The organism is Corynebacterium sp. HMSC063G05, assembly GCF_001810555.1.
Taxonomy (GTDB): Bacteria; Actinomycetota; Actinomycetes; order Mycobacteriales; family Mycobacteriaceae; genus Corynebacterium; species Corynebacterium jeikeium_D.
In genome coordinates this window covers 57,672-146,631 of record NZ_KV801845.1, presented here as the reverse complement: position 1 = coordinate 146,631, position 88,960 = coordinate 57,672, and the positions used below count along the sequence as shown (strand labels likewise).

At 58.6% G+C, this 88,960-nt stretch carries 76 protein-coding genes, 1 tRNA gene and 1 pseudogene (1 of these 78 running past the window's edge); 56 read left to right on the top strand and 22 right to left on the bottom strand.

The features are described from left to right. Positions 1-251: 251 nt before the first annotated feature. The 4 genes from HMPREF2751_RS03830 to HMPREF2751_RS03815 form a co-directional block, all read right to left on the bottom strand. On the bottom strand, positions 252-4,295 hold the full coding sequence (locus HMPREF2751_RS03830; protein WP_070595496.1) for a Pls/PosA family non-ribosomal peptide synthetase: 4,044 nt from the start codon (positions 4,293-4,295) through the stop codon (positions 252-254). Continuing rightward, a complete protein-coding gene (locus HMPREF2751_RS03825) occupies positions 4,292-5,122 on the bottom strand; it encodes a MarR family winged helix-turn-helix transcriptional regulator (RefSeq protein ID WP_070595493.1) in 831 nt (276 codons plus the stop codon). Before HMPREF2751_RS03825 ends, HMPREF2751_RS03830 begins: the two co-directional genes overlap by 4 nt. 157 nt (positions 5,123-5,279) lie before the next feature. Beyond that, positions 5,280-5,576, bottom strand: coding sequence for a rhodanese-like domain-containing protein (locus HMPREF2751_RS03820; protein ID WP_016421494.1), 297 nt, complete (start codon positions 5,574-5,576; stop codon positions 5,280-5,282). Positions 5,577-5,729: 153 nt separating this feature from the next. Then, a complete protein-coding gene (locus HMPREF2751_RS03815; RefSeq protein WP_172954623.1) occupies positions 5,730-6,203 on the bottom strand; it encodes an inorganic diphosphatase in 474 nt (157 codons plus the stop codon). A gap of 124 nt (positions 6,204-6,327) precedes the next feature. Here HMPREF2751_RS03815 and dacB point away from each other — a divergent pair, with 124 nt between their 5' ends. The 21 genes and pseudogenes from dacB to HMPREF2751_RS03710 all read left to right on the top strand — a co-directional run bounded on the left by dacB (position 6,328) and on the right by HMPREF2751_RS03710 (position 31,941). Continuing rightward, complete coding sequence (gene dacB / locus HMPREF2751_RS03810) at positions 6,328-7,812, top strand: D-alanyl-D-alanine carboxypeptidase/D-alanyl-D-alanine endopeptidase (protein ID WP_246823138.1); 1,485 nt, start codon at positions 6,328-6,330, stop codon at positions 7,810-7,812. Positions 7,813-7,860: 48 nt separating this feature from the next. After that, positions 7,861-9,141, top strand: coding sequence for an amidase family protein (locus HMPREF2751_RS03805; RefSeq protein ID WP_070595488.1), 1,281 nt, complete (start codon positions 7,861-7,863; stop codon positions 9,139-9,141). Further along, entirely contained in the window at positions 9,134-10,207 is a 1,074-nt protein-coding gene (gene tilS, locus HMPREF2751_RS03800; protein ID WP_224783774.1) for a tRNA lysidine(34) synthetase TilS, read from the top strand. The genes HMPREF2751_RS03805 and tilS overlap by 8 nt, the downstream gene beginning before the upstream one ends. Positions 10,208-10,328: 121 nt before the next feature. After that, a complete protein-coding gene (hpt, locus tag HMPREF2751_RS03795; protein WP_049190659.1) occupies positions 10,329-10,913 on the top strand; it encodes a hypoxanthine phosphoribosyltransferase in 585 nt (194 codons plus the stop codon). A gap of 269 nt (positions 10,914-11,182) precedes the next feature. Continuing rightward, positions 11,183-13,861 (top strand): ATP-dependent zinc metalloprotease FtsH, encoded by a 2,679-nt coding sequence (ftsH, locus tag HMPREF2751_RS03790; RefSeq protein ID WP_049190662.1) that lies wholly within the window; start codon positions 11,183-11,185, stop codon positions 13,859-13,861. 9 nt (positions 13,862-13,870) lie between these two features. Further along, complete coding sequence (gene folE, locus HMPREF2751_RS03785) at positions 13,871-14,446, top strand: GTP cyclohydrolase I FolE (protein WP_016421488.1); 576 nt, start codon at positions 13,871-13,873, stop codon at positions 14,444-14,446. Between the two features lie 86 nt (positions 14,447-14,532). Continuing rightward, on the top strand, positions 14,533-15,474 hold the full coding sequence (gene folP / locus HMPREF2751_RS03780) for a dihydropteroate synthase (protein ID WP_016421487.1): 942 nt from the start codon (positions 14,533-14,535) through the stop codon (positions 15,472-15,474). A 5-nt stretch (positions 15,475-15,479) separates the two neighbouring features. Next, entirely contained in the window at positions 15,480-15,884 is a 405-nt protein-coding gene (gene folB / locus HMPREF2751_RS03775; protein ID WP_016421486.1) for a dihydroneopterin aldolase, read from the top strand. Continuing rightward, positions 15,881-16,393 carry a 2-amino-4-hydroxy-6-hydroxymethyldihydropteridine diphosphokinase gene (gene folK / locus HMPREF2751_RS03770; RefSeq protein WP_016421485.1) on the top strand — a complete coding sequence of 171 codons (513 nt, stop codon included), beginning with the start codon at positions 15,881-15,883 and terminating at the stop codon, positions 16,391-16,393. The genes folB and folK overlap by 4 nt, the downstream gene beginning before the upstream one ends. Before the next feature lie 2 nt (positions 16,394-16,395). Continuing rightward, the gene (locus HMPREF2751_RS03765) at positions 16,396-16,902 is read left to right on the top strand and encodes a DUF3180 domain-containing protein (protein ID WP_049190665.1); all 507 of its coding nucleotides are present in this window, start codon (positions 16,396-16,398) and stop codon (positions 16,900-16,902) included. After that, on the top strand, positions 16,899-18,170 hold the full coding sequence (locus tag HMPREF2751_RS03760; RefSeq protein ID WP_070595485.1) for a DUF6779 domain-containing protein: 1,272 nt from the start codon (positions 16,899-16,901) through the stop codon (positions 18,168-18,170). Before HMPREF2751_RS03765 ends, HMPREF2751_RS03760 begins: the two co-directional genes overlap by 4 nt. A 64-nt stretch (positions 18,171-18,234) precedes the next feature. Beyond that, complete coding sequence (locus tag HMPREF2751_RS03755; protein WP_070429763.1) at positions 18,235-19,155, top strand: Rossmann-like and DUF2520 domain-containing protein; 921 nt, start codon at positions 18,235-18,237, stop codon at positions 19,153-19,155. A 97-nt stretch (positions 19,156-19,252) separates the two neighbouring features. Then, positions 19,253-20,194, top strand: a pseudogene (gene panC / locus HMPREF2751_RS03750) (pantoate--beta-alanine ligase); the annotation flags it as partial. Positions 20,195-20,508: 314 nt separating this feature from the next. Further along, complete coding sequence (gene panD, locus HMPREF2751_RS03745) at positions 20,509-20,931, top strand: aspartate 1-decarboxylase (RefSeq protein WP_016421480.1); 423 nt, start codon at positions 20,509-20,511, stop codon at positions 20,929-20,931. A 247-nt stretch (positions 20,932-21,178) separates the two neighbouring features. Then, positions 21,179-23,356: a PhoX family protein gene (locus HMPREF2751_RS03740; RefSeq protein WP_049171890.1), complete on the top strand. Its 2,178-nt coding sequence runs from the start codon at positions 21,179-21,181 to the stop codon at positions 23,354-23,356. 50 nt (positions 23,357-23,406) lie between these two features. Further along, positions 23,407-24,939, top strand: coding sequence for a lysine--tRNA ligase (gene lysS, locus HMPREF2751_RS03735; RefSeq protein ID WP_016421478.1), 1,533 nt, complete (start codon positions 23,407-23,409; stop codon positions 24,937-24,939). Between the two features lie 71 nt (positions 24,940-25,010). Continuing rightward, positions 25,011-26,504 (top strand): metallophosphoesterase family protein, encoded by a 1,494-nt coding sequence (locus HMPREF2751_RS03730; RefSeq protein ID WP_016421477.1) that lies wholly within the window; start codon positions 25,011-25,013, stop codon positions 26,502-26,504. Between the two features lie 122 nt (positions 26,505-26,626). Next, on the top strand, positions 26,627-28,033 hold the full coding sequence (locus HMPREF2751_RS03725; RefSeq protein WP_048731769.1) for an acyl-CoA dehydrogenase family protein: 1,407 nt from the start codon (positions 26,627-26,629) through the stop codon (positions 28,031-28,033). Between the two features lie 42 nt (positions 28,034-28,075). Next, on the top strand, positions 28,076-29,287 hold the full coding sequence (locus HMPREF2751_RS03720) for an acyl-CoA dehydrogenase family protein (protein ID WP_016421475.1): 1,212 nt from the start codon (positions 28,076-28,078) through the stop codon (positions 29,285-29,287). Between the two features lie 219 nt (positions 29,288-29,506). Further along, positions 29,507-30,964 (top strand): purple acid phosphatase family protein, encoded by a 1,458-nt coding sequence (locus HMPREF2751_RS03715; protein WP_048731772.1) that lies wholly within the window; start codon positions 29,507-29,509, stop codon positions 30,962-30,964. Between the two features lie 149 nt (positions 30,965-31,113). After that, complete coding sequence (locus HMPREF2751_RS03710) at positions 31,114-31,941, top strand: hypothetical protein (RefSeq protein ID WP_038626626.1); 828 nt, start codon at positions 31,114-31,116, stop codon at positions 31,939-31,941. Between the two features lie 112 nt (positions 31,942-32,053). On the opposite strand, the gene HMPREF2751_RS03705 is transcribed toward HMPREF2751_RS03710, so the two are convergent. Then, the gene (locus HMPREF2751_RS03705) at positions 32,054-33,772 is read right to left on the bottom strand and encodes an AMP-binding protein (protein WP_038626623.1); all 1,719 of its coding nucleotides are present in this window, start codon (positions 33,770-33,772) and stop codon (positions 32,054-32,056) included. 373 nt (positions 33,773-34,145) lie between these two features. On the opposite strand from HMPREF2751_RS03705, the gene HMPREF2751_RS10795 reads away from it, so the two are divergent. Then, positions 34,146-34,283, top strand: coding sequence for a hypothetical protein (locus tag HMPREF2751_RS10795; protein ID WP_160310025.1), 138 nt, complete (start codon positions 34,146-34,148; stop codon positions 34,281-34,283). Between the two features lie 110 nt (positions 34,284-34,393). On the opposite strand, the gene HMPREF2751_RS03700 is transcribed toward HMPREF2751_RS10795, so the two are convergent. Continuing rightward, positions 34,394-35,107, bottom strand: coding sequence for a hypothetical protein (locus HMPREF2751_RS03700; RefSeq protein ID WP_049171884.1), 714 nt, complete (start codon positions 35,105-35,107; stop codon positions 34,394-34,396). A gap of 2 nt (positions 35,108-35,109) precedes the next feature. Next, positions 35,110-35,859 carry a hypothetical protein gene (locus HMPREF2751_RS03695; RefSeq protein WP_222865188.1) on the bottom strand — a complete coding sequence of 250 codons (750 nt, stop codon included), beginning with the start codon at positions 35,857-35,859 and terminating at the stop codon, positions 35,110-35,112. 192 nt (positions 35,860-36,051) lie between these two features. Between HMPREF2751_RS03695 and HMPREF2751_RS03690 the strand changes: the two genes are divergently transcribed. From HMPREF2751_RS03690 to HMPREF2751_RS03660, 7 genes are all read left to right on the top strand, one after another. Continuing rightward, positions 36,052-36,810: a hypothetical protein gene (locus HMPREF2751_RS03690; RefSeq protein WP_016421468.1), complete on the top strand. Its 759-nt coding sequence runs from the start codon at positions 36,052-36,054 to the stop codon at positions 36,808-36,810. Continuing rightward, positions 36,807-38,108 carry a hypothetical protein gene (locus tag HMPREF2751_RS03685; protein WP_049171882.1) on the top strand — a complete coding sequence of 434 codons (1,302 nt, stop codon included), beginning with the start codon at positions 36,807-36,809 and terminating at the stop codon, positions 38,106-38,108. The genes HMPREF2751_RS03690 and HMPREF2751_RS03685 overlap by 4 nt, the downstream gene beginning before the upstream one ends. Further along, the gene (locus HMPREF2751_RS03680; RefSeq protein WP_049190678.1) at positions 38,095-38,994 is read left to right on the top strand and encodes a hypothetical protein; all 900 of its coding nucleotides are present in this window, start codon (positions 38,095-38,097) and stop codon (positions 38,992-38,994) included. The genes HMPREF2751_RS03685 and HMPREF2751_RS03680 overlap by 14 nt, the downstream gene beginning before the upstream one ends. Before the next feature lie 115 nt (positions 38,995-39,109). Next, positions 39,110-40,729 carry an Hsp70 family protein gene (locus HMPREF2751_RS03675; RefSeq protein ID WP_070595478.1) on the top strand — a complete coding sequence of 540 codons (1,620 nt, stop codon included), beginning with the start codon at positions 39,110-39,112 and terminating at the stop codon, positions 40,727-40,729. After that, positions 40,729-41,322 (top strand): hypothetical protein, encoded by a 594-nt coding sequence (locus HMPREF2751_RS03670; RefSeq protein WP_016421464.1) that lies wholly within the window; start codon positions 40,729-40,731, stop codon positions 41,320-41,322. Before HMPREF2751_RS03675 ends, HMPREF2751_RS03670 begins: the two co-directional genes overlap by 1 nt. Then, positions 41,319-42,914 (top strand): serine/threonine-protein kinase, encoded by a 1,596-nt coding sequence (locus HMPREF2751_RS03665; protein WP_016421463.1) that lies wholly within the window; start codon positions 41,319-41,321, stop codon positions 42,912-42,914. Before HMPREF2751_RS03670 ends, HMPREF2751_RS03665 begins: the two co-directional genes overlap by 4 nt. A gap of 46 nt (positions 42,915-42,960) precedes the next feature. Then, on the top strand, positions 42,961-43,761 hold the full coding sequence (locus tag HMPREF2751_RS03660; protein ID WP_224433510.1) for a hypothetical protein: 801 nt from the start codon (positions 42,961-42,963) through the stop codon (positions 43,759-43,761). Here HMPREF2751_RS03660 and HMPREF2751_RS10595 read toward each other — a convergent pair. Continuing rightward, a complete protein-coding gene (locus tag HMPREF2751_RS10595; RefSeq protein WP_016421461.1) occupies positions 43,758-43,952 on the bottom strand; it encodes a DUF4236 domain-containing protein in 195 nt (64 codons plus the stop codon). The genes HMPREF2751_RS03660 and HMPREF2751_RS10595 overlap by 4 nt on opposite strands. A gap of 231 nt (positions 43,953-44,183) precedes the next feature. On the opposite strand from HMPREF2751_RS10595, the gene HMPREF2751_RS03655 reads away from it, so the two are divergent. From HMPREF2751_RS03655 to HMPREF2751_RS10790, 3 genes are all read left to right on the top strand, one after another. Next, a complete protein-coding gene (locus HMPREF2751_RS03655; RefSeq protein ID WP_038626607.1) occupies positions 44,184-44,642 on the top strand; it encodes a hypothetical protein in 459 nt (152 codons plus the stop codon). Positions 44,643-44,896: 254 nt separating this feature from the next. Next, positions 44,897-47,575 carry an ATP-dependent Clp protease ATP-binding subunit gene (locus tag HMPREF2751_RS03650; RefSeq protein ID WP_049194048.1) on the top strand — a complete coding sequence of 893 codons (2,679 nt, stop codon included), beginning with the start codon at positions 44,897-44,899 and terminating at the stop codon, positions 47,573-47,575. Next, positions 47,576-47,752, top strand: coding sequence for a hypothetical protein (locus HMPREF2751_RS10790; protein ID WP_162837151.1), 177 nt, complete (start codon positions 47,576-47,578; stop codon positions 47,750-47,752). Positions 47,753-47,812: 60 nt separating this feature from the next. On the opposite strand, the gene HMPREF2751_RS03645 is transcribed toward HMPREF2751_RS10790, so the two are convergent. Beyond that, the gene (locus HMPREF2751_RS03645; protein WP_049171879.1) at positions 47,813-49,000 is read right to left on the bottom strand and encodes a lipase family protein; all 1,188 of its coding nucleotides are present in this window, start codon (positions 48,998-49,000) and stop codon (positions 47,813-47,815) included. Between the two features lie 137 nt (positions 49,001-49,137). Next, positions 49,138-50,070, bottom strand: coding sequence for an HhH-GPD family protein (locus HMPREF2751_RS03640; protein ID WP_049171876.1), 933 nt, complete (start codon positions 50,068-50,070; stop codon positions 49,138-49,140). 29 nt (positions 50,071-50,099) lie between these two features. Here HMPREF2751_RS03640 and HMPREF2751_RS03635 point away from each other — a divergent pair, with 29 nt between their 5' ends. Both HMPREF2751_RS03635 and HMPREF2751_RS03630 read left to right on the top strand, forming a co-directional pair. Further along, positions 50,100-50,732 (top strand): carbonic anhydrase, encoded by a 633-nt coding sequence (locus HMPREF2751_RS03635; RefSeq protein ID WP_038626595.1) that lies wholly within the window; start codon positions 50,100-50,102, stop codon positions 50,730-50,732. 4 nt (positions 50,733-50,736) lie between these two features. Next, complete coding sequence (locus HMPREF2751_RS03630; protein WP_038626593.1) at positions 50,737-51,447, top strand: hypothetical protein; 711 nt, start codon at positions 50,737-50,739, stop codon at positions 51,445-51,447. On the opposite strand, the gene radA is transcribed toward HMPREF2751_RS03630, so the two are convergent. Beyond that, a complete protein-coding gene (gene radA, locus HMPREF2751_RS03625; protein WP_049180934.1) occupies positions 51,444-53,003 on the bottom strand; it encodes a DNA repair protein RadA in 1,560 nt (519 codons plus the stop codon). The genes HMPREF2751_RS03630 and radA overlap by 4 nt on opposite strands. Positions 53,004-53,292: 289 nt before the next feature. Beyond that, complete coding sequence (locus HMPREF2751_RS03620) at positions 53,293-53,979, bottom strand: hypothetical protein (RefSeq protein WP_049171870.1); 687 nt, start codon at positions 53,977-53,979, stop codon at positions 53,293-53,295. A 154-nt stretch (positions 53,980-54,133) separates the two neighbouring features. Between HMPREF2751_RS03620 and HMPREF2751_RS03615 the strand changes: the two genes are divergently transcribed. The 3 genes from HMPREF2751_RS03615 to rlmB all read left to right on the top strand — a co-directional run bounded on the left by HMPREF2751_RS03615 (position 54,134) and on the right by rlmB (position 57,237). Then, positions 54,134-54,709, top strand: coding sequence for a CarD family transcriptional regulator (locus tag HMPREF2751_RS03615; RefSeq protein WP_005510159.1), 576 nt, complete (start codon positions 54,134-54,136; stop codon positions 54,707-54,709). A gap of 141 nt (positions 54,710-54,850) precedes the next feature. Continuing rightward, a complete protein-coding gene (gene cysS, locus HMPREF2751_RS03610; RefSeq protein ID WP_042388940.1) occupies positions 54,851-56,254 on the top strand; it encodes a cysteine--tRNA ligase in 1,404 nt (467 codons plus the stop codon). 38 nt (positions 56,255-56,292) lie between these two features. Next, positions 56,293-57,237, top strand: a complete 945-nt coding sequence (gene rlmB, locus HMPREF2751_RS03605) for a 23S rRNA (guanosine(2251)-2'-O)-methyltransferase RlmB (protein WP_070439689.1) — start codon at positions 56,293-56,295, stop codon at positions 57,235-57,237. Positions 57,238-57,791: 554 nt separating this feature from the next. Here rlmB and HMPREF2751_RS03600 read toward each other — a convergent pair. The 3 genes from HMPREF2751_RS03600 to HMPREF2751_RS03590 are packed head-to-tail and all read right to left on the bottom strand — an operon-like array spanning position 57,792 to position 60,360. Continuing rightward, positions 57,792-58,664, bottom strand: coding sequence for a metal ABC transporter permease (locus HMPREF2751_RS03600; RefSeq protein WP_016421446.1), 873 nt, complete (start codon positions 58,662-58,664; stop codon positions 57,792-57,794). Then, positions 58,664-59,344: a metal ABC transporter ATP-binding protein gene (locus HMPREF2751_RS03595; RefSeq protein ID WP_016421445.1), complete on the bottom strand. Its 681-nt coding sequence runs from the start codon at positions 59,342-59,344 to the stop codon at positions 58,664-58,666. The genes HMPREF2751_RS03600 and HMPREF2751_RS03595 overlap by 1 nt, the downstream gene beginning before the upstream one ends. Positions 59,345-59,346: 2 nt before the next feature. Further along, the gene (locus HMPREF2751_RS03590) at positions 59,347-60,360 is read right to left on the bottom strand and encodes a metal ABC transporter solute-binding protein, Zn/Mn family (RefSeq protein ID WP_070595477.1); all 1,014 of its coding nucleotides are present in this window, start codon (positions 60,358-60,360) and stop codon (positions 59,347-59,349) included. Between the two features lie 317 nt (positions 60,361-60,677). Between HMPREF2751_RS03590 and HMPREF2751_RS03585 the strand changes: the two genes are divergently transcribed. Both HMPREF2751_RS03585 and HMPREF2751_RS03580 read left to right on the top strand, forming a co-directional pair. Further along, positions 60,678-61,784: a LacI family DNA-binding transcriptional regulator gene (locus HMPREF2751_RS03585; RefSeq protein WP_069358972.1), complete on the top strand. Its 1,107-nt coding sequence runs from the start codon at positions 60,678-60,680 to the stop codon at positions 61,782-61,784. Positions 61,785-61,887: 103 nt separating this feature from the next. Next, entirely contained in the window at positions 61,888-62,511 is a 624-nt protein-coding gene (locus HMPREF2751_RS03580) for a flavin reductase family protein (protein ID WP_049189568.1), read from the top strand. Here the strand turns inward: HMPREF2751_RS03580 and HMPREF2751_RS03575 are convergent. The 3 genes from HMPREF2751_RS03575 to HMPREF2751_RS03565 all read right to left on the bottom strand — a co-directional run bounded on the left by HMPREF2751_RS03575 (position 62,493) and on the right by HMPREF2751_RS03565 (position 65,235). After that, positions 62,493-62,969, bottom strand: a complete 477-nt coding sequence (locus HMPREF2751_RS03575) for an META domain-containing protein (RefSeq protein ID WP_070595475.1) — start codon at positions 62,967-62,969, stop codon at positions 62,493-62,495. The two genes, HMPREF2751_RS03580 and HMPREF2751_RS03575, sit on opposite strands and share 19 nt — an antisense overlap. A 14-nt stretch (positions 62,970-62,983) precedes the next feature. Then, complete coding sequence (locus HMPREF2751_RS03570; protein ID WP_070595473.1) at positions 62,984-63,361, bottom strand: hypothetical protein; 378 nt, start codon at positions 63,359-63,361, stop codon at positions 62,984-62,986. A 221-nt stretch (positions 63,362-63,582) separates the two neighbouring features. Beyond that, the gene (locus tag HMPREF2751_RS03565) at positions 63,583-65,235 is read right to left on the bottom strand and encodes a threonine/serine exporter ThrE (protein ID WP_070595472.1); all 1,653 of its coding nucleotides are present in this window, start codon (positions 65,233-65,235) and stop codon (positions 63,583-63,585) included. Between the two features lie 360 nt (positions 65,236-65,595). Between HMPREF2751_RS03565 and HMPREF2751_RS03560 the strand changes: the two genes are divergently transcribed. Then, positions 65,596-65,671: transfer RNA gene (locus tag HMPREF2751_RS03560), tRNA-Thr, on the top strand. A 106-nt stretch (positions 65,672-65,777) separates the two neighbouring features. Here HMPREF2751_RS03560 and HMPREF2751_RS03555 read toward each other — a convergent pair. Then, positions 65,778-66,962: an IS256-like element IS3503 family transposase gene (locus tag HMPREF2751_RS03555; protein ID WP_011018353.1), complete on the bottom strand. Its 1,185-nt coding sequence runs from the start codon at positions 66,960-66,962 to the stop codon at positions 65,778-65,780. Positions 66,963-67,162: 200 nt separating this feature from the next. Here HMPREF2751_RS03555 and HMPREF2751_RS03550 point away from each other — a divergent pair, with 200 nt between their 5' ends. Next, positions 67,163-67,606 (top strand): DedA family protein, encoded by a 444-nt coding sequence (locus HMPREF2751_RS03550; RefSeq protein WP_246823136.1) that lies wholly within the window; start codon positions 67,163-67,165, stop codon positions 67,604-67,606. Positions 67,607-67,737: 131 nt separating this feature from the next. Here the strand turns inward: HMPREF2751_RS03550 and HMPREF2751_RS03545 are convergent, their stop codons facing one another. Continuing rightward, positions 67,738-68,625, bottom strand: coding sequence for a fructose bisphosphate aldolase (locus HMPREF2751_RS03545; RefSeq protein WP_038626781.1), 888 nt, complete (start codon positions 68,623-68,625; stop codon positions 67,738-67,740). A 360-nt stretch (positions 68,626-68,985) separates the two neighbouring features. On the opposite strand from HMPREF2751_RS03545, the gene clpB reads away from it, so the two are divergent. The 11 genes from clpB to HMPREF2751_RS03490 all read left to right on the top strand — a co-directional run bounded on the left by clpB (position 68,986) and on the right by HMPREF2751_RS03490 (position 83,040). After that, positions 68,986-71,565 carry an ATP-dependent chaperone ClpB gene (clpB, locus tag HMPREF2751_RS03540; RefSeq protein WP_070549988.1) on the top strand — a complete coding sequence of 860 codons (2,580 nt, stop codon included), beginning with the start codon at positions 68,986-68,988 and terminating at the stop codon, positions 71,563-71,565. 186 nt (positions 71,566-71,751) lie between these two features. Continuing rightward, positions 71,752-72,399 carry a GNAT family N-acetyltransferase gene (locus HMPREF2751_RS03535; protein ID WP_048734476.1) on the top strand — a complete coding sequence of 216 codons (648 nt, stop codon included), beginning with the start codon at positions 71,752-71,754 and terminating at the stop codon, positions 72,397-72,399. A gap of 245 nt (positions 72,400-72,644) precedes the next feature. Then, positions 72,645-74,183 (top strand): HNH endonuclease signature motif containing protein, encoded by a 1,539-nt coding sequence (locus HMPREF2751_RS03530; RefSeq protein ID WP_070595469.1) that lies wholly within the window; start codon positions 72,645-72,647, stop codon positions 74,181-74,183. Positions 74,184-74,448: 265 nt separating this feature from the next. Beyond that, positions 74,449-75,279, top strand: a complete 831-nt coding sequence (locus HMPREF2751_RS03525) for a sulfurtransferase (protein ID WP_016421551.1) — start codon at positions 74,449-74,451, stop codon at positions 75,277-75,279. 188 nt (positions 75,280-75,467) lie between these two features. Continuing rightward, positions 75,468-77,495, top strand: coding sequence for a type III secretion system chaperone family protein (locus HMPREF2751_RS03520; protein ID WP_070595467.1), 2,028 nt, complete (start codon positions 75,468-75,470; stop codon positions 77,493-77,495). Between the two features lie 51 nt (positions 77,496-77,546). Next, positions 77,547-78,107, top strand: coding sequence for an orotate phosphoribosyltransferase (pyrE, locus tag HMPREF2751_RS03515; protein WP_049169851.1), 561 nt, complete (start codon positions 77,547-77,549; stop codon positions 78,105-78,107). Between the two features lie 98 nt (positions 78,108-78,205). Further along, complete coding sequence (locus HMPREF2751_RS03510; RefSeq protein ID WP_070595465.1) at positions 78,206-79,051, top strand: lysoplasmalogenase family protein; 846 nt, start codon at positions 78,206-78,208, stop codon at positions 79,049-79,051. Then, a complete protein-coding gene (locus HMPREF2751_RS03505) occupies positions 79,038-79,709 on the top strand; it encodes a TrmH family RNA methyltransferase (protein WP_038626765.1) in 672 nt (223 codons plus the stop codon). The genes HMPREF2751_RS03510 and HMPREF2751_RS03505 overlap by 14 nt, the downstream gene beginning before the upstream one ends. A 69-nt stretch (positions 79,710-79,778) precedes the next feature. Next, positions 79,779-80,996: a glycoside hydrolase family 76 protein gene (locus HMPREF2751_RS03500; RefSeq protein WP_049169856.1), complete on the top strand. Its 1,218-nt coding sequence runs from the start codon at positions 79,779-79,781 to the stop codon at positions 80,994-80,996. Between the two features lie 132 nt (positions 80,997-81,128). After that, positions 81,129-81,539 carry a DUF3151 domain-containing protein gene (locus HMPREF2751_RS03495; protein WP_016421545.1) on the top strand — a complete coding sequence of 137 codons (411 nt, stop codon included), beginning with the start codon at positions 81,129-81,131 and terminating at the stop codon, positions 81,537-81,539. Positions 81,540-81,636: 97 nt separating this feature from the next. Next, positions 81,637-83,040: an FUSC family protein gene (locus HMPREF2751_RS03490; protein ID WP_005510217.1), complete on the top strand. Its 1,404-nt coding sequence runs from the start codon at positions 81,637-81,639 to the stop codon at positions 83,038-83,040. A 101-nt stretch (positions 83,041-83,141) separates the two neighbouring features. Here the strand turns inward: HMPREF2751_RS03490 and HMPREF2751_RS03485 are convergent, their stop codons facing one another. Further along, positions 83,142-83,834, bottom strand: coding sequence for a DUF1707 SHOCT-like domain-containing protein (locus HMPREF2751_RS03485; protein WP_070595463.1), 693 nt, complete (start codon positions 83,832-83,834; stop codon positions 83,142-83,144). Positions 83,835-83,968: 134 nt separating this feature from the next. Continuing rightward, entirely contained in the window at positions 83,969-84,913 is a 945-nt protein-coding gene (locus tag HMPREF2751_RS03480) for a hypothetical protein (RefSeq protein ID WP_246823133.1), read from the bottom strand. Between the two features lie 51 nt (positions 84,914-84,964). Between HMPREF2751_RS03480 and HMPREF2751_RS03475 the strand changes: the two genes are divergently transcribed. The 4 genes from HMPREF2751_RS03475 to HMPREF2751_RS03460 all read left to right on the top strand — a co-directional run. Then, complete coding sequence (locus HMPREF2751_RS03475) at positions 84,965-86,254, top strand: adenylosuccinate synthase (RefSeq protein ID WP_016421542.1); 1,290 nt, start codon at positions 84,965-84,967, stop codon at positions 86,252-86,254. A 273-nt stretch (positions 86,255-86,527) separates the two neighbouring features. After that, positions 86,528-87,112: an LppP/LprE family lipoprotein gene (locus HMPREF2751_RS03470; RefSeq protein ID WP_016421541.1), complete on the top strand. Its 585-nt coding sequence runs from the start codon at positions 86,528-86,530 to the stop codon at positions 87,110-87,112. A gap of 162 nt (positions 87,113-87,274) precedes the next feature. Next, positions 87,275-87,913: an LppP/LprE family lipoprotein gene (locus HMPREF2751_RS03465; protein WP_070595459.1), complete on the top strand. Its 639-nt coding sequence runs from the start codon at positions 87,275-87,277 to the stop codon at positions 87,911-87,913. A 192-nt stretch (positions 87,914-88,105) separates the two neighbouring features. Beyond that, positions 88,106-88,960, top strand: the 5' portion of a protein-coding gene (locus HMPREF2751_RS03460; RefSeq protein WP_070595457.1) for a glycerophosphodiester phosphodiesterase family protein. It continues 402 nt past the right edge of the window; 855 of the gene's 1,257 nt are visible here — the first part of the coding sequence; the start codon lies at positions 88,106-88,108; the stop codon falls past the right edge of the window.

The following is an 88,960-nucleotide window of genomic DNA, read 5'->3' as shown; positions in this document are numbered from 1 at the left end:
GTTAAGTAGCAAAAAGTGTGTCCGCTCGGCGTGTCGCCGGGTGGGCACCTTTTGCTACTTAGCCCTACTTAGCCCCAATGCGAGTTAGTGACCTCGGTTATGGCTGGCAGCGGGCCAATGGAGTTACTGACCGCGTTTATAGCAAAAATTGTCCGAAAAATGGCTTGAAAGTGTCATAAACTCTCACAGTTTCACATTTGCAGCCCGTTGTGCCTACCAGGCTCCTACCTAAGCCCCCCACTCAATCCGGGCTACTTCTTGGCCACCACTGGCTCAATTGGGTTACCTCGCCAGGAGGTGTGCGCAGGAACATGGTCACCGCGCATGACGAGAGAACCGGGTTCGACGCGGCAGCCGTCGTCAAGCACAGATGCCGGCAGTGCGACTGAGTGCGGTCCTAGGACGGAGCCGTGTCCGATGTGGACGGTGTCGAGCGTCATCACGCGGTCGGTGAACAGGTGCGTCTGAACGACACAACCACGGCCGACAGAAGCGCCCCGCTCGATTTTGACAAGGTCGGTCTCGGGCAGCCAGTACGTCTCCAGCCACACCCCGTGGCCAACGTTCGCGCCGAGCAGACGCATCGCGCGTGCGATACCGCCGGTGGCCATCGCCGGGTTCAGGTACCACGGTGCGGCAACCATTTCGACGAATGCATCCTGCAGCTCATTGAGCCAGACGAACTTGCTCCACAGTGGGTGATCACCGGGCTTGTGCTTGCCGACGCACACCCACTTGGCCACGACCGTGATGAGCAGCCCCAGCACACCAACAATCAGTAGCACGGCAGGGGAGAGCAGCCACGCGACCAGCAGGCCGAGCAGGGCAGCGCCAACGCCACCTGCAGTGACCAACTCCGCGGTGAACATGCCAAGGGCCTGCAAGATAAACAGCGTGACCGTAGCCAACATGAGAGAGACCATCGGTGCCAGGACGCGCAGTGTCTCGACGATGCCGCGGGCGACCTTCAATCCCGTAGTCGGACGGTAGGTCTGCGCCGACTCATCGCTGGAGACGGTGCCCACGCGGCGCATGCGCTCTGGCGGCGAACCCCACCAGTTGGAGCCGGACTTGGTCTTCTTCGGGGTAGAGGACAGCACGGCCACCAGCGAGTTCTTCGCCAGCTTGCGTTCTGGAAGCGTGATGCCGGAGTTGCCCAGGAAGGCGCGCTTGCCGATGCGGGAGTCACCCACCAGCAGCCAACCGCCGCCGAGCTCGTAGCTGCCGACCATGGTGTCGTCAGCCAAGAAGGACTCGTCCTTGACGTGCAAGAACTTCGGAATACCGATCGCGGTGGAGACTTCGCTGTCGTGACCAATTTGGGCGCCCAGTGCACGCAGCCACAGCGGCGTCAACATGGAGGCGTAGATGAAAAATAGGTCGTGACGGGCAGCGTCCATCAGGCGAATTGTCGCCCACGACTGCCAACCCACGCGCGAACGCACCGGGAACACTCCCGGCTTCAGGCCGATGCTGAACAGGCGCACGAGAATCAGCGTCAGCAGGGCATACACCGCAACACCGACGAAGGTGGCGGGAATAGCCCACAGCACGGCGCTACCCAGCGTTGGCCAGAGATTCGAGGTGGTTAGCTCGGTGGTGCCGTCGATAAGCCCCGTGCCCCAACCGATGACAGCAGCCATCGCGACCGCAGCGGACAGCGGTACGAGTGTCAGCAAAACAGCGGTGAGACCGTAGATAGCCACCCAGTGGCGGCGAGCCGGCGGAACTTCCTCCGGGAAGCGGTGCTTGGACCGGCCGACCTTGCGAGCCGGGGAACCCGACCAGCGCGCGCCAGCCTTGACCTTCTTCTCACCGGTGACGGTGGAACCCGCCTCGATGTGAGCGTCATTGCCAATACGCGCGCCGGGCAGCAGCGTTGAACGGGCACCGATGCGGGCGTGCTTGCCAATAGTGACCTCGCCGACGTGGACGACATCGCCATCGACCCAGTATCCGGACAGGTCTACCTCCGGCTCGATCGAGCAGTAATCATCCAGTTTGACCAGACCCGTCACCGGCGGCAGCGCGTGCAGATTCACACCCTTACCAATGCGGGCACCCAGCATACGGGCGTACCACAGCACGAACGGAGCACCCGCTACTGAGTGGGCACCGGAGCTCTCTGCCAGACGTTCGGCCGCCCATAGTCGCAGATGTACCGAACCGCCACGCGGGTAATCACCCGGGGTGATGTTGCGCGTGAGCAGGCGTGTCGTCGCCGCGTTGATGGGCATGACCCCCAGCGGGGTCAGGAACAACACGGCCAGTACGGTCACCAACCAGCCTGGTAGTGTCAGCGGCCCGCCGATAACCCAGTTGATAATCGCAAGCCACGTTACCCAGCGCATGCCACGTGCCCACTGCAGCGGCACCATGAGGCAGACCTGCGCCCAACGGGTCTTACGGGAGACAGGCGTCGGCTCGGGCACCTTTTCCAGGTGAGCGGTGGGGTCGCTGGTGTCGGCAAGCATGTCGTCGCTGATGAAACCGCGCGCTACCAGCTCTTCAGCGAGATTGCCCAGGCGCGGGTGGTCGTAGAGATCGCGCACGGCGACCTGTGGGGCGCGCTGGCGAATGCGCGCAATGACGCTCGCCGCCGCCAAGGACGTGCCGCCCAGGGCGAAGAAGTCCGAGGCCGCGCCGGGCGCAGGTACGGACAGCACGTCCGCCCAGATATCGGACAGCCACTTCTCTACAGGGCTCAGCTTGTCGACGTCGCCCTTACCCGCACGCGCAGGCAGTGGCCACGGCAACGCCGCCTTGTCGACCTTGCCGGAGGTACGAACCGGCAGCTCATCCATGATGTGCAGGCGTGGCACCATCGCGGCTGGCATGGCATCGCGGAGAGTATCCATGCACTTGTCGTAGTCCATGGCTGCGGCGTCGCCACCGGCGCCGACGTAGCCGACCAGGATGGAATCGCCAGCACCGGTCTTCTGCACCACGACAGTCGCTTGAGTAGCGCCGGGGAGGGCAGCCAGGTGCGCCTCGACCTCGCCGAGCTCAATTCGCCGACCGCCGATTTTCACCTGATCGTCGACGCGGCCGGTGAAGTACAGTCCGTCCTCGTCCATGATGACGTGGTCGCCGGTGCGGTACGCGCGCTCCCAACCGAGAGCTGGCAGCGGTGCGTACTTCTCGGCGTCCTTCTCCGGGTCCAGGTAGCGTGCGAGTCCCACGCCGCCGATGACCAGCTCGCCCTTGGTGCCCGGTGGGACGGGGTTGCCCTCTTCGTCGATGACGGTGAGGTCCCAGCCGTCCAGAGGAAAACCGATGGTCACGGGCTTGCCGGGCCTCAGCTCGATGCCGGAGGCCACGACGGTGGCCTCGGTGGGGCCGTAGGTGTTCCACATTTCGCGCTCTGGGGTGGACAGGCGCTCGACCAGCTCTTGCGGGCAGGCCTCGCCGCCAACGATGAGCAGGCGCACGCTGTCGAGCGCCTCGGCGGGCCACAGGCCGGCCAGCGTCGGAACTGTGGAAACAGCGGTGATGTGGCGGGAAATCAGCCATGGGCCCAGGTCCACGCCGGAGCGCACCAGCGAACGCGGAGCCGGCACCAGGCAGGCACCATTTCGCCAGGCCAGCCACATTTCCTCACAGGAGGCGTCGAAGGCGACGGATAAGCCGGCGAGAACGCGGTCATCCGGGCCGAGCGGTCCTTCCGGGTGGTTGGCCAAGAACCAGCGGGCCTCCGCATCGACAAAAGCGGCGGCGCTGCGGTGGGTGACCGCCACGCCCTTGGGCTTGCCGGTGGAGCCAGAGGTGAAAATAATCCAGCAGTCATCGTCAGGAGTGGGCTCCTGCGAGATGATCTCGCGTGCGTTCGGCGGCGTCGGTTCCGTCTCTTCCTCGTCGGAGTCGGCGTCGGAGTCCAGCGGGCGGGGGCGATTACGTGCCGTGGAGCCAGCCAAATGCAGGCCTTCAGCATCGAAGTAACCGGCGATACCGGCCTCGCCGAAGACCATTTCTGCACGCTCGTCGGGGTCATCCGCGTCCACCGGAACGTAGGCGGCACCGGCGGCCATGATGGACAAAATTGCCAGGTAGAGCTCGCGGCTTCCCGACGGCATCCGCACACCAATGCGGTCGCCGCGACGGATGCCCTGTTCGTACAGCCACGTAGCTGTGGAATCAATCTCGTTGATCAACTCCGCATACGTGACGACAACCTCGCCGTCATCGATGGCCTCAGCCTCGGGGAACCTTCGCGCGGTCGCCCGGACAATGTCAATGAGTGTGCGCTCAAGCGGCTGTTCCGTAGCGCGTAGGAACTTCGCTTCAGTGGTTGTCACTTGAGAGCCCCCTTCTTATTCTTCTTCTTGCGCTTTTTCTTCTTCGACTTCTTACGTTTAGGACGCGGGGCATCGCTTGACGACGTCGCCTGCGTCTTATTCTCCGCCATGTCCTTGGTGTCTGTCTCAGTGGCCGTGACCTCTGGGATAGCGGCCTCGGGGTTCTTCGCGCCGGCATCGGTTTCGGGGCTTGCAGCGGAGTCGTCGGCAAGCGATGCAAGCAGCGCGCGTACCTCGGGTGCGCATTCGGCGACGGCGGCGCGTTCGGCTCTGCGGAGTGAGCGTCGCAGAGATGCGCGGGTGGTGTTGCCCGTTTCTGTCAGCGCGATGAGCTGGCGGCGTCGATCCTTGGAGTCTCGGGTGCGTTCGACTAGATTTGCCGACTCCAGAGAGTCAATCAGGCGAACCATGTCAGAGCGGTCCATGCCGAGCAGCGCGCTCAGCTCGGTTTGAGCCATGTCGCCGCCATCGGCGATGGCCTCCAGAACCCAATAACCGCGGATGGAAATCGACTCAATCTGAGTGCGGCCAAGAGCCGCGTTGACACTGGCGCGGACAGCCGCATCGAGCTGCGCCAGGCACCAGGACGCGGATTTGCGCAGGGCGGCCGGTGCGACGGCGAGTTCGCTTGCGGAGCCGGGCTTGCACTTGGACTTAGTTCTGGCCTTAGCACTGGCCTTGTTTTTGGCTTTCGCCCCCTTGCGAGCCTTCTTCGTCTTGGTGCCGCTCTGTGCGTCGACAGCAGGCACCTTCGCGCCTACGGCGGCTGCCACACCACCGCTGGCGTCGGCGGAGTCCGCCGAGGAAAGTACGGATGAATCAGACATACTTCCCATACTAGACAATCTGGGGAACCATCAATAATGGGACATGGCCAACTAATAATGCCCCTGTTTGCCTGCGGATTGTTAGAAGGTCGGTGCTTTGGGGTGGGTAAATAAATGAAAAACTGCCCTGCAGGTAGGCAGGGCAGTTGTAGTTGATTTAGTTGGCTTTCTCCATTGGGCGGCCGAAGTGCTCCCAGTCGATCATGCCGCCGGTGATGACGATGGTGTCGATACCGTTCTTCTCCAACCAGGAAGAAACCTGAGCGGCGCGTCCACCGGAGCGGCACATCAGGTAAATGTCGGAATCCAAATCTAGCTCGCCGTAGCGGGACGGAATCTCTTCCATGGGGATGTGAACGGCGCCGGTGGCGTGGCCGTCATCCCACTCCATCTGTGAGCGGACATCAATGATCTGTGCGTCTTCGGGTACTTCAGATACGTTTACGGTTTCCATAGTGCGCACTATACGCAATCTGACCTTATCGCCGGAAGCACAAAGGCCGCCGGAGGAAAACTCCGACGGCCGTAGCGCTGAATCACAGGAACTGCGTCAAAGGTGCGAGCCCCAGGAAGGGAGATTGGCTAGCGCAATTCTTACTTGTGGCTCTTACTTGTGGCGCTCGATAGCCTCAGCCAGGATGCGCTCAGCCTCAGCCTTGTTGCCCCAGCCCGAACCGGAAACTTCCTTGCCCGGCTCCAGGTCCTTGTAGTGGACGAAGAAGTGCTCAATCTCGTCCTTGGTGAACTGGGAAACATCGTCGATGTCCTGGTAGTGGTCGAAGCGGACATCATCCAGGACGCACAGCAGCTTGTCATCGCCGCCGGCCTCGTCGGTCATCTTGAAAACGCCGAGCGGACGAGCCTTGACAATAACGCCCGGGAAAACCGGCTCCGGCAGGATCACGAGAGCGTCCAACGGGTCGCCATCCTCGCCGAGGGTTTCATCGATGAAGCCGTAGTCGGCCGGGTAGGCCATTGGGGTGAACAGGTAGCGGTCGAGGTAGACCTTGCCGGTCTCGTGGTCGACTTCGTACTTGTTGCGCTGACCCTTCGGGATCTCAATAGTGACCTCAACGCTCACGGCGATGACTCCTTATAATCGGTGTACACTTCTCTGACGGCTATCTTATGCGAAACCCGCTCAAAACCGTTTATTTGTGCACCTTAAGTGAGGTTTTGTTTTCAGGAAGAAGGTGTTTGTGACCGTGGGTAGTACCGACTCTGACAGCTCCAAAACCGCCGCTAAGGGCACGCAAAAATCGCCCAGTTCCGTAAAATCCGGCAAATCCAAGAAGTCGCGCGGACTGAAAATCGGCGGTGCCATCGCCGGTGTTCTCGTTATCGCAGCGGGCAGCGGCGTAGCGGTTGTCGTCAATAACAATCGTCAGATTGTTGTCGATGCACCGCCCGCGGTCAGTCATGTCTCTGCTCCTGTGACGGCGGCGCAGTCTTCGCTTGACGACGGCGCTCTGGCCCAAAAAGTCAGCGCCATCATGGACGCTGCTGCGGCCGATCCAGCCTTCGGTGAGCTGCATGGAATTGTTAGCGATGCTACTACCGGCCAGAAACTGTGGGGGATCAATGACACCGCGGTGGCCATGCCGGCGTCCAGCATGAAGATTCTCACTGCGGCTGCCGCACTGTTGGACTTAGGTGAAGATCATCGGGTTTCCACCCGCGTCTCCCGGGTTACGGGGACTAACGACATCGTTTTGCACGGCGGGGGTGACCCCACCTTAAGCAAGGACGGGGAAGGGTTCTTCCAGGACTCGGCTTCAATCGCTGAGTTGGCGAAAAAGATTTCCGTGGTCATTCCGGAGGGGGTCGGCAAGGTTTATCTCGACAACTCTCTATTCACCGAGAGTTTCCACGAGACCTGGGAGCGTGCAGGGCTGGAGGACGGCTACATCGCACCGGTGGAGTCGGTGATGATGGACGCCGGTCGTATCGATCCGACGAATGAAGAATCGCAGCGCAGCGCCACGCCCGCCGCGGATGCCGCTGATGCACTGGCCAAGGCGCTTGGTGCGGAAAACGGAGGCAGCTTGAGGGATGCGGCCAAGGATGGTCAGTCACTGCCTCTGGATCCAGACCTCGTCGCGCTCGTGCAGTCAGCCCCGCTGGTTACCCGTGTGCACGAGATGATGAACTATAGCGACAACGTGCTTGCCGAGTCCATTGCCCGTGAGGTGGCTATCTCTCGCGGTCTGCCGCCGACCTTTGAGGGGGCCGCACGTGCCGTGCGTGACACTCTCGCGGAGCACGGTTTTCCTCTCGATGGCGCGGTGCTGTCAGACTCCAGCGGCCTGAGCACGGATAACCGTATTTCTCCGCAGCATCTCTCCGAGGTGCTCAATTCGGCCGCGGGTCCGGTGGAATCGGCCGAGCAGGGGGGATTGGCGGAGTCGCAGGAGTCGTCGGAAAGCACTGCGTTGCGGTTGCGTCCACTGTTGGACAGCCTGCCGGTGGCGGCAGTGTCCGGCACTCTGGCGACGCGCTTTGCTGGTCAGTCCGGGGCGGGCATCGTCCGTGCGAAGACAGGCACGCTGAATAAAGCCTCGGCGTTGGCGGGATATGTGGTGACGAAGTCGGGACAGGTACTGACGTTCGCACTGATTTCCAACGAGGCGAGCCTGTTGCCGGCAAGAGCTGCGTCCGATAAGGCAGCGAGCGCCCTTGCGGATATCTAAACTGAGATTCATTTGCCACTGAAAATAATTTGAGGAGATGAATCCGCAATGGCCTCTCACACTTCCGCGATTAGGAACTTGCCAACCGTTCACGAGATTGCCGCACAGGTTCGCGAGGGAAAGCTAAGCCCGGTGGACAGCGTGCAGCGCAGTCTCGACGCTATCGCCAGACTGGATGGAGGGATTCATGCCTTCCGTGAAGTGTGGACGGATAGGGCTCTGCAGGCTGCGCGGGAACTCGAGCAAAGCGAGAAACTCTCGGAGTTGCCGCTCGCAGGTGTGCCATTTGCGCTGAAGGAAAACACCGCTCTAGAGAACCCGTTTGTCCAGCAGTTGACTAGCGCCGGTGCAATCGCGGTGGGAACTACGGTGAATCCGCAGTTCTGTACGTGGGGGACGACGACGCTGCCGGGACTGGCCGTCGACAATCCGATTCTGCCGGGGCACACTCCCGGTGGGTCCTCCGGTGGATCCGCAGCGGCTGTCGCCGCTGGGATGGTTCCGTTTGCGCAGGGCAACGACGGCATGGGGTCACTTCGTATCCCTGCAGCGTGCTGCGGGCTATCGACTCTGAAGGCGACCCCGGGAACAATGCCGGGGCGCGTGGGCGGCAATGACTGGTACGGAATGTCTGTCCAAGGGGTGCTCACAGTCAATAACGAGGACTTGCGCCTGATCACCAAGATCCTCACAAATGGCATGGTGGATGCGGAGGATCCGGCGAAGACCCTGCCTGAAAACTTCGCCGTCAGCGTGGACACCACTGCGCCCGTATTCGGTTTGAAGGCTGCACCGGAGTACGTCGATGCGGCACAACAGGCGGCGAGAGTATTCGCGGACAAGGGATTTGCCGTCACGGAAAAGAACATGCCGTACCCGCTGAACCCACTGCCGATGCTCGCGCGCTGGACTGCGGGGGTGGCGGATCAGCTTCGCGACGAGCCGCGCCCCGATCACCTGGAGTGGCGCAATCGAGTCCACGCCGGCATTGGACGCTTGCTGCGTTTCACAATCAATGGCCGCCAAGTGGCACGCGATGGCGCTCGCATCGAGCGTGAGCTACCGGGTGACACCATCTTGATTACCCCGGCTCTGGCCAAGAACCCACCGCGAATTCGCGCATGGCATCGCATGCCCTGGATTGTGAACCTGCTGTCCAATCTGCGCTTCACTCCCTACGTCTCGACGTGGAATTACCTGGGATTCCCGGCTGGCATCGTTGTGGAACCGACCTCTGGGTTGCCGGTGCAACTGATTGCGCGCCCGACCCAGGAGCGAATTCTGCTTACCGCGATGGAAACCATCGCAAGTGGTGGGCGCGTTGGCTAGACCTTTTTGGCCGGACCGCAGCCCTCATTTCCTCATCATTCGGCAAGCTGTCCGCGCGATAGTGCAGCAGGTGGGGCAGGAATTGGGCAGCGGTGTCGTCATTGGGCTTTCCGGTGGTGCGGATTCGCTGGCCCTGACCGCCGGGGCCTGTGCGGAAGCTCTCGGGCCCAAGGGTGCGCTGGCCGGCCGCAAAGTCCACGCCGTCGTAGTTAATCATCAGCTTCAGCAGGGCTCTGCAAAAGTTGCCGAGCGCGCCGCCCACATTGCTCGGGGGATGGGGGCTACGGCCGAGGTTATCGCGGTCGATATCAACAACAATTCCGACCGTGGTCCCGAATATGAGGCGCGTTTGGCACGACACGCAGTGCTACGGGAGGTCGCCCAATCTCGAGGTGCGGCGCTGATGCTCGCCCACACCTTGGACGACCAGGCGGAAACAGTTTTGCTGCGGCTGGCCAGGGGAGGCGGTCCGCAAGCGCTGTCCGCCATCCGCGACAACCTCACGTGGTCTGACGGGACTCGGATTCTGCGCCCGCTGCTCGGTGTGCGACGCTCAGATACTCAGCTCTGCTGCGAAGAGCTGGGCTTGAAGGTGTGGCACGACCCGCACAACCATGACGACCATTACGCCCGCGTCCGGGTTCGAAAGACGATTTTGCCGCTGCTGGAGCAGGAGCTGGGTCCGGGAGTTGCGGAAAATCTCGCTAAGACTGCGGCGATTGCAGCAGTCGACAATGACTTTTTGGACGCTCACGCCGATTCGGCTCTGCATGCGCTGCTGGGGGAGGAAGAGGCGTCGGCAAGCGGGAGCCTGTCTGTGCGAGGGGTGGCTGAGCTTGACGACGCCATCGCGGTGCGTGTCCTCGCACGTTGGTTGCGGCAGGCGGGTGCGGAGCCCAGCAGTAAACAGATCGACATGGTGATGGCGCTCGTGCACCGCTATCACGGCCAGGGCGAAGTGCCGGTGACCCGCGGTCGCGATGGTGCTGACAGAAATGCCAGGTTGGTCGTTGAGCGAAAAGATGGCACTCTACAATTGGTAATGAATCGTCCCGCGGTGCCTTAAGAAGGGTGCCGCAATCCAACTTCCGGCGGCTGAGAACAATCGGTTGCCATAACCCTGAACTTGCACTGGGGCAGTTACGCTCCATCGACACGCCGCCATAGAAGTGCGGAAAGGAAATGCGATGCATGATGTGAAGGATTTCAACGTCCCCGCAAACCCCTACGGCGATGAGGTAGAGGCAGTTCTCATTGGCGAAGAGGAGCTGCATGCTCGCATTGCCGAGATGGCGCATCGTGTGAATGAGAAGTACAAGGATGCCGACAACGATCTGATTCTGGTCGCAGTGCTCAAGGGTGCGGTGTTCTTCCTGACTGACTTCGCTCGTCAGCTCAGCATTCCCAGCCAGATGGAGTTCATGGCGGTTTCCAGTTACGGAAACTCCACCTCGTCGTCAGGCGTGGTGCGTATTTTGAAGGACCTGGATCGCGATATTGAGGGACGCGATGTTGTGATCGTCGAGGACATCATTGACTCCGGCCTGACCCTGTCCTGGTTGATGAAGAACCTGCGCAACCGTAATCCGCGCTCCCTGGAGGTCATTACGCTTTTGCGTAAGCCAGAGGCTGTGCGCACCAGCCTGGATGTTGCGGATGTTGGCTTCGACATTCCGAACGAGTTCGTCATCGGTTACGGCCTGGATTACGCCGAGCGCTACCGCGACCTGCCGTACGTCGGCACGCTTCACCCGCGCGTTTACCAGGGCTAGGTCTGTCTTCGGCGCTTATTGCACAGTGCCGATGCTTTACGACGGGCATTGCGCGCGTACCCTCCCGCAGTTCTAGCTGTCTTCTAGCTATGAAAAGTGGGAGTTGGAAACTTTTTTCGGTTGCGATGCGTTATGCCTACTGTGGGGTCAGGTGCCATGAGCCCTGGCCCCACGTTGTGACATTGATGTGTCTTCGAGAAGAACTCGTTGATGCGTACAATTAATAAAAGCAACTAATAGATGTAGAGAGCGAAAAGCGAACCCACTGTATGGACAAGAAAAAGGTGTTCCGGTTTGCCACCGTTGCCGGCATCATCCTGATTATCCTCTTTGCTATTACTCAGCTGGCGGATGATTCCCGGGAATACCGCGAGGTGGATACGTCCGTTGCCCTGACCCAGTTGGATAAGGGCAATGTCACGGAAGCTCAGATTGACGATCGTGAACAGCGAATTCGCCTCACCCTGAAGAAGGGCGTGGAGGTCGAGGGTACTGAGGACGTCACGAAGGTGATGACCAAGTACCCAGCGCGTGCGACCGACCAAGTCTTTGACAAGGTCACCGCCGCCAAGGGTATGGAGAAGTTCGATACCAAGGTCACGCAGGATTCCTTCCTGATGTCCACCTTGGGCTTCCTGCTGCCGATGGTGATCTTCTTCTTCGTCATCATGTACTTCTTCAGCCGCATGCAAGGCGGCAAGAACGGCATGTTCGGCTTTGGTGGCAACCGCGCCAAGCTGCTGAACAAGGAGACCCCGACCAATACGTTCGAGGATGTTGCTGGTGCCGATGAGGCCGTCCAGGAGCTCGACGAGATTAGGGATTTCCTGCAGCACCCAGCTCGCTACGAGGAGCTCGGCGCGAAGATTCCGCGTGGTGTTCTGCTCTACGGTCCTCCCGGTACCGGTAAGACCTTGCTGGCCCGCGCCGTCGCCGGTGAGGCAGGAGTGCCTTTCTACACCATCTCGGGTTCGGACTTCGTTGAAATGTTCGTCGGTGTCGGTGCCTCTCGTGTCCGTGACCTGTTTAATCAGGCCAAGGAAAACAGCCCGTGCATTATCTTCATCGACGAGATTGACGCCGTCGGTCGCCAGCGTGGTGCCGGTATGGGCGGCGGCCATGATGAGCGTGAGCAAACCCTGAACCAGCTGCTGGTGGAGATGGATGGTTTTGGTGATCGTCAGGGCGTAATCATCATGGCTGCGACCAACCGTCCGGATATTCTCGACCCGGCGCTGCTGCGTCCGGGCCGTTTTGACCGACAGATTCCGGTGGGTGCGCCAGACCTGAAGGGCCGTGAGGCAATTCTGAAGGTCCACGCCCGGAACAAGCCGCTGGGTCCGGATGCGGATCTGACGTCGCTGGCGAAGCGCACCGCCGGTATGAGCGGTGCTGATCTGCAGAACGTGCTGAATGAAGCGGCGTTGCTGACCGCTCGCGTCAACGGCAACATCATTACTGCGGATGCGTTGGAAGAGGCAGTCGACCGAGTTATCGGTGGTCCGCGTCGTACCTCCAAGGTGATTTCCGAGCAGGAGAAGAAGGTCACCGCCTACCACGAGGGTGGTCACACCTTGGCCGCATGGGCGCTGAAGGACATTGAGCGTGTTTACAAGGTCACCATCTTGGCTCGCGGTCGCACTGGTGGACATGCGCTGACCGTCCCCGAGGACGACAAGGGCATGTATAACCTGCCAGAGCTCTTTGCCCGTCTGGTCTTCGCCATGGGTGGTCGCGCTGCCGAGGAGCTGGTTTTCGGACTGCCGACTACCGGTGCTTCTGCCGATATTGAGCAGGCCACCAAGATTGCTCGCGCCATGGTGACCGAGTACGGCATGTCGCCGGAGCTCGGCCCGGTGAAGTACGGGGAGGAGCAGGGCGACCCGTTCGTCGGCCGCGGTGGCAGCGGCTCTTTGGACTACTCGCCAGAGGTGGCAGCAACCATTGATCAGCAGGTTCGTTTGCTGATCAATAAGGCTCACGACGAGGCCTACGCCATCCTGAAGGAAAACCGCGACACTCTCGATGTTCTGGCTGAGAAACTGCTGGAGAAGGAGACCCTGCGTCGTCCGGATCTGGAAGTTATCTTCACCGATGTCGTTCCGCGTGAGCGCCTGAACTTCTTCGATAGCGACACCAAGCACCCGGCCGATGGCCGCGAGCCGGTGAAGACACCGGTGGAGTTGGCAATCGAGCGCGGCGAGGAACCGCCGAAGCGTGTCAACATCTTCGCGCCGGTGCGCCGCCGCGAACCAGAGAACCAGGACGCGGGCAACAACGGCAATGGTCAGGGGCCGGCAGGCTCCGCTGGTGCCGGTAATGCTAGTGTCCCGGGTCTGCCGGGCGCCCAGCAGGACCGACCGAATGTTCCGGTTTACGGTGGCACCCCACCGCCGGCTGGTTGGACCGCTCCAGGTTGGCCGCCGAAGGATACCGGCAGCACGCACGGTTCGGCTCCCGCACCGGCACCGGCGCCTGCGCCGACTCCTCGCCCTGAGGGGCAGAATCAGCCGGGTTCACAGGAAGGCCAGGGCAACGCGCGTGGCCAGCACCCGGGCACTGCTAACTACCCGGCAGGTGCGCCGGACTTCGGCTCGAAGGCAACCGGTATTGGTAGCAACGGTGGCAACGGCCCCGCGAATATCCCTGCCCCTCCGAAGATGCCGTGGGACAGGCAGGGGGGACGTCACCGCCAGAACAACTCTGGCAGCGATGCCACCCCGACTACGGTGATGCCGTCGGCAGGACAACAGCAGGAGCTGCGCGGATTCCGCCTGCCGGATAACGAGCAGCCGGAACACACAGAACGTCCGGAAAACGCGAAGAACGCCGACAACTCCGATGACAAGGGTGCACAGATGCACGATTCGGATAAGGACGGCGTCGTCAAGCGAAACGAAGACAACAGCGCCTGGCAGGACAAGCCGGACACCAACGAGGAGCGATAAGTACACATCATGGAGCGCGAATTCGATCAGGGGCGGGCCGAGGCTGCGGTGCGTGAACTGTTGATTGCCGTCGGTGAGGATCCCGACAGGGAAGGCCTGAAAGAGACACCGGCGCGAGTGGCGCGAGCCTACCGTGAGGTTTTCGCGGGCCTGTTTGAAGATCCGTCTGAGGTGCTGGCAAAGACCTTCAACGAGGATCACCAGGAACTCGTTTTGGTGAAGGACATCCCGATTTACTCCACCTGTGAGCACCATTTGGTGCCGTTCTTCGGCGTTGCCCACATTGGTTACATCCCGGGCAAGGACGGTCGTGTGACGGGCTTGTCCAAGCTCGCTCGTCTGGTCGATGGCTATGCGAAGCGCCCGCAGGTGCAGGAACGTCTGACCAGTCAGGTTGCGGATGCCTTGGTGGAGCGGCTGGATCCGGCCTCGGCGATCGTCGTCATTGAAGCGGAGCATCTCTGCATGGCCATGCGCGGTATCCGCAAACCGGGTGCGCGCACGGTGACCTCAGCCGTCCGCGGTGGCTTCAAGACGGATGCCCGTTCGCGCGCAGAGGCAATGGCGCTCATCCGCAAGAGCTAACGCAACAGTTAAATGGTCGATTGGAAAGGCTGGACAACAAGGTGACTGAATCCCCCTTGCAAGCGCAGGCAGGACAGCCGGCGGAGATGGGTATCGAGAATCAGCTCTGCAAAGTGATGGGCATTGTCAACGTCACCGAGGACAGCTTTTCCGATGGCGGCCTGTACAAGACCTTCGACGCGGCGATTGCCCATGCGCACGAGCTGCTCGCTGAAGGCGCACATATTCTCGACATCGGTGGCGAGTCCACTCGCCCCGGCGCACACCGCGTTTCCGAGGATGAGGAAATTGCCCGAGTCGTGCCGGTGGTCCGTGAGCTCGCGGCAGACGGGCACCTGATCAGCGTCGATACTATGCGCGCAAGTGTCGCAGAGGCAGCAATCGCCGAGGGCGCGGTGTTCATCAACGATGTCTCCGGCGGTCTCGCAGACCCCAACATGTACGCAGTCTGCGCCGATGCCGATGTGCCCATCTGCCTGATGCACTGGAAGACCGATCGCTTCGGCTCCGCTTCTGGACGCGCCGAAACTCACCCGGACGGCATTGTCGCCGATGTCCGTGAGCACCTGCTTCAGCTTGTCGACGGTGCCATGGGCGCCGGCATCGTCGAGGAAAATATTGTCCTGGATCCAGGCCTGGGCTTTGCCAAAAACGCCGATGACAATTGGGCGCTCCTCCACGGCCTGCCGGAGCTTATTGACCTCGGTTTCCCCGTATTGGTCGGTGCCTCCCGCAAGCGTTTCGCCGCCGCCGTCGGCAGTGAGGCTCGCGCGCCAAAGCAGGCTGATGCTGCGACTACCGCAATTTCCGCGCTGTCCGCAGCGGCGGGCGCATGGGCGGTTCGAGTTCACAATGTGGCCGACAACCTCGACGCAGTGCGGGTGGCGCAGGCATGGAACCTTGGCCGCTCACTGACCGGTTACACCGCGGCCGGCGACTATCCGGAAGGTGGCTCTAACCGCGCTGCACAGCACGATGAGTCTCCTGCTGAATCGCCAGCCGAGGCGGCTCTGGAAGGAGACGAGTAGAAACAGTGGCTGATCGCATTGAACTCAAAGGTCTGAAAGCCCGCGGCTACCACGGCTGTCTCGACTTCGAGCGCCGCGATGGCCAGGACTTCATCTGTGATGTCACCCTGTGGTTGGATTTCTCCGGTGCCGCTGCCAGCGACGAGCTGGACGACACCGTCAACTACGCCGACATCGCAGCCACAGCGCACGGAATTTTGACCGGCACTCCGCGCAACCTCATCGAAACCGTCGCGACCGAGATTGCCGAAGCAGTGCTTGCCGACGACGATGGCCGCGCCGAACGCGGATTGTCCCCACTGTTACATGCGGTGGAAGTAACCATTCACAAACCGCATGCGCCCATTCCGCTCGACTTTGATGACGCTGCGGTAACAGCCCGCCGTTCGCGGAAGAAGCGGTTGGCATGATTCGCGCCGTTCTTTCTATCGGCGCGAACATGGACCGCGCGCGAGAAAACCTAACTGGTGTGCAGGCCTTCTTCGCCGATGAATTGGTCGCAGCCTCAAAAATTTATGCCACCCCACCTTGGGGTGGGGTAGAGCAGGGTGACTTCCTCAATGCCGTGCTCATTGTCGATACGTCCCGGACACCAATGGAGCTGCTGGAAGCTGGTTGGAAACTGGAAAATGACGCTGGTCGAGTGCGCGAAATTCACTGGGGACCACGGGCGCTCGACGTGGACATTGTGCAGGTCACTGACAAGGACACCGGCGAGGAGATCATCTCTGACGATTCGACTCTGACCCTGCCGCATCCGTGGGCAACCGAGCGTGCCTTTGTACTGGTGCCGTGGCTCGATGCCGACCCGGATGCCGAATTGGGGGGAGTTCGGGTCGCGGCACTCGTCGATAAGCTGGCACCTGAAGACGTAAACGCAGTGCGTCTAGCAGACAGCGCGGATGGAGAAGAGGCCTAGAGATGAAACCGACCTCACCGATTACGTTGGCTGCATCTGCGCTGGTTCTCGCACTGGCGTCATGGATGATCGTGGCACAGTTTTTCGGTGCGCTCGGGCCACGAAGTTGGTGGGACCTGGGGTTTCCCTGGTTGCTCACAGCTGTCTGTGTGGCGGCAGCGCGGTGGATTAAGTCGGTGCTGAAAGAGGGGAAGGTCGGGCAGGATCGCAGCCAGGTGCAGCCGTTAACGTTGTCGCGATGGCTGGTGGTCGGTACGGCATCCGCATGGTTGGGGGCGATTCTCGGAGGTTTGTACGCCGGTGGCGTGCTGTGGGCTTTGCCGAAGTGGACGGAGCTTGCGGCTGCACAGGCCGACGGGCCGATCATGATTGTCGGCACAGTATCCGGCATTTTGCTCGCTGCGGCGGGGCTGTGGCTGGAAAAAGTTTGCCAATTGCCAACTGATGGCGAAAATTCTTCGCCTCCTAGCGGGGAAATGGGAACTAACTCGGTAGGGTGGGAGTTATGACTGACCTCTCCAACGCCGGTAATGACCCGAAGCGCTCGGGTGATGCCGCATATTTTCAGGGCGACGCGGCAGCTACTTCGTCGGATATGGCCGAGTCTCCGTCTCCGTCGCCTTCTTCGGCTTTCGAAAGCTACTCCGCTGGGGCTAACTCCGGGGCTGATGCGGCATATGCAGATGAGCAGAGCAATGATGTGACGAAATTCAGTTCTACCGATGGTATGACGGAGAAAACCGCCGTCATTCTCATGGTTGTGCTGCTGATGCTCGCGGTGATTGCCAGTATCGTCATGCTCTTTGCCTCCTCTGCCGGGTGGATGAAGGTTGCCGTGCTGCTGGCGTTGTGGTCGGCAGTTATCGGGGCTGTGCTGGTGACTCGATACCGCAAGACCATTGCGCTGGAGCGCAAGCGGTTGGAGACAATCGAGGAACTGCACAAGGTGGAGCTTGACCGCGAGCTGGCTACTCACCGTGAGCAGGAGCTGATTCTCGAGCAGAACTACCTGGACTCGCTTGAGGGCAACAACGATGACAACATTGCGGCGCTGCGCGCTGAGGTCTTTGCACTGCGTGCCCAGCTTGCTGAGTTCATGGGGGAGGATTTCGACGACGAGCAGGTTGCTCTTCGCGCCCAGGCCGAGCGTCTGCGTGAGCTCGACTCGCCACAGCAAGCCTCGCCGATGAAGGATCCGACCGGTCACGACCGGCCGACACCACGCGCGACTTCCCACCGCGCTGAGATGACCGCTAACGGCACTGTCGGCGCTCATACCCAGCACGGCGGCACGGGCTCCGCATCCTCCGCTTCGCCGGTTGAAGACGCCGAGGCTACCGACATGCGCCGTACATTCTCGCCGTCTGGCCAGCCGGTTGACGTCCACGAAGTCGCCGATTCCAAGGATGACGAAACCGTTTCCAAGGAGAAGTTCTCCACTAACTCTTTCCGCGCCATCAACTGGCAGGAAACCCCGGCCGAGGACGCCGCAGAGGATGATTCTCAGGGCGGTGCTCACGAGGCACACGGTGCACGGCACCCATTCGCTGCGCCGGAATCGGACGATGCCTCGGACTCTCCGACTCGCCAGCTGCAGGCCATTCGCGATGAGGACCTCGCAGAAGAGCCAGCTCAGAAACCGGCTCAGGCTCCTGAGCAGGAGCCTGCAAGCCACGGTCGGCGCCGTGCTGAGGACAACAAGGGCAGCCTGACGGTTGCCGAGCTGATGGCGCAGATGCGCAAGAAGAGGGAGCAGCGCGAGGACGAAGAGGCCTAGTCGCTTACCGAGTATGCGCGGCCTACTCACTGCACATAGCTGGTTTGGTCTAACCTAGTCAGTCATGACGCAAAGCCAGCATGATTCCCATCCCCATCGGACAACCGCTCCGCGGTTGGCGGTGGGGATTATTTCTGCCGGAAAAGTCGGGGTCGCGCTCGGCCAGGCGTTAGAGCACTGTGGGCATCGTGTCACTCACGTGGTCGCGCGCTCACCAGAATCTGTCACACGAGCGCATCTACGTCTCCCGAACGCACAGGTTAGTAGCATTGCCGACACAGCTTCCACCTGCGAGCTCATCGTCATCGCCGTGCCGGATCGCGCCATCGCAGAGGTCGCCGAGGAAGTCGCCCGCCATGTCGGCCCCGGACGCATCGTCATGCATACTTCTGGTTCCCTCGGGCGTGCCGTGCTCGATCCGGTCGCACTCACCGGCGCGCTGACCATCGCCGCCCATCCCGCAATGACATTCGCAGGGCTTGACGACGACTCCGAGCTCCTGACCGGTTGCCCATGGGGTATCACTGTTGGGGATGAGCTCGCGAAAACAGTCAGTGAACTGCTCATTGGTGAACTCGGCGGTCGTCCGGTGTTCATCAACGAACGTCACCGCGGCCTTTATCACGCGGCTATGGCCCACGGCTCAAACGGTCTGGGCGCAGTTGTGGTCGATGCAGTAGAAATGCTGGCAACCACTATCGGCGGAGACGCAGCAGCCGAAGACACCGACCTAGCTGAGCTGCGTCGAGGCCAGGCCGCCGAGCTGCTCCGCCCACTGCTGGAAGCTTCATTGGACAATGCCTTGAGGTGGGGTTCCCGGGGGCTGACTGGCCCGGTGACGCGGGACGACCTTGGGACCGTCGTCAAGCACGAACGTGAAATTGAAGCGGTGGCACCGGAAATGGGAACCGCCTACCTGGCCCTTGCCGAGCGCATCGCCGAGCTGCGCGGCGCCAACGAGGTTTTGCGGTACCTACGCCGATGAGCTGAGCGGACTGGCTGTTCTGGTCATCCGGGATGTGGCGTAAGGTATTGCCGTCGGGCGAAAAGTTTGGTCCGGTAGATCTGAACGCGGAGGAAACATGACGGGTTATACCGCCGGAGAGACAACTGTTCACAAGACTATTGCGGGAATCGCGCAGGTCACCCGTGCGTTGCGGAAGACCGGGCGGCCGGTGGTGCTCGTACCTACGATGGGTGCGCTACACCAGGGGCACCTTGAACTAGTACAGGCCGCGAAGACGCTGCCGCGCGCTGTTGTGGTGGTGTCGATTTTCGTCAATCCTCTGCAGTTCGGTGAGGGGGAGGACTTTGACGCCTACCCGCGGACTCTGGAGGAAGACGTTGAGAAGCTCCGCGCTGTCGGTGCTGAGCTGGTCTTTGCGCCGAAAGCGAAGGAGATGTACCCCAACGGTTTCCGCACGACGGTGCAGCCGGGGCCGCTGGCTTCGGAGCTCGAAGGTGCTACTCGCCCGGGGCACTTTGCCGGTGCGTTGACGGTGGTCAACAAGCTTTTCAACATCACCAACTGCACTGATGCCGTTTTTGGTGAGAAGGACTACCAGCAGCTGTGCCTGATGCAGCAGATGGTCACTGACCTGAATATGCCGGTGCAGTTGCACGGTGTACCGGTGATTCGCGAGGCCGACGGGTTGGCTATGAGCTCCCGCAACCGCTATCTGTCCGAGGAGCAGCGCAATCTCGCAGTAACCCTGTCCGCCGCGCTGACTGCTGGTGCTTTTGTCGCGGACCGTGGTGCGGATGCTGTGCTGGAAACCGCGCGTGGTGTGCTCGCCAGCCAGCCTGAAGTCGAGTTGGATTACTTGGAGCTGCGTGACGCTGCGCTCGCCCCGCTTTCCGACGAGGCGTTGCGCGGCGACGGCCAGGAGACTGAAGCTCGCCTGCTGGTTGCTGCGAAGGTCGGCACTACTCGTCTCATTGATAATGTTGGCTTGATTCTGGGTGCGCCGCGCCCGGATTCGGCAAACGGTTTCGGGCAGCTCGGGCAGAAGGACGCCGAAATTGCGTCGGCGGCTCTGTCGGCGGCGGGGCTGGACGGCGAATTGACTGAGGAAGAGGCCGCTGAGTTGGCTGAGCTGCAGGAAAAGGTTCGTGCTGCGCGAGATGCTCGTCTGAAAGATGAGTCCAGCAGAGAAACTCTGAAGAACGCTGGCTTTGGCGTTGAGCAGGACAGCGAGTAGGACGGCTTTTAGAAGTAGTTTCTCGTGGCTGGGAAGTTGTCGTATTATAGTGTGCCGACTAATAACCTGCCACGCTAAGGGGTGCCGCGGTAGGCAAGCATCCAGGGGACAAATCCAGGAAGGGACCTACCTTTTTCATGTTTCGCACTATGTTGAAGTCCAAGATTCACCGCGCCACGGTGACTCAGGCTGATCTTCACTACGTTGGATCGTGCACGATTGACGCTGATTTGATGGAAGCGGCCGACCTGCTTGAAGGTGAAGCCGTCGACATCGTCGATATCAATAATGGCAACCGGCTTACTACTTACTGCATTACCGGAGAGCGCGGCTCGGGCATCATTTCTATCAATGGTGCCGCCGCTCGTCTGATATCGCCGGGTGATCTGGTTATTATCATCGGCTACGGAATGATGGATGACGCTGAGGCGCGTACGTACAAGCCGAATGTCATCTTCGTCGATGAGGACAACAAGATTCTGGAAAGTGGCAATGACCCGGCGGATGTGCCGGAGGGTTCTGATTTGAAGAATCCGCGTAGCCCGGAGAACCAGGGCTAGTCCACGTAGCCCGCAGAGCTGGGGCTCGACTGCGTAGTTGGAGAGAAGAGTCGAGCCGGAGAACCGCAACACCAGGGTGTTTACTTTGCGTTAAAGCGCAAGTCATTAGACCGTCAGCTAAAGCTCATTGGCGAGTTGATTTTTAGAAACCGAAAGGTAACGCAACGTCCTTAGCTTCTTAGAGGATCTAAAAGTTTTAGTTTTCCATTTCCTCACCTAGTCGAAGCTATACAAAGGCGGTCTCCCCGTGGTTCGTATTGGCAAGAATCTGCTGACAAATCCTTTTGCTACCTCTCGCAGCTCTCTGACCTGCACTTACAAGTGTGGTAATGCCTGTGCTGACGATGCTCCGAACGAGTTCTCGGACAACCAGTACTTCGGTGATGTTGCGAAGGAGGCGTTCTCCCAGCGCGCATTCTCCCGTCGCGCGGCACTGAAGGTCACTGGTGCTAGTGCTCTTGCGGTCGGCGGTGGCGCCGTGCTGGCCGCTTGCTCCTCTGATGATTCGGGCAGCGCCGCAGGTGGCTCCGACGCCTCCGGTACCGCTGCTGCCGGTGACGGTAGCAAGGACGAATCGCCGGAGGGTATGCGTTTCGAAGCCGTCAAGCCGAACACGGAAGACGCAGTCGTTATCCCGGACGGCTACGAGCAGAATGTTCTGATTCGCTGGGGCGACCCAATCCACGAGGGTGGCCCGGAGTTCGACTTTGACAAGCAGACTCCGGAAAACCAGCTGAAGCAGTTCGGCTTCAACAATGACTTCGCTGGCCTGATTAAGGCTGAAGACGGCACACTGCTGTACGTTTGCTCGCACGAGTACACCACCGAGCCGATGATGTTCCGTGCCTACAAGAAAGAAGATGCCACTAAGGAGCAGGTCGACATCGGACTGGCTGCCCACGGCCAGACCATCCTTGCTGTGGAAGAGGATGACAAGGGATTCCTGAAGCCAATTCTCAGCGACAAGCGTAACCGTCGCATCACTGGCTTCACCGAATTCACAGTTGACGGCCCGGCTGCTGGTCACGATCTGCTGAAGACCAAGGCTGACCCGACCGGTATGAAGGTCGAGGGAACTTTGAACAACTGCTCCGGTGGTGTTACTCCGTGGGGTACCTACCTGTCCGGTGAGGAGAACGTTGACCAGTACTTCGGCAACGTTGGCAAGCTCAAGGACGAGGACGCAGTTAAGAAGCTCAAGCGCTACTCGGTCAAGAATGAAGAGCTGTCCGACCGCGCGTGGGAGAAGTACTACGACCGCTTCGATGTCTCCAAGGAGCCGAACGAGCCGAACCGCTTCTTCTGGCTGGTAGAGATTGACCCATCTGACCCGAACTCCACCCCGGTCAAGCACACCGCAGTGGGCCGTTTCAAGCATGAAGCCGGTCAGATTTACGTCACCGACGACGGCACGGTCGTGTGCTACTCCGGCGACGACGAGCGTTTCGAATACATCTACAAGTTCGTCTCCTCCCGCAAGATTAAGGAGGGGGACCTCAAGCACAACATGGGCATTCTGTCCGAGGGCACTCTCTACGTCGGTAAGTTCAACGGTAATTCCGAGTCCGAGATTGACGGCTCCGGTGAGCTGCCGAAGGACGGCCGTTTCGACGGTGACATTGAGTGGCTTCCGCTGATGACCGCCAAGGCAGACGGCAAGCACGAGTCCCACGTTGATGGCATGACCGCCGAAGAGGTCTGCATCTACACCCGCATCGCCGGTGACAAGGTCGGTGCGACCCGTATGGACCGCCCGGAGGATATCGAGCCGTCTCCGAAGACCGGTAAGGTCTACGCGGCGCTGACCAACAACAAGTACCGCGGTAAGGCGGGCGCGAAGGACGACAAGGGCAAGGAACGCAAGGATGGTGCAGGGCGCCCGCTTGCCGACGCCGTCGAGGTCGCACCAATCACCGAGAACAAGAATGGCCTTGTTCTGGAGATGGAAGATGACCACGCCGGTACCAAGGGCAAGTGGAACCTCCTGCTGGTCTGTGGTGACCCGAACGAGGCTTACACCTACTTCGGTGGCTTCGACAAGGAATCGGTCTCGCCAATTTCCTGCCCGGACAACGTCGCCTTTGACGAGTACGGCAACCTGTGGGTTTCCACCGACGGCAACGCGCTGGACTCCAACGACGGCCTTTTCGCCGTTGCCGTCGAAGGCGAGCGTCGTGGTGAGACCAAGTGCTTCCTGACTGTTCCGGTTGCTGCAGAGACCTGTGGTCCGCAGATCTTCTCCAACCGCGTGATGGTCAACGTCCAGCACCCGGGCGAAATCGAGACGGATCAGGGTCATCCAGTCGGCGACAACCCGGACCCGACCACCAACCCGACCTCGCACTGGCCGGACGGTGGCAAGGAGCAGCCACGCCCGGCCGTCGTTCAGGTTGTACGCACTGATGGCAAGAAGATTGGTGTCTAAAGGGCACTCAACTAGCAGGTCGGCGGTGTAGTCGGCTAACCTTTATAGCCGTGACTGACGCGAAGAAGACCCCTGAAAACACCGCCACCGTTCCTGAGCAGCTGCGCATTCGCCGCGAGAAGCGTGACCGCCTGCTCGAGGCTGGAATTCAGCCGTACCCGGTTGAGGTTCCCCGTACTCACTCTCTCAAGGATGTCCGTGAAGAGTGGGGCCACCTCGAGGCTGGCGAGGAGACTCAGGATGTCGTGACCGTCATTGGTCGTGTCATGTTTATTCGTAACACCGGCAAGCTCTGCTTTGCCGCTCTGCAGGAGGGTGACGGCACGACCCTGCAGGCCATGCTTTCCAAGGCTGAGGTCGGCGAGGACGCCCTGGCTGCTTGGAAGTCGGACGTAGATATGGGCGACTTCGTCCTCATTACTGGCCGCGTAATTTCTTCGCGCCGCGGCGAGTTGTCTGTGATGGCTACCGAGTGGCAGATGGCCTCGAAGGCTCTGCGTCCGCTGCCGGTGTCGTTCGCTGATCTGTCCGAGGACAGCCGCGTGCGTCACCGCTACACGGACCTGATTATGCGTGAGCAGGCTCGTACTAACGCACTGACTCGCATCAAGGTCATCCGCGAGCTGCGCCACGCACTTGAGCGTCGCGGTTTCCTCGAGGTCGAAACCCCGATGCTGCAGACTCTGCACGGCGGTGCAGCTGCACGTCCATTCGTGACTCATTCCAACGCTTTGGACATCGATCTCTACCTGCGTATCGCGCCGGAGCTTTTCCTCAAGCGCTGCGTCGTCGGCGGTATGGAGCGAGTCTTTGAGATCAACCGTAACTTCCGCAACGAGGGTATCGACTCCTCGCACAGCCCGGAGTTCGCGATGCTGGAGTACTACGAGGCATTCGGCACCTACGATGACTCCGCCCGCACCGTCCGCGAGGTCATTCAGGAAATCTGCGTCGCGGTCTTCGGTTCGACGACCGTCACGCTTGCCGACGGTACGGAGTTCGACTTCGGCGGCGAGTGGAAGCAGATTGAGATGTACCCGTCGCTGAACGAGGCACTTGCTCGCAAGTTCCCTGGTCAGCCGGAAGTCACTATTGACTCGACCGTCGAGGAGCTCAAGGCAATCGCCGATGTGATTGGCCTTGAGGTTCCGGAGAAGGGCGGCTGGGGCCACGGCAAGCTGGTTGAGGAAATCTGGGAGCTGCTCTGTGAAGACCAGCTCGACGGTCCTATCTTTGTCCGCGACTTCCCGGTCGAGACCTCTCCGCTGACTCGTCAGCACCGCTCCAAGCCTGGCGTGACCGAGAAGTGGGATCTTTACGTCCGTGGCTTCGAGCTGGCTACCGGCTACTCCGAGCTGGTTGACCCGGTTGTCCAGCGTGAGCGCTTTGAGGATCAGGCGCGACTGGCCGCTGGCGGCGACGACGAGGCCATGGTTCTGGATGAGGACTTCCTGCACGCAATGGAGCAGGGCATGCCGCCGACGACCGGTGTGGGCATGGGCATTGACCGCCTGCTGATGGCCCTGACCGGCCTTGGCATTCGCGAAACCGTGCTGTTCCCGATCGTGAAGCCGGAAGCGTAAGCGACTGAATTCATGTGTAGTTATCCCGGTGTTATCACCGGGATTATTTTTATCCCGTAATTTCTTCACCCGTGAATTCGGTAAATGGGAATAAGAAAATTGATCGGCGATCCGTATTGCGCTTGGGAGCAGTAGCGGGTGCGGGGGCTGTAGCGGTTGCCGTCAATAGCGTCGGGACGCGAGCAGTTGCATCGGCGGCCCCGAACCAGTCGCCGTTTCCATTCACCGGGTTGACCAGCGGCCTTGTTGTGACGGACCTGGAAGTCGTGACCGTGACCGATACGTCGGTGACATTTTCGTGGGCGACGTATGCAGGCCCACATCCAGCGTGGGGGAAGCTGGCTCCACTGGCGCCGGCCGACACTGAAGTTGCGCTAGTGCCAGTCGATGCCGATGAGGGCGGCGAGCTACCCGTGGTACATAAGGACGAGACGCAGGTTGGCTACCACTTTGTGACCGTCGATAAGCTGCGCCCTGGAACCACGTACCGTTTCGAATGTCGATCGAATGGACTGGTCGCCGAGCCGGGATTAATTACCCGAAACCTCCCCAATGCACCCGAGCAAACTGGACAGTTCACGACGTTGGTCGCTCCGGAAGGGGAGTACCTGACCACGATTGCCATCCTTAATGACGCGCATATTGGCGAAAATGGGCACGGTATTATCACCGGCGATTTCCCCGCTCCTATCTTTTCTGAACCGGGTGCCGCGCCGTATCCCGAGGTCATGCTGACGGCTGCGCTCGCCGAGCTGCGGGGGATGGGGATTGAAAAGGTTTTCGTCAACGGTGATGCCACGTCGGAAGCACGTCCGGCGGAGGTGCGTCGATTTGCCGAGATTATGAATACTTTTGGTGCTCAGGAGCGGCAGTGGTTTGTCACCCGCGGCAATCATGATCGTCCGCATAAGCCGGATGCCGATCCATCTGCTGGCTACGACGAATTCCCGGTTTTGGAGGGTACCGAGAATCATCGCGATCCCTTCGGTGTTCTCCTGGGGCGTCCGCGGCAGGAACTGTGGGTCACTCAGCAGGGGCCGGTCCGTGTCATAGGGCTGGATTCATCGAAGTTGGATGAGTCCGGCGGCGAAATTAGCCCGGAACAGTTCGATGCACTGGAGCGGGAATTGCAGCGTGACCCCAGTAAGCCGACAGTTGTGCTGGCTCATCACCCAATTACCTCCGAGGCTGGTTGGACACATGCTGCCGGGCCCACCTTCATTCTCAACAGCGCTGATGCACGACGCTTGCAGCAGATGCTTAACGACGCTCCGGGTGTATTCTTTGCGGGGGCAGGTCACACCCACCGTGCAAAGCGTACTCGCGGTGATGTTGGGGCCGGCGTTGATTATTTGGAGACCGGCGCGTGCAAAGCATACCCCGGTGGCTACACACTGCTGCATGTCTACTCCGGTGGCTACCAGGTTAACTTTCACCGTTTGAGCAGCGAAGATGCGCTTGCGTGGACTGCGCGTGCCCGTTGGGCGATGTACGGTTTCGAGCCCGAGGCTCTGCTTGGTGAGCTCTCTGATCGCAACTACGTTGTTAACCGCGTTATCGCCTGACAAGTTAGAAGCCTGAAAGTTTTCTGTTACTTGGCAATGTTTTTTCAATTCTTGTGACAACGGTCACGTGATTGTTTTATTGTTATGCCAGTAATAGTTCTGACTCGAAAGGCCATGATCACATGAGCGAGAAGAAGAACCGCGAAGATTCGACTGTCGGCCGCAATAACCCTGGTCGCGACGCTATCGGAGCGGCAATGCGGTTCATCACGTCGATTACTGGTTCGGACTTCGCCCAGAAGTACGACCTTCAGCCAAAGATCGACCGCGTGGTGTACCAGTCCACCAAGTCCGGTTTTAAGACCCTTGGTGCCGCGAACCGTCAGTTTAAGAAGATTTCCGGTTCCGGTAAGCCGGAGCGTCCGGCTGAGGAAGCCCAGGCTGCACAGGAGGCCGCAGCCGAGGAGAAGGCAAAGAAGCTCTTCGACCTCACCCCGACCGAGGATCAGCAGATGATCGTCGAGACGGTTAAGGAGTTTGCTGAGTCGCGCTTGCGCGAGGCTGCTTACAAGTCCGACCACGAGGCAACTCCCCCGGAGAATCTCGTCTCTGAGGCTTCTGAGCTGGGCGTCACTATGATCAACGTCCCGGAGGCTTTCGAGGGCATCGCTACCGGCGAGGACGTCACCACCAACGCGCTGGTCGCGGAGGCTCTGTCCTACGGTGACATGGGTCTGGCTCTGGCAGTGCTGGCTCCGGCCGGTGTCGCTGCCACCCTGACCGCTCACGGCTCCGACTCGCAGCAGAAGACCTACCTGCCGGCATTCGCTGGCGAGAACGTCCCGGCCGCCGCTGTTGTTCTCGCAGAGCCGCGCCCGCTTTTCGACGCACGCAAGCCTGAAACCACCGCAAAGCGCGAGGGCGATTCGCTGGTCCTCAACGGTGTTAAGTCCTTCGTTCCGAACGCCGGCGCAGCTGAGCTGTTCATCATCGGTGTTGAGCTCGAGGGTAAGCCGGCTCTGGTTATCGTTGAGTCCGACACTGAAGGTCTCCACGTTGAGGCTGACCCGTCCATGGGTCTGCGCGGTGCCGCAATGGGTCGCGTCATCCTGAAGGATGTCAAGGTTCCGGCCGAGAACATTCTCGGCGGCGCTAGCACCTCGGCTGCAGACCGTGAAGAGGCATACCTCGACATTCTGCGTCGTTCCCGCCTCGGCTGGGCAGCTCTTGCAATGGGTACTTCTCAGGCAGTTCTCGACTACGTCATTCCTTACGTCAATGAGCGTCAGGCATTCGGCGAGCCGATTTCCCACCGCCAGGCAGTGGCCTTCATGGTCGCCGACATCAAGATTGAGCTCGATGGTCTCCGCATGATTACTCTCCGCGGTGCTTCCCGCGCTGACCAGGGTCGCGGCTTCGCTCGCGAGGCAGCTCTGGCTAAGACCTTCGCCACTGAAAAGGGTATGAAGATTGGTTCCGACGGTGTGCAGCTGCTCGGTGGCCACGGCTTCACCAAGGAGCACCCGGTTGAGCGTTGGTACCGTGACCTCCGCGCAATTGGTGTCGCCGAAGGCATCGTCGTTCTGTAAACCGCTAGATACTTCAGCCGAAAAGAATTAAGAGGAAAGAAAATGATTAACCTCGAACTGCCGAAGTTCCTCAAGGCGGGCGCGTCCCAGTCGCATCAGGCCGCCGCTGAGATCTTCCGACCGATTTCCCGTAAGTACGATCTCGCTGAGCACGAGTACCCGAAGGAACTCGACACCCTTGCCTCCATGATGGACGGCATGGCAGATGGTGGCCGTGGCTTCTCCGGTGCTTCCGGTGGACGTGGTGACGATAAGAAGCCGAAGCGCACCGGTGTAAAAAACGGTGGCAACATGGCTTCGCTGCTCAACGTTATTGAGACCTGCTGGGGTGACGTGGGTCTGACCCTGTCCCTGCCGTACCAGGGTCTAGGTAACGCAGCTATCGCAGCTGTTGCTACCGATGAGCAGCTGGAGGCTTTCGGTAAGACCTGGGCTTCCATGGCAATTACCGAGCCGTCCTTCGGTTCTGACTCCTCCGCAGTTTCCACCACCGCCAAGCTCGATGGTGATGAGTACGTCATCAACGGTGAGAAGATCTTCGTCACTGCTGGTGAGCGTTCCGACTCCGTCGTTGTGTGGGCGACCCTGGACAAGTCCAAGGGCCGTGCTGCCATCAAGTCCTTCCTGGTGAAGAAGGGCACTCCGGGCTTCACCGTTGAGCGCCTGGAGGAGAAGCTGGGTATTCGTTCCTCGGATACCGCAGTGCTCCGCCTGGACAATGTCCGCGTTCCGAAGGAGAACCTGCTGGGTTCCCCGGACATTGATGTTAAGAAGTCCTTCGCCGGCGCAATGGCGACCTTCGACAACACTCGTCCGCTGGTTGCGGGTATGGCCATCGGCGTCTCCCGTGCTTCGCTGGAAGAGCTGCGTCGCATCCTGGAAGAGGCTGGCATCGAGATTGACTACGATGCACCGGCACACACCCAGAGCGCTGCTGCAGCTGAGTACCTGAAGCTGGAGTCCGATTGGGAGGCTGCATACCTCCTGGCTCTGCGCGCTGCGTGGATGGCTGACAACAAGCAGCCGAACACTCTGGAAGCTTCCGAGTGTAAGGCCAAGGCCGGCCGTGCAGGCACCGAGATTTGCCTCCGTGCCGTTCAGCTGGCAGGTACCTTCGGTTACTCTGAGCGTAACCTGCTGGAGAAGTGGTCCCGCGACGTCAAGATCCTGGACATCTTCGAAGGTACCCAGCAGATTCAGCAGCTGGTCGTTGCTCGCCGCACCCTGGGCCTGTCCTCCAAGGAACTGAAGTAGTTACAGTTTCAGAGCAATCTACATACTGGTGAGCCGGTAAAAGCTCACAAAGATGCTCAAGCCACATTTTCCTAAAACACCGTCCTGCCATGACTTGGTAGGCGGTGTTTTATTTTGCGCTGTTTTGGCCGTGTGTCTCTTGTCGTTGCGTTCCTATTTTTCTGAGATTAGAGGGAGAGTTCATCTAATTTTCATCTTTAGGTTCTAGGCTTATTTGCCATGAGCATTTCCCGCCGGGCCTACCTCTCTGTTGCAACTCTTGCTGCAAGTTCAATGGCCGTCGCGAAAACCTCGGGAGCGTACGGCCTTGAGTACGTCACGTCGGGTCTGGGGCTTACCCAGTCGGATTCCAAGTCGTGGCAGGTACTGGCTAGCGACTTGGAGGTCATCACTGTCACAGACACGTCAGTGGCATTTACATGGGCAACATATGCTCCGGGAGTGCAGACAGCGTATGGCTTCATTAAGCCGACCGTTCCTTCGGATGAGCGGGTGCTGCTTGGTCCTGCGGATTCAACGCAGTTAGAGCTCGTGCACGAGGGGTACTCAGAGTCGGGCTACCACCATGTGGTCATTGACGGGTTGGAGCCGGGACGGGAGTACCGCTTTGAGTGCTGGTCACACAACTGTCGCGCGGTTCCGTCGCTGAATATCACCATGAGCAAAACGGCACCGGAGAAGACAGGCGTCGTAAGCACTCTGCCAGCGCTGGAGGGTGCACATTTGGCGACGTTCGCGCTGACGAATGACACACACATTGGTAAGCCCAATCATGACGGCATTCGCATTGGCAACCTCGGTCTTTCCTCCGGTCCGGGAGAGCAGCCTTTTGCCTCTATGCAATTGCAGGGTCTGGTGGACACGGTAAAGGCTGCCGGGTTAGACACTCTCGTCATCAATGGCGATTGCACGGATAGCAACCGCCCTGAGGAGTATGACGAACTCATCAGGGTTTTGGATACTTTCGGTGAGTTTGGGAAAAACTGGTTTGTCACCCGTGGTAATCACGATGTGCACCCGCCCGGGCTACCCAATATCAATGGTTTCCGGGGACGCGGAATCCGCAAAGGCAAGACCGCGGTTCCGGATTACTTCAGCCAGCGTCTTGTGCCGACGCAGCAGCACTGGTCGACTCGCGTCGGCGAAGTGCGCCTCATCGGTGTTGATACCGCCGAGTTTGGTTATGCAGGTGGACGTATTAATGAGCGGCAGATGCGTGCATTGCGTGCCGAACTCGCAGACGATCCAGAGCGTCCGACAATTTTGTTTGCGCATCACCCGTTTACTCAGGATGCGGTGCGTTCGCATTTCGGTGGTGAGGCATTCATGGTCGAGGCGCAGCAGGCCAAGATTTTTCAGGAGATTCTGGCCGCCACGCCGGGTGCCAAAGGCGTGTTCGCTGGTCATACGCACCGCAGCCGCCGTGGTATCGCTGACTACGGGGATACGGACTTCTGTGAGCGGGGTGCGGCACTCGGCTATCCGGGTGGATACACACAGATTCGAGTTCACACTGACGGTTACCAAATTAGCTACCACCGCACTACGACACCTCAGTCTCTGTCCTGGTCAACGAAGACTCGTTGGTCGATGTTCGGGTTGGAGCCAGAGTTTATGCTGGGAAAGATCTCCGATCGGAACTACGTCAATTTCTTCAAGAACAAAGTGCCACTCTGAGCTAGTGCTAGCTTCTAGCAGGGTACGCTGGGCAACGCATAGTGTTAATGGAAAATACGTAGTGGCAAGTTCCGCTGTGGGCGAAGTCGCAAGCCACCACGTTATTGGCCGAGCACAAGTGTGGCTCTGAAGTAATAAGGAATTTAGCGATGACCGACCAGTACAACCCGCGTTCGTCCTCCCCGCAGGATTGGGAGCAGGACGGTTATGCAACATCTGCCTGGGAGCAGCCGCAGGGTGGGGCTCAAGACGAGTACCAGCCTCAGTACCAGTACCAGTCGCAGGGGCCGAACCAGGGAGGTTCACCCCAGCAGTATCCGGCTTATCAGCAGGCTCCGGTACCTGAGCAGAAGAGCAACAACGGTCTGTACGTGGTTTTGGGCATCGTCGGTGTCGCACTTGCAGCGGTCGCCGGTATCGGTGGCGCGTACTACCTGAATAATTCCTCCGATAATTCCCCGCAGTCTCCCGATACGGTTGCGGCAGGGGACTCGTCGTCAAGCACTGCGTCCCCGGCGCCGGTGGAGACGTACACGGAAACCTATACCCAGACCGTCGAGCCGGAAACGACGAAGCAGCCGGAGAGCAGCGCTCCTACCACTACGCAGCGGGGAAATTTTGGTCTTCGCGCGTTCGGTATGAATCGCGATGATATCGATGCCAAAGGTTGGGTTGGCAGTACCGCTCGCTGCTCGGGTGGGTATTACGCGCGTGTGTTGGCGGAGACTTCTTCGGGTAAGGCCGTGATTTGTGAGAACTCCAATAACCGCCAGCAGCGCCATTACATTGGTGACTTCGGTGAGATTTCGGATACCCCGGATGCGTACACAGTAGATAGTTTCTCCGGGAACCGTGCTGTCGCGAAAAATGGTGGCTACACGTATACCGTCACTCCGAATGCGGTAACCGTGACCCAGGACGGCGAAGAGATTTTCCGTGAGCCCGTCACGGACTACGGTGTTTTGAACGCTGGCTAATCAGCTCTAGTTCTTCCTAGGACACGCAAAAAGGACGCGGTAACTTCCATAACGGAAGTTTTTACCGCGTCCTTTTCGTGTCTGCCGTTCGCTTTACGACGGTCCCTGCGCCCTAAGCCACCTTCTCCTCGGTGACATTCTCCCACGGCTTCGGCAGGTGGCGAGGAACCACCTTGCCGACTGCGTTGCGTGGCAGTTCATCGAGGAACACGGTCTCGCGCGGAACGGCGAATCGGCTGAGGCGCTGCTTGACGTATGTGCGAATCTGCTCATTGGTCAGGGCGCGGCCCTCAGGGGAGTCGTCGCGGACAACCCAGGCGACCAGGGCCTGACCGAAGCGCTCATCCGGGACACCTGCGACTGCGCACTCGCGGATACCCTCGAGCTGGCTGAGTGCATCTTCGGTCTGGCGTGGGAAGACGTTCTCGCCACCGGAGACAATCATGTCGTCCTCGCGACCGGAGATGTAGAGCAAGCCGTTTTCCATGCGACCCAGGTCACCGGTACAGACCATGCCGTCAATGACCTGCTTGTCCGCGCCCGGGCGGGTGTAGCCCTCGTACAACATGTTGTTGCCGACGAAGATTCGACCGGTCTCGCCGTCGGCGACGCGGTTGCCGTCTTCGTCGAGAATCTGGACACGAGTGCCCAGCGGTGCGCGACCAGCTGTGGTTGGGTTTGCCTTGAGCTCATCCGGGTTAGCAATGGTTGCCCAGCTGACCTCCGTGGAACCGTACTGGTTGTAGAGAACCGGCCCGAAGCGCTCGAGGGTCTTGGTGACAATTCCCTCTGGAATAGCCGAACCGCAGGATGCGATGACCTTTAGCGATGTCGCGCCGATGTCGTAGTTGTCCGGGAGAATCTCAATCATGCGCTGCAGCATGGTCGGCACCAGGAAGATGGTGTGCGGAGAGTGCTGCTCGATAATGCGCAGGCTGTCGGCTGGATCGAACTTGCGGCGCATAATCATGGTGGAACGCAGTGCGATGCACAGCTGCGCAGTCGCGAATCCCCAGGTGTGGAACAGCGGAGCCGCAAGGTAAGCCGGGCGACGCTGACGCAGAGGAATTCGGCTCATGATGGAAGATGCCGGCATCCAGCTGCGCGGCTCCGGACGCTTGGCACCCTTTGGAGTGCCGGTGGTTCCGGAAGTCAGAATAATAACGCGGCCACGGCGCGGGCGGGTTGGCAGCTCGGCGGTCGGCCACTTTGCCGGCGGTGCTGTCTTCAGCATCTCCTGCATGGAGGTCCAGCCCTCGCGAACGCAGGAGGTGTCACCGTAGTTTTCAAACCACGACACGGCGACCGGGCACTCATCGAAGTCCTCCGGCAGCATGTGAGTGAATTCCTCATCAATGAACAGGAAGTCAATCTTCTGTTCACGAATTACGGCCAGAGTCTGCTCGGCGGAGGCGCCGGTATTGAGCAGCACCAGGTCGGTGCCGAGACGACCGTGGGCACACAGAGCCATAATGAAACCGCGGTGGTTGCGAGCCAGCACACCGATGCGGTCGCGCTGCTGAATATCGCCGTGACGGAGTGCTCGCGCCAGGGCAGTGGAGCGCTCGTGCAGCTCCTCGTAGGTCAGCGAGCCGCCATCATCAATAATCGCAGTGTGGTGCGGATCGCGGCCGGCTGCAATGCCGAGGAGACCAGCTGGCAGGAAGTCCCAGCGGTAGATGGAACTTAATGCCTTACCAGCCGCGCCGGGCCCCATCGAGCCGAGGACGCCAGCCTGAGTCACCGGTGCGAGTCCGAGAACGAGGTCCGAGGTAGCTCGCGAAGCTTTGCGCACCTTATTGAGAATCGAGGTCTGTGGATTAGATGTCATAGTCACTCATCTTCCGTGGTTCATGTCCTGTGGTCTTCGGAGAGGCCTAATCAGGCGAAACCTCATCGGTAGGACTGCCGATTTAGTTTCTTTTACAGTAAGAATAAGTGTCCTAGGTCACTTTTGCGTAGCTTTTTGCAAAATTTTTTTATCAGAAACGAATAGTTGTGAAGATATGTGGCGTGACCAGTGAAGATAGTCAAGTATCAGTTCTCTTTCGCAGCTCAATGGGTGCTGACCTTAGCCGGGGAGGGGTTCTGGTTTGGATCTGATTCTTTTGGGGAAAGCTCCTGAAACCTGTTCTTATCCAGTTGCGCTCTCGACTCGGTGGCGAAGGGCGAACCTATCCGATACGACTCCAGTCCAGACCACTATGGTGACGTCGACTGAGGAGCTGGACGATGATCGCGATGACATTGATGACACGGATGATGACCGTGACGATGGCATGGACGACGATGATCACGATGACTTTGATGACGACGATGACGATGACCGCGTGAACAATTAGTTTTCTAATCGGCACCGTAGATTTTGTGAATCATCGGCCCCCCACGTAACCCATGAACCCCCGCTCACTAGTGAGCGGGGGTTCATGGGCGTTTATGGCAGGGACGCTATTTATTGTCCTGCGGTGTCCTGTGCCATATTCTGCTTAGCGGCATGGCTGACATTGTCGGCGATATCTGTTGACAGTTGTTCGGCATCATCCCACGGGCCAGAATTGGATACCCACACATTGAGCTGTATATGCCCGGTTCGGATGGTTTCTAGGTATCCGTCCTGGTCGTTAATGGTAGATGCACGAGACTGGGCGTCTTCGTCTGCTCCACCAACAAGAATGAGAATTGTTCCATTGGAATCTTCAAAGTTGTAGCCACAGCCAATACCTAAGTCCTTCACGCTAGTCGGCACAGCGTGAGTCTCTTCCGGCATGTAGTCGCCAGCATCACAGACGTTAAGCCAGCTGAGCGCCATTTTGTAGTAATAGGAGGCTATGGAGGCCTGGTCGGAATTGGTGTTCTTGTCTTCCAATTCCGAGTTTGCTTCTTCCAGCTCATCAATCTTTGCTTGCAGCTCGCTTTCCCGCTCCTCTGCCTGCTGTTGAAACGAGTAAATCTCTTCACTCGCGCTTGCAAGTTCGGACTCAGCATTCTTACCGCCCATGGCAAACCCCGCCGCGCCGGCAACAATCACTCCGACTGCGCCGAGGATGAGCGGCAGCGTCAAAGGTTTACTCTTTCCGGACTTAGTGCCGGAAGCTCTCTCCGACACTTTCTCGGAAGTGCCCGACTGGTTGCTATTCCACGGATCGATGGGTTCGTGAGCGTTCATTTTTAACCGACTACCTTCACCTTCTGTGCGATTGTGATTGGTTCGAATCCTGGCTGCTGAGCTGTCACAGCAACGATGTATTCACCGGGTTCTGTAAATGTTGCGTAGGCCTTCTCCCCAAACCGGCGAACGATCTGGCAAGGAGTATGTTGTCCAGTCACACCTGCGCTGGCACTTGCAGTCGGTTTGCCCTCAGAATCGTAGACATCCACCTTGTTTTCACAGGTTTCCGTACCACCAGACTGGCTGAAATTCCACAGCAACCTCGCGTTTGCTTCGCCATCAACCAGGGGATAGGTCAACAGGCTATTGGCCCCCTCGAAGGGAAGCGTGATCCGAGCAGTGTCGAAGCCGCCCAATTCTTTCTGGTGAGCAGTTGCGTCAATCTTGACGTTTTGGCGCTTGGCACTGCCGGGCTCCATGCCGCCAATTTTGGTCAGCTCCATCGAGCTATTCAGCGTTACTGCACCGGAGTCGGCATCCGAGTCTGAAAGTTCGCTGTTGGGAGAATTCTTATCCTGCGAACTGTTGGCATATTCCTGCTCTGGCTCTTCCGACCCGGTCGAGCTCTCAATCGAGCTAGGAGTTTCGGATTGTGCATCAGAAGCAGGGGACGTTTCTGTAACTGTCACCACCGCGGGGGACTCCGGGACAGCGTTGTTAGTGGGCATACCTGAGCAGCCAACCAGAGTCAGGGTAGCAGCGGCGGCTGCCACAGCTAAAACGTGCTTTGAATGAAACTGGGATGTCATGGGCGTTAAAAACCTCCGAGTTAAGCGCCGAATAAGCGTTTTCTTCATCTGCTTGACGACGCTATAGCGGAGGCCTCAGAAGCGGTACGGGAGTTCTCCCGGTGACTTTCACTACCCGTGCAGGTTTAACTAAATCCTGTCGGGTTCAGCGAATTAATCGTTGGACAAAAGATTGAGGGAAAGAACCGTTTAATGAACCTCCAACAGCTGAAAGATGTGGCCAAAAGCTACTTCTCAAAAACCACAGATATTGTGAAGGGTGTTCCAGATCGTACTAAAGGTTGGCGCGGTGATTTGGAGGATCAAGGAATTATTCCAAACCGTGTTGGTGTAGATCAAGAAGGTCGTATCATTCCGCCATTTTTTGTTTGGTGGGCACCCTGGATGTTTCGAGTCGTACTCATTATCGCCGGATTCATAATTGGCGGAATTTTGGAATCCATCAATAGTGGGCCATATCCAGATACGGCGATGTTGATTCCATTCGCCATGGGGTTTGCGATGTGGTTCTTGCGAAATCAGACTAGTTGGATTCCCGGCCTCATTATCACGGTGCTGGCAGTCACCGCAGCATCGCTTATGTCTAAAAGCGTCCTTATTTCGCTCGAAGCATTAATCCTTTTCGCTCTCGTAGTCCTAGTGGAATACATCTACGCTCGCGCCGCATTCGACTACAACACTGCCGCGGCGTTTGAAGAGATGAAGCAGGCGCTTTCCACGTACGGCACTGCCTATGAGCTTGAAGAACGAGAGGACACCAACGTCAACGGAGAGACTCTGACAACTGTCTCCGCGCTTGATTCGGGACGCCCTGCTAGGGCAATGATTCGACTGTTGCCGGAGCATGTAGACCCCGGATGGCTTATCGCAGTAGATCCCGCCAGGCGGTTTATGACAGGCCTATCTCCAGAACAGCGTGTTCGCATCAGTGAGATTCAGGAGCAGATGTGAGTCTGAATCCCGCAGTTCGAGACAACCTAGCTGGAAATCTATTTTCACCAGGCGCAGTGCCAACGGGCGCCAAGTTAGCTCAGCTGATTGCTGACATTCCCATGGGCGGAGATGCCTCTTCCTCGGATTTTTGGGAAGCGCGTGTCCGTTTAATTCGAGACCTGTTGTTCTTCGGTAAGCAGTCCCAGCGCGCACTGGACATTATCGATGAGCTGCACACCGAAGATTTTGTCGACGCAGTGCGAAAGAAGTTCGGTGTTTCTTTTCGACTTGTTCTCAAACGAGTACAGCGTCCTCAGTACTTCTTCACTGATGTGCAGATGAAGGCAGTTAAAGAGGGGTTCTTGAAGCCGTATGCAAAGGGCAGCGGAAAAGCGATTACCGAGCACGGGCTTGAAGAGTTCTTTGATCGGATATTGGTTCCAACGTCTAACCGCATGGAGCTCCGTGAATACGTCGACGTTGAAGATAGCCAGGAAATTGAGACTGGTCCGACGAACAACGCGGAGAAACGAGTCTGGGCGGCCTTTGATGAGGCCAGTAGTGCAAATACCGACATTCGGTCGATTGCAGATGTCATTGCGAACGGTTTTCGTGAACAGTCCGAAGGCTTTATTGACGGCAAACCGATCGATAGCGACATGCTGAAGAGTGCAACTAAATCCATCGGTGCGAGTTTTCGTACCGGCTCGCCAGAGGCTGAAACCCGCACCGGTCTTATTCGAAGGTTGCAAGCAGTCGATGATCCAGCGGATTTAGTGACTCGACATACTTTCGGTCTGCTTAACGACGAATCGTCGCTGGACCCAACGAGACTTCGTAAAGAATTGCAAATTGCTGAGGGAGCCTACTGTTCTAGTTCCGATTCGACAATTGAGAATCGCGTCCTTCAAAACGTCAATCGAGACGATGTCTTGAAGGCTGATACCGGAAGGGGAAAATCGGATTTTAAGACGCCCCATGCCGGTGAAGGGGATGCGATTGCCAAGGAGTTATTACGATTTCTTTCTCCATTTGTTGTGCTCGGTTTAATAGTGCAGTTCATGCAGGAGGGTAATGGATTTATTGCTGTACCGGTTCTGGCTATTTTTGTCGGTATCTTGTGGGCGTTGGTAAAGAAGCGAGTGGCAAAACGATGGATTGCTGTTTTTGGAATCGTATATTTCATTGCCATGGGGGTTATAAATGATAATTTCTATGAATTAGGATGGGTTCTATTTTCTATATTTATCATTACATTTGTGTCGATTGCCTATCTATTCGCTAAGGGGAAGGAATATAAAAATGGGGTTCTTTAATAACAAAAAGGATGAAAATAAAAGGTCGGTTAAACATTCAGACGGTCGTGTTGATGAGTATCAGGAACGAGATCCTAAGTATCCGGAGGTTGACTTCGGTGGAGCGCATAATTTCGCCCCGCTGCCGAATTTTGATGAGTCCTTCGGCCCCCGGGGCACGGTCGACAATGGTGATACCACAGGTCAGGAGCCGGTCGAGTATTCCGGAGATCCAAAACTAGACACCGACGAAGCTGCATGGTCCAAGGTTGAGAACGTCGAATTTGACGGTGTTGAATTTGGTGGTGCCGAGTTTGGCCATGATGAAGACACCGCGGAAGGAGTTCCAGCCCAGCAGGATTTTCCTCCCGCGACAGTGGAAGAGCTCCCAGAAACGGATGCTGAAAGTACCGCAGGTGTTGCGGCCGGGAACGTCGTAAAGCAGTTGGATTTGATTCAAACACGGCTGGACACAATGAACGCAGTATTGCGCTCTCAAAGTGAAGAGTTGGAAGCGCTGACTGATCGTCGTTGGTACGCCCAGTTGATGCCGCTGGCGGAAAAGTTGGCGGCCATCCATGACGGGATTTGCGCTGACCTTTCGCGGCTCGAAGAAACTACCGAAACTGATGGCAGTGACCTGTATTCGACCCTGGATTTCCTGCAGGACTCGATCGCAGATGCGCTTCAGTCCATGGGAGTGGCAATTACAGAGGCGAAGGTGGGCGATGCCTTTGATTCTTCAATTCACCGTCGTACCAAATTCGCGGATTCGGATAACCCCGCGCTGCACCGCACGCTGGCGCCATCACGACGAATCTCGCACTACTACACCTTCACCAGTTCTACCAGTCCAATTGTGGTGGCCAAGGCGCCGGTCACGGTGTACCGGCACAGCGGCAACTAGGCCAAAACTCGAGTCTGAACAGAGCACAGCTCGAGTCCGGCCAGCACACAACTAGAGCGCTGACACGGCAAAAGAAGTCAAGAATCCAACAGATTTCAGAATAAGGAGAAAAATCATGGCTGAACGTATTTACGGCATCGATCTGGGCACATCCAATAGCGCAATTTCCTACGTGGACTCACTGGGTGCTCCTGTCATTCAAGAAAACCTCGACGGAGATCTGTCGACACCAAGTGTGGTGTGGTTTGAATCGAAGGCCAATACCGTTGTCGGAAAGCTGGCACGTGAAGAGAAGCTCTTCAGCCCCAATGACGTCATCGAGCTGGTGAAGCGGAGCATCGGCACCGATAAGAAATGGAATTTCAGCGGGAAGGCGTATACCCCGGAGGAGATTTCTTCATTGATTTTGCGCTCGTTGGTTCCAGACGAAGCAGCTGACGACGAGATTTCGGCAGTTATTACTGTGCCGGCATATTTTGGTGCGAAGGAGCGCGAGGCAACTCGCAACGCAGGGCAGATTGCTAATTTCAATGTGTTGGAGCTGGTAGCAGAACCGGTTGCTGCGGCCCTCTACTACGACTCCAAGCAGCCTCTAAAGGACAAGACCTTGCTGGTGTATGACCTCGGAGGCGGTACATTCGATGCCACGATTGTGCAGGGGATTGACAACACCTTCCGGGTTATTGCCACCGACGGTGATGCTCGACTGGGCGGTGCTGACTGGGATAAGGCGCTTGGTGAATTTATCCTGGATAAATTCATTGAGCAGACTGGTGACGAGGAGGCGGAAAACGATGAGACCTTCGTCGCTAAGTTGCATGAGCAGACGGTGAACTGTAAAGAGGCGCTGAGTAATGCGGAAAGCGCCACTGTGCGACTTGCCAGTGACTCTGGTTCCCGCGCCAAGATTGCCGTTACCCGCGAAGACTTGGAGCGTGTCACGGCGCCATTGCTCGAGCAGACGGAGATTCCTTTGACCCGTGTATTGGAGACGGCAAAGGAAAAGGAGCCGGGACTGACAATTGATGAGGTCATCCTGGTGGGTGGATCTTCGCGAATGACCGCCGTAACCAAACTGGTGGAGCGTCTGACGGGTAAGAAGCCACTGTTGGTTGAGCCTGATCTAGCCGTTGCTAAGGGTGCTGCCCTTGCTGCGATGATCAGCAAGCTCGGGGGAGTGGTTAATGCTGAGTCCAGCCCTGCTGTCCAACAGCAGTCAATTGCGCAGATCGCGGCTGAGACAGGGATTGACGCCGGGCAGCTAGCCGCGCTGTCGGAGAAGAAGGTGGCAAATGTATTGCCAAAGTCGATTGGCATTCGAGTTGTCGATCATCTGAACAACCCGTACATCGACTATCTGGTCAACCAGAATGACATGATTCCCCTGTCTGAGCCGGTGGTCCGGGAGTATTCGACCGTAGCTGATGGCCAAGAGGAAGTAGATTTGACGCTGTATCAGCAGGCCAGTGACGTTCCATCCGAAGATGTCGCTCTCAATGACATCATTAGTGGATCGGAATCTATGCTGACAGGTATCCCGCCGTTGCCCAAGGGTCAGCCAATTCAGGTTAAGTTCTTTGTAGCAGCAGACGGCATGATTACCGTGGAAGGCACTCACGTTCCATCGGGTCGCTCAATCGAATCCCACGTGCGCATTGGTGTGATGAATGAGGAAGAGATTTCGGCTGCTCGCACGACGATGATGAAGGTTTCTGTCAGCCAAGGAGATAACTGATGACCGACGATCGCACTCTAATCCCGGGCGTCGATGACATTGACAGCGGTGCAAATTCCGATACTGATGGTCGAAATCGGAAGATTCTGCTGTTCGTGCTCGCCATTCTGGTTGTCGTCATCCTGGCAATGGTGGTCTGGATCCTAAATTTCCGCTCTAACCAGCAGGATAACGCCGACGGGTTGTTTGAAACCACTGAAAGCACCGAAGTGGAAGTCTCGCCGTCCTACTATGTGGGCGATGATCAGGAACCAACCTCGACTACAATCGCACCGCCTGCCGACGATCGGTTCGTAGACCCAGAGGTCTTAGCGTCGACCGTTGATCCGACGTGCCCGATGCTGCAGAGTGCCTGGTCAAACCAGGGCTCCGATATGGACTGTGAAGCATATTACGAGGTAGTGCGGGCGCTCAGTAAACAGCGGCAAGAGCAAGGAACACTGCCAAAGCAGACGACAATCGAGATTGAGTATGACGGTCAGCCACTGACGATGGAATGCCAAGAAGTTTCGCCTAATTATGATTGCCGCTCTGAGTCTGGGATTCAGATTATGGTGGGTAATCTCGATGGGTCTGGGCAACGGAACCGATGACTAATCTTCCCCAGGTAGGCGATATTTTTGAGGGCTACGAGGTTGAAGCTCTCATCGGTGCCGGCAATATGGGGACTGTTTTTCGAGTACGAAATCCCAAGCTGGGCCGAAACGAAGCACTGAAAATCGTCCCACTGCCGGAAGAGGCCAGTGCTTCTAAGCGAATGGAGGCACTGTTCCAGAACGAGGTTTCTATCGCAGCCACTGTTCACGTTCCCAACGTTGTGACCGTGTTCGATGGCGGGCGAGCCGGGAACCTGCTTTGGTTCACCATGACTCTTATTAGCGGTAATTCGTTGGGCGCTGAACTGGCCGAATATCCGCCGCGCACTTTCGATAAGAGCGAGGTCATGTCGATTGGTGTGGAGATTGCTACCGCGCTAGATCGGCTAGCAAAGCACGAACCAGCGGTGATTCATGGTGATGTAAAACCATCAAATATCGTCGTAGAGCGAGATTCGTCGGGGCTTGTGTTAAGCGCGACGCTTGTGGATTTCGGTGTATCAACCGCCACTGAAATCGACAGTGTTGGCGTGACCAATCGTGTTGCCGGCTCATTGCCCTACATGGCGCCAGAGATCTTCACTAAGGGTTGCATTAGTGCAGCTAGTGACGAGTATGCGTTTGCGTGCACGATATTCGAGCTGTTGCAGGGATATAAGGCATTTCCAGCTACTGACGCGGCCAGTGCGCGGCAATTGCACTGCGGTAAGCGACCGGTTACCAACCTCGGTGCGGTAGTTGATTCGGTCTTCGCCAAGGCGTTGGCGGTTGACGCCGATGAACGCTACGAATCCTGCAATGCGTTTATTAGCGATCTCATTGCTGCGCTAAATGGTGGTGCCGTCGAGGTTCGCAATCCGAAGAACCGGAAGAAAGCCCTTGCAGCGTTCTCCGTAGTGGCATGTCTAGGCCTTATTGGTGGTGGCATTGTTGTTGCCGAACGTAGCGGCATTGGAGATGGCGGTCTCTTTAGTGCCAAGCACTTGGCACAGCCAGTAGCTATCGGAGGTTCTGCGGAACCGATGCGACTTCGCGCTCCCGATTTGGCGAAGGGGCCTCGGATTCCGGTGGGTGACCGATGGACCCTTACGTCGTTAAGCGACGTCCCCATCGGTGAGAAGAGCTGGCAGGGGATTCAGCGGATGGGAACATTCAACGGTGCTGCATATCACGCGACGCAGTTTGCTTCGGCAGATGAATTCTTGCTGCCATTTCGCCACGGTATTGATGAGAAGAAGCCGATTGCAGAGGCTGAAAATGACAAATGGCGGGGTGAAATTCTGGATGCCGTGAGCAAGAACCGGTCAGTGGCTGAACCAGCTGGCTCTGAAGTGGTGAAACTGCGAATGGAGCCCGATGGTCGCCGGCTGGATGTCCTACAAACGTCAGGCTCATTTCAAGCTGTGAACAGCGAAGGTTCCGAGGCAACACGGCCGATTAATTACTGCTTGGTTCAGCCGGCGGAAAGTTCTGCGCCATCCAGTCCCGAAGTGCTTCGTCCGGTATTTGTCGTTTTGAGTGAAGGCGATCCTTGTCCTGCTGCCTATGACACGGTGGCGGCGTGGGCAATGCAAACCACGACGAATTAAGCGATAACGCCGAGAATATTTGTTATATTTCGGATAACTATCATGAATGCCAGTCACTTCAGCCGTCGTTGGGCGATTCCCCCAGGAGCGTTGGGTAGGGTTCCTGATTCGCGGTTGGTGGCTGGTGGTGCGAGAGAAAGGCCTGGTCAACGTGACATCGCTCCCAACACTTGTGGTTGATAATTTGTGTGGGGATGCGATTGTTGCCAATCCGAGTGAGGGATTGACCATCGGGCGTGACGCCGACCTCAAAGTGGGCGAAGATAACCGCTACATGCACCGCATAGCAATGTATGTGTATGCGGAATCCGGAATGTGGTTTCTGCTCAATAACTGCGAGCACGTGACTGCAATGGTGCACATTCCGGAGGTGTCGCGGTCATTCCGGCTGGCTCCGCAACAGCGTTTTGATTTGAGCTACCCGGAGTATTTCATCCGCTTTTCCGTCAAGGATGACCAGTACGAAATTCAGATTAAACAGGATATTGAGCACGCCGATGCGAAGGTCGTGCTGCCAACTGACGGGACTGAAACCATCTCGGTTGGGGAGCTGCCGGAGCGCCAGCGTGCTCTGATCGCTGCATATGCGGAGGATTATCTGCGCGGCCGAATCGACACCATTATGGTTTCATGCACCGATGCCGAGGCCGGCCGAAAGCTGGGAGGCAAGACCGCAAAGGCAGTCGAGCATTACCGCACCGCACTTTTTGAATCCGCTTTGAGCAAGGGGCTGGTCTCAAGCAAGGAGTGGCAACGGGTTAATCAAAAGAGCCGTCTGCAGCTGGTAGTTGTCGCTGCAATCGAAGCACGATTGGTCACTGCAGACGACTTGAAACTGCTCGCTTAACGACGGTACTTGCGATAAGTCAATCCTTTAATTGGCGTGTTCACAGTAGTGGTTCGGCCGCCACGGGCATTCTTCGTCCACCGAACGGGCCCCATGCGATAGGAATATCCGAGGCCAGAACGCGATAGCGTAACCCGGGAGTTGCGGGTGGGGCGGAAGGTCTTTCGGAAGCTGAATAGTTTGAAAGCCATTGATATAAATCCATTCTCGGTGCGTCACAGACTGCCATGCGCTCTGACCGTGCTGCTTTGGACAGCATCGCTCTCTGACTGCATTGTGCCGGTGACATAAGCGGATAAATCGTGGTGCGTTTGATGGCACCACTGTCCAGATTTGGGCAGTCCAGCATGGTTTAGCTAGGGGAGAACTCCCCGGGGAGAACTCCCGTTTCTTTTGTGTCCGAGAGTTTTTAATCTGAGATCATGTTCACCAAGAAGATTTCCGCTGTAGCCGCCGCAATCACTGCCGCCACTGCGCTTGCTGTTGTCAATCCGTCCGTCGCCGATGCAGCTACGAACTACCCCAAGATCAACCGTGACTATGTCAGCTATTCCACAGACGGAGAAACCGTAGTCTGTGGTGGGTCGGTAAATCAGGACATGTTCCGCTGCCAGACCACAGCTAAGTGGGGTAACAAGAAGAACGCCCACAATCTGGTCACCTTTGATCTCGAGGATGCATCTGGAAGTTGGGAAGCCGGAATGAGCGGTGGAAATTGGGATGCCTCGCGCCCGCCATTCCGACTGAAGGAAGGGAAGAAGTACAGCTTCCACGGGATCGTGGTCCTGAATAAGAATGGCACCCTGTACTTCAGTTCTCCGTACCACGAGGTGCGCGGTGAAGTGACTCCGTATGAGTGGGAGATTATGGAGACTGACTGATATCCCGTGCAAATACTCCTTCTTGTCTGGCGTTTGGCTTAACGCGCAGGAGTAATTCATTCCAACATTCGTTTCCTCCCGGTGGCATTGCCGCCGGGAGCTTTTGCTGCCGTACGAGCAGTGATACCTCTCTCGACCAGGCTGTTCGCTACTGGCGTACGGCTATAGGGATTAATCTGTGTCGCGTCGCGTTTAAGCTAGGTGAAACAACCTTTATTGAATTACGGCAAAAATAGACACTTGAAAGGGCAGTGATGTTCGAGAGGTTTACGGACCGAGCACGTCGCGTTGTCGTCCTGGCACAGGATGAGGCACGCGAGCTCAATCACAATTACATCGGCACGGAGCACATCCTGCTCGGCCTGATTAGTGAAGGCGACGGTGTAGCTGCCAAGGCGCTGGAGTCCATGGGTATTTCCCTGGATGCTGTGCGCTCTGAGGTAGTCGACATTATTGGTCGTGGCTCCCAGCCGCCGAGCGGTCACGTGCCGTTTACCCCGCGTGCAAAGAAGGTGCTGGAGTACTCTCTGCGCGAGGCTCTGCAGCTGGGTCACAAGTACATCGGTACTGAGCACCTGCTGCTCGGCCTGATTCGTGAGGGCGAAGGTGTTGCTGCTCAGGTCCTGGTTAAGCTCGGCGCTGACCTGCCGCGCGTACGTCAGCAGGTTATTCAGCTGCTCAGCGGTTTCCAGGGCGATGAGTCCGATGGTTCTCCGGAGCAGCGTCCGGTCGGTGCTACTTCCGGCGCTCGTGTGCAGGAGGGTAACCACCAGTCGGGTTCGCTGGTGCTTGATCAGTTCGGTCGTAACCTGACCGTTGCTGCACGTGAGGGCAAGCTGGATCCGGTTATTGGCCGCGAGAAAGAAATCGAGCGCATTATGCAGGTTCTTTCTCGTCGCACCAAGAACAACCCTGTGCTGATTGGTGAGCCTGGTGTTGGTAAGACCGCCGTCGTGGAGGGGCTTGCACTGGACATTGTCAACGGTCGTGTGCCGGAGACGCTGAAGGATAAGCAGCTTTACTCTCTCGACCTGGGCTCGCTGGTTGCGGGTTCCCGTTACCGCGGTGACTTCGAGGAGCGTCTGAAGAAGGTGCTCAAGGAGATTAACCAGCGCGGTGACATCATCCTGTTTATTGACGAGATTCACACGCTGGTTGGTGCCGGTGCCGCCGAGGGCGCAATTGATGCAGCCTCGATTCTGAAGCCGAAGCTGGCTCGCGGTGAGCTGCAGACCATCGGTGCTACCACTTTGGATGAGTACCGTAAGCACATTGAGAAGGACGCCGCTCTTGAGCGTCGTTTCCAGCCGGTGAACGTGCCGGAGCCGAGTGTGGATCTCACTATCGAGATTCTGCGCGGTGTCCGCGATAAGTACGAGGCTCACCACCGCGTATCCATCTCGGACAAGGCTCTGGTTGCCGCAGCTACGCTCTCCGACCGCTACATCAACGACCGCTTCCTGCCGGATAAGGCCGTTGACCTGATCGATGAGGCCGGTGCTCGCATGCGCATCAAGCGCATGACTGCCCCGGCTGACCTGCAGGAGATTGACTCCAAGATCGCCGATGTGCGCCGCCAGAAGGAAGCCGCCATCGACGAGCAGGACTTTGAGAAGGCAGCTGGTCTGCGCGACAAGGAGCGCAAGCTGGGCGAAGAGCGCCGCGAGCGCGAGAAGAAGTGGCGTGCGGGCGAGTCCGACACCATCGCTGAGATTGGTGAGGAGCAGATTGCGGAGGTCCTGGCTTCCTGGACTGGCATTCCGGTGTTCAAGCTCACCGAGGAAGAGTCCTCGCGTCTGCTGCGCATGGAGGATGAGCTGCACAAGCGCATTATCGGTCAGGAAGAGGCCGTCAGTGCTGTCTCCCGCGCTATTCGTCGTACCCGCGCTGGTCTGAAGGACCCGAAGCGTCCGTCCGGTTCGTTTATCTTCGCCGGCCCGTCTGGTGTTGGTAAGACCGAGCTGTCGAAGGCCCTGGCCGAGTTCCTCTTTGGTGAGGAAGACGCACTCATTCAGATTGATATGGGTGAGTTCCACGACCGCTTCACCGCTTCGCGCCTCTTCGGTGCTCCTCCCGGATATGTCGGCTACGAAGAGGGCGGCCAGCTCACCGAGAAGGTGCGCCGCAAGCCGTTCTCCGTCGTGCTTTTCGACGAGATTGAGAAGGCCCACAAGGAGATTTACAACACCTTGCTGCAGGTCCTGGAAGACGGTCGTCTGACTGACTCGCAGGGTCGAGTGGTGGACTTCAAGAACACGGTTCTGATCTTCACCTCGAACCTGGGTACCAGCGACATTTCCAAGGCTGTTGGTATGGGCTTCTCGGGGGTCGGCGAGGCCGATGAAGATGGCAAGTACGAGCGGATGAAGGACAAGGTCCACGACGAGCTGAAGAAGCACTTCCGTCCGGAGTTCCTGAACCGTATCGACGAGATTGTGGTCTTCAAGCAGCTGAGCCAGGCTGAGATTGTCCAGATGGTCGACCTTATGCTGGCCCGCGTCAGCGACCAGCTCGACGAGAAGCGCATCACCATGGAGATTTCCGACCGCGCCAAGAACCTGCTGGCCAAGCGTGGCTTTGATCCAGTGCTCGGTGCCCGTCCGCTGCGTCGCACGATCCAGCGCGAGATTGAGGATCAGCTCTCCGAGAAGATTCTCTACGGTGAGGTCGGTCTCGGCGAGACCGTCTTCATCGATGTCGAAGGCTGGGATGGCGAGTCCAAGGACGTCGACAAGGCGAAGTTCACCTTCACCAACAAGGGCAAGGCCGGGAACGTTGATGCCGACGGCGGTGCTCTGGGGGAGTCTGAGGAAGACAAGGACGTTCTCGGCAGCGCTGATGGCACCCTGAGTGTTGAAGCCGACGACATCGAAGGTGCTGCCGACCAGGCCGCTGCCGAGGTCGAATCCGATAACTCCGAGGGAGAGAACTAAATGGGGCTCCAATTTCGCAAGAAGCAGAACCTGGACAAGGACACGTGGCTGAACTACTCGGGTTCGGGAGTCTCTGGTTCTAAGCGTATCGGTCCGGTGACCATTAACAGCCGCGGCGGTTACACCGTCCGACTGGGCAAGGGCCTGACCTTCCGCGGTCGTTGGAAGAAGAAGTAGTTAGTGGCTGATGGCTGTCGGTGAGCATTTCACCGTCAGTACAGCTAGTGCGCTAGCACACTAGTACCCCATTTTCTGATTCACCCACGCAAGCATCTCGTCGTGGGTGAGCACGTAGGCAAGGCCGTGCGTCCCATCACCGAGGTCAGTGTCGACCTCCACGTAGGTGATGTCGGCGCCGGCCTTTTGCCATTTCTGCACAAGTTTGCGTGCCGACGTCACGGGTAACACATCATCCAACGCGTTATGGGTAACGAATACGGGCATACTGGGAGTCTTTGTCCCCAGAGCTTGTTCTTCCACGTGGCGCCGAACGACGGGGGAGAGCTCCGGCGAGCGCAGATTCTCCGCTATCCCCAAGTCGTTGGCCGTAAATGCCTTGGTGTCATTGCGAGGCCAACGTTCGACAGTGGCGCCAATGCATTCATCGGCCGTGAGCTTCAGGAAATCCTGCCCCAGCGGGCTCAGCATGCGCTCGATTGGTTCTTTTGCCTCTGGGTACTCTGCAATCAAGCCGTTCATGAAGTAACCGACGAGCCCCGCCAGCGCCGAGCCGCGAATATGCAGTGCAGTGTCGGTGAGATCGGCCGGAATAGCCCCGGCGTAAACAGCGCGGATGTTCAGCTCCGAGGCATACTCATCGGCGAGCTCGGCCGCTGCAGCGGTGGCGCCTCCGCCCTGTGAGTAGCCGAACAGCGCAATGGGAGTGTCTGTAGGCAGTTGTAAAGTTTCAATAGCCGCTCGCGCCATATCGAGCGTGTTATTCCCGGCAACCTCACGGTTGAGATACGGATGTACCCCAGGCGTGCCGAGCCCCTGGTAATCCACGATGGCAACATTCCATCCCTGTGCCAGCAACTGAGGTGCCGGAGGCGTCGGAGGCGCTTCGTAGCGCAGGGCAACCGAACTGGCACAGTTATCAGCCATACCGAGAGTTCCAGGTGCAATTACTGCCAGTGGGCGCGGGGATTTCTCCGACCAGCGGGTATAGGGCTGCAAAATCGTGCCGGACACGGCTGTCTGGCGGTGGTCGCGTGCGCCTGTGGAGGAAAACACGACCCGCTGTGCGCGTGCGGGCGCATTGACCGGAAATGGCGTCTTCGTAATTACCTGACCTGGAGGCAATCGCTTCACCGTAGAAGAGTCAGAATCCGAGGAACCGAAGCCAGTTGCTCCTAGACCATCCACCGCCGAGCAACCACCGAGCGTTCCCACGCTAGAGCTCAGAAGAGCAACTCCAAGTACCATGCTCAGCGCGATTCTGCGTTTACTAGCCCCAAAGAGACAGCGCTGGCGCTGAGGTCGATGGGGCGTGGCATTCATGTTCCCAATTCTAGGCAACGCACTTGTTCGAATCTGGTCTTTACCGGAGCATTGTCTGGGTTCTAACGGGGCAACTGGAAGCGGCCATCGGAGGTTTGCTCCGCAAGTCCGTCGTCAAGCAGGGAAAACAATGCGCGGGAACGCTGATGCGTATCATCCCAGACCGCATCCAGAGCGGTCTGTTCGACGGGGGAGTCGGCGGCGCGGAGCACGTCGAGAAGCAAGCCCCGGACTTGACGGTCGGTGCCTTCGAACTTCTGCACGCGCCGTTTCGCAGCGGCGATTTCGTGGTCTTCGGGTTCGGGGCGACCGGCGGCAATCCAGGCGCAACTGGTGGCGATGGGGCAGGCCTCGCACTCGGGTGTCGTTCGACAGACAGTAGCGCCGAGTTCCATGAGTGCGACAGAGGTCTCGGCCGCAGTCGTGGGGTCGAGTGGTAGGAACTCTTTGACGAGCGTCATGTCTGTGCGTTTGGCGATGCCGGGTAGGTACGTGCCCTGGCGGTGTCGCCGGAGTACGCGGCGCACGTTGATGTCCACCACCGGCGTGCGCGCGCCAAAAGCAAACGCCGCTACTGCCCGAGCTGTGTAGTCTCCTACCCCCGGAAGGGCTAACAGTGTGTTCACGTCGCTTGGTACTTCGCCGTCGTGCTTTTCGACGATCTTTTCTGCGCATTCACGCAGCCGGAGTGCACGTCGGGGGTAGCCGAGTTTTCCCCACATACGTAGGACTTCATCCTTGGGCGCGACTGCCAAATCGGCTGGGGTGGGCCATTTTTCCAGCCAGGCGCGCCAGGAGGGGATGACGCGGGCGACGGGAGTCTGTTGACTCATCACTTCGCTGACGAGCACAGCCCATGGTGAAGTGCCTTCTTCGCGCCAGGGAAGTGGCCGCATGTTGGTGCGATACCAATCACGTAAGGCGGCATCGACGTGTTCGTCGAAGTCGTCGGATTGGTTAATTGCAGAGGTCAATCTACCTTCTCGCTTTCCCATAAACAGCAGAGTCGTTGCACAATATAGCTATGAGCAATTCTGAGAGGACTCCTGAGAGTGTATGGCAATCGATGGTGCGCGGAAACCTCCGCTTCTGCGAGAGCAAGACTGCGCATCCTCGCCAGGACTTGGTTCGTCGTAAGCAGCTGACGCAGGGGCAGAAGCCGAAGGCCGTTGTGCTGGCTTGCTCGGATTCCCGCGCTCCGGTGGAGATTATTTTCGATCAGGGCTTGGGCGATGTATTTGTGATCCGTACTGCCGGTGAGATTACTGACCTGTCGGTGCTGGCTTCGCTGGAATTCGCAGTTGATGGTCTTGGAGTTCCGCTGGTGATTGTTCTCGGTCACGAGTCCTGCGGCGCTGTGGCTGCGGCGAAGAATGCACTGGATGGTGGCGAACTGCCGGGTGGTTTCCAGCGTGTGCTGATTGAAAAGGTCACCCCGTCGCTGCTGGCGGCTCGCAAGGATGGCGAGACTGAAATCGACGAATTTGAGCGTCGCCACGTGCGCGAGATTGTTAATCACATTATTGATCGCTCTCCGGAGATTTCGTCGCGACTGGAGACCGGCGAGGTAGGCGTTGTCGGTATGCGGTACCGCTTGGAGGACGGACGCGCTGAGACCGTCGTTACCCATGGAGTCAGCGAGAACCCGCTAACCTAAATGTGTGACCAATAAGCTGCCTCCAGAAATCTACCGGCGTCGGCGTATCGCCGCGGCGGTGTTGCTCGTTATCATCCTCGTTCTCCTGGGCTGGGGTATTTCCGCACTGGTAAACCGGGACAGCGAGGATTCTGAACCGGTGAATGTCACCAGGGATGACGGGAAAGAGGTGACTCCTCCGGAACAGCCCAAGGAACCTTACGCGCCTAAGTCTGACAAGGACTCGGAGAACGACAAGTCTGACAAGGACGCCAAGAAGGGCGACAAGGAAGGCGAAGACTCCGCGAAGGATGACGCTCAGGCGGCGCTTGCGAGCAAAAAGGACTGTACCCTTGCAGATCTGCAGGTGACGGCCACCTCGGATCAGCCGAACTACGGCGATGAGCAGCCGACTCTGGCGATTACCGTCCACAATCCCACCGGCGGTGAATGCCGCGTGAACCTTGATGAGCAGCAGTTGCGCTTCGAGGTGTACGACCTGGCAACGTATGAGCGAGTCTGGTCGGATGTGGATTGCAATGACTCCGAAGGCCACGGTGAACTGGTATTGGCACCGGGCGAGGAAGTCAACTATGCCGCCACCTGGTCGCGTCTGACCTCGGCGCCGAACAAGTGCTCCGAAGAAGACCGGGTCCCAGTTCCCTCCGGGTCGTACATCTTCTACGGCGTGATTGGTGACAACAACTCTGACGCCTACACGTTCAACATGCGCTAGCGCTTAGCTCCTAACCCAAGCTCAATGGCCTCGGCAACGGTGGCTGCTTCCAGCAGCTGCATCCCTGCCGGGCCTTTTGCGCCTCTGGGCACAATTGCCGTGTCGAAGCCCATTCGATGAGCTTCCTTAAGGCGCCACTCCAAATCGGTCACTCGCCGCACTTCGCCGGCCAACCCCAGTTCGCCGAGTGCAATGGTTTTGTCCTGGAAGGTCCGCTTAGTCATGGATGAGGCCAGTGCCAGCGCAATCGCCAGGTCCGCGGCAGGCTCCGACAGCGTCATTCCGCCGACGGTGGACACGTACATCTCCATGCGGGCCAACTGCTTGAAGTTACCGTGTTCAGTCAGCACGGCCGCGACCATCGGCACGCGCCTCGGGTCGAGACCAGAGACATTGCGTCGTGGATTATGTGCCTCGGTGTTGATTACCAGGCCCTGCACCTCCGCCAGCAGCGGTCTGCGGCCATCCATGGCCACGGTAATTGCAGTTCCCGAGGTCGGTGTTCGGTGATGCAAAAACAGCCCCGAGGGATCCTCAACTTCCGCAATACCGCCCGCGGTCTGCTCGAAGCAGCCCACCTCATCGGTGCTGCCGAAGCGGTTTTTCAGACCCCGCAAGAAGCGTAGCCCCGAGTGTCTATCGCCTTCGAAGTTGAGTACCACATCAACGAGGTGTTCCATCGTGCGCGGGCCGGCCACATTGCCGTCCTTGGTCACGTGCCCTACCAAGAAAATCGCAGTCCCGGTCTCCTTTGCCAACGCCGCCAGGGCAGAGGTTACGGCGCGGGCCTGAGCAACGCCACCGCGAGCACCTTCGACGTCGGCACGCATCGTCTGCACGGAGTCCACAATGAGCAGACCGGGGGAGAGCTCTAGCGTCAGATCGATGACGTCCTCGATATTCGACACCGCCGACAGGTACAGCGAGTCCGACAGCGCGCCAGTGCGCTCGGCACGCAGTCGCACCTGACCGACCGACTCCTCACCTGTGACGTAAAGTGTCGGCCCCAAATCGCCGTCCGCGCAGCGATAGGCCACTTCAAGCAGCAACGTCGACTTACCAACCCCCGGCTCGCCGGCCAAGAGCACCAACGAACCCGGCACAATACCCGAACCGAGCACCCGATCCAGCTCACCGATGCCCGTGCGCACCGCGTGCGCAGCTTTGGCGGAAATCCCGGTAATGGCCGTCAGCTCAGAAGAAGAAGTGGGGATTCGATCTGTTGCGGATGTCTCGGCGAGGAAACGTTCCTCCGCATCGTCGTCAAGCGCGCGCTGTGCTAAACGCTGGCTCTCAGCCGCGACGGAAGTGGAAGATGCTTTACGACGGTCACCTCGCGTGCCGGGCTCCGTTGTGGCAGCACTCCGGCGACGTTGCTTGGCTGCCCGGGTGGCGATTTTGTCCTCAAGGGTGGAGCCGGACTTCCCTCTGCTGGAGCGGATAGTGACCTTCTCCAGTGTGCCCCACTCTTTGCAGTTGGGACATTGACCAACCCATTTCGACACCTGCCAACCGCATGCCGAGCATTCGTAGGCTTCGTCTTTGGTCTTGGCCACGGTGCAACCGCCTTTGCTTCAAACGAGGGGGCGACAGACCCGACAACGTTTGGTGCGGGATGTGCGGGAAATGTCGCTAAAAAATTGCCCCAGATACGCGAGAACGGGCCAGGGCAGAGTCAATGACATGTGTCAAGGACTGACTGTACCGCCGTGGCCCGTATCAAGCGACCAATCGCCCATGCCCGCTCGATGAAGCTCCTCGCGTTATTTGCGGGACAGGACTGCGCTGTACCAGCGCTGATAGTGCGCTGCGCACGAACAGCGCAGGGAACGCGCTGTACTGCGCTTACTTGGTTTCAATCATGCCGTCAGCACCGCGGTTCGGTGCGCCAGCTTCCAGAATGTCAGCGGAGACGGTGATGTCCAGGTCGTAGGTGTTGGTGTTGCCCTGCGGGTCAGTGAACTCGAAGGTGGCCTCGCGGTTCTGGCCAGCAGCGCTGCTCTTGTCGCCAACCAGGGTGGCCGGGTCCAGCTCATTGGTGTAGTACGCGATGCAGCCGGTGTTGTCCTTAGCGGTCTTAGCCAGCGGATCGATGACGGACTTCGGGCCGGCAACAATCTGGCACTCGCGCGGCAAGGAGTTCTCGCCCTTGGCAGCCTTAGCGAAGGAAGGAGTCTCAGCGACCTTCTTCAGCTCAACCTCGCCGATACCTTCAACGGTGACGGACTTCAGCGTGTAGACCGACTCGGTAGCGCGCTGCTGGTTGCTGGCGGAGAACTTCAGACCAGCGGTACCAGCCTCCGGGTCAACCAGGATGTGAGCGTCGCGGATGTTGACGAAGCCAAGAGCCGAGTTGGTGTTCTCAGCACCCTTGCCGGCAGCATCTTCGCCGCCGTTCATCGCACCGTCGACAGCCGGGTGCTGATTTGCGGTCTGCGAAATCTGACCGGCGCCACAGGCAGCAAGTGCAACTGCAGATGCTGCGGAGACGGTGATGAGAGCGCTGCGGCGAAGTACGGACTTGAAGGCCATGACTAGATTTCCTCCAGTAGCTTGAGGATGGGCGATAGGATTTTCAGTATTTAAAGAACACCTTAGTGTCTTCCTAAGATGTTCTCATACTACCCGTAAAATCATGGGGGGACATGATAGGGTGGAAGGCCGTTGGAAAGGGCGTGTGCATTACATGGAATTCAGCATTGGCGATACCGTAGTTTATCCGCACCACGGAGCTGCGAAAATCGAAAACATCATTGAACGAGAGCTTAACGGTGAGACCGTTCAGTACCTTGTACTGCAGATTCTGCAGAGTGATCTGAATATCCAGGTGCCCGCCAAGAATGCCGAGCTGGTCGGTGTCCGCGATGTTGTCGGTGAAGAGGGACTGCTGAAGGTCTTCTCCGTGCTACGTGAGACCGACGTGGAAGAGGCCGGCAACTGGTCTCGTCGCTACAAGGCCAACCAGGAGCGCCTGGGTTCGGGCGACATTAACAAGGTCGCTGAGGTAGTTCGTGACCTGTGGCGCCGCGATCAGGACCGCGGTCTGTCCGCCGGCGAAAAGCGTATGTTGAGCAAGGCTCGCCAGGTTCTCGTCGGTGAGCTCGCGCTTGCCGACGGCGTTGATGAGGCCAAGGTCGAGGAAGTTTTTGCCCGCGTCGATGCCACTATCGAGCGTCACCGCGCGCTGGCACAGGAAGGTGCCGCTGGTGAGAAGAAGGATGAAGCCGACGATAAGCCGGTGGACCTGGACGCAGACGCATAAGTCGAGCCCCCTTATCGGTTTTCCACCCAGTAGGGATTTTCTGCACTTTTCCGGATAACGGCTAGCGCACACACATTGCCCGTGTGCGCTAGCCGTTTTCTCTTTTTCACCCGTATCTATTTCCCCGCTATGCTCGGGGCTGTGACATTTCAAATCTTCGATACCGCAACCCGCCAACTGAAGGATTTTGAGCCTCTCCGCGAGGGGCATGCCTCCATTTACCTGTGCGGTGCGACCCCGCAGGCTCAGCCGCACATTGGCCATGTTCGCTCCGGCGTGGCCTTTGATATCTTGCGCCGTTGGCTGATCGCCAAGGGGTATGACGTCGCCTTTGTGCGCAACGTCACCGATATCGATGACAAGATTTTGAACAAGGCCGCCGAGCACGGCCGTCCTTGGTGGGAGTGGGTCTCTCGCTTTGAGCGCGAATTTACCTGGGCTTACAACCAGCTCGGTGTTCTCCCGCCGAGCGTTGAGCCGCGCGCTACCGGGCATGTCACTCAGATGGTGGAGTATATGCAGCGTCTGATGGATAACGGCTTCGCCTACGCTGTCGATGGCAGCGTCTATTTCGACGTGGATGCCTGGTCCAAGGCTGAAGGCAGCGACTACGGCAGCCTGTCCGGCAACCGCGTCGACGAGATGGAGCAGGGCGAGACCAATACTCCGGGCAAGCGCGGTGCGCACGATTTCGCACTGTGGAAGGCTGCCAAGCCGGGCGAGCCCTCGTGGCCGACGCCGTGGGGCAATGGCCGGCCGGGCTGGCACCTGGAGTGCTCCGCCATGGCCACCTACTACTTGGGCTCGGAGTTCGACATCCACTGTGGCGGCCTCGACCTGCAGTTCCCGCATCATGAAAACGAGATTGCGCAGTCGCACGCAGCCGGCGACGGCTTTGCTCGCTACTGGATGCACAATCACTGGGTCACAATGGCCGGCGAAAAGATGTCGAAGTCGCTCGGCAACGTGTTGTCCGTGCCGCATATCCTGACCATGGTTCGTCCGGTTGAGCTGCGTTACTACCTCGGTAGTGCGCACTACCGCTCCGTGCTGGAGTACTCCGAGGAGGCTCTGCAGGAAGCGGCAGCGGGCTACCGTCGTATCGAGGCGTTTATGCACCGTGCCGTCGATAAGCTCGGCGATATCGAAATCGGTGAGTGGACGCCGGCGTTCGAAGCAGCGCTCGACGACGACCTCGCCGTCCCACGCGCGCTCGCGGAAATCCACAACGCTGTCCGTGGGGGCAATCAGGCGCTTGCCGACGGCGACGAGACCAAGGCCAAGGAGATTGCCGGTGCTGTCCGCGCTATGGCCGCAGTCCTTGGATTCGATCCGCTGAATGAGCAGTGGGCAACCTCCGATTCTGGTTCTGATGCAGCAATGCATGCGCTCGGTGTGCTGGTTGAGCACCAGTTGGAGGAGCGCACCCGGGCTCGTGCCGAGAAGGACTGGGCTACGGCTGATGCTGTGCGCGACCGTCTGAAGGAAGCGGGTATCGAGGTAACTGATACCGCGGATGGTCCAGCATGGTCTGTCGCTGACTAAAGCTAAAGAAAACTATTAACAACAGGAAGCAGGTAGCTATGGCAGGCAACGGTCGTCGTGGTGCGGTGCGCAAGGCAAGCAAGAAGAACGTTGGCGGCTCCGGTGGCCAAAAGCGTGGCTTGCGTGGCAAGGGGCCGACCCCGAAAGCAGAGGACCGCGTTTATCACGCAGCTCATAAGCGGGCGAAAGAGAAGCGCCGCCGTGACTCGGGGCGTCATGAGCGCAAGGGGGATGGCACCGAGCTGGTAGTTGGCCGTAACCCGGTCGTGGAGTGCCTGCATGCAAAGGTGCCAGCGGCAGCGCTGATTGTGGCGCTGGGTACCGACAATGACGAGCGCCTGCAGGAGGCAGTGCGTATTGCTAACTCCCGTGGTATCCCGATTCGCGAGGTACCCCGCCACGAGTTGGACACCATGACCGGCAACACTATGCACCAGGGTATCGGCCTGCAGATTCCGCCGTACAAGTACGCATCTGTCGAAGATCTGATTGATTCGGTGGCCAAGACCGGGGAGCCGGGCCTTATCGTCTGCCTGGATAACATCACCGACCCCCGTAATCTGGGCGCGGTCATTCGCTCGGTGGCGGCCTTTGGCGGTCACGGTGTGGTGATTCCGGAGCGTCGCTCGGCTGCCATTACGGGCGTCGCCTGGCGTACCTCTGCTGGTACTGCTGCGCGTCTGCCGGTTGCGCGGGCGACCAACATGGTGCGCTCGCTCAAGCAGTTCCAGAAGGCTGGTTATCAGGTCGTTGGACTGGATGCCGGTGGCGATCACACTCTGGACACTTACGACGGCACCACCCCGGTGGTTGTGGTCGTCGGCTCTGAGGGCAAGGGGCTTTCGCGCCTGGTGCGCGATACCTGTGACACCATCATGTCCATTCCGATGACTGGCTGGGTTGAGTCTCTCAATGCTTCCGTTGCTGCCGGTGTGACTCTGAGTGAGTTTGCCCGCCAGCGCCGGGCTAAGAGCAGTCAGTAGCGCATTTGATACCCCCGTAGGCGCCATTATCAATTCGTTATAGTAATGGCGTTTACGTGGGGTATTTTGCGTTCTAAATGGCGGCCGGTACTTATGGCTACCCCCAGTAGTTCAGCGCTTTAAAGATAATTCTATTTCCGGCGTGCGCTGCAGAAATGACGGCGTTATTATCACTTCCAACAGAAAATTATCCGTAGTTTCCTGAAGGGGAGGGCGGGCATATCATGCTCCTAGAAATGGGGGCGTAATTGGCCGTAGTTTAGGGAAGCGCACGGACCTAGCGGTGGCTTGTACAGCTAGCTTTGGGTCACTGAGATGTCAGACCACGACATCCTCAGCGTTAGTTTTTCTGTCTGCCGGGGCAACCCATTTCGGCAGTCTCGCAGTCTTAAAAAGAGCTGGGGGTATTGGAGTCTGCTTTTAGAGAATCCAGCAAAAATACGGGCAGCCCCTCGGTGGCGAGAGGGAAGGTGCGCACCTTCTCCGCAATCGTCACTCGAGGGGCTGCCCGATGTTTTTGTTGTTTTAAAAGCCACTCCGAAAAGCGTATGTGTCTATTTGCTCCACTTGGCAGCCTGGACGTCGTCACGCGTTGCCTTGCGCGATTGCACCGTTCCGATGGCGTAGCAGATCAGGTAGATGACAAATGCGATTGTCGTCACTAGAACGCTGACCGGGATGCCCGGTGCGAGTGAGAGAACAATGCCGCCGACGGCCGCGACCTCGGCGAAGATGGTCGACAGGATGATGGCCTTTACAGGAGAGGCGGTGACGAATGCGGCCGCAGCACCAGGGGTGATGATGAGGGCGATGACGAGCAGAGAGCCGACAATCTGTACGCCCTGGGCGGCGACGAGACCGGTGAGAATCGCGAAGTAAATCGATAGCGCCTTCACGTTGACACCACAGGCGGCGGCCATGATGGGGTCGGCGGAGGCGAATAGCAGCGGGCGCCATTTCCAGGTAACGCCGCCGACGACGATGACCGCGACGATGGCCATCGTCCATAGAGAAGTGTCAGTCAGACCAATGATTTGGCCGGTGAGAAGTGAAAACGCGGTACTTGTCCGGCCGGGGTAGAGGTGGATAAACAGCACCGATAAGCCCATGCCGAAGCTCAAGACCACGCCCACGACCGCATCTTGGCGCCCTCGAAGCGACAGTGCCGCCAGGACTATTGCGATGAGCACCGAACCGATAATGGCACCGCTGCTGACACTGACACCAAGTAGTAGGGCCGCGGATGCACCCATAAGTGCCAGCTCGCTGGTGCCGTGGACCGTGAAACTCATCTGTCGCATGACGATCAGGGGCGAAATGATGCCGGAGATTAGCCCGAGTAGAGCTGCCGCGATGAGAGCATTGTGGACGAACCCGACTTGGAGCAGAGCAGCGGTGTCGGAGAAATACTGAGTCAGTAGGGTCATTAGACGATAACCAGCTTTCCCTCGACACGGGCAACCGCAATGTTGGTTTGGTAGAGCTCCGAGAGCGTCTCTGAAGTGATAATTTCCTCGACTGACCCGACCGCATGTCCGTGCGGCGTCAGGTAGAGCACCCGGTCACAGACGCCCAGGATGGGGTTGATGTCGTGGGTGACAAAGACGACTGCCGTGTCGTTTTCCCTCCGATGCCGGTCCAGGCGCTCGACCGTGGTCCGTTGCGCCGCAGGGTCGAGGGAGAGCAGAGGCTCGTCGCAAAGCAAAAAATCTGGTGCCGAAACGAGCGCCTGCGCCTGACGGACAAGCTGCTGCTGACCGCCAGAGAGCGTGCCGACGCGACGGCCTGCAATACCGCCCGCGCCGACAAAGTCCAGCATTTCGTCGGTGGCGGAGCGGTTCTTGCCGGCCGCCAACTCGACGAGGTCGCGAACCCGAATGGGCAGTGAGGGCTCGAACATCCGCTGCTGTGGAATGTAGCCGAGGTTCCCGTCGACTTTTACTGAACCGTGAGTCAGCTGGCGCATGCCAAGGGCAGCGGTCAGCAGCGTGGATTTGCCGACGCCATTGGGGCCCAGGATGGCCAAGAACTCGCCGGGCTCGATATTCAAATTGAGACCGGACCACAGCGGCTCGACGGCTGCGTCAGTAAAAGTCAGTGAGGGCAAAGTTATGCGGACTCCATATCGGAAAGGGTTTTCTTGTAGAGGTCAAAGAACGACTGGTCAGCGCTCGGCGACTCAAAAACATCGACGATTTTAACGCCCTTTGCCTTGGCAGCCTCGACGAGTCGCTGCGAGACCTGGTCGTGGGTCTGCGGTGCGTCGATGAGGTAGTCCAACTCGCCGGACTCAATCAGCTTCAGCATTTCATTGACATCGCTTGCCGACGGCTCGGACTCATTCAGTGTGGACTGACGGTAGCCCTTCGGGGTGATGTCCTCGACCTTCGTGTCCTTCAGGATGTCATCGGCCAGCGGGTGAACCTGAGCAACCTTAGCGGCCTTGAGCTTGCTCTTGGCCTCTTCGATGTCCTTGATTTCCTTATCGACGGCCTTGGTGTCGGCCTTGGCGCCCAGCTTGGTCAGAGCTTCGGCGAGCTGCTCTGCAGTTTCTTCAACCGCATCGGTGTCGTACCAGACGTGTTCGTTGGCTTCGCCGTCATGGTGGTGGTGCTCGTGGCCTTCGTGGTCGTCGTGACCTTCGCCATCATGCTCGTGGCCTTCATGGTCGTGCTCGTGGCCCTCGTGATCATGGTCGTGGTCGTGACCTTCGTGATCATGGTCATGATCGTGGTCGTGGCCTTCTTCCTGCGGTAGCGCAGAGATAATGACCTTGTCCTTTGCGTCACGCAGAGAGGAGGTCAGCCATGCGTCGTAATGCCCGCCACCTGCGACGAGAATATCGGCGTCCTCTACCTTTGCCATGTCGGCTGCGGCCGGTTCGTAGGAGTGAGGGTCGATGTCGTTGGACGCGATAATCGGGTCGATGGAGACCTTCTCGTCGTCGGTGACTGCGTCGGCGACGTCTGCCCAGACCTTGGTGGAGGTGACCACCTTAATGGTGTCTTCGGACTTGCCCGCGGACGTAGCGCTGTCATCATTGCTGGAGCATGCGCCGAGACCTGCGACGAGGCCGGCGCTGGCGACTAGCGCCGCGATGCGCGTGGAAAAGCGTGCCTTCATATATGTATCCAATCCTGTTGCGGGCTGAATTATTCCTTTTATTCAGCTCCTGAGCATTAACCGCTATTGAAAACAGTTGTCTTTTAGTTCAAAGAACATAGTAGGGGCTGCGGAGACCCAGTCACAAGGCGGGCCTCTGCCGGAGTGGCCGAAATGACAGTCGCGCACATTCGTTGGGTAAAGTTGTCCGCGATTAGAAGCGTGTGATGCTCGTTGTAGTTCTTTTCCATAAAATCGAGGTTTTCTACCTGAGGTAGCTGGACGAAGATATCTGAGCGGGCAGTCGCTGTTGGTTTTTCAAGAAGGGTCGGTATTCCGTGCAAAGTCGGCGTCGTCGTGGCACCTTGGCTTCCATCGCTGCAGAACTTGGGGTCTCGCGCACGACCGTATCCAATGCCTACAACCGCCCTGACCAGCTCTCGGAGAAGTTGCGGGAGCACATCTTGGAAACTGCGGAGCGGCTTGGCTATCCCGGGCCGGACCCAATGGCTCGCGGTCTGCGCATGCGCCGGGTTGGCGCCATCGGCGTGCTGTTCACCGAGCACCTCCCGTTCGCTTTTGAAGACCCTGCGTCGGTGGATTTTCTCGCCGGCCTCGCAGAGGAGCTCGGCGAAATGGGCGACTCCATGTTGGTCATTCCAGCTTCCTCCGAGGAGGGTGGGGACGTAGATCTCAATCTGATTCGGCAAGCGGTGGTCGACGGTTTCGTGGTCTACTCCGTCGCGGACAACGATCCGTTCCTCGCTGCCGTGCGCGCCCGTGGCTTGCCGACGGTCGTGTGCGACCAGCCTGCAGATGCGGTGGCTCTACCGTTTGTGGGCATCGATGACCGTGAGGCCATCAAGCCCGCGGTGCGACACCTGACTGAACTGGGACATCGCAAGGTGGGAATCTTGTCAGTGCGATTGTCGCGTACCCCGAACTCGGGATATGTCACGGAGAAGCGGCTGGCAGAAGCTCATCACCAGGTGCAGAAGAACCGCGTCGAAGGTGCGCTGGAAGCGCTTGCCGAGGCCGGTATTCAGCAGGCAGATGTGCCTATCATCGAGCGTCACCTCAATGACCGCGAGAATAACCGCGATGCGGCTCGCCAGCTGCTGACCGACAACCCGGATCTCACGGCGGTGGTCTGTACCACGGATACTCAGGCAATTGCGGTCTTGGAATATGCCAAGGAGAACGGAATTCGTGTTCCGGAGGACCTGTCCATCACAGGCTTTGACGGAATCGAGCGCGCCCTCTTCCACAAGCTGACCACTGTAATTCAGCCGAATAGGCAGAAGGGCATTGCCGTCGGCCGCGCGCTGGCCGAGGAACTTGAGGCCGCACGCGAGGACAGCGGTCGCGCTCCTCGCGTCTTGTTGGAGACTGAGTTTGTCGTTGGAGCGACAACTGCAGCGCCGTCGGCACCGTCAGCCGGGTAGCGGACCGACGAGGGTAACAACATCGTAGCGCTATCGGGGGCTCTTGGGGTGGTAAACCCCACCTCGTCTTTACTGTGTTCGGATTCAGATTAAGGTCTATTACATGACAGATTCAACAAATTCGAGCACCGACCAATCAGCTGCGGCTCTCAATAGTCCGGAAGCTACCCGCGACGACCATGTCGAACTTGGCGGCCCCGTCGAATTGGATGAAATGTCTATCCGTGGCGCGATGAGTGAGTTCACCACAGGCGTGACCATTATCGCCACCGAGGATGAAGGCGAAGCGTACGGTTTCGCCTGCCAGTCTTTTTCCTCGCTGAGTCTCACTCCACCGATGGTTCTGTTTACTGTCATGAAGACCTCGCGGTCTTGGCCGCATATACGGAACGCTGGACGCTTCTCCGTCAATGTGTTGGCCGAGGATCAGGAGGATATCTCGGCAGCCTTCGGCCGCAGTAATGGCGAAAAGTTCAAGACGGGGAAGTGGACCCGCTCTGAGCTGGGCAACCCTTTATTGCACGGCTGCTCCGTGTGGATTGATTGCACCGTCGTCGATGTTTACGAAGGCGGCGATCACTGGATTGTGACGGCGGATATTGTGGCTATCGGCAAGCGTGAAGAAATCAATCCGCTCATTTACCACCGCGGTTCTTACGCACGGGTTTCTCACCCCGGCACCGATGCGCCTGTCGATCAGAAGTGGCGTCAGCGCCCCTCGGTGTAACCCGAGGTTGTCGCAGTCCAGCCACGGCGATCCTCGCCTGGCTTGGGGTCTTTCATCTCTCGCATGCGCAGACCATTGTTGTCCTGCGTGTAGACGAATTCGCCCGCAACAATCTTGTGGAAGCGCTCCGAATAGGTCTGCGCCTGGTCTGAGCAGTCCAAACTGCGAGTCTGCTCCGTGGTACCGAATTCGACCGCCTCGCCCTTCCACTGCAGCGAACCAGAGCCGTTGCCACAGGAATCAGCGAAGGTATACGTTGTTTGCCCCAGCGTAATAGTCGGTGCCTGAGTTCCGTCCGGCACACCGTGGGGCAGGTTTGGGTCATCAAAAATCGCGGTAATCTGCCATTGCTTGCCGACGATCTCCGCTGCCGGCTTTGCCTGGCATGCGGTAGCCGTCATGGACACTGCCGCAACGACAGCTACTGCGGCAACCGCCTTTTTCCCGCTCAGACCCATGCTGCGTGACCCCGTTAGTTAGCTGCCTTCTTGGTTGTCTTCTTAGCAGCCTTCCTCGTCGTCTTCTTAGCGGCCTTCTTGGCAGCCTTCTTCGCCGTCTTACGAGTGGTCTTCTTTGCGGCCTTCTTGGTCGACTTCTTCGCAGTCTTCTTAGTGGACTTGCGTGTGCGCTTTGCGGTCTTCGGAGCGTTTTCCTTCTCGTACTCCTCGTGAACCTTCTTGAAGCTCAGGCCTTCCTTCTCCACTCCGAGCATGCACATCAGAGTGACGGCATCGTAAAAGTCCTCGGCGAAGGTAGCCACAATTCGCCGTGCGCCAGCAGCGGTCTTTTCTTCGACCTTGTGAAGAGCCTCGTTCTGAGCAGTGCGAGTGTCTGTGACCTTCGGTGGCACGAATCCTCCTGGCAAGCATGGCCTTAATTGCGCCCAATACACCTACTTCTGCCAGCCATCTCGCCATATGCTCCCGTCACTGAGCTCAACCGAGTTCAGCGGAGAAGGAATGGGATTGTGATGACGCAGTTTCGGCTTTAAGCGCTACTTACAATTCAAAAACCTAATTCTACCACGTTGTTGATAGGTCGCGCGGTGTGGACAATGCTCCCACGGTACGGCTAGTCCACGCGCGGGTTCATACCGCCCTTGAAGCGGTAGTTGCGTGGACGGCGAGGCTTGTTCCGCGGATTCACAGGACGGATGCGACGCATACCGGCCCGGATTGGACGGGTCAGGCCACTGTCTTCGCGCAGTGCGCGAGGGCGACGGAGCCTGCGCGCCATCCATTCACCGAGGACAATGCCCGCAGCTAGTGCCGTCGCAATGCCCAGCGCTGAGGCCAGCGCCGTAAACCCCTTGGTCGGGTGGTCGTGCAGCAGTGCGTGCATACCGCGGTAGATTGTCATACCCGGAAGCAGTGGGGTTACGCCTGCCACTGCCGTAATTAGCGGCGGGATGGACCAACGTCGTGCCAGCAGGCCACCGATGAGACCAATCAGTGTTGCTGCCGCGCCTGCGCTGGTCACCGGATGAACTCCCAGCGGAGTCAACACGTAGTAGTAGGTCATTGACCCCAGCAGGGCGACCGTTCCGGACACTGCCAACGCGGTGAACCCAGCATTCGAGGCCAACGCAAATGCGATTGAGGCGGTAGTTCCCGCTATCACCCGCACTGTCGCCTGGGCCAGGTTGAGGTCGGAGCCCGCGATGACGTCGGGAAGCGGAATGCCCAGCATTCCAGAAAACTCGATGCCCATCGCGATGCCAGCGACGATGCCGCCGGTCAACAGCATGGTGTCGAAGAAGCGCGCTGAGCCAGTCACTGGCGCGCCGGTGATGCCGTCTTGCAGTGCTTGCACGAGGGTTAGGCCGGCGAGCATCACGATGATTCCCGAGGCAATTAGCCTGGATGGCTGCATTTCAAAGGGAAGGTATGCCTGTGCCGCATTGAGTACAGCAGCGGAGAGTGTGGCGATGAGACCGCCGACTGCGTTTTGGAAGAATGTGGGCAACTCGCGGGCGGCAAGCTCGCCAATCACAATGACAATGGCCAGTGTGACGGCAGCCGCGATGAGAGCGACCTCGAAACCAGAGCCGAGTAGCACTGTCACAGATGAGGCCAGCAACGCCCAGCCAGCGTAGATGACGCGGAGGCGGTATTTTGCGGGCTCACGCTCGACCTTGTCGATAGCCTCAATAGCCTCCTCCAGGCTCAGATGGCCCGCGCGAATTCGGCGGATGACACGGTCCGTGTGGCGCAAGCGCTCGAAGTCGGGCACTGGTGCGGTGACTACGCGCATAGCCGTAATTGGTGTGCGGCGGGCACCGATGAGGTGGTAGACCGTCACCGAGGTCAACGTGATGTCAACCTGGATCTGGGTGAGGCCATAGGCTGAGGTCACGGTCTTAATCTGCAGCTCGGTGTCGCGGTTGCCCGAGCCACATGCCAGCAGCAGTCCTCCGATGCGAGCAGCGAGATCGAGTACGGCCGTAACCTGGCTGGGGTCGGAATAATCAATCGGTGCCAGCGGCAGTGGGGTAGTGGTCGAGTGCACTAGGTCGACAGTTGCCGTTGGGCCGGAAACGAAATCAATCACGCGCTGCTTGAAGGTGGACTGATTGTCGATTGCAGGAAACTGGGTCTGCGGAGTGTCGTCGTAAGAGACAGTGGGGTCAGCGGGGTAAGCGACAGCGGCTTCGGCATCGTAGGCATCATCCTTCGCAGCGGAGTTTTCTTCGGCGTTGGATTTGTTGCCACCATCGAATGGCATGTCGACACTTCCTTTCCCCGATACTGCCTGGGGTGCGTTGCAGCGCTATTGCAAAGACGAGTTCTAGAGGCGTTGCAGCAACATAGCCCCAGTGATTTAGCGATAGTCACACTACCCCGTCGGTGACGGAGAATCTCAATTCGTTTTCGGTGGGGTGAATTTACCTATCTGAGCGGGGCTTTTAGTGTGCAGAAAAGTGTTCAAGAAGTGCGGTTGCAGTATTCCTGTGGTGTCGTTTTTAACTTCTGCTTGCCAACCTGTACAATCGCCTGTCAGCGGCACAGCTGAGTTCGATTCTCAGGTTGACTCTGATTCTTTCGAGCCAGCGACGGCTAACGCCAAAAGGGTCGCTTTAAAGTTGCCGGGATGGCGCAATTGGTAGCGCAACTGATTTGTAATCAGTAGGTTACGGGTTCGAGTCCCGTTTCCGGCTCCAAAGCCCCAGGTCAGGAAGTTTTCTGGCCTGGGGTTCTTTGGTTTAAACGGTGCTTGCAACGGTGGGTTAAGTAAAGAAAAGTGTGTCTTTTCCGGGCGTGTTGCGGTTATTTGATCCAGCCTTTTTGGATGCCGAGGTTGTGTTGGTAGCTGGTGTCGATGGCGGTGTCGTATTCTGCTGGTGCACCGATGTCATTGGTAGTGGCTGTGGTGTTGTGGGTGATCAGGTCTGTTGCTGTGGAAAGTGCGTCTTGACCCCATCGTTGGTCCCTGGCGATCTTGACCGGATCGTCAGGGACTTCTGTATGTAGATACAGCCACCAATCCATCACTGTGCGTTGATGCGGTAGTGATAGTCCGCGGTGTCTGCGGGCTAGTTCTTTTATGGGGGCGTTGATGCCACCTTCGAGGCTGTTTGTTGTTGCTGCAAGGTTGTCGGGGTCGATGGTTGTTGGTGGGGGTTGCAGGTAGGTAAACAGCAGGTCTCTGCGGTGCAGAGATAGCAATGATTGATAGGCCGCTCGGACGCGTTGGTGGGTGTAGACCTTGGTGTAGGCGCCGGTAGCAGGGTCTTTGATGGTGGTTTTCTCGTTCATCCATTCCCGGTAGGTGTGGTCGAATTCGTGCAGGTGGGCGACCCATGTGGATGCTTGGTCAAGGTCGGTGATGCGAGTGAGTTTCAGGGCTAGGCGGTAGAGGGTTTTGCCGGCATCGGTGCGGGGGTTGCTGGTGGTGTGGCGGCGGACTGTTCGTTGGGCGTGGACGAGGCAGCGTTGGATGCGTGTTGTTGGCCAGCAGTGGTGGATGGCTGATTGGGCACCTTGTCCGCCGTCTGTGACTGCGATTAGTGGTGCGGCAATGGGGCGTAGGAGTTCGGTGTAGGCGGCGGTGGTTTCGTGTCTGGCCCAGGTCCAGTTGATGACGTGGGTTTTACTGGCTGCGATCAGGAGGCATCCGGACTTTAGATAGGTCGCGTCGAGGAAGATTTGGTCATGGATGCGGAATGAGTCGATGGTGGGTGTGGGGATGATCCACCAGCACCATCGGAATCGGTGGTGCATGGTTTGCCTGGTTACGCCATGGTGTGCGGCGAAGGTGGTTAGAGATTGGGTGCCGGTGGCCCATTGGATGAACAAAGCCATGGTGGCGGTGTTTTTGTTGTGGGTTTGGGTGTTGCGGGTAAAGGAGTGTCCGCAGTGGGTGCAGCGCCAACGGGTGGTTGATTTGCTGGTGGTGCCGTTTTTCTTTGTGTTGTTGCCGCATAGTGGGCAGCTGGGGCGGTTGGTGGTCATCCTTTAATCCAACCGGTGTGCGGTTAGCACAAATGTGGCCGGAGGTGCGGGATGGTGTGGGTAATAGCTTTCGGGGAGCTATTCTTTGGTGATTTGTGGTGTGTGGTCTGGGGTTATGGTGGCATGCGGACACACTTTTCTTTACTTAACCCGTCACTGCTGCCGTCTTAAGGTCAGAGCTAGATGTCCACACTTGGCAGGTGCTGGTTATCGGTATTATTGCCGCGGTGCTGGGCGATCAAGTCGGTTACTTCTTAAGCCACTCCTTCGGCCGCAAACTGTTCAGCGACAATGCAAAGGTGCTGCGAACTAATCGTCTGGAAGCGGCCGAGAAGTTCTTTGCCAAGTACGGACCTCTGTCGTTGGTGCTGGGGCGATTTGTTCCCATTGTGCGCACCTACGTTCCGCTGGCTGCGGGCACTGCGAATATGCCCTACGGAAAGTTCATCGGCTGGAATGTCGCCGGTGCGATTGGCTGGGTCGCCAGTATGGTCGCTGTTGGTGTGCTGCTGGGCAACATTCCGGGAATCACCAGTTCCATCGACAAGATCATGTTACTGGTGATTGCAATTTCCGTGCTACCGGTTGTCATTGGTGGTGTGAATGCGCGTCGTAAAGCAGCTGTTGCGAAGCGCTCGGTGTAGGACGGTGCTGTCGTAAGGGCAGAGGCGCCGACAGAAAAACTCCCGCACCAGGTTTTCTTGGTGCGGGAGTTTTTAGTTGCGCTAGCGGCTACCTAGAGGCGCGCACAAGCGCAGATGCACAGCGCGGACGATTAGGAAATCGAAGCCTCGTAGATGCCCTTGACGGACTCAGCCATAGTTGCGTTGAACTCTTCGTCGGACTGCTGAGCGGACAGGCCCTCAGACAGTGCACGGGAGAAGGAAGCAATCATGCCGTGGTTGCGGGACAGGCGCTCGTTGGCGTCCTCGCGCTCGTAGCCACCGGACAGGGCGACAACGCGCATGACCTTCGGGTGCTCAATCAGCGGCTTGTACAGGTCATCCTTGGTCGGGATGGAAACCTTGATCATGACCTTCTGGTCATCAGCCAGGTCATCCAGGCCAGCGAGCAGTTCGCGCAGGACGATGTCCTCAGCCTCTGCCTTGTCAGCAGCGTTGATGTCGACCTCCGGCTCCAGGATCGGAACCAGACCGTGGGACAGAACCTGCTTGCCGAACTCGAACTGCTGGGCAATGTTGGCCTTGATGCCCTCTTCGTTTGCCTCGGCAATGAAGGAACGCATCTTGGTACCGAAGATGCCCTTAGCGACAGCGCGCTCCAGCAGCTCATCCAGGCCCGGGCACGGCTTCATAAGCTGAACGCCGTTTTCCTTGTCAGCCAGGCCCTTGTCAGTCTTCAGGAACGGGACGATGCCCTTCTTTTCCCACAGGTACTGAGCGGTCGGGATTCCCTCAATGTCGCGATCCATGGTCTGCTCGAAGAGAATCGCGCCAATAATCTGCTCAGAGTTGAAGGACGGGGAAGTGATGATGCGGGTACGCATCTCGTGAACCAGGTCGAACATTTCATCTTCGTTCGAGTACTGATCCTCGTTGATGCCGTACAGGCGCAGAGCCTTCGGGGTAGATCCACCGGACTGGTCGAGAGCGGCGATGAAGCCCTTGCCCTCAGTCATCTGACGTGCCTGCTCGATGTTCATTCGAGTCCTTTCGTGAGAATGAAGGAATGTCACCTACTAGGGTAACCAAAACAGTATGAGTGCGCTGTCCACCCATCACTCACATGGGGGAAGTTGAATCCGGCGGGAGTGTGCTGGTGAGGACGTCGGGCGGTGTGTCGGAGTGTGTTCGCACGTGGTTTCTGGAGCTTTCCAACGTTTTCTAGTGCTTTCCGGCGCGCTACTACGCTTAACGACGCTGCCGAGCTCAATCCTTTTTGCTATAGGTGTGGTGTGAATCACGGTCGGGAAATTGAAAAATTTGAAGTTGAGTGGAACAGACTCAAGGCTGAGTGCGTTATGGGTAGTGAATGACAAAGTTGAGTCAAAGGGGCGCAAGTTATGAGTTTTACACCAACAACTAAGACTGGAGAAGTTCTCCAGGAAGCTATGAAGGCCGCGACCAGCGCGGGTAACCCGGATATCCGGCCTGGGCACATTCTGGTAGCACTGCTGGAGCAAAAGGAGGGTATTGCGGCTCCACTGCTTGAAGCAGCGGGCGTTAATCCTTCCGGGGTTTTGACCCGCGCTAAGGAGTTGGTCGCGGGGTACCCGTCGGCAAGCGGGGCGAATATGGCGAACCCACAGTTTAATAGGGACGCCGTTAATGCTCTGAACGCCGCCGAGGAGCTGGCGGGGGAGCTGGGAGACGAGTACGTTTCCACGGAAATTCTGCTTATCGGTGTAGCAACTGGCCAGTCGGAGGCGGCAACTGTGCTGCAGTCGGCGGGTGCTACTGCCGAGGCGTTAAAGGGTGCGCTGACTAGTGTGCGTGGATCGAGGAAGGTAACAACGGAGAATCCAGAAGAGCAGTACCAGGCTCTGGAAAAGTATGCGACGGACTTAACCGCGCGGGCACGTGAGGGCAAGATTGACCCAGTTATTGGCCGCGATGCGGAGATTCGTCGCGTGGTACAGGTCTTGAGTCGTCGTACCAAGAACAATCCGGTGCTCATTGGTGAGCCGGGCGTTGGTAAGACGGCCATTGTAGAGGGGCTGGCACGACGCATTGTTGCAGGTGATGTGCCGGAATCTCTGAAGGGCAAGACGCTGATGAGCCTGGATCTGGGCTCTATGGTCGCCGGTGCGAAGTACCGCGGTGAGTTCGAGGAGCGCCTGAAGGCGGTTCTGGACGAGATTAAGGAGTCCGACGGTCAGATTATTACCTTCATCGATGAGATTCACACCATCGTTGGCGCTGGCGCCACGGGTGATGGCTCGATGGATGCGGGCAATATGATTAAACCGATGCTGGCTCGTGGTGAGCTGCGGCTGGTCGGTGCGACGACCCTGGATGAGTACCGCAAGTACATCGAGAAGGATGCTGCGCTGGAGCGTCGTTTCCAGCAGGTCTTTGTCGGTGAGCCGAGCGTTGAGGACGCCATTGGTATTCTGCGTGGTCTGAAGGAGCGCTACGAGGTCCACCACGGTGTTCGCATCCAGGACTCCGCGCTGGTGGCTGCAGCAACGCTGTCGGACCGCTACATCACATCCCGCTTCCTGCCGGATAAGGCTATCGACCTGGTTGATGAGGCCGCATCGCGTCTGCGTATGGAGATTGACTCCTCGCCGGAGGAAATCGACTCCGCGGAACGCATCGTGCGCCGCCTCGAAATCGAGGAAATGGCCCTGGAGAAGGAAACTGACATCGCGTCGAAGGAACGCCTGGACAAGCTCCGTGAGGAACTTGCAGATGAGCGCGAGAAGCTCAACGCTCTGAAGACTCGCTGGCAGAACGAGAAGTCCTCGATTGATGATGTCCGCTCCGTCCGCGAAGAGCTCGATGCCCTGCGCACTGAGTCCGAAAAGGCTGAGCGCGAAGGTGACTACGGGCGCGTCGCAGAGCTGCGTTACGGACGCATCCCTGAGTTGGAGAAGAAGCTGGAGGCCGCCGAGGAATCGGTCGCTGACGCAGAGGAAAACTCCATGCTCAAGGAGGAGGTCACGCCTCAGGAAGTCGCTGAGGTTGTCTCCGCCTGGACGGGTATCCCGGCTGGCAAGATGATGCAGGGTGAGACCGAGAAGCTGCTCGAAATGGAGCTCAACCTCGGCCGTCGCGTTGTTGGTCAGAATGCCGCTGTGGAGGCTGTCTCCGATGCTGTCCGCCGTTCGCGTGCGGGTGTTGCCGATCCGAACCGTCCGACTGGTTCCTTCCTGTTCCTCGGTCCAACTGGCGTTGGTAAGACAGAGCTGGCCAAGGCGCTGGCGGAGTTCCTCTTCGACGATGAGCGTGCGATGGTGCGCATCGATATGTCCGAGTACGGTGAGAAGCACTCTGTCGCTCGTCTGATTGGTGCTCCTCCTGGATACGTCGGCTACGACGCTGGCGGTCAGCTCACCGAGGCTGTTCGTCGCCGTCCGTACACCGTCGTGCTTTTCGACGAGGTCGAGAAGGCTCACCCGGACGTGTTCGATGTGCTCCTGCAGGTGCTCGATGAGGGTCGCCTGACCGATGGTCAGGGCCGAACCGTGGACTTCCGAAACACGATTCTGATTCTGACCTCCAACCTCGGTGCTGGTGGTACGCATGAGCAGATCATGGATGCGGTCAAGATGGCCTTCAAGCCGGAGTTCATCAACCGTCTCGACGATGTAGTGATCTTCGATCCGCTGACCTCCGAGCAGCTGCGCGGCATTGTGGACATTCAGGTTCGCAACCTGGCAGAACGCCTGGAGGCACGTCGTCTGGTGCTGGATGTCTCCGATGAGGCACTGGATTGGCTGTCGGAGCGCGGCTACGACCCGGCCTACGGCGCCCGTCCGTTGCGTCGTCTGGTGCAGAAGGCAATCGGCGATGAGCTGGCACGTCGACTGCTCGCCGGTGATGTTCGCGATGGTGACCGCGTAGAGGTCACGGTTGCTGACGATAGCGAGTCGCTGAAGGTTGTCGGCTATGACGAGGATGGCGTAGCCCGAATCTAGGGCGCCTGATACTCAGGGCGATAACTGCTGAGCAGGTTGTCTGTTTGTTGGGGCGGTTTGAGAGAGTTTTCTCCTGAACCGCCCCTTTTTTGTGCCTTTATTGTCCGGGTTTATGTGTCTTGTGACCGACCGTGTGGGCTTGTTGCATTCCGGTCAGTCTGGAGTGCGCCGGTATAGTGCGCAAATATGACTAACTTTCAGTGGCGACCAGCGACAGACTCCGACCTCCCCTTCATTGCCTGGATGGACGAACTAACGGAAACATTCGGAGATGAAAGTCAGCCACTGCCGGAAGATTATGTAGTCACGAGGCGTCAATACGTCGACCAGTGGGACGCGAGTCAGGGCGGGGTTATCCTTTTCGCCACTTCGCTTGACGACGCTGACCTCGAGTCGCTCAGTAGCGACATGACCCGCACTGACCCATTTGAACCGAGGGTTTCTCGCGAGGCTACCTACAGTGCGGCCGCCATTAAGACGGAATGGTTGGAGCGCGGGGATTCGTCGTCAAGCGAAGAGCACGAGAGCTATGAAGTGCCGGTGGGGGCGGCCTGGCTGCGTACGTTTACGCAGGACGATCCGGGGTACGGGTTTGTGGAAAATCGGATTCCTGAGGTAGCGATTGCGCTGCGTCCGGGTGTTGTTGGGCGCAGGCTGTCGCAGCCGATGATTGCAGGACTCCTTGAGTATGCGCGTGAGCTGGGGTATCCGGGGGTTAGTCTGGCTGTCCATGATGCCAACCCGCGGGCGGCGAAAGCCTATGTGAAGGCGGGATTTGAGCTAGTGGGGCGCTCGAGCTTCCCGGACCACGATGTGATGGTGGTGCGGTTTTAGGTTTTCGGCGTGCAGTTTTTGGTGGGGGCTGCGCGGGTTGGTGGGGCAGGGCGGATGGTGGGGGGGGACTGCGCGGGTTGGTGGGGTGTTTAGGTCGGGAGCGTGGCAGTTTTTCGGAAAAAGATTCGAAAAGTTGACGTAGGGGGTTGTGGTGTGTCGAATTGGTGTGCGATAATGTGGAGGAGGGAAATTAGTTAGTCCATTTGGGGATTCGGATTGCTAGCGTTTTAAAAGGGGGTGGGGAAATGTCTACATCATCGGCGTCAAACGGCGGTGGACCGCTTTCGACATCGCAGGTTTTAGATGCGGTTGCACAGTTTGAAGCTCTGTCGACAGTCATCGTGGAGAACTTCGAAGTACTTGCACCGGATCATGCGCACGACGCATATAAGTCGATTGAGAAAGCGCGAAAACGACTCGCAGTAATTGATGCGACTTATGTGGAGACAATGAAAGGGCGGATGCCCAGCGCGGAGCACCGAAGGATCGCGTGGCTAGCGCAGGAGATGCGAATCTCGCGAGCAGAAGCGAGGCAGCGTATCAATGTCGTCGGACGTCTGAGTAGGAATGTTGATCCGTTTGCTCCGGCGAATGAGGATGTGCGAATGCCGAACCTTCGTCAGAAAGTTGAGGAAGGTGTTGTCGGTGCGGATGCTGTTGCGAAGATTGACAAAGCCGTTCGGGAGCTGCCGGCAACGGAGCATGCACAGCTGTCTAGGCTGCTGGACAAGCACATTTCAGATTTAGTGGACAAAATCCGTGTTGATGATCTCAATAAATTGCCGAACCGCCTGCGGGCGATGTTGGGGGTTGATGACCCGTATACGGATGAGGACCGCGCTCGGAAACGAAGTCTAAAAATCGGTGCTCAGGGGCCGGACGGCATGAGCCGGTTGAGCGGTGTGGTTACGCCTTCGTTTGCGGCGGTGCTCAAAAGGCTGCAGGCAGATCATGCGCGGCCTGGTGGGTTACTCGAAGAAGGCGCCGATGACCAGCGGAATCCGGAGCAGCGTTTCCATGATGCCGTGGAAGCGGCGGTGAACGGGGGCTTTCAACCAGGCGGTGAGCTTCAGCCGGCGCGGGGGACGACATCGGTGGTCACCGTCGCGCATATCGCAGATGTGGCAGCGTTAGCTGGAGTCTCCCTGCCTGAGGGGAAAGATTTTGTACTTCCTGGATCGGGCAAAGCGGTCTCAGACGCGGGAGTGCGAATTTCCATTAGTCAGGCCGTGCAACAGATGGTTGATAGAAATTCGTTCCTCCAAGTATTGGGGAATGAGGGGCAGACCTTGTATTTTGGTCGGTCCCGCAGGCTGGGGACTTTGCCGCAGTATCTGGCCCTTCTTGGAGAGGAAGGAGGTTCCTCCGCGCCGGGCATGGGCACTCCGGGAGCTATGTGCGATGTTCACCATGTGCAGTCGTGGGCTTCCGGTGGTGGCACTGACCTGGATAATCTCACGTTGGTGGATCCGGGTACGCATCGAAAGATCGACGATGCTCGATGTAATGAAAATACTTGGTGGACGCTCCGGCCGGATGAGGTGGCGGAGATTCTAGGAACTGACGAAGGGGACGGGGTTAGCGGGGAGTGTGAGCAGGCCTCTACTGATCGTGTGGTCTGGGTGCCCCCGAAAGACGAGGAAGGAAACCGGAAAGCGGAATCCAATGAGGACCCCGATACGTTCGATAGCCCGGGGCGCTGGTTGCGTCGTAAAGCGCGAGAGAAACGGGCGGGGGACACAGTGGATGGCAATGACGAGATGGGGCCGGATCCCGGTGGGTAGTCGGATTGGGAGACCGAGGCCTGGCTTAGAGGCTGATCTTCCGTTTCGTAGTCAGCTTTGTGTTAATAAAGCGGTTGAGGAAAGGGGGGTGCCGATGCTGGCGGCATAGTGCAGCAGTTTTTCTGCGGTGGCACAGCCGATTCCATGGCCTGTGCCTGAGATGAAAACGGCCAGGTGAGCAGCGTCTTCATGCACCTTCCCAAGCTCCTAGTTTTAATAACGTACATATCGCGCTACCAAGTCAATCGATTTAGAATCCGGAATTATGACAACATCCATCTCGGTACAAGAGCTTCGTGACAAGATTGCCGGCGGCGGTCGTATCGTCGTCGTTGACGCACGCTGGTCGCGTGCTAAAAAACCATATGACTCCTACGCCACGGCTCACATCCCACTGGCCGTGTTCTGTGATCCCGAGTTGGACCTAGCAGGTGTTCCAAGCCGAGAAGCTGGTCGCAACCCGTTGCCGGATATCGAGCGTGTGCGCGATGCCGTCCGTCGATGGGGAGTCCGCTCGGAGCATCTGGTGATCGTCTACGACGCGGGCGATGGACTGTTCGCGTCACGTGCTTGGTGGATTCTGCGCTGGGCAGGTTTGGAGAATGTGCGTGTCCTCACCGGTGGGTTAGCTGCTTGGGAAGCAGATGGAAACGAGACTGCCTTCGGGCCCGGAAATCTGCCGCGGCCTGGAACGATTGCGGTGAGTGAAGGCAATATGCCTGTTGCCAGCCTCGATGACGTACGCACCTGGTCTGAGCGTGGAATTTTGGTGGATGCGCGTGAGCCCAGCCGTTTTGAAGGTCGTAGTGAGCGCGTCGATCTGCAGGCAGGTCACATCCCGGGTGCCGTGAACCTGGCGGCTCGCAGTCTGCAAAATGCCGACGGCTCCTTCCTGCCTGTTGAGCAGCTCCGTGAGCGCTTTGCCTCCGTCGGTATCGAAGACGGTCGCAATGTAGCGGTCTACTCCGGTTCCGGTCTTCATTCCTCGCTGTTCATTCAGGCTATGGAAGAAGCGGGCATCACGGGCGCCGCTCTGTATGTCGGCGGCTGGTCCCAGTGGGCTGGCGATCCGAGCCTGCCTATCGTCCGCTTCTAAGCGGGCCCGGGCCAGGGCGACCGCCCCAGGGCCCTTGATGTGCCGTCCATGTGGCTTTTGCCCCTCGCCCTTTACCGTCCTAGAGAGTCCCGTACGCTCTCTCCTCGGGCATTGGCATTGCGCCAGACGGGGGACGGCATCTTGTCGCTGACCAAATAGAACTGCTTCTGGCTTAAGCTAGGAGATTAATGATTCCCCTAGTATTCACCCTCGCAGCGATTCTCATCATCGCCGCAGTCGCGCTGTTCGTTGTCGACCGCCGCCGTCGCAGCACAAGTGAGACTGCTGTGGCGTCTCCGTCATCGCCATCGCTTTACGACGAGCCCTCGGACTCCACCGGCGAAGTAACCGGTGTGGCGGCAGAAGATGTTGTGTCCGAACAGTCGGATTCTTCGGAGCAAGGCAGCCCCGAGACAGCTTCTGTGGCGAGACCGAATGTCGCAGCTGATGCTGACTCTGACTCTGAGGTTGTCGCTGAGACTGATGGTGCCGCTGAAGTTGACTCTGAAACTGAGGTTTCGACGACAGAACTGGGGACTTCAGCTGTAGAAAAGACGCCGACGGAGCCTGAATCTGTCTCGGGAATCGAGCCGGTGGCCCCTGCTGAAATGCCCGAAGCAACAGAAGAAGCGGGTGCTCCCGAAACATCGGAAGCAGCAGCTGACCTGAATGCGGGAACGGACATGACTCTCCGAAGCGGCGCGGAGTCCGGCACAGAATCTGGCGCAGGGCCTGGCGCGGAGCCAGCTGAGTCAGTGATTGCTGAAGATACCGATACCGCGGATGAGCCCGAGATAGGTTTAGTGGGCGATGCCGTTGCCACAGGGGCCGACAGCACCACCGCTGCTGACGCTCGCACTGGAACTGTTGACGGTGCAGAATCCGAAGCTGCGTCCGGCGTAAAAGCCGAGACTGACGAAGTGCCGCAATCATCCGATCGTGCGGCGCGCACCCAGGCCACCCCGCCCACTGAGCCCACCCAGCCCGCGCAACCGCAGCGCGCCCAGCAGCAGTCAGTGGCCCCTGTCCGTCGACGTATCAGCGGTCGCCGTGTGCGTCACCTGCGGAAGGCCTGGGCGCAGGAACGTAATTCTGTCTACAACCGTGTGGACCATGAGCTGCCGTCGTACTGGCAGCGTACGCCGGACGGCGATGCCAAGGCCGTGGTCTCCGGTTTCGCTTTTGGCCGGGAAATGCACCTCGCCGATGTCGGCGGCATCACCACCATCGCCATCCGCCGTTCTGTATCCAGCGATGAGGTTTTCGAGTTGCGCCGCAGCGGCGGCACGACGCTGCCTCACGTAGCTACCGAAGCCGGCCTGGTAGTCGCAGCTACCGACCCAGAGCTCATTCATCGCATCTTCGACGACCGTGCAACCCGCATGCTTGCCGACGTACACCCGGCCATTACCCGCATGTGGTCCGAAAACTCCTGGTCCTTGGCTCAGCTGATTGATAATTCAGTGCCAGAGGACTGGGACGGTGCACTGGCATCGCTGTCGGACTTCTCCGACATTGCGCGCAGGTTGCCACCGGCGGAAGGCGAAACCGTCGCTCCGGACACTAATCAGTGGGATCCCACTCGTTTGCAGCTCACCGAGCAGTCCGTTGACTCTGGTTCCTTGATTTCGGATGGAACCGGGCGTGGGCACTTGCACGCGGTACCAGATCAGCGTCGCAACGGTTCTGCTAACCACGAATCGCAGGATCACAGCTCACAGAACGGGCATGCCCAGAGTCACAGCGCGCAGAATAGCAAGGGTGAAGAGCCGCTGGACGTTGAGGAAATTGTTTACGCAGATTCTCCTTCGTCCTCGTCCGCTGCTACCGCGGATGCAACCACGGATGATTCGCAGTGGCCGTCGCAAAGCAATGCACAACCCACGGTGGTGCAGGCGATTGACGGTTCGTCGTGGCGCCCTACGCGGGATATACCGCTGGATCCGACGGCGCTGCCTTCGCGGTCGACGGCACGAAAGATGGGTGCAAACGTTGGCGAGTCGGAGGACATTGGAGATTCTGGCCAGCAGATTCCTGCGCTTGGGGAGGACCCCGAACATAGCCGGATGCGCTCGAGCCAGGGGCGTGTGGTGCGATCAAATGTGAAGCCCGCCAGTATTTTTACCGACGCCGCCCCAGACCTCGACAGCAGCGACGACCCCACCGAATCTATGTCCGAGGACAAGGGCGTAACCCCTGATTCCGCGGACGAGTAGAACCAGACATATCCTTGAGCACACAGTCGTTTATTTAGGAGACAACCTCAGATGAGCATCCACACGAGCAATGTCAATCAGGAGAAGCTGCAGCGTTTGGCCGAGCTGGTCAAGGAGCTGGCGGTTGTTCATGGCAAGGTCACGCTGTCGTCTGGACGTGAGGCTGATTACTACGTTGACCTGCGCCGCGCCACTCTACATCATGAGGCCTCGCGTCTGATTGGTTCTCTGCTACGAGAGCTCACTGGAGACTGGGACTACGCGCACGTCGGTGGTCTGACGCTTGGCGCGGATCCGGTGGCTACCTCTGTCATGCACGCCGAAGGGCGTCCAATTGATGCCTTTGTGGTGCGTAAGGAAGCCAAGAAGCACGGCATGCAGCGCCGCATCGAGGGACCGGACATTGTAGGCAAGAAGGTCCTGGTTGTGGAGGACACCACCACCACGGGCAACTCGCCGCTGACTGCCGTCGCTGCACTACGTGAGGCCGGTGCTGAGGTTGTCGGTGTCGCCACGGTGGTTGACCGCGCGACGGGCGCCGACGAGGTCATCAAGGCTGAAGGCCTGGACTACCGTTACCTGCTCGGTTTGGATGACTTGGGTCTGGCCTAAGAATCTGAGCGCTAGAGCTATCGCCGAGCCTCACCCTGCTCGCCGAGCCTCACCCAGCTCACCGCCCCAACGCAGTCCCACGAAAGAGGAACATCCCCATGACCACCAAGCGCGCAGGACTCCTGTCCAAGCTCACCACGACCAAACTTCCCGGCACCAAGGAAACCGTCGCTGACATGTTTGTGCGTCGCACGGGCGAGGGCCTCGGCGCACTCGTCGGTATCGCCAGCGCAAGCTCCGACACCCGCCGTGCCCCAGAACGTGCCGGCTATATCGCCGCCAGTGCGGTCAACGTTGTCTCCAGTGCCTTCGGCTGGGAGACTCCACGTCGAGTTTCCAAGACTGTCCTCATGCCACTGTTGGCGGCCAATGTTTGGCGCCGTCGCCACGAGACGTCTCGCTTTACGACGACCACCCTGCTCATCGGCCTCGCCGGCGGTTGGCTGGGCGACTTGATTCTCATGCCGAATAAGCCGAACCTGAACCGCGGTTCTGTGCCGTTCGCAGTTAACCAGGTTGCCTACCACGTGCTGCTGTGGCGTGCCGGAGCTCGGATTAGCGCGCTGCGTGCTGCCATTCGCTTCCCACTGTGGGCTGGTTCGGTACCGCTGGTCGGTGCTGTAAAGCCCGAGGCGCTGCCCGCTGCTGTTGGCTACGGTCCGCTGCTGGCTGTGACCTCCGCACTGGCCGATGACCCGGCGCTGCTGGAGGGTGCCGGTGCTGTCGGTACTGATGAGCAGACCGGCCTGCCGATTGCCGATGCCGCCTACGGCCTCGGCCACGGTGGCAACCTGTTCCTCGTCTCCGACACGCTACTGATGGCTCGAAAGATGTTTGCGGAGGAGGGCGCCGTCGGCAAGCTTCTGAATGCGGCAGTGATGGACACCTACACCGTGGCGCAGTTGTTCCTGGTCGAGGGGCTGTTGGCTCTTGACCGCGCCTGAGCCCGGGAAGGGGCCGACGGAATGGTTTGAGGCTCGTGTCGGGGTGGGGCCGTGGGAGCAGGAGCACCCGAACGAACCCCGGCCGACCGGCCCAGAATACGATGAGCAGCTTCTGGATGAGGGCGACCGACGTAATGTCGTCGATGCCTACCGCTACTGGACGATGGAGGCTATCGTCGCGGAGCTGGATAAGCGTCGTCATCCGTTGCATATCGCCATCGAGAATTTTGAGAATGACTCCAACATTGGCACCGTGGTACGCACCGCAAATGCCTTCCTGGTGGAGGCCGTGCACATCGTGGGGCGCAAGCGTTGGAATCGTCGCGGCGCGATGGTGACTGACCGCTACCAGCACTTGCTGCACCACGAGACGGTGTCGGAGGTCATTAGCTGGGCGCGCGAGCATGATTTGGCTGTCGTGGCCGTGGACAATGTGCCGGGCTCCGTACCCATCGAAACCGTTGAGTTGCCCGAGCGTTGTCTTTTGCTCTTCGGCCAGGAGGGGCCGGGAGTGACTGAAGAAGCACAGCAGGCGGCGGATTTGACGGTGTCGATTGCCCAATTTGGCTCGACGCGTTCGATAAATGCGGGGGTAGCGGCGGGTATTGCCATGCACTCTTGGATTCGTACTCATGCAGATATCACCGCGGCCTGGTAATTGTCTGCTTAGGTGTTTTATTTCGAAGGCTGTTTTAGAGCTGTTTCGCAGCCGTTTTAAGGAGAGCCAGTGGTTCTAAAAATGTCGCGTCCGGAGGCCGAAACGTGGGCCTATCGTGCGGACGTGGCTGAACAGGCGATTCGCAACCGTCATGCGGCGAAGCTGTGGGGTCTTCCGGGCACGAATTTGGCAATGGCTTCCTGGCCCGCGCCGCTTCGACATAAGGTCTTCATCAACTGGCATTACTGGTGGCAGGCGCAGTATCTCGACTGCCTGGTAGACGCAGCCAAGCGCGTGCCTTCTAAGGAGAAGTACCGCGCTATCCGCCAGACCACTCGGGGTATCCGCATTCGCAACCTCACGCTGCTGACCAAGAACAAGTACTACGACGATCGCGCGTGGATGGCGTTGGCGCTCGGGCGTGCCGACGCTGTCCTCGGCGCATCGGTGCCCAAGAAGACGACAGCACGGCTGATTTCATGCTTGGGCGATGGTCGGCAGGAGTCCACGGGTGTGCTGCCGTGGCGTGAGCAGGACCTCTTTTTCAACGTCCCCTCGAACGGTCCTGCAGCCATCGCTCTGGCCCGGGCTGGTCGTATCAAGGAGGCAGAGGAACTTATCGATTGGGTTTACGCCAACCTCCTGTCGGACTCAGGGCTGCTCTACGACGGCATTCGCTTGTCCATGGCAGGTGCCGTCGTGCAGAAGGGCATGTTTACGTACAACCAGGGTGTCATGATTGGCGCTTGCCTCGAAGTGGGACTTGCGCTTCGGGCGCACGGCCAGCGTGAACAGGCGACGAAGTATTTCACGCGCGTGCAAAACCTCATCCACGCGGTGGCAAAGGATTTGGCGACCACCGACAATGTTATCGCCGGTGCCGGTGGCGGCGATGGTGGTCTGTTCAACGGCATCCTGGTGCGATACCTCGCCGATGCGGCGGTGCGTTTGCCTGGAGACAATCGCATGAATCGCGCGGCGGCCCGCATTGCCCGCCGATTGGTTCTGGCGTCGGGGGAGAAGTGCTGGTACCACCGCCTCGAGGTCGATGGCCTGCCGCTTTTCCCCGCAGATTGGAACGACAATGCTCAGTTCCCACAGGGCGGCTCGGTTGCGCAATCAGTCGGTGGCGCGGTTCGCGGTTCGGCGATCAAGGAGCGTGACCTCTCTGTCCAGCTGTCGGGTTGGATGCTGATGGAAGCGTGTGCCCGAGTGGCCGATTTTGTTGCGACCAAGCTGGAAAATGGTGAGTCGTTGGATTCGACGAAGCCGAGCTGCCCGGAGTAGTCGGGGAACGCTAGTTGGTCGTCATCTGGCGCTTGCCGACGTTGTACCACCGCGCTGTGCCCGCCGTTGCCAACAGGGAGTCACCTACTGAGCCCCTGCCATCGCCACGTGATGACTGGCACAATAGGACGCATGAAACTCAATGACATGATGGCTCCTGCTCCCGTGAAGCTCCCCGTTCTTGACGAGGCCGTTGCTGCCCGCAATGGTGGCGCAAGCCCGGAGGCCGTGGTTCGCGCATGCCCGCGCGATTCCCAGGCTTGGGCGGATTTGGCTGAAAGCGCCTTGTCCGAGGGCCAGGAGATTCAGGCCTATGCCTTCGCTCGCACTGGTTACCACCGCGGTCTGGACCTGCTGCGTGGAAACGGCTGGAAGGGGTTCGGAGCCATTCCGTGGGAGCACGAGCCGAATCGTGGTGTGCTCCGCGCCTTCGCAGCGTTGGCTAAGGCTGCTAAGGCTATCGGCGAGGATGATGAATTCGATCGCATGATGGCGTTGCTGCGTGACAGTGATGAATCCGCGTTGCCAGAACTGGGTCTTTAATCGCGCACAGAGATTCAGCGGGCACATAAGAGTGCACAACAGCACAACGGGTACATAAAAAGCGCACAGTTTTTTACATGAGGATGGTGACTTCGGCATGGCTGGCATAGCTGGTGGGGAAGATAAGGATGCCGCAGCTGCCAGGAATCTAGAGGACCTTGCTCCCGCGCATGTCGACGACCTCGTCGAAGCTAAGGAAACGCAATTCGTCGAGGATAATCCGCGCCCGGATTTCCAAGATTTTCGCAATACGTACCTACATCCGGCCTCCCGCGCAGCAAACAAGTTGCGTCAGAAAGTGAGGCCCCGCACGCGTTTCCTCCATGCGATTGACCGTGTGCGCTCCCGTTGGATGCTCATTGTCCAAGCCACGTTAGCCGCTGGGTTGGCCTACTGGTTCGCACTTGAGGTACTGGGGCACCCCAACCCGTTCTTCGCGCCGATGGCCGCTTTCATCAGCCTCAACGTGATGACCGCAGGTCCTCGCTTAAAGCACTCTGTGGAGTTGGTGCTCGGTGCCTCGTTGGGAGTCGGCATTGGTGATGTGATTATCTCCATCCTCGGCTCGGGTATCTGGCAGCTGACCGTCGGTGTGTTCGTCGCCATGGTCATCGGTGTGTTTGTCGGTCGAGGACCGCTTGTGGTCAACCAAGCGGCATCTTCAGCCGTGCTCATCGCCACCATTATTCCGCCGGGCACCGCTGGTTCTTATTACCGAATGATCGATGCTCTCGTCGGTGGTGTGGTGGGCATTATTGTGCTCATGATATTGCCGCGAAGCCCGCTGGCGGGTGCTCGCCGCAAGGTGGCCAAGGTCCTCGACATGGGTGCAGATGTACTTTATGACATCGGCATCGGCATGAAAGAGGGCGACACCGATCGCATCCGCACCGCACTGAGCGTGGTGCGCTCCATGCAGGCGCAAGTCTCGCTGATGGACCGCACTGTCGCCGACGCGGGCGAGCAGGTCCGTATCTCGCCGTTGCTCTGGCGCTCCCGGGATCGAATCCACTCGCTGTCACGTATGGTTCATCCCGTCGACAACGCCATGCGCAACATCCGTGTGCTCGCGCGTCGCGCTATCACAGCACGTGAGGACCACATCGACTTCTCGTCCGAACTGTGCGCACTTGTTCTCGGCGTGTCTGAAGGTACGCGTCTGGTCAGTCATGTGCTTGACGACGAAGCCGCCGTGCGCCGAATCCCAGAGTGGGGCGAGTTGCCTTTCGAGTCCGGCGACATCGCTATCGCTCAGCTTTCCGAGGGATCCGGAGAGGTCAAGCTTGAAGACGTGGTTCGGTACTTGCGTCGTCTAGCGGCGAAAATGCACCCGCGCGTGATCGAGGACGCAACGCTGTCGGAACAGGTTGTGTTTGCGCAGTCCCGCTCCTTGGTGGTGGACCTGTTGCAGGTGTGTGGCCTGTCCAGACGTTCAGCTGTGGCAACGCTGCCGCCGACGACGCCGTTCCCAGCAATGCCACCGGAGGTATGGGACGAGTAGCCGGTGAGGCGTGGGCGAGTAGTGGCTCGCTAGGCGCCAGGCGGTTACTGCCCACGTGCTCCGGCGCACATGCTACTGCCCACGTGCTACTGCAGCGTGCTCTAGTGCGGTACGCGCTTGACCTCGACGCCACCGAAAGCGACGAAGCCGCGCACAATAATCTTCGGAGCCTGTCCTGCGCCAGGAGCAGGAAGGTTACGTCCCGGGTTTCCAGTAACATCCGTGCCTCCGAAGATGGGCAGCACGTCGACATCAACCTGGTAGTGGTCGGGGACAATGACGTCGACTCCGCCGAAGGCGCAGCCAATGTTGACGACAGTGGTTTCCGCGGTCAGGATGGCCTCACGGAAATCCAAGCCAGTCCCGCCGAAGGCCGCCACCGTGGTGTGCGTGGGAGCGCACGTCCAAGGGCCTCTCTTGTCGGTGCCGCCGAAGATACCGATGGAGAGCTTCGAACCAGTTGCCGCGGCGGAGCTATCAATCCGAGCTGGCTGATGATCGTTGGCTGCATTCGGTGCCACTGAATGGTGCTCGTCCGGGACGCTGTGCAGGTTCGGGCGCAGGTTAGGGTTTGGGTGCGCATGTGGAGTCGGCTCGGCCAGGTTCGCGGGCAGCGACAAGTCCTGTGTCAATGTGGGCAACTCATCAATGTACGTTGCCTTTTGGGCTTTCTCGGTGCGCTCCTGCAGTTCCGCAAAGTCAATCTGGCCATCGCGGAATGCCCATTCCAAGCGTTCCAGCGCAGTGTGGCGGGCTTGGTCGCCAGCGCGTAGCCGTGGGGTGTTGTCAGTCATGATGCTGTCCTATCGAGGCAGTGGCGGGCAGGGGCTTTAACACCCAAATGTTATCTGTACTCGAGCTATCGCGCAGGCCACTTTCGCGCAAGCCACTTTCTCACGGGCAGACCGTGGCTATTGCCCCGACGCAGTTAGTGCACAATCTGCAAGTCGCGAAGGTGTCGGTACAGAGTTGTTTTCTCGCGCGGCTTTCGCGACTCCACGCCATCGCGTACGTATCGAAAGCCCAGGCCACCAACTTGAACTGCCCGACCCGTCATCGGACGGTGCAGCTCGCGGGACGGGGCTTCTTTCGCTTTACGACGGCCACCGCGACCCAATCCGAGTCGGCTCAGCAGGCCTTTGTTGCCTCCATCCTCGTTACCGATTTCCGCTTCCGGAGCCGGAACTTCGGCCGCAACGATGCCCGGGGCGTCGGGGGTAGGGCGAATCTGCAGGCCGGTGGATGTGCCGGAGAACATCTGATGCTCGTCGACATAGACCTCGCCAGTAAACCCGTTTGCCGAGGACACTCCGGTAATTCCCGGCTCTGTCAGTAGGACGTAACCAACAATTGCGTGCCCGGTGTCATCGCGGATCAGCGGCACTGGCATCGTCGGGCGTGTGAGCGCGGCCGCCGCATCGAGCCCTTCTCCTCCTTCGATGCCCCAGTTTTTGGCCGCGGTCGAGGGTGCGGTGGGGACATGTGCCAGTTCAATCCACAGGAGGTTCTTGCGCATCAGGTAGGTTGCCACGGCAGCCAGTGCCGCGTCGGTGCCAACGACCACAATTCGCAACGGCTCGCTCGGCTTTTGCGGAGCGGGTTGCGGAGCACCTAAGTGGTCGACCTTTTTCTGCTTGGAGATTTCCTCCGGCGTCGGTGCTGTATCGACAGGCAGTACGTCCTTGGCCAGGTCATCGATGAAAGCCAGCTCCTTGCGGGCGGGGATCATCGCGACGTCGTGAAGCGCATAGGCGGGTGGTGCCGGAGTAGCCGGTGCTGATGGTGCGGACGGTGCTGATGTAGACCATGATTGGCGGAGCAATTGGGAAAACGCGGGTACATCGGGGCCACACTGCAGCACAACAATACGCATAGGACTACACTCTAATGCGTCGTCTGCAATCCCAGGAGTTGAAGTAGGACTATGGCCGCAATCATTATCGTCGGTGCCCAGTGGGGCGACGAGGGCAAGGGCAAAGCAACCGATATTCTCGGTGGCCGCGTCGACTACGTCGTCAAGCCCAACGGTGGCAACAACGCCGGCCACACCGTTGTCGTCGGCGGTGAGAAGTATGAGCTGAAGCTGCTTCCGGCGGGTGTGCTGTCGGAAAACGCGGTGCCGATTATCGGTAACGGCTGTGTGGTCAACCTCGAGGCGCTTTTCGACGAGATTGATGGCCTCGAAGCTCGCGGTGCAAAAGCCTCCCGCCTGCGCGTTTCCGGCAATGCCCACATGGTTGCTCCGTACCACCAGACGCTGGACCGCGTGACCGAGCGCTTCCTGGGTAAGCGCGCTATCGGCACCACTGGCCGCGGTATCGGCCCGACGTATGCCGACAAGGTCGGCCGTACGGGCTTGCGTGTCCAGGACATTCTGGATGAGTCGATTCTGCGCCAGAAGATTGAGTCTTCGCTGGCTCAGAAGAACCAGATTCTGGTCAAGCTGTACAACCGCCGCGCTATCGACCCGGATGAAGTCTTTGATTACTTCATGGGCTTCGCCGATCGTCTGCGCCCGATGATTATCGACTCGGAGTTTGAGCTCAATCAGGCTTTGGATGCCGGCAAGCACGTCCTCATGGAGGGCGGCCAGGCCACCATGCTCGACGTCGACCACGGCACCTACCCGTTCGTGACCTCCTCGAACCCAACCGCTGGTGGTGCCTGCGTGGGCACCGGCATCGGCCCGACGAAGATCACTTCGGTGCTGGGCATCATGAAGGCCTACACCACCCGCGTCGGTGCTGGCCCGTTCCCGACGGAGCTGTTCGACAAGTGGGGCGAGTACCTGCAGACCACCGGCGGTGAGGTCGGAGTCAACACCGGCCGTAAGCGCCGCTGTGGTTGGTACGACTCGGTGCTGGCTCGCTACGCCGCGCGCGTCAACGGTTTCACGGATCTGTTCATCACCAAGCTGGATGTCCTGACTGGTATCGGCGAGATTCCGATTTGTGTCGCTTACGACGTTGATGGCGTGCGTCACGACGAAATGCCACTCACCCAGTCGGAGTTCCACCACGCTGTCCCGATTTACGAGACCATGCCTGCATGGGACGAAGACATCACTGGCTGCCGCACCTTCGATGAGCTGCCGGACAAGGCCAAGGATTACCTGAACCGCCTGGAGGAGCTCTCCGGCGCTCGCATTTCCTACATCGGTGTTGGCCCGGGTCGTGACCAGACCATCGTTGTCCACGATGTGCTGGACAACTAGCGCTGGGCAACTAGCGCTGGGTACTTAGCCTGGGGGGGCAGTGGCGAACTAGCCGGAAAATAGTCCGGCTTTCGACCCGGCTTTATCGAACTGTTAGATAAAAAATCTTCGGTGTCGAAACTGCTGGCTGCTGTAGAAAAGAACATTTGCTAACCACGAGAAGGCTCTGGGAATTGTCAGTTGACACTGGCATCCCAGAGTCATTTTTGTATCGTAGGCCTCACCGCGTGGTCCAACGACAGAAGTCCAAACGACAGAAGGCGTGTGGTTTTCATGCAAAACACAGGACACCGAGTACAACGACTGGCAAGTTCCGCCGTACTTTCCGGCGCGATGGTTTTCTCCGCAGTAGGTGGAGCCGTTGCAGCTCCCGCGGCTCAGGCGGAACCGGCCCCAGTGCCGGCACCGGCTCCGGCGAAGGCAGATAGCTGTACCCCGAACCCGGCAGCACCTGAAATCCAGGAGGCCCTGGATAAGGTCAACAGGGAGCGTCCGAACAACCATGATGGGTGGAAGTACACTGGCACCTCCAACTTCAGCCCGTGTAGCGATTTGAGCTTTGCTCTCGCAGATCAGGCCAAGCAGGGCAACGCTCAGTCCTCCACTGTGCTGTTGATGTTCCACAAGGGTGAGTTCATTGGTACGGACTCTGACCGGCCTCAGCACATCAACAAGGTGACGCCGACCCCTGATGGTAAGAACATCTCGGTCATCTACCACGACTGGGAGGCCCAGGAGGCCGCAGGTGCGCCGAACGCTGATGCGGCCAAGTTCACCTCTAATGTTCACTTCTTCTGGAACGGCGATCACGTCGTCCACGAGGGCAAGATTCCCGGCGGGGCGAAGCCCGCTTCCTAAGGACTCCCGAGAATTTTCGAGAGCTTTCGAGAATTCTTGGACACTCCCGGGGTCTCTTGAATTTTCCCAAGTAAACTCAATTCAGAGTCGGACATGAGAAAGTAATGCTCCGTCGTAGCTCAGTGCTTGAGAAAACTTGAGAGAACAGAAGAGGTTCCAGCCATGAGTGGTCATTCAGTTCGTCGCGGGTCGATGCTGGTTAGCGCGGCGGTCGCAGGTGTAGTGGCTTTGTCCGGTTGCTCCACTGATGAGACCGCAGCACCGACCTCTGCTTCTCAGGTAGATCAAGAAACGACGACCATCACTACGACCACCACTGTCGAGGATGACAGTGAAAGTGCAGATACCCCCAATCCGGATGTCGATGACAACGACCCCGATGGGGGTTCTTCTGCGCCAACCCAGGAAGAGGCTTTCGAAGAAGCGGTTGCCGACCTGAACTCAATGGAAGGTGGCAATGGCAGCGGTTGGACAGTCACGGACGATACGAACTGGGATACCACCAGCGAGTTGACCTTTGCCTCAGCAGTACAGAATGAAATTACGCATTCAACTACCGCTGGTGCAGTGCTGCTGTTTCATAAGGGCGAGTACGTGGGGACCGCCGGTGGTCCGCAGACAATCAACTCGGTCGAGGGTGATGGCAAAACTGTGACCGTCAATTTCTTCGATGTCAATAAAATGATCGAAGACGGCGGTGCCTTCGCCTTTAAAGACCAGTACAACGCTCCCGTTACGTACTCCTGGGATGGGTCAGAGGTCGCTCAAGAAGGCGAGATTCCAAAAGCAGAGGGAAATTAAACGCTCACCCCGCACTCTCTCCAGATGCGAGTGCTGTCAGGCCGTTTTAAAGTAGTGGCGCGCCACACAGTTTTCATCTAGATTTCTGTGTTCCGTAAACCTCCGACGGTAGTTTGTCGACACTGTGTTGTCGGTACTGCGCCGTCGCTATGAAGTCGCTAATACTACGCCCAAAGAGGAAAATCACCGGCCATGTCTTCTCGCAACTCATCTGACTCCATGTTTGACGAACGGACCAAGCAGAGCGAGCAGCCTCAGAATTCACGCGTCCACGGCACGCGCCGCGCAATCGCGGCCATCGCTATGGGCGCGTTTGCTATTTCTCCTATTGCAGCCTGCAGCAATGATGGGGACAACGACGCGGCATCGTCGTCAAGCAGTGCAAGCGCGGTTAGCACTACGTCGAGCGAAGAGAAGACCTTTGAAAAGCAGCAGGTTGCTGAGCTGAATGCGGCCGCGAATGTGCGGCCGGCTGCGATGGCTAAGCTGCCGGAGGGTTTTGATCTGCAGTCGCACCGTGGTGGTCGCGGTGAGTGGACGGAGGAGTCCAAGCAGGCGATGATCAACTCGTTGGAGCTGGGCGTTACGACGTTGGAGCTGGACATCGTCCTGACGAAGGATGGCGTGCCTATGGTCTGGCACGATCCGGAGATCCAAGACGACAAGTGCTCGGACACTGAGCCAGTGACGGAGGGGGACCCGCAGTACCCGTACGTCGGCAAGCTCGTACATGATCTCACCTATGAGCAGGTACAAACTCTAGTCTGCGACAAGAAGCTCGAGGACTTCCCGGATGCGGAGCCAATCAAGGGCAATCGGATGATGACCCTGCCGGAGCTGTTCGAGCTGACTAAGGACAACCAGGACATCCACTTCAACATTGAGACCAAGATCGAGGGCGAAAAGCGCGCTGACTCGGCAGAACCGCAGGAGTTCGTCGATGTGATTCTCGACGAGATTGACCGCGCGGGTGTGGCTGATCGTGTGATGATTCAGTCCTTCGATTGGCGCTCGCTGCCGCTGGTCGCGGAAAGGAACCCGGAGATT

Bases quoted from the DNA above. Each gene is read 5' to 3' on its own strand.
- HMPREF2751_RS03825 (WP_070595493.1), bottom strand. From the start codon at position 5,122: ATGTCTGATTCATCCGTACTTTCCTCGGCGGACTCCGCCGACGCCAGC.
- HMPREF2751_RS03820 (WP_016421494.1), bottom strand. From the start codon at position 5,576: ATGGAAACCGTAAACGTATCTGAAGTACCCGAAGACGCACAGATCATT.
- HMPREF2751_RS03805 (WP_070595488.1), top strand. From the start codon at position 7,861: ATGGCCTCTCACACTTCCGCGATTAGGAACTTGCCAACCGTTCACGAG.
- hpt (WP_049190659.1), top strand. From the start codon at position 10,329: ATGCATGATGTGAAGGATTTCAACGTCCCCGCAAACCCCTACGGCGAT.
- ftsH (WP_049190662.1), top strand. From the start codon at position 11,183: ATGGACAAGAAAAAGGTGTTCCGGTTTGCCACCGTTGCCGGCATCATC.
- folE (WP_016421488.1), top strand. From the start codon at position 13,871: ATGGAGCGCGAATTCGATCAGGGGCGGGCCGAGGCTGCGGTGCGTGAA.
- folP (WP_016421487.1), top strand. From the start codon at position 14,533: ATGGGTATCGAGAATCAGCTCTGCAAAGTGATGGGCATTGTCAACGTC.
- folK (WP_016421485.1), top strand. From the start codon at position 15,881: ATGATTCGCGCCGTTCTTTCTATCGGCGCGAACATGGACCGCGCGCGA.
- HMPREF2751_RS03765 (WP_049190665.1), top strand. From the start codon at position 16,396: ATGAAACCGACCTCACCGATTACGTTGGCTGCATCTGCGCTGGTTCTC.
- HMPREF2751_RS03760 (WP_070595485.1), top strand. From the start codon at position 16,899: ATGACTGACCTCTCCAACGCCGGTAATGACCCGAAGCGCTCGGGTGAT.
- HMPREF2751_RS03755 (WP_070429763.1), top strand. From the start codon at position 18,235: ATGACGCAAAGCCAGCATGATTCCCATCCCCATCGGACAACCGCTCCG.
- panD (WP_016421480.1), top strand. From the start codon at position 20,509: ATGTTTCGCACTATGTTGAAGTCCAAGATTCACCGCGCCACGGTGACT.
- HMPREF2751_RS03725 (WP_048731769.1), top strand. From the start codon at position 26,627: ATGAGCGAGAAGAAGAACCGCGAAGATTCGACTGTCGGCCGCAATAAC.
- HMPREF2751_RS03720 (WP_016421475.1), top strand. From the start codon at position 28,076: ATGATTAACCTCGAACTGCCGAAGTTCCTCAAGGCGGGCGCGTCCCAG.
- HMPREF2751_RS03715 (WP_048731772.1), top strand. From the start codon at position 29,507: ATGAGCATTTCCCGCCGGGCCTACCTCTCTGTTGCAACTCTTGCTGCA.
- HMPREF2751_RS03710 (WP_038626626.1), top strand. From the start codon at position 31,114: ATGACCGACCAGTACAACCCGCGTTCGTCCTCCCCGCAGGATTGGGAG.
- HMPREF2751_RS03705 (WP_038626623.1), bottom strand. From the start codon at position 33,772: ATGACATCTAATCCACAGACCTCGATTCTCAATAAGGTGCGCAAAGCT.
- HMPREF2751_RS10795 (WP_160310025.1), top strand. From the start codon at position 34,146: ATGGTGACGTCGACTGAGGAGCTGGACGATGATCGCGATGACATTGAT.
- HMPREF2751_RS03700 (WP_049171884.1), bottom strand. From the start codon at position 35,107: ATGAACGCTCACGAACCCATCGATCCGTGGAATAGCAACCAGTCGGGC.
- HMPREF2751_RS03695 (WP_222865188.1), bottom strand. From the start codon at position 35,859: ATGACATCCCAGTTTCATTCAAAGCACGTTTTAGCTGTGGCAGCCGCC.
- HMPREF2751_RS03690 (WP_016421468.1), top strand. From the start codon at position 36,052: ATGAACCTCCAACAGCTGAAAGATGTGGCCAAAAGCTACTTCTCAAAA.
- HMPREF2751_RS03680 (WP_049190678.1), top strand. From the start codon at position 38,095: ATGGGGTTCTTTAATAACAAAAAGGATGAAAATAAAAGGTCGGTTAAA.
- HMPREF2751_RS03675 (WP_070595478.1), top strand. From the start codon at position 39,110: ATGGCTGAACGTATTTACGGCATCGATCTGGGCACATCCAATAGCGCA.
- HMPREF2751_RS03670 (WP_016421464.1), top strand. From the start codon at position 40,729: ATGACCGACGATCGCACTCTAATCCCGGGCGTCGATGACATTGACAGC.
- HMPREF2751_RS03665 (WP_016421463.1), top strand. From the start codon at position 41,319: ATGACTAATCTTCCCCAGGTAGGCGATATTTTTGAGGGCTACGAGGTT.
- HMPREF2751_RS03660 (WP_224433510.1), top strand. From the start codon at position 42,961: ATGCCAGTCACTTCAGCCGTCGTTGGGCGATTCCCCCAGGAGCGTTGG.
- HMPREF2751_RS10595 (WP_016421461.1), bottom strand. From the start codon at position 43,952: ATGGCTTTCAAACTATTCAGCTTCCGAAAGACCTTCCGCCCCACCCGC.
- HMPREF2751_RS03655 (WP_038626607.1), top strand. From the start codon at position 44,184: ATGTTCACCAAGAAGATTTCCGCTGTAGCCGCCGCAATCACTGCCGCC.
- HMPREF2751_RS03650 (WP_049194048.1), top strand. From the start codon at position 44,897: ATGTTCGAGAGGTTTACGGACCGAGCACGTCGCGTTGTCGTCCTGGCA.
- HMPREF2751_RS10790 (WP_162837151.1), top strand. From the start codon at position 47,576: ATGGGGCTCCAATTTCGCAAGAAGCAGAACCTGGACAAGGACACGTGG.
- HMPREF2751_RS03645 (WP_049171879.1), bottom strand. From the start codon at position 49,000: ATGGTACTTGGAGTTGCTCTTCTGAGCTCTAGCGTGGGAACGCTCGGT.
- HMPREF2751_RS03640 (WP_049171876.1), bottom strand. From the start codon at position 50,070: ATGGGAAAGCGAGAAGGTAGATTGACCTCTGCAATTAACCAATCCGAC.
- HMPREF2751_RS03635 (WP_038626595.1), top strand. From the start codon at position 50,100: ATGAGCAATTCTGAGAGGACTCCTGAGAGTGTATGGCAATCGATGGTG.
- HMPREF2751_RS03620 (WP_049171870.1), bottom strand. From the start codon at position 53,979: ATGGCCTTCAAGTCCGTACTTCGCCGCAGCGCTCTCATCACCGTCTCC.
- HMPREF2751_RS03615 (WP_005510159.1), top strand. From the start codon at position 54,134: ATGGAATTCAGCATTGGCGATACCGTAGTTTATCCGCACCACGGAGCT.
- rlmB (WP_070439689.1), top strand. From the start codon at position 56,293: ATGGCAGGCAACGGTCGTCGTGGTGCGGTGCGCAAGGCAAGCAAGAAG.
- HMPREF2751_RS03600 (WP_016421446.1), bottom strand. From the start codon at position 58,664: ATGACCCTACTGACTCAGTATTTCTCCGACACCGCTGCTCTGCTCCAA.
- HMPREF2751_RS03590 (WP_070595477.1), bottom strand. From the start codon at position 60,360: ATGAAGGCACGCTTTTCCACGCGCATCGCGGCGCTAGTCGCCAGCGCC.
- HMPREF2751_RS03580 (WP_049189568.1), top strand. From the start codon at position 61,888: ATGACAGATTCAACAAATTCGAGCACCGACCAATCAGCTGCGGCTCTC.
- HMPREF2751_RS03575 (WP_070595475.1), bottom strand. From the start codon at position 62,969: ATGGGTCTGAGCGGGAAAAAGGCGGTTGCCGCAGTAGCTGTCGTTGCG.
- HMPREF2751_RS03565 (WP_070595472.1), bottom strand. From the start codon at position 65,235: ATGCCATTCGATGGTGGCAACAAATCCAACGCCGAAGAAAACTCCGCT.
- HMPREF2751_RS03555 (WP_011018353.1), bottom strand. From the start codon at position 66,962: ATGACCACCAACCGCCCCAGCTGCCCACTATGCGGCAACAACACAAAG.
- HMPREF2751_RS03545 (WP_038626781.1), bottom strand. From the start codon at position 68,625: ATGAACATCGAGCAGGCACGTCAGATGACTGAGGGCAAGGGCTTCATC.
- clpB (WP_070549988.1), top strand. From the start codon at position 68,986: ATGAGTTTTACACCAACAACTAAGACTGGAGAAGTTCTCCAGGAAGCT.
- HMPREF2751_RS03535 (WP_048734476.1), top strand. From the start codon at position 71,752: ATGACTAACTTTCAGTGGCGACCAGCGACAGACTCCGACCTCCCCTTC.
- HMPREF2751_RS03530 (WP_070595469.1), top strand. From the start codon at position 72,645: ATGTCTACATCATCGGCGTCAAACGGCGGTGGACCGCTTTCGACATCG.
- HMPREF2751_RS03525 (WP_016421551.1), top strand. From the start codon at position 74,449: ATGACAACATCCATCTCGGTACAAGAGCTTCGTGACAAGATTGCCGGC.
- HMPREF2751_RS03520 (WP_070595467.1), top strand. From the start codon at position 75,468: ATGATTCCCCTAGTATTCACCCTCGCAGCGATTCTCATCATCGCCGCA.
- pyrE (WP_049169851.1), top strand. From the start codon at position 77,547: ATGAGCATCCACACGAGCAATGTCAATCAGGAGAAGCTGCAGCGTTTG.
- HMPREF2751_RS03510 (WP_070595465.1), top strand. From the start codon at position 78,206: ATGACCACCAAGCGCGCAGGACTCCTGTCCAAGCTCACCACGACCAAA.
- HMPREF2751_RS03495 (WP_016421545.1), top strand. From the start codon at position 81,129: ATGAAACTCAATGACATGATGGCTCCTGCTCCCGTGAAGCTCCCCGTT.
- HMPREF2751_RS03490 (WP_005510217.1), top strand. From the start codon at position 81,637: ATGGCTGGCATAGCTGGTGGGGAAGATAAGGATGCCGCAGCTGCCAGG.
- HMPREF2751_RS03485 (WP_070595463.1), bottom strand. From the start codon at position 83,834: ATGACTGACAACACCCCACGGCTACGCGCTGGCGACCAAGCCCGCCAC.
- HMPREF2751_RS03480 (WP_246823133.1), bottom strand. From the start codon at position 84,913: ATGCGTATTGTTGTGCTGCAGTGTGGCCCCGATGTACCCGCGTTTTCC.
- HMPREF2751_RS03475 (WP_016421542.1), top strand. From the start codon at position 84,965: ATGGCCGCAATCATTATCGTCGGTGCCCAGTGGGGCGACGAGGGCAAG.
- HMPREF2751_RS03470 (WP_016421541.1), top strand. From the start codon at position 86,528: ATGCAAAACACAGGACACCGAGTACAACGACTGGCAAGTTCCGCCGTA.
- HMPREF2751_RS03465 (WP_070595459.1), top strand. From the start codon at position 87,275: ATGAGTGGTCATTCAGTTCGTCGCGGGTCGATGCTGGTTAGCGCGGCG.